A 109,702-nucleotide genomic window follows, 5' to 3' on the forward strand; every position below is an offset into this window, starting at 1 on the left:
CCTAGCCAAGGGCGGGGCGCCGGTGGACGTGGTCGCCGTCGCCGCCCTGGCCGAAAACATGCCCGACGGGAACGCCATCCGCCCCGCCGACGTGCTGACCGCCATGAACGGCAAGACCATCGAGATCATCTCGACCGACGCTGAGGGCCGCCTGGTGCTAGCCGACGCCGTGGTCTGGGCCGACACCACGCTGAACCCCGCCGCCATCGTCGATGTCGCCACCCTGACCGGCTCGGTCGGCGGCGCCCTGGGCAATGACTATGCCGGCCTGTTCAGCCGTCACGACGCCCTGGCCGACCAGTTGAAGACGGCGGGCGACGCCACGGGCGAGACGCTATGGCGCCTGCCGCTGCACCCCTCCTATGTGCGGGCCACCTCCTCGACCATCGCCGACATCAAGAACTCGGGCGACGGCGGGGCGGGCGCGGGCACGGGCGCCCACTTCATCGGCTATTTCGCCCGGCCCGAGACGCCCTGGGCGCATCTGGACATCGCCAACATGGCCTTCGGCGGCGCCAGCGACGTCAAGCCGGCCGGTTCTGCGGGCTACAGCGTGCGCCTGCTGGAGCGTTTCGTGCGCGACTTCCGGCCGGTGGCCAGAGAGAAGGGAACGGGCGGCTACTGAACCGCCGCATCCTCAATCGACGGCGACGATCTCGACCGACTGGCCCGCCACGGTCGCTTCGTCGCCGACCCGCTTGCCCATCAGGGCGCGGGCCAGGGGCGAGACGTGGCTGACGCTGCCCTTGGCCGGGTCGGCCTCGTCCTCGCCGACGATGCGCCAGGTCTGGCTGCGGCCGTCCTCGCGCTCGATGGCGACCGATCCGCCGAAGCGCACCCGCCCGTCCGACGCCGTCTCCAACAACTGGGCCGAGGCTCGGCGCGCCGACCAGTAGCGCAGGTCGCGCGTGGCGCGGGCCATGGCGGTGCGGTCCGCCTCGATCGCCCCCTGAGTCTGAGCGCGGGTATAGGCCGCCCGCGCCGCCGCCAGCTCGGCCTCGATCAGGGCCAGCCCCTCGGCCGTGACATGGTTGGGATGGGGCGAGATCGGGCGGTCCACCAGGTCGGCGGCCGTGGCTTCCAGATCTTCTTCTCGGGTGAAGGCGACGCTCATGATGATAGAGCCTATGCCCCGCGCAATCGTTCCGGTCTAGGAAGGTCGAATGACGCGCTCCCCGCACACAATCGCCGTGATCGGCGCCGGTCCCGCCGGACTGATGGCCGCTGAACGTCTGGCGCAGGCGGGCCTGCGCGTCGTCGTGCATGAGCGGATGCCCTCGGTCGCGCGCAAGCTGCTGATGGCCGGGCGCGGTGGGCTGAACCTGACCCACTCGGAGCCGCCCGAGCCGTTCCTGAACCGCTATGACGCCGCCGCGCAGGGGCGGATCAAGGGATGGCTGGACGCCTTTTCGCCCGCTGATCTGATCAAATGGGTCGAGGGGCTGGACCAGCCGACCTTCGTCGGTTCATCCGGACGGGTGTTCCCCAAGGCGATGAAAGCCTCGCCCCTGCTGCGCGCCTGGCTGGCGCGGCTGGAGGCGTTGGGCGTGGAGATCCGCACCCGCTCGTGCTGGATCGGCTGGCAAGACGAAGCCCTGACCTTCGACACGCCCGACGGCGAGCGAACAGAACGCCCCGACGCCGTGATCCTGGCTCTGGGCGGCGCCAGCTGGGCCAAGCTCGGCTCCGACGCCGCCTGGGTTCCCGCGCTGGAAGAAGCGGGCGCCGCCGTCGTCCCCTTCCGCCCCGCCAATGTCGGCTTCGACGTCGCCTGGTCGTCCATGTTCCGCGAGCGTTTCGCCGGAACGCCGCTGAAGGGGATCGCCCTGACGCATGAGGGCCGCACGGTGCGCGGCGAGGCCATGATCGCCGCCTATGGGATCGAAGGCGGCGGCGTCTATGCCCTGTCCGCCGGGCTACGCGCGGCGATCGAGCGCGATGGAACGACCACTCTGACGCTCGACCTGCGGCCCGATCTGAGCGTCGAGACGCTGACGCAACGCCTGTCGAAACCGCGCGGCAAGGACAGCCTGTCGAACTGGCTGCGCAAGGCAGCGCGGCTGGACGCCACCTCTGTCGCCCTGTTGCGCGAAGGCGGTCCGCTGCCCGCAGACCCGGCCGAATTGGTCGCCCGGATCAAGGGCGTCGCCCTGACCCTGACCGGAGTGCAGGGCCTGAGCCGCGCCATCTCCTCGGCCGGTGGCGTGGCGCTGGACGCCGTGGACGAGCGGCTGATGCTGAAGGCGCGGCCCGGCGTCTTTGCGGCGGGCGAAATGCTGGACTGGGAGGCGCCGACCGGCGGCTATCTGCTCCAGGCCTCCTTCGCCTCAGGCGTCGTCGCGGCGGACGGCGTGCGCGCCTGGCTGGACGGGCGCTGAGGCCTTTCAGGGTCGACAGCGACGCCCTCAGGGGGCAGCGTGACGCAAACCTTTCAGATGTCGAGCCTGCCCATGTCGCTGTCCCGTTCCATCGCCGTCGGCCTGATCGCTGTCCTGATGTGTTCGACCTCCGCGCTCGCCCAGACCGGCCGCGTCGATCCGGCCCGACTGAACGAGGCGACGCGCGTTCTGGCGTCAAACGCATTCGAGGGCCGCGCCCCGGTCACGCCCGGCGAGGACCGCACCATCGAATGGCTGACGCAGCAGTTCCAGGCGCTCGGTCTCGAACCTGGCGGCCCCAACGGATCATGGGTGCAGGTCGCCCAGGTCAGCCGCACCAGTCAGGACGGCCCCGCCGCCATCAGCATCACCGCCAAGGGCCGCACGACCGAGCTGCAGCGGGCCACGGACGTCATCGTCTCCTCCGACCGACCGGTGGAGCGCATCAGCCTGACCGACGCGCCTCTGGTCTTCGTCGGCTATGGCGTCGACGCGCCCGAGCGTGGATGGGACGACTACAAAGGCGTCGATCTGACCGGCAAGGTCATGCTGGTGCTGGTCAATGACCCCGACTTCGGCGCGCCCGAAGGCCACCCCGTCGCGGGCAAGTTCGACGGCCAGGCCATGACCTTCTATGGCCGCTGGACCTATAAGTTCCAGGTCGCGGCACAGCACGGCGCGGCGGGCGTTCTGGTCATCCACGACACGCCGGGCGCGGGCTATCCGTGGTCGACGCTGGAGAATTCCTCGACCGCGCCCAAGTTCGACATCGTCCGCGCCGACCCGGACAAGGAACGCGTGGCGGCGCAGGGCTGGATTCAGGGCGCGATCGCCGAACAGCTGTTCAGGGACGCAGGCCTCGATTTCGCCGCCCTGAAGGATCAGGCGCGCACGCCGGACTTCCGCCCCGTGGCGCTGGACGGCGTGACCATGTCCATCGACTTCGGCCAGAAGGCCGACCGGGTCGAGACGCGCAACGTCATCGGCCGCCTGCCCGGTACGAAATACCCGAACGAGACGGTGATGTTCGGCGCCCACTGGGACGCCTATGGCCGCGCCACGCCCAAGAACGGCGACGACATCTATAACGGCGCCGTCGACAATGCGACGGGCGTCGCGGGCGTCATGGAGATCGCCCGTCTGTTCGCCGAAGGGCCGCGTCCCGAGCGCTCGACTGTCTTCATCAGCTGGGCGGCCGAGGAAACCGGCCTGCTGGGCGCCGAATACTATGCCGCCAACCCGGTCTGGCCGCTGGAGACGACGGTCGCCAACATCAATATGGACAGTCTGCTGCCAGGGACCGAGATCGACCCCAACATCGTCGTCATCGGCGCGGGCAAGAACGATCTGGACGACCGGCTGGCGGTGCTGGCCGCGCGCGAGGGGCGCCGCCTGATCCCCGACCCGGCGCCGCATGCGGGCGCCTTCTATCGCTCGGACCACTTCCCGCTGGCGAGGAGGGGCGTGCCCGCACTGTTCGCCGCTGCGGGCTTCACCGGCCACAACGAAGCCAGCCGTGACTATGTCGCCAACCGCTATCATCAGCCTTCGGACGAATGGACGCCACAGTGGACGATGGACGCCGCCGCCGCCGATGTGCAGTTGCTGTATGAAGTCGGCCGCGATCTGGCCAATTCGCGCGACTGGCCCGCGTGGAAGCCGGGCGACGAGTTCGAGGGCGCCCGCAACGCCTCGGCGTCGGCGCGCCAGTAATCGGCCGCAAGTGACGTGAAGCCGCCAAGGCGCTAGACCGCATCCATGACCAACCTCCCCGACCTCCATGGCGTTTGCCCGCCGCGTTTCAATGCGGTGAAGGACGCCTTCGCCGCCAACTTCACCGAAGCCCCCGAAGGGCTGAACGAACTGGCCGCGCGTTTCAGCGTGACCATCGACGGCGAGGTGGCGGTCGACCTGTGGGCCGGTTCGGCCGATCTGGTGGGGAACACGCCCTTCGCCGAGAATACGCTGGTCCCGGTCTTCTCGACCGGCAAGGCGGTGATGGCCCTGATGATCGCGCGCTGCGTGGACAAGGGGCTACTGTCCTATGAGGACCGGGTCGCCGATCACTGGCCCGCCTTCGGCGCGGCGGGCAAGGACCAACTGACGGTCGGCCAGTTGATGAGCCACCAGTCCGGCCTGCCGGGCTTCGACGGCGGGGCCGAACCGGCCATCTGGTTCGACCGTCAGGCGGTGCTGGACAAACTGGCGGCGCAGACGCCGATGTGGGCGCCGGGCACGGCGTCCGGCTATCACCCGATCACCATCGGTTATCTGGCGGGCGAGTTGTTCCGCATTGTCGACGGGCGGACCATGGGGACGGCTCTGCGCGAAGATTTCGCCCAGCCGTTCGATCTGGACCTGTGGATCGGCCTGCCGGAAAACGAACACGGCCGCGTCGCCCAACTGCGCAAGCCCGCCGCCGCGCCGGACCTCGGCCCCATCGACGCGATCAAGAAGGCCGCCTTCCTGGACCGCGGCTCGGCCCCCGGCGGGCGCGGCTCGACCGAATGGCGCATGGCGGAGATTCCGTCCGCCAACCTGCATAGCACGGCCAAGGATCTGGCGCGGATGATGTCCATCGTCGCCACCGGCGGCGCGCTGGATCACCTGGCTGTGCTGTCGGAAGAGACCCTGGCCCAGGCCACGCGCGAGCGCATCCACGGGCCGGACCGGGTGCTGCCCTTCGACATGAGCTGGGCTGCGGGGTTCACCCGCAACCAAGGCCTGAACATCTTCGGCCCCAATCCCGAGGCGGTCGGCCACTGCGGCTGGGGCGGGTCGATGGCGTTTGCGGATCAGGCGGCAGGCGTCTCGGCCGCCTATGTCATGACGCGCCAGTCGCGCCACCTGCTCGGCGACCCGCGCGCCCTTCGCTTGGTCGAGGCGCTCTACACGGCCTTATAAGGCGGCGTCTTAGGCCTCTGGTCCCCAGGCCAGCTGGTCGTGGACGATCAGCCAGCCGTCGACCGTGCGGCGCAGGATGCGGGTGAACAGGCCGCGATGGGTCTTGCCGTCGCGCGTCATCACCGCACGGCCAGAGACCACCGCCGTATTGACGTCGAACTGCATGGTCTCGAACCACTCATAGGACAGCGCGCCCAGGCCGCCGGGCGCCGCCGCGCGGGCGTCCAGGGCGGCGCGCACGCTGTCGGGCCCCTTCAGCGGGGTGTCGCCCAGGAAGACCAGCAAGGGCTCGTCGTGGACATAGGTGGCCATGACCGCATCCACCTGCCCCGAGGTCCAGGCGGCGGCGGCGGCGTCCAGGGCGTCGCTGACCGCGTCAAAGGTCTCGGCCGTGGTCGGCGGGGCGGCCACGGCGACGGGCGCGCCCGGCGCGGCGGCCGGCGCGGCCTCGCGGCTGCCCCCGACGCGAGCGGTGCGGATCACTTCATCGCCGCCGGTCTGAGGCGCGCCTTGGGCGCAGGCCGTGGTCCCCCCGGCGAGCAGAACGGTTGCGGCGGCGGCGGCGAGGAAGCGGGAACAGGTCATCATCGCCTTCTTCTTTAGGACGGGACGGCGCCCGACCTCAACGCACAGGCGGCGGATTCTCGCCGAGGGCGTCCATGCGGTCCTCAGCCGGGTCGTCCAGCAGGCCCGGTTCGGGCGCCACTATGGTCTCGGCCGTGTCCGACGCGCGGCGCACCTTGAGCACGGCGCCCAGGGCGAAGACGGCGGCCCCGACCCAGATAAAGGCGAAGGAGGCGATGCGCAGGCTTCCCAGAGCCTCGCCCTGCAAGGCGCCGATGACGAAGACGATGGTCGGCGCCAGGAACTGCAGAAAGCCCATGCTGGACAAGGGCATCCGGCGCGCCGCCCAGGCGAACAGGGCCAGAGGGATGACCGTCGCCGGTCCCGCGAACAGCAGCCAGGCGGTGGCGGCGGGGGAGGCGGTGAAATGGCCCTGACCCGTCGCCTCGATGAAGACGACCCAGGCCAGGCCGGGCAGGGCCAGCAGCAGGCATTCCATGAACAGGCCGGTCTGGGCGTCGACCGAGACCCGTTTGCGGATGATGCCGTAGCCGGCGAAGCTGAAGGCCAGCAGCAACGACACCCAAGGCGCATGGCCCAAGGCGACCGCCTGAAGCACCACGCCGATCGCCGCCAGGACGATGGCGATGACGCCGAAACGATCGATCCGCTCACGGAACAACCAGGCCCCGGCGGCCATGTTCAGCAGCGGATTGAGATAATAGCCCAGTGAGGCGTCCAACGTCCGGCCGTTGTTCACCGCCATGACGTATGTGGTCCAGTTAGCGGCGATCAGCACCGCCGACAGGGCCAGCCAGCCCAGCACCTTGGGCTGGCGGAAGACGGCGACGACCTGCGTCCACTGGCGCGACAGCATGACCAGGATCAGGGCCCAGACCAGGCCCCAGAGGGCGCGGTGGCCCATGATCTCCCAGGCGTCGGCGCCCTGATGCGCCATCTGCTGGAACACCAGGGGAATGAAGCCCCACAGCAGGTAGCAGAGCACCCCCGCCGCCAGGGCGGCGCGGGCTTCGGACGCGGCAGGAGCAGGGGAGGCGCTCACACTGGAACCTTTCGATCCCCGCCGCATCGCCGACGCGGCGGGGGACAACACGACTGACGCCCCTCAAGCAGCCTCGCACCGCGTGCGAGGCGTTAGGGGCCCCTTCTTAGACAGTCAAAGTGCGGTAGCCGCTCTTGGGCGAGATGACGCCGGTCTCGTCCAGCAGTTGGGCGATCTGCACGGCGTTCAGGGCCGCGCCCTTGCGCAGGTTATCCGACACCACCCAGAACGACAGGCCGTGCTCGACCGTCGGATCCTTGCGGATGCGCGACACATAGACGGCGTGCTCGCCCGCGGCGTCGACCGGGGTGATGTAGCCGTCGTGCTCCTGCTTATCGACGACCAGGATCCCCGGCGCCTCGCGCAGGATTTCGCGCGCCTCGTCCGGTTCGATCGGACGGTCGAACTCGACCGTCACGGCTTCGGAGTGGCCGACGAAGACCGGCACGCGGACACAGGTGACGGTCAGCTTGATCGACGGGTCGAGCATCTTGTGCGTCTCGTCCCACATTTTGGCTTCCTCGTCGGTGTAGCCGTCGTCGCGGAACGAACCGATGTAGGGAATGACGTTGAAGGCGATCTGCTTGGGGAACTTCTTCGGCGTAGCGTCGCCCAGGCCGTAGATGGCCTTGGTCTGGTTCCACAGCTCGTCCATGCCTTCCTTCCCGGCGCCCGAGACGGACTGATAGGTCGAGACGACCACGCGCTTGATCTTGGCGGCGTCATGCAGCGGCTTCAGCGCCACCACCAGCTGGGCGGTCGAGCAGTTGGGGTTGGCGATGATGTTCTTCCTGGTCGCCAGCTTGGCGTCGTCCGGGTTCACCTCCGGCACGATCAGCGGCACGTCCGGATCCTGGCGGAAGGCCGAGGAGTTATCGATGACGATGGGACCGGCCTTGCCGATCTTCTCGGACCAGGCGCGCGAGACGTCGCCGCCGGCGCTCATCAGCACCAGGTCGACGCTCGAGAAGTCGAACTGTTCGATGTCCTGGCATTTGATGGTCTTGTCGCCGAAGGAGACCTCGACGCCTTTGGATTTTCGGGAGGCGATCGCGTGCATCTGTTCAACGGGGAAGTTCTCTTCCTCGAGAATGGTCAGGATTTCCCGACCGACATTGCCGGTGGCGCCTACGACGGCGACGCGATAGCCCATGATGAAATCATCCTTTGTTCGGGGGCGTTTGGGAGAAACGCTTCTGCATTTGGGTCTTTCGCAGTCGCGAAGCAACCAGAATCCTCCAATTCGGCGCCGGAATCCGCGAGCGCCTTCCCCCGGCCCCATCCGAGGGCTATCTGCTGGCCATGACCTCCCGTATCCGCAACGCTTACGACATCCGCGTGGAAGAGGGCGTGATCACGCCCGAACCGGCCCAGGCCGCCCTGATCGGCGCGCTGGAACGGCTGGAGACCGACCTGTCGAAGAAGGGGCTGTTCGGCGCCTTGCCCGAGGTCAGGGGCATCTACATCTGGGGCCCGCCGGGACGCGGCAAGTCCATGCTGATGGACCTCTTCTATTCCTCGACGCCCGAGCAGAAGAAGGTCCGCGCTCACTTCCACGCCTTCATGGCGCGCATCCACGACCTGGTGAAGCAGTGGCGCGACGGCACGCCGCGCAGCCGCAAGGACGTGTTCGGAACCAGCAAGGGCGACGACCCCATTCCGCCGATCGCGGCCCTGATCGCCTCGGAGGCGCGCCTGCTGTGCTTCGACGAACTGCAGGTGACGGACATCGCCGACGCCATGATCCTGGGGCGGCTGTTCGAGGCCCTGTTCGAGAAGAAGGTGGTGCTGGCCGTCACCTCGAACCGCGCGCCCGAAGACCTCTACAAGAACGGCATCAACCGCCAGCTCTTCCTGCCCTTCATCGACATCATCCGCCAGCGTTGCGAGGTGGTCGAGACGGCGGGCGCCCGCGACTTCCGCCTGGACCGCATGGCCGGGGCCAAGGTCTGGTTCTCGCCGCTGGACGCCGAGGCGCGGCAAGGCTTCGAGACCCTGTGGTCCGACCTCAAGGGCGGCGAGCCGGAAGAACCCATCGCCCTGCCGGTGCTGGGCCGCGAGGTGAAGCTGGAGCGCACGGTCGGCGGCATGGCGCGCGCGACCTTCAACGAGCTGTGCGGCCGCCCCTTGGGGCCGCAGGACTATCTGGCCGTCGCCCGGCGCTTCCACACCCTGTTCCTGACCGACGTCCCCCTGCTCAGCCCGGCCAACCATCATGAGGCGCGCCGCCTGGTGACGCTGGTCGACGCCCTCTACGAGGCCAAGACTCGTCTGGTCGTCCTGGCTGAGGCCGCGCCCGAGGCGCTCTATACCGAGGGCGTCGGCGCCTTCGAGTTCGAACGGACGGTCTCGCGCTTCAACGAGATGCAGAGCGAGACCTGGCTGGAGCAGCGCGAGGAAGCCGAGGCGGCCTGAGCCTTTCCACCAACAAGGTCATCCCTGCCGTAGCGCCGCCCCACCCTCCGTCATCCTCGGGCTTGCCCCGAGGATCGGGCCATCCGCCTAGCGCCCGCCGTCCAAGGGCCCGCGTCCGTTCGGCGCCCTCCCGCCCGCTAACCGCTCGATCCTCGGGTCAAGCCCGAGGATGACGGCGAAAGAGAGAGACCCCACGAAAAAGGGCCGCACTCGAAAATGCGGCCCTTTCCGATTTAGACGCCTAAGCGCTCAAGCAGCGAGCCGTCGCGCGGCTCGCGTCAGCGCCCTTAAGCCAGCGAAGGCTCAATGTCCTTACAGGCCTGGATCAGGCCCTGGACCGAGGCGACCGACTTGGCGAACATCGCCTTTTCGTCGTCGTTGGTGGTGAACTCGATGACCTTTTCAACGCCGTTCGCGCCGATCAGGGCCGGGACGCCGACGTAAAGGTCCGACAGGCCGTATTCGCCCGACAGCCACACGGCGCACGGCAGGACGCGCTTCTGGTCCAGCAGATAGGACTTGGCCATGGCGATCGCGCTTTCGGCCGGGGCGTAGAAGGCCGAGCCGGTCTTCAGCAGGGCCACGATCTCGCCGCCGCCCTTGCGGGTGCGCTCGACGATGGCGTCCAGGTCGGCTTGCGACAGGAAGCCCGCGGCGACCGCATCCGGCAGCGGCAGGCCGCCGACCGTCGAGTGGCGCACCATCGGCACCATGTCGTCGCCGTGACCGCCCAGGGTCCAGGCGTGGATGTCCTGCACCGAGACGCCGGTCTTCTCAGCCAGGAAGTAGGCGAAGCGGGCCGAGTCCAGCACGCCGGCCATGCCGATGACCTTCTCCTTGGGCAGGCCCGAGAACTTCTGCAGGGCCCAGACCATGGCGTCGAGCGGGTTGGTGATGCAGATGACGAAGGCGTTGGGGGCGTGCTGCTTGATGCCCTCGCCGACGGCCTTCATGACTTTCAGATTGATGCCGATCAGGTCGTCGCGGCTCATGCCCGGCTTGCGCGGCACGCCGGCGGTGACGATGCAGACGTCAGCGCCCGCGATGTCGGCGTAGTCGTTGGCGCCCTTCAGGGCCACGTCCTGACCGAAGACGGCCGAGGCTTCGGCGATGTCCAGGGCCTTGCCCTGGGGGGTGCCTTCGGCGATGTCGAACAGGATGACGTCGCCCAGCGCTTCGCGCGCGACCACGTGGGCCAGGGTTCCGCCGATCATTCCGGCGCCGATAAGGGCGATCTTCGCGCGAGCCATTCAGGTCTCTCCAGTCGATATTGCGTGTGCGAAACGGTAGTCGCTGGAACGGCGGTCTAGACCTGTCGGCGGGTCGCGGCAAGCGTTCCGCGTTGCGCCTTTCGTCGGGGCCTGCGAGGCTGCGGCCATGGTCAAACCCACGGACGCTCCCCCGATGACGGACGCCGCCTATGAGGCGCGCGCCCTGGCCGAGGCCCTGGTCTGGCGCGACCGCCAGCTGAAACGGCCCGGCCTGTGGGACAAGACCACCCGCGCAACCCAAGACCGCATCAACCGCGTCATTCCCGAACGCGTGCACGAGATCGTGACCGGCGCCGTCCAACAGATGACGCGCGGCCTGCTGGCCGGGTCGGAATGGACCACCGCCCGCCCCCTGGCCGAAGGCGCCCTGCAGGAGCGCGAAGCCAGGGTCCGCGCCCGCGTCGAGCTGTATCGCACCACCGCCAGCGTCGAGGGCGGGGTGGCGGGGGCCGGGGGCTTCCTGATGGCGGCGGCGGACTTTCCGGCCTTGATGGCCATCAAGGTCAAGATGTTGTTCGAGATCGCCGCCCTGTACGGCTATTCAGGCCGCGACCTGAAGGAGCGGGTGATCGTCCTGCGCATCTTCCAGCTGGCCTTCTCCAGCGCCCGGCATCGCCCCGAGGCCCTGGCCGCGCTGGAGGCCGCCATGCGCGCGCCGCATGATCCCGACGCCCTGAAGGTCTTCGACTGGCGCAAATTCCAGCTGGAGTATCGCGACTACATCGACGTGGCTAAGCTGGCCCAGCTGCTGCCCCTGGTCGGCGCGCCGATCGGGGCCGTGGTCAACTGGCGCCTGACCCAGCGTCTGGCCGAGACGGCGATGAACGCCTATCGCCTGCGCCTTCTCGCCGATCAGGACGCCGCATGAACTTCACCGCCGACCCCGCCTTCGAGGCCGCCTCCGTCTTCGCCGCCGACTGGCCCCTGTGCCAGGTGCGGTTTCAGGACGACGGCCGCTTTCCCTGGCTGATCCTGCTGCCCCGCGTCCGCGGCGCCGTCGAACTGGAAGACCTGTCGCCCGAGCAGCGCGCCCTTCTGGGCGAGGAGATCGTCCGCGCCGGCGCCCTGGTGCGTGAACTGGGCGCCCTGCGCGAGGCTCCCGTCGACAAGCTGAACGTCGCCGCCCTGGGCAATGTCACGGCCCAGCTTCACGTCCATGTCGTCGGCCGCCGCCGCGACGACCCCCTATGGCCCGATCCGGTCTGGGGGCGTCCCGGGGCGGTTCCTTGCACAACCGAAACGCGCGATGCGGCCCTAACGCACGTCGCTTCCTTCTGATCCGAGCCTTGGGGACCGACTTTCGTTCGGAATCGCCCCCCTTCGTTGACACCGGCCCGTCTGCGTCACTAAAGCCTGTTGCACTGCAATCCGGCCCTGAATTTCCTCGGGTTTTTTGAGAATCATTCGCATGTCGAACACTCCCCCGGCTGCGGGCGAAACTGGCGACCGGACGGGCCGCTACGTCCGTCACCCCAACGGGCACGTCGCACCGATGTCGCCCTTCACCGATATCTGGCGCTGGCACATGACCATGGTCGCGTCGATCCTGTTCCGCGTCACCATCGGCGCGGCCAGCGTGGGCGCCGTCCTGCTGCTGGGCTGGGTCGCGATCGTCGCCTGCGGCCCGGACGCCTTCGCCTCGCTCGCCGCCTTCTCGGGCTCGCCGTTCGGCCTGTTCATCTGGTTCGGCCTGACGTGGGTGCTGTTCTCCTTCCTGCTGAACGGCGCGCGCCACCTGATCAACGACGCGGGCAAGGGGCTTGACCTCAAGTCCGCCAACCTGATGGCCCAGATCGCCGTCTGGGGTCCGATCGTCCTGGCCGTCCTGTTCTGGGTCGTGCTGTTCGCTACCGGAAAGGTTTCGCTGTGAGCGCCGCGCCCAAGTTCAAGAACAATGTGAAAGTCTCCGAGCGTCACGGCGCCGGGGAATGGAAGCTCGAAAAGCTGGCTCTGCTGGCCCTGATGCCGCTGGGCCTGTGGGCTCTGTCGACCGGCTTCACCCTGGCCGGCGCCGACTACGGCGCGGTCGTCGCCTGGTTCGGCAGCACCCTGAACGCCGGCCTGCTGGCCGTGACGGCGGTGGTCTTCTGCCTTTTCGCCAGCCTGGCCTGGAAGGTGATCCTCGAGGACTACGTCCCCGGTCCCTCCCGCTCGGCCCTGATCCTGGTGTCGAACCTGGTCTTCCTCGTGCTGGCGGCCGCCAGCGTCTTCTTCATCGTGCGTCTGGCGCTGGGCTCGGCCCCGCTGCCGGCCGGAGTCTGATCCCGCCATGGCTGCATACGAGCTTATCGATCACGAATACGACGTCGTCGTCGTCGGCGCCGGGGGCTCCGGCCTACGCGCCGCCCTCGGCGCCGCCCAGCAGGGCCTGAAGGTCGCCTGCGTCACCAAGGTCTTCCCGACCCGCTCCCACACCGTGGCGGCCCAGGGCGGCATCTCCGCCTCCCTCGGCAACATGGGCGAGGATAGCTGGCAGTGGCACATGTACGACACCGTCAAGGGGTCGGACTGGCTGGGCGACCAGGACGCCATCGAATATCTGGTCCGCAACGCGCCGCAGGCCGTTTACGAGCTGGAACACTGGGGCGTGCCCTTCAGCCGCACCGACGAAGGCAAGATCTATCAGCGCGCCTTCGGCGGCATGACCCGCAACTTCGGCGAAGGCCCGGTGCAGCGCACCTGCGCCGCCGCCGACCGCACCGGCCACGCCATCCTGCACACCCTGTACGGCCAGTCGGTCCGTCGCGAGGTGAAGTTCTTCATCGAATACTTCGCGCTGGACCTGATCATGCAGGACGGCGCCTGCACCGGCGTCACCGCGCTTCAGCTCGACACCGGCCAACTGCACCAGTTCCGCGCCAAGATGGTGGTGCTGGCGACCGGCGGTTACGGCCGCGCCTATTTCTCGGCCACCTCGGCCCACACCTGCACCGGCGACGGCAACGCCATGGTGCTGCGCGCCGGCCTGCCGCTGCAGGACATGGAGTTCGTGCAGTTCCACCCGACCGGCATCTACGGCGCCGGCTGCCTGATCACCGAAGGCGCCCGCGGTGAAGGCGGCTATCTGACCAACTCGGAAGGCGAACGCTTCATGGAGCGCTATGCGCCGACCGTGAAGGATCTGGCCCCGCGCGACATGGTTTCACGCTCCATGACCATCGAGATTCGCGAAGGCCGCGGCGTGGGCCCGAACAAGGACCACATCTTCCTGCACCTGGATCACCTGGATCCCAAGATCCTGCACGCGCGTCTGCCGGGCATCTCGGAATCGGCCAAGATCTTCGCCGGCGTCGATGTGACCAAGGAGCCGATCCCGGTCCTGCCGACCGTCCACTACAACATGGGCGGCATCCCGACGAACTATCACGGCGAGGTGCTGACGCTGCGCGACGGCAACCCCGACAGCGTGGTTCCGGGCCTGATGGCCGTGGGCGAAGCCGCCTGCGTCTCGGTGCACGGCGCCAACCGTCTGGGCTCCAACTCCCTGACCGACCTGGTGGTGTTCGGCCGCGCCGTCGGCCTGCGCTGCGGCGAGGTCGTGGACAAGAACTCGGCCGTGCCCTCGGCCTCCAAGGCCCAGACCGACGCGCACCTGGCGCGCCTGGACCGCTTCCGCAACGCTTCGGGCTCGACCCCCACGGCGCACCTGCGTCTGGAGATGCAGCGCGCCATGCAGGCCGACGCCGCCGTCTTCCGCACCGGCAAGACCCTGGACGAAGGCGTCCAGAAGCTGCGTTCGATCGACGCCGCCGGCGCCGACATCAAGACCACGGACCGCGGCCTGATCTGGAACACGGACCTGGTGGAGACGCTGGAGTACGACAACCTGATCGCCCAGGCCGTCGTCACCATCGAAGGCGCGGCCAACCGCACGGAATCGCGCGGTGCCCACGCCCGCGAGGACTATCCGGACCGCGACGACGTCAACTGGATGAAGCACACCCTGGCGTGGAAGCGTCCGGGCGAAGGCGTCCAGATCGACTACCGTCCGGTGCACAAATACACGATGACCGACGAGGTCTCGTACATCGAGCCCAAGGCTCGGGTTTACTAAGGGGGATCGCAGATGGTTCAGCTCAACCTCCCGCGCGGCTCCAAGCCCACGACCGGCAAGGTCCACAAGGCTCCGGCCGGCGCCAAGAACGTCAAGACCTATAAGGTCTATCGCTACGACCCGGAGACGGACGCCGATCCGCGCTGGGACTCGTACGAGGTCTCGACCGACGATCACGGCCCCATGCTTCTGGACGCCCTGATCCACATCAAGAACGAGATCGACCCGACCCTGTCGTTCCGTCGCTCGTGCCGTGAAGGCATCTGCGGCTCGTGCTCGATGAACATCGACGGCCGCAACACCCTGGCCTGCACCAAGGGCTGGGACGAGTGCTCGTCGCACAACATCACCATCGCCCCCCTGCCCCACCAGCCGGTGGTCAAGGATCTGGTGACGGACCTGTCGCTGTTCTACGCCCAGTACGACTCGATCCAGCCCTACCTCCAGTCGGACACGCCCGACCCGGAGAAGGAGCGTCTGCAGTCGCCGGAAGACCGTGAAAAGCTGGACGGCCTGTACGAGTGCATCCTGTGCGCCTGCTGCTCGACCTCGTGCCCGAGCTACTGGTGGAACCAGGAGGAATACCTCGGCCCGGCGGCCCTGCTGCAGTCCTACCGCTGGATCTCGGACAGCCGCGACGACGCCACTCAGAAGCGCCTCGACGACCTGGAAGACCCGTTCAAGCTGTATCGCTGCCACACGATCATGAACTGCGCCCAGGTCTGCCCCAAGGGGCTGAACCCGGCCAAGGCGATCGCCGAGACCAAGAAGCTGATGGTTTCGTCGTCCCGCAAGAAGACGGCCGCCTGATCCAGCCGGTCCGAACGAAAAGAAAAGCCCCCGGCGCCGCCTGGTTCCGGGGGTTTTCCTTGGCCGGCGCGTAGCAAGGCTTGCCAACCCTGCATCCAGAGTTAAGACCGCTTCCATGCCCAAGATCACCTACATTGAACACGACGGAACCGAGCACACGGTCGAGGTCAAAAAGGGCCTGTCCGTGATGGAGGGCGCGATCCGCAACAATGTGCCGGGCATCGACGCCGATTGCGGCGGCGCCTGCGCCTGCGCCACCTGCCATGTCTATGTCGATGAGAATTTCGCCGCCGAGACGGGCCGCCCCTCGGCCATGGAAGAGTCCATGCTGGACTTCGCCGAGAACGTCGAGCCGAACAGCCGCCTGTCCTGCCAGATCCGTGTCAGCGACGATCTGGACGGCCTGATCGTGCGCCTGCCGGAAAGCCAGCACTGAGATGATCGACGCCCGGCTGCTGGACGCGGTCGGGTCTCTGGTCTCGGCGCACGCGCGTCCGGACCACATTCCCCTGATCGGCATCGCCGGGGCGCAGGGTTCCGGCAAGACCACCCTGGCCCGTGCGGCGGCCGAACGGCTGGGGGCCGCGCATCTGTCGCTGGACGACGTCTATCTGACCAGGGCCGAGCGCCAGGCCATGGCCCGCGAGGTCCATCCCCTGTTCACCGTGCGCGGCCCGCCGGGGACGCATGATCTGGGCCTGCTGGAGCGAACCCTGGCCGCCCTGCGCGCCGCTGGAGCCGACAGCCGCACGCCGCTTCCCGCCTTCGACAAGCTGGCCGATGATCGCGCGCCCAGAACGGACTGGCCTGTGTTTGCGGGCCGCCCGTCGGCGGTGCTGGTCGACGGCTGGTGCCTAGGCGCGACGCCGCAGGCCGAGGCTGACCTCGCCGCGCCGGTCAACGCCCTGGAGGCCGAACGAGACGGACAGGGGATCTGGCGACGCGCCTCCAACGCCGCCCTGGCCGGTCCCTACGCCGAAGTCTTCTCTCGCTTCGACGCGGTGCTGTTCCTCAAGGCGCCGTCCTTCGACGCCGTGCTGGACTGGCGCTGCGAGCAGGAGGCGGGGCTGATGGATCTGCCGCCCGCCGATCTTCCGCCCGCCCGACGCGCCGAACTGGCCGTCTTCATCCAGCATTTCGAGCGGATCACCCGCCATATGCTGGCAGGGGGGATACAAGCCGACATGACTTTTGCTCTGAACCGCAGCCGACGCCTCCTCGCAACCTGAAGGCTCAGTCCCGCATCGTCCGGAGCGCGCCCAGGCGAGCGAAGGCCAGGGTCAGGGCCTTGCGGCGCGCGGGCGCCAGGGGGGTGACGGGCGCGTCGCGCACCACCGCCCCGCCGAAGCCGTCAGCCACGATCAGGCCCGGCTCGTCCGGCAATACGCCCTGCGGAAACTCCGGGGCGACGGCGAAGTAGAAGGCGTCGCAGAAGGGGCCGTACTCGTGCCATTTGCGGTCGACGCGGTAGTCGTCGATGCCCGACTTCACCTCGCAGATGACGATGTCGCCCTTGGGCCCCAGGGCCATGACGTCGGCGCGCCGCCCATTGGGCAGGCAGACCTCCAGCAGGGGCGCATAGCCCATGTCCAGCATCAGCCGCGCCGCGCCCCGCGTGACGGACAGGGTCGTCTCCGGGCGGCTGAAGACCAGTTCGAGGTGAAGCGCGGCGGCGGCCATGCGCCTTTATGTTCCGCCTATGTTCCTACCGCAAGCGCTGCCGGTTCATGCGCCACTCGTCCCGAGTCTGGCCCCACAGATTGACCGCGTGCTCATGGAACGGCGGCGGCATGACGCCCGGCCCGCGATTGGTCGAGCCCAGCCGCTCGGCCACCTTTTCCGACGCCCGGTTATCCGGGTCGATGCAGTGGATGACATCCGGCCAGTCCAGCACGTCGCAGGCGTAGTCCATCGTCGCGACCGCGGCCTCGATCGCATAGCCCTTGCCCGTGGCGTCGGGGTGCAGGCTCCAGCCCACCTCGCGGCCCGGCCACTCATAGGGATGCAGCGGCCCGATACGGCCCATCCACAGACCGGTCGCCTTCTCGATCACCGAGAACATGCCCTCGCCATGCAGCGCCCACATCCCCGCGACCGAGGCGATGGTGCGCCACACCTGATGCTTCGACTGCGGCCCGCCGATGAAGCGCGTCGTTTCGGGGTCCGCCTGAAACTCGGCCCAGCGCGGGAAGTCATCCAGCGTCGGCGGGCGCAGGAACAGGCGCTCCGTCTCCAGCGTGGGGCCGAGCGGGGAGGTCGGAAGATCGATGATTTCGTTGAAAAAGGCGGCTGTTAAGATCGCCGCCAGTAATGGGCGCGACGGCTTGGTGCCGCTTCAGGCGACCGCCGGAGCTGCTGGCGGGATCAGTTTGGCGAGTTTGCGCAGGTTCTGGGCGGTGGCGGCGAGGAGGAACTCGTCTTTGGCGCCGTTGGGGCCTCTCAGGCGCAGTCGGTCCAGCTTCAGAATGCGCTTGAGGTGGGCGAACAGCATCTCGACCTTCTTCCGTTCGCGCCGGGAGACGACGTAGGCGTCGGTCTTGGCGATGTCGCGGGCGAAGTCCCGGGCGCCTTCGTGGATGGAGCGCGTGACCTTGCGCATCGGCGTGTTGGGGCAGCAGCGGGGCTTGAAGGCGCAGGCCCGGCAGTCGGCCGTACTGGCGCGATAGCGCAGGGTGTCGTCAGGCGGCGCCTGGGTCCGGGGCGTCGAGAAGACGCGCCGACCGTGGACCAGCGTCTTGCCCGCCGGGCAGCGGTAGAGATCCTGGGCGTGGTCATAGGCGAAGTCGCTGCGCGAGAAGGTTCCGTCGATCCGCTCCGACTTGTCGATGACGGGGATGTGGGGCTCGATGCCCTGGTCGTGGACCAGCCAGTCCAGCATCTCGGCCGAGCCGTAGGCGGTGTCCGCCGCCAGCCGGGCCGGCCACAGATCATGATGCTCGCGCGCCCGCTCGATCATGGTGCGGGCCGCCGTCACCTCGGCCTGGCGCACCGCCGTGGACGGCTCGACATCGACGATGATCGCGTGGTCCAGGTCGATCAGGTAGTTGGTCGCATAGGCGAAGAAGGCCAGGCCCTTGTTGGCGCCGGTCCAGCGCGAGGCCGGGTCGGCCGGCGAGATGAACCTGGGCGTCACCGGGGTCGCGCCGCCGAAGGCCGCATCATCCAGCACGGCCAGGTACTCGTCGATGGCGCGGCTGGCGGCCTCGGGCGGCAGACCTTCGTCGCCGGGCACGCAGCGCTGGCGATTGGCGTCGGCCTTGATCAGGCTGGCGTCGACCGCGAAACCCTCGCCGCCGACCAGGCCCTCGGCGATGCAGCGGCGCAGCACCGTCTCGAACAACTCGCGCAGCAGATCACTGTCGCGGAAACGACCGTGGCGGTTCTTCGAAAAGGTCGAGTGGTCCGGCACGTCGCCGTCCAGGCCCAGCCGACAGAACCAGCGATAAGCCAGGTTCAGGTGAACTTCCTCACACAGGCGCCGCTCCGAGCGGATGCCGAAACAATAGCCGACTAGCAGCATCCGGATCAGCAACTCCGGGTCGATCGAGGGGCGACCGATGGCGCTGTAGAACGGAGCCAGATGCGTCCGCAGGCCGTCCAGTTCCACAAAGCGATCGATCGCGCGCAGCATGTGATCCGCCGGCACATGCCGCTCCAACGAGAACGCGTAGAACAGGGCCGACTGATCGACCCGCCGCTCGCCCATCATCGCTGCACCTCCGGTCTCAACGACCAGAGTGAATCAGCGCAGCGCCCTCATGCCAATTGCCCGGGACGCCTTTTTCAACGAAATCCGATCACAACAGATACTCGCGTTCCAGGGTGTAGATGCTGCCGTCGCCGGTCAGGACGCTGGAATAAAGGCCGAAGCGATCCACGCGGATCGGCGGCGACTTCAGCAGATTGTGCCCGGTGATCCAGGCGCCGATGCGATCGGGATTCGCCTGGGGCTTCAGATAGGCCAGGGTGACGTGCGGCCGGTATTCACGTTTTTCCGGCGGAACGCCCGCCCGCTCGCCCGCCGACCGGCAGCGCCCGGCCAGGACGTTCAGCCGCTCGGACCGCTCCAGCCCGGCCCACAGGGTATGGCTGCGATGGGCGTCGCCAAAGGCGCCGACGCCGTTCAGGGTGATCTCGAACGCCCCGCCGCCCTCGGCGCGGGTCAGCTCCGAGGCCAGGTCGTCGGCCGTACGCTCGGACGCCTCGCCATAGAAGGCCAGGGTGACGTGCAGGGCGTCCAGCGGCCGCCAGCGCGCGCCGGGCAGGCCGGATTGACGCCGCGCCAGGGTCTCGGCGACATCCTCGGGAATGACGATGGCGGTGAACAGACGTAACATGCGACCCTTGGTAGCGGGCGGAACCGGCGGCCGGAAGTCCGGTTTTTCTTGCAAGGATGCGTCTGCATCCCGATATTTCAGCCAAAGGTCGGGACATTCCCGGCCGAATGGGAGACTTCTTTCGCGATGAGCGATTTCAACAACGGCTATGCGCGCCCGCTTCCGCAGTCGGCGGACATGTCCGTCGACGCCGGTCTGCGCGCCTTCATGCTGGGCGTTTACAACAAGCTGGCGATCGGTCTGGTCGTCGCGGGCGCCCTGGCCTACGTCACCGGCAACGTCCCGGCGGTGCAGCAGCTGCTGTTCGCCCGCACGGACGACGGCCGCATCGGCCTGACGATGCTGGGCATGATCGTCCAGTTCTCGCCGCTGGTCATGCTGTTCGGCTCCATGTTCTTCATGAAGAACCCGACCGCCAAGGGCGTGAACATGCTCTACTGGGCCGTGGTCGCCACCATCGGCGCGGGCCTGGGCGTGCTGTTCCTGCGCTACACCAACGGTTCGCTGGCCTCGACCTTCTTCGTCACCGCCGCCGCCTTCGCGGGTCTGAGCCTGGTCGGCTATACGACCAAGAAGGATCTGACCGGCATGGGCACCTTCCTGATCATGGGCGTGATCGGCCTGGTCATCGCCTCGATCGTGAACATCTTCATGCAGTCGGGCGTGATGTACCTGATCATCTCGGGCGCCGGCGTGCTGATCTTCTCGGGTCTGATCGCCTATGACACCCAGCGTCTGAAGATGACCTACTACGCCCTGGGCGGCGACAAGAACGCGATGGGCGTGGCGACGGGCTTCGGCGCGCTGAGCCTGTTCATCAACTTCATCAACCTGTTCCAGTTCCTGCTGGCCTTCATGGGCAGCCGCGAATAGAGGCTTTCCAAGGCGCTCTGGCCGTGACGCGGTCACGGCCGACTTGAGCGCAGGCCTCAAGCAGCCCGAAGGGCGATAGGCCAAAAAAGAATGAGGCCCCGGCAGCAACGCCGGGGCCTTTTTCTTAGCTGCGTTCACGTTGAGGGTTGGCGACTGCCTAGCTCCGGGCATCCCGGCGGACGCCGGGATCCAGTGCTTTGGCTTCAGAGCGCCCGGCTCAACGGCAAGGCCCCGGTGGCTCACTCTCTGGATCCCGGCGTCCGCCGGGATGCGCGGGAATGAAAGGGCGCCCTACTCCACCACCGTGAATTTGCGGCTATCGAAGACGCGCAGCACCTGGGCCAGGTCTCGGCCGCGCTTCAGCACATGGCCGCCCTCGCCGACCACGGCCCACTGTCCCTGTTTCAGGCGCAGGGCCGGACGCTTCTCGATCCGATAGAGCGGCGCGTCGCCGTGGCGGCGAAAGACGGCGAACTCAGCGTGATCCTTCTGGCCCGCCATGGCGTAGTCGCGCCATTCGCCCGCCGCCACCATCCGCCCATAGACCCGCAGCATCTGGTCCAGTTCGCGGCGGTCGAAGAAGACCGGCCCCGCCTCCGGTTGCGCATTCGGACTGTCGACGTCGAAGCTCATGACTTCAACTTAGGCCGCTCGTCGCGAAACGCCAGCGGCGGATCACGGGTCGGATCAGAGCCTGAACGCTTGTCACCCGCCGCGCGCCCGTCCAAAAGGCGGAACAAGTTCTAGATACGGAGACGAACCCATGGCGACGAGCGAAGGCTGGGACATGCCCACCGGAGACCTCATGAAGGGCAAGAAGGGCCTGATCATGGGGGTCGCGAACTCCAGCTCCATCGCCTGGGGCATCGCCTCGCAGCTGGCCGCCCAGGGCGCCGAGCTGGCCTTCACCTACCTGGGCGAGGGTCTTGAGCGCCGCGTGCGCCCGCTGGCCGAAAGCGTCGGCGCCAAGCTGCTGATCCAGGCCGATGTCACCGACGACGCCTCGATGGACGCCGCCTTCGCCGAGCTGGAGAAGGAATTCGGCACGATTGACTTCGTCGTCCATTCGGTGGCCTTCGCCAACAAGGACGAGCTGAAGGGCTCCTTCGTCGACAACACCACCCGCGACAGCTTCCTGCTGGCCATGAACATCTCGGCCTTCAGCTTCGTCGACGTGGCCAAGCGTTCGGCCAGGCTGATGCCGAACGGCGGCTCGATGATCACCCTGACCTATCTGGGGTCCGAACGGGTTATTCCGAACTACAACACCATGGGCGTGGCCAAGGCCGCCCTGGAAGCCGCGACCCGCTACATCGCCCGCGACCTGGGTCCGAAGAACATCCGCGTCAACGCCATCTCGGCGGGCGCCATGCGCACCCTGTCGCTGGCGGGCATCTCGGGCGGACGCGGCCTGCACTCCAAGTCGGCGCAGTTCTCGCTGATCAAGGAAGAGACCTCGATGGAAGGCGTCGCCGGCGCCGCCCTGTGGCTGTGCTCGGACCTGGGCCGCTCGACCACGGGCGAGGTCGTCCACGTCGACGCCGGCTTCCACGCCGTCGGCCTGCCGGACGACATGGAAGGCTGAACCCGACCGGGTTCGAACAGACAGAGGGCCGCCGGGCGAACCGGCGGCCCTTTTTGCATCTCCCCACTACCCACTCATCCCGGCGGACGCCGGGATCCAGTGAGAGCCAAGGATGCGCGCCTCAGATCAGCGCCTCAAATCCCGGCAACGTGGATGAGGCCAAAGAACTGGATCCCGGCGTCCGCCGGGATGAGCGGTTAGGGACAGGTTTCCTCTTTCAGGCGCCCGCCGCCCGCCCTAGCTTGGGCGCATGAGTTCCATACGCCTGCCCCCGCCCGCCAGTTTCCCCGCCGCCGCCGTGGCGACCGTCGTCGGCTTCGGCGGCACGGTCGCCCTGGTGGTGCAGGCCGGACAGGCCATGGGCGCGGCGCCCGCCCAGATCATCTCCATGGTCACCGCCTTGTGCCTGGGCATCGGCCTGCCCGGCGCGGTGCTGAGCTGGCGGTTGAAGATGCCCGTGGTGCTGGCCTGGTCGACGCCGGGCGCGGCCCTGTTGGCGGCCTCGACGCTCGGTCTCGGCTGGAGCACCGCCGTCGGCGCCTTCGTCATCGCCGGGCTGCTGATGGTGCTGACGGGGCTGGTCCCGGCGCTAGGGCGGCTGGCCGAACGCATTCCCGCCGCCGTCGCCTCGGCCATGCTGGCGGGGGTGCTGCTGCCCTTCTGCCTCAAGCTGTTCCTGGTGTTCCCGACCGATCTGATGTTGGCGGCGGGTCTGCTGCTGGTCTTTGTGGTCATGCGGCGTCTGGCGCCCGCCTGGACCCTGCCCGTCGTTCTGGTCGCCGCCTTCGCCGTGCTGGCGCTACGCGGCCAGGTCGCCCTGCCCGAGGGGACCGGCCTGTTCGGCGCCCTGTCGCCCGTCATGCCCGCCTTCGACTGGAAGGCGGCGGTCAGCCTGGCCCTGCCGCTGTATCTGGTGACGCTGGCCTCGCAGAACCTGCCCGGTCTGGTGGTGCTGAGGGCCGCCGGCTACGCCCCGCCCGCCGGCAAGCTGATCTTCTGGGGCGGGCTGACCAGCACGCTTCTGGCGCCGTTCGGGGCGCACGGCGTCAACCTGGCCGCCATCACCGCCGCCATCTGCACCGAACCCGACGCCCACCCGGACGCCGCCAAACGCTGGACCGTGGGAGTGATCTACGGCCTGTTCTACCTGGTCGTCGCCCTGTTCGCCGCGCCGCTGGCGGGCCTGTTCATCGCCATGCCGACGGGGGCGCTGGCCGCCATCACCGGCCTGGCCCTGATCGCGCCCCTGACCGGATCGCTGGGGGCCATGATGGGCGAGGCCAAGGATCGCGAGGCGGCCGTCCTGACCTTCGCCGCCACGGCGTCGGGCGTGGCCCTGTTCGGAGTCGGCTCGGCCTTCTGGGGTCTGGCGGTCGGCTTCCTGACTCTGGCGGCGCGGCACTGGATTCCGGCGCGCGGCTGAGCGCCCCACGGCCTTTTACATTTCGCGCCCTTTACGGCCCGAGCGGGACCGTGGCAGCTTCTTCGCCTCGGCCGACTGGCGGCCGTCAGAACGAGGCGATCATGGCGCACAAGTTTGAGGTTTATCAGGACAAGAAGGGCGAGTTCCGCGTCCGGTTCAAATACAACTCCGAGATCATCTTCTCGACCGAGGGCTATTCCGACAAGTCGGGCGCCAAGCGCGCCATCGAGTCGATCAAGAAATACGTCGGCGACGCCCCGACCGAAGAAGTCTGAGCGTGCGCGGGGGCGCGGCGCACCGCCCGCCCCCGCAACCTCGCCTTACGGCTGCGCCGGGACGTTCAAGCCCCGCTGCACGGCCGGACGGGCCAGCCCGCGCCCCAGCCAGGCGGCCACGCGCGGAAAATCCGCATAGCCGACCAGTTCGCCCGCCCCATAGTGTTCGACCAGGTTGCGCACCCAGCCCAGGATGGCGATGTCGGCGATGGTGTAGTCGTCGCCCATGATCCAGCTTCGGCCCTCCAGACGCCCCTCCAGCAGGCCCAGCAGACGCCGCGATTCCGCGACGTAGCGATCGCGCGGCCGCTTGTCCTCGAATTCGCGGCCCGCGTATTTGTGGAAGAAGCCAACCTGGCCGAACATCGGACCGATGGCCGCCATCTGGAAGAAGACCCACTGCAGGGTCTCATAGCGCGCCGCCGGATCGGTCGGCAGGAAACGCCCCGTCTTCTCCGCCAGATAGACCAGGATGGCGCCGGACTCGAACAGGGCCAGCGGCTTCCCACCCGGCCCGTCGGGATCGATGATGGCGGGGATCTTGCCGTTGGGATTCAGCGACAGGAACTCGGGCGTCCAGGTCTCGTCCTTGCTGATATCGACCAGATGGGCCTCATAGGGCAGGCCCAGCTCCTCCAGCAGGATGGAGACCTTCACCCCATTGGGCGTCGCCAGCGAATAGAGCTGCAGCCGGTCGGGATGCTGCGGCGGAAACGGACGGGTGACGGGAAAGGCGGACAGATCGGCCATGGGGCGCTCCAGGTCGGGTTGAGCCCCTAATGTCGGGAGCCCCAGCCAAACCGCAACCGCTTCGGCGTCAGTCTTCGTCGCGATCGCTGACTTCGGTCGGGCGGACGATGCGCAGCCAGCCCTCGCCGATGTGCAGTTCCGGCGCCGCCTCGCGGGTGAAGGGCAGATACCAGGTCGGGCCGCCCTCGGCCGGGGTGATCTCCAGCATGTCGTCGGCGCCGAAGTTCTGGACCGACTTCACCTTGCCCAGCACCACATCGGCCGGATCGCGGCCCTCCAGCCCGACCAGGTCGGTCAGGTAGAACTCGTCTTCATCAGGCTCTGGCAGGGCGTCGCGGGTGACGAACAGCTTCTGGCCGCGTCGGGCGTCGGCCTCTTCCTTCGTCGCGATCTCCTTGACCTTGGCCACCACGCCCGCCTTGTCCGGCCGCGCCGAGAGCAGGGTCAGCACCGGCTTGCCGTCGGCGCCCAGCAGCGGCGAATAGCCGACCAGGGCCATGGCGTCGGCGGTATAGGCGCTGATCCGCACCTCGCCCTTCACCCCGAAGGCGCCGCCGATCTGGCCGACCAGGATCAGTCTGTCTTCGCTGCTCATGGCCGGGCTCCGTTTGCCGATGCGATGGGTCCAGATAGCAGAAAAGCAGCGCCCCGGAAGGACGCTGCTTTCCCGTTTCAACCGGCCAGGGCCGGATGAGAAGATAAGGCTCAGGCCTGTTCTTCGGTCGCCTCGGCGGCGACTTCAGCCGCAGGGGCTTCTTCAGCAGGCGCTTCTTCCACGGCCGGAGCGGCGGCGGCGGCGGCGGCGGCTTCAGCGGCCTCGGCCTTGGCGGCGGCTTCGGCTTCCAGGCGGTCGGCTTCGCGCTGGGCGCGCTCGGCGGCGCGTTCCTGGGCCTTCTTGCCCGGCTCGCCCTTCTTCGGGTTGTTGCTCTGGGTCCACTTGACCTTGCCGACCAGAACTTCGTCCTGGCTCTGGCTGATGAAGCGGGCGACGCGGTCGGTCGGCTGAGCGCCCTTGGCCAGCCATTCCGAGATGCGGTCAGCCTTCAGGACGATGCGCGGGGTGGCGCTGTCCTTCGGCAGCATCGGGTTGTAGCTGCCGACGCGCTCGATGAACTTGCCGTCGCGCGGGCTGTGCGAGTCGGCGATGACGATGTGGTAGTAGGGGCGCTTCTTGGCGCCGCCGCGAGCCAGACGAATCTTCAGCATTTTCAGTCTCTTTCTAGAAAGGCGTTAGTTCTTTTTGGGGAAGCCCGGCAGACCCGGAAGGCCCCCCGGAAGTTGTCCGCCGCCCAGGCCCGCCAAGCGGTCCTGAATGGCTTTCATTTCATCGGCCGAGGGTTCCGGCATCTTGCCGCCGCCCAGAGCCTTCAGGCGGTTCATATCAGGACCGCCGCCGCCCATGCCGGGCAGGCCGCCCATCATGGAGGCCATCTTCTGCAGGTTCTTGCCGCCGCCCTTGGACAGCGACTTGACCATGTCGGCCATCTGCCGGTGCTGTTTCAGCAGGCGATTGATATCCTGAACCTCGACGCCGGCGCCCTTGGCCACGCGCTTCTTGCGGCTGGCGTTCAGCAGGTCGGGCTTCTTGCGCTCGGCCTTGGTCATGGAGCTGATGACGGCCAGCTGGCGGTCGATCATCTTGTCCGAGACGTTGTTCTCGGCCATCTGGTTCTTCAGCTTGGCCACGCCGGGCAGCAGGCCCATGATGCCCTGAAGACCGCCCATCTTCTTCATCTGGTTCAGCTGGCCCGCCAGGTCGTCCAGGTCGAACTGGCCCTTAGCCAGCTTGCGGGCCATCTTCTCGGCCTTGGCCTGGTCCAGCTCGCCCGCGGCCTTTTCGACCAGGGCGACGATGTCCCCCTGACCCAGAATACGACCGGCGACGCGGCGGGCGTCGAAGACGTCCAGCGCATCGACCTTTTCGCCCGCGCCCAGATATTTGATCGGCAGGCCGGTGACGGCGCGCATCGACAGCATGGCGCCGCCGCGCCCGTCGCCGTCGGCGCGGGTCAGCACCAGACCGGTCAGCGGCAGACGCTCGTGGAAGGCGGCGGCGGTGCGCACCGCGTCCTGACCGGTCAGGCTGTCGGCGACCAGCAGGGTCTCGATCGGCTTGGCGATCTCGGCGACCTCGGCCACCTCATTCATCAGCCCTTCGTCCAGGGTGATGCGGCCGGCGGTGTCGAGGATCAGGACGTCAAAGCCCTGAAGCTTGGCCGACTGCAGCGCGCGGCGGGTGATCTGGACCGCGCTCTCGCCCGCCACGATGGGCAGGGTCGCAACCTCGATCTGCTGGCCCAGAGCGGCCAGTTGCTCCATGGCCGCCGGACGACGCGTGTCCAGCGAGGCCATCATGACCTTCTTCTTGTCGAACTTCGACAGACGCAGGGCCAGCTTGGCCGAGGTCGTCGTCTTGCCCGAGCCCTGCAGACCGGCCATCAGCACGACGGCGGGCGGGGTCGCATTGGTGTTCAGCGGAACCGGCTCTTCGCCGCCCAGCATCTCGACCAGGCCGTCATAGACGATCTTGACCACCTGATCGGCGGGCTTGACCGCGCGGATGACTTCCTCGCCGGTCGCGGCCGTCTTGGCGCGGGCGATGAAGTCCTTGACCACCGGCAGGGCGACGTCGGCCTCGAGCAGGGCGACGCGGACCTCGCGCAGGGCCTCCTCGACATCCTTTTCGGACAGGGCGCCGCGGCCGGTGATCCGGTCGAAGACGCCTGTCAGCCGCTCGTTCAGAGCCTCGAACATTCAAACCCTTTCATGCGCCTGGGCCCTAAGCCTCCATGAGAAACGCCCATAGGCGGGCGACCTCTGCGAACGATCACGTCGACAGAGGCCCTCTCCCACCTCGTCCTGAAGAAAATCAGGGGTCGTGCGGGTGGAGGCGCAGGTTCAATTGCGCCGGAAGTCGCGGCTTATGGCGGAAAAACAAGCAAGAGTCGATAGGCGTGTCGCTATAGCCGAAACCCTCTACCGTCATCCCCGGGCTTATCCCGGGAATCCATAAACACGGCGTCCGATATCAAAGGCGCGGCGCGCAACCGACAAACGGCTGAGCGTCTGGATCCCCGGGACAAGCCCGGGGATGACGGAATAAAGAACAGGGCGGCGCCGCCGCACAAAGGGTTTGCGCGTTGCAGCATGGGCTGGCGCGTTCGGATCCCGCTGATACGGTTCCTGCCCGGCCTCCCCGCTGAGAGACAATCCACATGACCCAGACCTCCGAGTTTCCCCATGATCGTCTCCGCGACGAGGTCCGGCTGCTGGGCGCCTTGCTGGGCGAGGTGATCCGCGACGAGGGCGGCCAGGCGCTCTACGACCGTATCGAGGCGGTGCGTCAGGCCTCGGTGGCCTATCATCGCGATCCGGGATCGGACGGCGCCTCGGAGCTGGAGCGGCTGCTGGGCGAGCTGTCGCTGGATCAGGCCATCGGCCTGACGCACGGCTTCGCCGCCTTCTCCCTATTGGCCAATGTCGCCGAGGACCGGGCGGGCAAGCGCCGCGCCCAGGCCCAGGCCGAGGCGGGCGAACGGGCCGACACCCCCGAGGGCGCGCTCAAGCGTCTGGCCGAGGCGGGCGCCGACAGGGCGGCGGTGCGCGACCTGCTGGCCCAGGCCCTGATCTCGCCGGTCCTGACCGCCCACCCGTCCGAAGTGCGGCGCAAGAGCGTCATCGACCGCACCACGGCGGTCGGCGAGCTACTGGACGGCTGCGACCGCGACGGGATCGCCTGCGACGCCGAAACCCTGAAGGCGGCCCTGCGCCGTCAGATCGTCATCCTTTGGGCCACGCGGCTAACCCGCGCATCGGCCCTGGTGGTGCAGGACGAGATCGACACCGTGGTCGACTGGCTACAGCGCATCTTCCTGCATGTCGCCCCGGCCCAGCTGGCCGAGTGGCGCCGCCTGCTGGACGCGCCGGATCTGACGCCCTTCGTGCGCATCGGCTCCTGGGTCGGCGGCGACCGCGACGGCAATCCCAACGTCGACGCCGACACCCTGCGCGCCGCCTTCCGCAGCCAGGCCCGCGCGGCGCTGGGCTTCTATCTGGACGAGGTGCACGCCTTGGGCGCCGAACTCAGCCTGTCCATCGACCTGAGCCGCGTCACGCCTGAACTGGCCGCCCTGGCCAAGGGATCCGGCGACGCCTCCATCCAGCGTGCGGACGAGCCCTATCGCCGGGCGCTCAGCCAGATATACGCCCGCCTGTCGGCCGCCCACCCCGCCCTGACCGGCGAGCCGACGCCGCGCCCGGCCCGTTTCGAGGCCCCGGCCTACGACGGCCCCGACGCCTTCCGCGCCGATCTGAACGTGCTGCACGACAGTCTGGTGCGGACCCACGGCGCCGTCTTCGCCGATGACCGGCTGGCGCGGCTGATCACGGCGGCGGACGTGTTCGGCTTCCACATGGCGACGCTGGACCTGCGCCAGAACTCGGACGTGCATCAGCGCGTGGTCTCCGACCTGCTGAAGGTCGCGGGCGTCTGCCCCGACTACGCCGCCCTGGACGAAGTCGAACGGCTGGCCGTGCTGGCGCGCGAGTTGGCCAGTCCCCGTCCCCTCTTCTCACACTATGCCGACTATGCGGCCGAGACGCTGAAGGAGCGCGCCATCCTTCAGGCCGCCGCCGAGGCCCTGGCGACCTTTGGACCGCAGGCGATCCGCACCCATATCGTGTCCAAGACCGACGCCGCCTCGGACATGCTGGAGGTGTATCTGCTGCTCAAGGAGGTCGGTCTCTACGACCCAGCCGCCCCCGGCGCCTGTCCCATCCAGGCCGCGCCCCTGTTCGAGACCATCGACGACCTGCGCGCCGCCCGCGCCACGCTGGAGCGCGTCCTGGCCGAGCCTTCCGCTCGCGCCGTGGCCGAGGCGCGCGGGGTGCAGGAGGTGATGATCGGCTATTCCGACAGCAACAAGGACGGCTCCTACCTGACCTCGGGCTGGGAACTGCACGAGGCCTCGCGCGCCCTGCTGGAGGTCACGCGCGCGGCGGGGGTGCGGCTGCAGCTTTTCCACGGCCGGGGCGGCGCCGTGGGGCGGGGCGGCGGTTCCGCCTTCTCGGCCGTTTTGGGCCAGCCCGCCGGCACCGTCGCGGGCCGCATCCGCGTCACCGAACAGGGCGAGGTCATCGCCAATAAATACGGCGAGCCGGAGGTGGCCCAGCGCAACCTCGACGCCCTGACCTGCGGAACCCTGCTGGCCTCGTTGGGGCCGCAGTCCGACGCGGGCTACAGCGCCCAGCACGGCGCCACGGCCGCGCGCCTGTCCGCCGCCTCGATGAAGGCCTATCGCGCCCTCGTCTATGAGACGCCCGGATTCGTCGACTATTTCCGCGCCGCCACCCCCATCGCCGAGATCGCCGACCTGAAGATCGGCTCGCGCCCGGCCAGTCGCACGGCCTCCCCCGCCATCGAGGATCTGCGCGCCATTCCCTGGGTGTTCAGCTGGTCGCAGTCGCGGGTCATGCTGCCCGGCTGGTTCGGCTTCGGCTCGGCGGTTCAGGGCGAAGATCCCGCCGAACTGCGCGCCATGGCCCAGGCCTGGCCCTTCTTCCGCACCGTGGTCCAGAACATGGAGATGGTGATGGCCAAGGCCGACATGGCCATCGCGCGCCGCTACGCCGGACTGGTCCCCGACGCCGCCCTGGCCGAGCGCATCTATGACGCCATCCGCGCCGAATGGGACCGCACCGTCGCGGCCGTCCTGTCGATCACCGGCCAACAGACTCTATTGGGCGGCCAGCCCGAACTGGATCGGCTGATCCGCCAACGCATGCCCTATGTCGAGCCGCTGAACCATGTGCAGATCGAGCTGATCCGCCGACGTCGCGCAGGCGACGACGACCCACGCGTCAGCAACGGCATCCTGCTCGCCATCAACGGCGTGGCGGCGGGTCTCAGGAACAGCGGCTGATCACAGCCACCGGGTCCGCTTGAAGGTGACGTAAAGGCCGATGCAGATGGCGACGATCAAGGCCAGCACCGCCGGATAGCCATAGGTCCAGCGCAGCTCGGGCATGTAGTCGAAATTCATGCCGTAGATGCCCGCCACCGCCGTCGGCGTCGCCAGGATGGCGGCCCAGGCGGCCAGCTTGCGGGTGATCACGCCCTGGCGCTGTTGCTCCAGCAGGTTGGACACCTCGAACACCGAGGCCAGGATGTCGCGCAGACCCGCCGCCCGGCTGGCGACGCGACGCACATGGTCGGCCACGTCGCGGAAGTAAGGGCGGACCTCGCGGTCGATGCAGGGCAGGTCCAGCGACTGCAGCTTGACGCAGACCTCCTCCATCGGCCCCAGCACTCGGCTGAACTTGAGCAGTTCGCGGCGCAGCTGGAACAGGCGGGTGATGTCGGCGCGCGACAGGAAGCTGTCGAGGGCGACCTGCTCCATCTCCAGCACCTTGTCCTCGATGGCGTCGATGATGGGGATGTAGCCGTCGACGATGAAGTCCAGCACTCCGTGCAGGATGAAGTCCGGGCCGTGCTTCAACTGGTGCGGCGAGGCCTCCAGCTGGGCGCGCAGCTGGGTGTGGGCGCGCGCCGAGCCGTGACGGATGGTGATGACGTAGTTGGGGCCAACGAAGACGTGGGTTTCTCCGTACAAGATGCGATCGCCCTTGGCCTGGGCCGTGCGGGCGACGATGAAGAGCTCGGAGCCATAGACCTCAAGCTTGGGGATCTGGTGCGCCGTCAGGGCGTCCTCGACCGCCAGGGGGTGCAGGTGGAAACGGCGGACCAGGACGTCGAACTCATCGTCCGTCGGCTCATGCAGACCGATCCACAGGTATTCGCCCTTGGCCAGGGCCAGGCCCTGATCCGTCAGCGGCGCCTCGCGCACCCGCTTGCCGTCCTTGTAGACGTAGGAAGCGACGACGCTCATGGGCGCTCCTTCAACTGAATGGCCAAGGCTTACGCCACCCCGGCCGAAATAGAAAAGGCCCGGCGGATTTCTCCGCCAGGCCCCTTCAACTTTGTTAGCCAACGGCCTCAAGTAGGCCGAAGGCCGATAGGCCACTCAAAATGAGCGGTAGGCCCCCTCTTAAGAAGTCGGGAAGCCGCGCACCTTCAGCAGGGCCGCCACGTCCGGGTTGCGGCCGCGGAACTGGCGATAGGCGTCGCCGCGGTCCGTGGTGTTGCCCGGCGCCAGGATGATCGACTTGAAGCGGCCGCCGATGTCCGGATTGAAGACGTCGCCCGACTCCTCGAAGTAGGCCCAGGTGTCGGCGTCCATCACTTCCGACCACAGGTAGGAGTAGTAGCCCGCCGAATAGGCGTCCGAGGTGAACAGGTGATTGAACTGCGGCAGGCGGTGCCGCATCACGATCTCCTTAGGCATGCCCAGACGGCCCAGGGAGGCCTTTTCGAAGGCGTCGATGTCGGTCGGCGGCGTCGCCTGGGTGTGCAGATCCATGTCGACCAGGGCCGAGGACAGGTAGCTGACCGTGGCGTAGCCCTGGTTGAAGGTCGAGGAGGCCTCGATCTTGTCCACCAGCGTCTGCGGCATCGGCTGCTTGGTCTCGACGTGCTTCATGTAGCCGTCGAGGATCGGGCGGCTCAGCACCCAGTGCTCGTGCACCTGCGACGGATATTCCACGAAGTCGCGCGGCGTGTTGCCGAACGACGGATAGGTCACCACCGACGAGAAGTAGTGCAGGGCGTGGCCGAACTCATGGAACAGGGTCTCGGCGTCGTCCAGCGAGATCAGCAGCGGCTGACCGTCCGGCGCCTTGACGAAGTTGTTGTTGTTCGAGGCCAGGATCGGCTTCGAACCCGTCAGCTTCGAGAACGAGCGATAGGTCGTCATCCAGGCGCCCGAACGCTTGCCCGGTCGGGCGAAGTCGTCGGCGTAGAACAGGCCGATCAGCTTGCCGGTGGCCTTGTCGGTGACCTCATAGGTGGTCACGTCCGGCTCGAAGGTCGAGACGGTTCCCTTGGGCAGTGGCTTGAAGACGAAGCCGTACAGGCGCTCGGCCATGTAGAAGGAGGCCGCGCGCACGGCGTGCAGTTCGAAGTAGGGCTTCAGCTCGTTCTGATCGAGGTCGTACTTCGCCTTACGCACCTTCTCGGCGTAGTAGAGGTAGTCCCACGGCTCGATGTCGTGACCGGCGATCGCCTTCATGTCGGCGACTTCCTCGGCGACGCGGGCCTTGGCCGGGGCCCAGACGCGCTGCATCAGGTCCATCGCCGCGGCCGGGGTCTTGGCCATGGTGTCCTGCATGCGCCATTCGGCGTGGTTGCCGAAGCCCAGCAGGCGGGCGCGCTGCTGACGCAGGGCGACGATGCGGGCGATGGTCGACTTGGTGTCGTTGGCGTCGCCGTTGTCGCCGCGCTTGGCGAACTTGGTCCAGACCTGCTGACGCAGGGCGCGGTCATCGGCGAAGGTCAGGAAGGGATCGACGCTGGAGCGGGTGTTGACGATGGCCCAGCCCTGGACGTTGCGCGTGCGCGCAGCCGCGGCGGCGGCGGCCTTGTTCGAGTCCGGCAGGCCCTTCAGACCCGCCTCATTGGCGATGACGGTCCAGGTGTTCTCGTCGGCCACCACCTTCTGACCAAAGCCGGTGAAGGCGTTCGACAGGTCGGTGTTGATGCGGCCCAGTTCGGCCTTGCCGGCCGCGTTCAGGGCGGCGCCGTTGCGCACGAAGGCGTCGCGGCTGCGTTCGGCCAGACGCTTCTGCTGGGCGTTCAGGCCCGCCGCGTCGGCGCCGTCGGCCACGGCCTTGATGCGGGCGAACAGCTTCTCGTTGAAGGTGATCTCGTCCGAGGCGGCCGACAGGATCGGCGACAGCTCGGTCTCCAGCACGTCCCACTGCTCGCCGCCGATGTTCGAGGTCATGACGCTGAACACGTTCATGGCGCGGTCCAGCGGCTCGCCCGCCATCTCCATCGCCGCCATGGTGTTGGCGAAGGTCGGGGCTTCGGCGTTGTTCGCGATCGCGGCGATGTCGGCGCGTTGCAGTTCGATGCCTTCCAGGATGGCTTCGCGCATCTTGGGCGCCGTCACCTTGTCCCACGGCGGCACGCCCTCATAGGGGCCGGTCCAGGGCTGCAGCAGCTCGGCGCGCGGCGCGGCGGCCGGCAGGACGGCGCGGGCGATGCGGGCCTCATCGGCGGTCGTCAGGGCGCCGACGGCGCCGCTCACGGCGTTCTCCACGGCCCCAGCCGAGGCGCAGCCCGACAGGGCGAAGAGGCTCGCGCCCCCGATGAGAAGATGACGTCTGTGCATCCAGGTCTCCAACCATAGCTGTTTCGGACGTCCTTCGGCGCAGCGGCCCCCGACGTCGCATAAATCCGGTTTAGTCCTAACTATTGGACGGCGAAACCCCGCGAGGCTAAAGGCCGCTGCATGGCGATAGGCGTTTTCGACTCCGGCGTGGGGGGCCTGACGGTCCACCGCGAACTCACGACCCGCTTTCCGACGCGGGATTTCATCTATCTGGGCGATCAGGCCCACGCACCCTATGGCGGGCGCAACGGCGAGGATATCGTCGAACTGACGCGCGCCGGGTGCGAGCGCCTGTTCGAGGCGGGCGCCTCCGTGGTCGTGCTGGCCTGCAACACGGCCTCGGCCATCGCCCTGCGTCGCCTGCAGCAGACCTGGATTCCGGGGATGCGCGAAAAGCTGGGCCGCCCGGTCAACGTCCTGGGCATCATCGTCCCGACCATCGAGGCGGCCACCGGCCTGCCCTGGTCGTTCGAGGCCGAGCGCAACGGACGGCTGGAAGGCGAGAAGAAGCAGGCGATCGACATCACCGGCGTCTTCTGCACCGCCGCCACGGCCATGAGCCGGGTCTATGAGATCGAGATCGACAAGCGTCGCGACGACCTGGCCGTCTTCACCGAGGCCTGCCCCGGTCTGGCCGGTCTGATCGAGCTGGGCGCCCCGCCGGAAGAGCTGAAGGTGGTGGTCGACGACCACGTCGACGCCCTGCGCCGCCGCATCGGCCGCCACCCGGACAAGGCCATCCTGGGCTGCACCCACTATGAGATCGTCGCCGACCTGTTCGCCCAGGCCCTGCCGCCCGGCGTCCAGGTCATCAGCCAGCCCGCCGCCGTGGCCGACTCGCTGGAGCGCTATTTCGACCGCCACCCGGAATACGACCTGGGCTCGTCGTCGCGCCGCGACTTCCTGACCACGGGCGCGCCCGGCCCGCAGTCGGACCTGGTCGCCCAGTTCTGGGGCGCGCCCCTGACGTTCGATCAGGCCTGAGACAAGGCCCGCTATTCAGCGGAACGCGCCCCGTTGCGTCGCTGGCCGAAGGTCGGGGCCCGCTCCTTCTGCTGCGCCCAATAGGTCGGGCCGTCGTCCGGCTTGAACATGGTGCGCGGCACGCCGTTGCGGTCCACCACGGCGAAGGTGTTGGTCGAGGCCTGATAAAATAGAGTGTCGCCGTTCGGCCGCTTCACGGTCTCGGTGCCGGGCGGCGTGCTCTCGGTGAAGGCCTGAACCTTCTGCAGATAATCCTCGGCCGACCTGGCGCCGAAGTCCGCGCCGTTGCGCTCATACAGCCGTTGCACCTTGGCGTCGGCGGTTTCCCGCCGATTGGCCGTGACCGGCGGCTTGGCCGCTTCCAGCGGCGCAGCATCCGCCACGCCGTCTTGCGCCCCCTCTGAAACCAGGCCGACCGGTTCGGCCGCGCTGCGATCCCGCGTCTCGACCGCCGAGCCGCCGCTGTCGCATCCCGCCAGAACCAGAACCGCCGCAGCCAGGGCCGCAGACATCCGCATATGCATGGCATCCCCTCCTGAAAACCCGCCGAACACAGTTAGGCATACAATTTTTGTTCCGGCAATGTTCCATTGACAGAAACGTCAGCGACGTCGCTTTGTCTCGACGCCGTCACCCCGCCCGGCTACAGATTTCGCCATGACCGCACCCTCGCTTTCCGGCCGCAAAATCCTGCTGATCGTCGGCGGCGGCATCGCCGCCTATAAGGCGCTGGAGCTGATCCGCCTGTTCAAGAAGGCGGACGCCGAGGTGATGGCCGTGCTGACCAAGGCCGGCGCCGAGTTCGTCACCCCCATGTCGCTGGCGGCCCTGACCGGCCATCCGGTGCGGCAGGATCTGTTCATGCCGGAAGACGAGACGGCCATGGGCCATATCGAGCTGTCGCGCTGGGCCGATCTGGTGGTGGTGGCGCCCGCCACGGCCGGGCTGATCGCCAAGGCCGCCAACGGCCTGGCCGATGATCTGGCCTCGACCACGCTTCTGGCCACGGACAAGAAGGTGCTGCTGGCCCCGGCCATGAACGTGCGCATGTGGCTGCACCCGGCGGTGCGGGCCAATGTCGAGCGGCTGAAGGGCTTCGACGGCTTTCACGGCATGGCCGTGGTCGGGCCGGACGACGGGATCATGGCCTGCGGCGAGTTCGGGCCGGGCCGCATGGCCGAACCGCCGGTCATCTTCGACGCCGTCGCTCGCCTGCTGGCGGGACCGGACGGCCGCCCGCTGACGGGTCGGACCGCCGTGGTCACGGCCGGGCCGACCTTCGAGCCGATCGACCCGGTGCGCGGCCTGACCAACCGTTCCAGCGGCAAGCAGGGCTACGCCGTCGCCAGCGCCCTGGCCGAACTGGGCGCGCAGGTGACGCTGATCTCCGGCCCGGTGGCGCTGGACGCGCCCGTCGGCGTGACCCGCGTCTGGGTCGAGGCCGCCACTGAGATGAAGGCGGCCGTCGAGGCGGCTCTTCCCGCCGACATCGCCGTGATGAGCGCCGCCGTCGCCGACTGGCGCGTGGACGGCGTCGCTTCAGGCAAGATCAAGAAGAAGCCGGGCGGTCCGCCGTCGCTGGCCCTGATCGAGAACCCCGACATCCTGGCGGGCGTCTCCGCCCCCGGCCCGCGCCGCCCGAAACTGGTGGTCGGCTTCGCCGCCGAGACCAGCGACCTGGAGGCCAACGCCCGCGCCAAGCTGTCGCGCAAGGGTTGCGACTGGATCGTCGGCAACGACGTCTCGGACGAGGTCTTCGGTTCGGACGGCAACGCCGTGACCCTGTTCACGCAAAACGGCGACGAGCCGTGGCCGCGCCAGTCCAAGACCGAAGTGGCGAGGAAGCTCGCCCAACGCATCGCCGATCACTTCAAGGCCTAGAAGAGACCTCCCCGTCATGACCACCATCCGCGTCGAACGCCTGCCCCACGCCGAGGGTCTGGCCCTGCCCGCCTATGAGACCGCCGGTTCGGCGGGCATGGACCTGCGCGCCGCCATCAGCGAGGGCGAAACGCTGGTGCTGGAGCCCGGTCAGCGCAAGCTGATCCCCACCGGCCTGAAGATCGCCCTGGAACCCGGCTATGAGGCCCAGGTGCGCCCGCGTTCGGGCCTGGCGCTGAAGCACGGCATCTCGGCGCCCAATTCGCCGGGCACCATCGACAGCGACTATCGCGGCGAGATCGGGGTCATCCTGATCAACCACGGCGAGCTGCCGTTCGAGATCAAGCGCGGCGACCGCATCGCCCAGATGGTCATCGCCCGCTACGAGCAGGCCCGGATGGTCGAGGTCGAGGCGGTGGACGAGACCGCGCGCGGCGGCGGCGGCTTCGGCTCAACCGGACGTTGACGAAAGCGTCACTTTCATCCTTGCAAATATGGCTCTAGCGTGGCCGTCATGAACACGCTGGACCAGCTCGTCTATTGCAGCCGCTCGCAACTGGCGCCGGACGAGGAGGCGGCGGCGATGGCCGACATCGTTCACGTCGCCGCCTTCCTGAACGCCCGCAACGGCATCACGGGAGCGCTGACCCTGCAGGACGGCGTGTTCGTTCAATGTCTGGAGGGCTCCCCCACCGCCCTCGACATCCTGATGCTGCACCTGCATTTCGACGAGCGACACGAGGCGATCGAGATCGTGGCGCGCGGCCGGATCGAGCGGCGCGCCTTCCCCGCCTGGGGCATGACCGCCCCGACGCTCGGTCGGTGCGATGCGCTCAGCCGCCTGATCGCTCGGCGCTCCGACGACCTGATCGCCTGGCGCGAGGCCATGGGCGCCCTCCTGACCGAACCGGCCTGACACCGCGCTCAGGCAGCGAGCCGCCGCGCGGCGCACGATAGCGCAGGGGCGCGCCGGCGCCCCACCCAGCATCATGCTTGGCGGAAACCCAGCACGTCCTGCATGTCGTAAAGGCCGGGGCGGCGGTTACGCACCCAGGCGGCGGCGGCCACCGCGCCCTTGGCGAACAGACTGCGATCCATGGCCGAGTGCGACAGGGTCAGCATCTCGTCCTCCGAGGCGAACATGACGGTGTGTTCGCCGATCACTCCGCCGGCGCGAAGGCTGGCGAAGCCGATCTTGCCCGTTTCGCGCGGGCCGGTGATGCCGTCGTAAGGGGCGCTGCGCAGTTCCTTCAGATCGCGGCCCCGGCCGTTGGCGGCGGCCTCGCCCAGCATCAGGGCCGTGCCCGAGGGGGCGTCGACCTTGCGCCGGTGATGCGTCTCCAGCACCTCGATGTCCCAGTCGCGCGCGTCCAGCCGCAGGGCCGCGTGCTCGACCAGGCCGATCAGGATGTTCACGCCCAGCGAGAAATTGCCGCTCATGACGATGGCGATCTTCTCGGCGGCGGCCTCGATCTCGGCCTCCTGTTCCGGCGTCAGGCCCGTGGAGCCGACGACCAGCGCCGGTCCGCCCGCCTCGGCGCAGGCCTTGGCCAGGGCGACCGAAGCCTCGGGCGTCGAGAAGTCGATGATGACGTCGCACAGCTTCAGGTCGACCGTCTCGCCACGATCGAAACGAGCGGCCACCACCACGTCCTCGCGGGCGTCCAGAACCTGAGAAACGGCGCGGCCCATGCGGCCCCGGGCGCCGGAGATGCCGGCGTGGAAGATGTCGCTCACGCGGTCTCTTTCGGATTATCGGCGTCGCCGCCCAGGATATCGGCCCAGAAGCGCTTGGCCTTGCCGGCGAAGCTGGTGTTGCGCGGCGTCTGGGTCTCACCCAGGGAGTCCGCCAGTTCGGTCAACAGCTCCTTCTGACGCGCGGTCAGTTCAGTCGGCGTCTCGACGAACAGTTCGACCACCAGGTCGCCGCGACCGCGCCCGTTCAGGTGCGGCATGCCCTTGCCCTTGATGCGGACCGTCTTGCCCGTCTGGGCGCCCGCGGGCACATCGACCGCCGCCCTGCACTTGCCGTCGCAAGCGTCGGAGACCAGGCAGGGGGCGTCGACAATGCCGCCCAGGGCCGCCACCGTCATAGGCACCGGCACCGTGACCAGCAGGTCCAGATTGTCGCGCTCGAACAGTTCGTGCGGCAACACCGACAGGAAGACATAGAGGTCGCCGCGCGGTCCGCCGCGCTGGCCCGCCTCGCCCTCGCCCGACAGGCGGATGCGCGAGCCGTCGTCAACGCCCGCCGGCACCTTGAGGCTGAGCTTGCGGGTCTTGCGAACCTGGCCGTGGCCCCGGCAGTTGGTGCAGGGATCGGCGATCATCTCACCCGAACCGCCGCAGCGGGGGCAGGTGCGCTCGACCTGGAAGAAGCCGTTGGCCTGGCGCACGCGACCGGCGCCGCCGCAGGTGGAGCAGATGCTCGGCTTGGTGCCCGCCTTGGCGCCCGAGCCGTCGCAGACCTCGCAGGTCATCAGGGTCGGGATGGCGATCTCAACCTCGGCGCCCTTGTAGGCCTGCTCCAGCGTGATCTCGAGGTCGTAGCGCAGGTCCGAGCCGCGACGCGGGCCGCTCTGTTGCTGGCGCCCGCCGCCCCGGCCGCTGAAGGCGTCCCCAAAGGCGTCGCCGAAGACCTGGGAGAAGATGTCGTTGATGTCGTGGAAGCCCTGGCCGCCGCCCTGGCCGAAGGGGTTGCCGCCGCCCGCGCCGCCGCCGTTCACGCCCGCATGGCCGAAACGGTCATAGGCCGCGCGCTTCTGCTCGTCCGACAGGACGGTGTAGGCCTCGGAGATTTCCTTGAAGCGGGCCACGGACTCTTCGGAGCCGCCGTTGCGGTCGGGGTGGTGCTCCATCGCCAGCTTGCGATAGGCGCTCTTGAGCACGACGGCGTCCACCGTCCGCTCGACCCCCAGAATCTCGTAATAGTCACGTTGCGCCATCAGGCGTTCGTCCTCTTACTTTCCCGCCGCGCCAGGGTGCTGTTCGGCCTCTCTTGATCTGGAGGCGTTCCGTTCGCGGATGACCGACGGCCTGCCTGATGACATGGGCGCCCGGTCGAATGATGCAAGTTTCATGAAACGGCCCCGCCTGCCGTCTGGCAAGCGGGGCCGAACATTAGCGAGGCGCCGGGTTAGGCGTCCTTCTTCTCGTCCGTGTCCGAGACTTCCTCGAACTCGGCGTCGACCACGCCGTCGTCGGCCGGTTGGCCCTCGGCGTCGCCTTCAGCCCCGCCCTGCTGGGCGGCGTACATGGCCTCGCCCAGCTTCATCGAAGCCTGCGCCAGGGTGTTGGTCTTCTCGCGGATAGCCTCGGGGTCCGTGCCGTCCTTGGCCGACTTCAGGTCGTCCAGGGCCGACTGGATGGTCGCCTTGGTCGCGTCGTCGATCTTGTCGCCGTGCTCGGCCAGGGCCTTCTCGGTCGAGTGGACCAGGCTGTCGGCGCCGTTCTGGGCCTCGACCAGTTCCTTGCGGGCCTTGTCGGCCGCGGCGTTGGCCTCGGCTTCCTTGACCATGTTCTCGATGTCGGCGTCCGACAGGCCGCCGTTGGCCTGGATGCGGATCGACTGTTCCTTGTTCGTCGCCTTGTCCTTGGCCGTCACGTGGACGATGCCGTTGGCGTCGATGTCGAAGGCGACCTCGATCTGCGGCATGCCGCGCGGCGCCGGCGGAATGCCCATCAGGTCGAACTGACCCAGCACCTTGTTGTCGGCGGCCATCGGGCGCTCGCCCTGGAAGACGCGGATCGTCACGGCCGACTGATTGTCGTCAGCGGTCGAGAAGACCTGAGCCTTCTTGGTCGGGATCGTCGTGTTGCGCTCGATCAGGGGCGTGAACACGCCGCCCAAGGTCTCGATGCCCAGCGTCAACGGGGTCACGTCCAGCAGCAGCACGTCCTTGACGTCGCCTTGCAGAACGCCGGCCTGAACGGCGGCGCCCAGGGCCACGACTTCATCCGGGTTCACACCCTTGTGCGGCTCCTTGCCGAAGAATTTCTTCACGGCTTCCTGCACGGCGGGCATGCGGGTCATGCCGCCGACCAGAACGACTTCATCGATGTCCGAGGCCTTGAGGCCCGCGTCCTTCAGCGCCTTGGCGCAGGGCTCGATCGTGCGCTGGATCAGGTCGTCGACCAGAGCTTCCAGCTTGGCGCGCGACAGCTTGATGTTCAGGTGCAGCGGGCCCGAGGCGTTCATGGTGATGAACGGCAGGTTGACCTCGTACTGGGTCGTCGAGGACAGCTCCTTCTTGGCCTTTTCGGCCTCTTCCTTCAGGCGCTGCAGGGCCAGCTTGTCCTGGCGCAGGTCGACGCCCTGCTCCTTCTTGAACTCGTCGGCCAGGTAGTCGACCAGACGCATGTCGAAGTCTTCACCGCCCAGGAAGGTGTCGCCGTTGGTCGACTTCACCTCGAACACGCCGTCGCCGATCTCCAGGATCGAGACGTCGAAGGTGCCGCCGCCCAGGTCGTAGACGGCGATCTTCTGACCGTCGTTCTTCTCAAGGCCATAGGCCAGGGCCGCCGCGGTCGGCTCGTTGATGATGCGCAGGACTTCCAAACCGGCGATCTTGCCGGCGTCCTTGGTCGCCTGACGCTGGGCGTCGTTGAAATAGGCGGGAACAGTGATGACGGCCTGGGTGACCTTCTCGCCCAGATAGGCCTCGGCGGCCTCCTTCATCTTGCCCAGGGTGAAGGCCGAAACCTGCTGGGGCGAATAGTCCTTGCCGTGGGCCTGGACCCAGGCGTCGCCGGTCGGACCCTTGACGATCTCGAAGGGCACCATGCCCTTGTCCTTGGCCACCACCGGGTCATCGAAATTGCGGCCGATCAGGCGCTTGATGGCGAAGAAGGTGTTGGCGGGGTTGGTCACCGCCTGACGGCGCGCGGGCTGGCCGACGAGGATTTCGCCGCCGTCCTGAATGGCGACCACCGACGGGGTGGTGCGGGCGCCTTCGGCGTTCTCGATGACCTTGGGGTTCTTGCCGTCCATGACGGCGACGCACGAGTTGGTCGTGCCGAGGTCGATGCCGATGATCTTGGCCATGGGCTTGTCTTTTCACTCCTTGCGGCGGGCGATGCGGCGGCCTTGGATCAAGCGCCGCGCGTGACCGCCCCCAGATGGGCTTTTGTAATCATGCCGCGCCGGACGACGCCCGGTTCGGCGGTGGATGGGATCGGCGGACAAGCCCCTAACGAATAGGGGGTTATCGCCGGATTGGCTCGGATATGGGAAAGACCGCAGAGGCTGCAAGGCCTTCCGACCGGTTCCGGGCCGATTCCGCGCCTTATGGCGGACAAGGCGGCGCGGCGCCGCTAAATTCGGCCGATGATCCCGCAAAACCCCCTGCAACCGCCCAGAAAAGATATGAGGGAAGCGCCGACAGCCCTGCCCGGCTTTCGTCTGTGGCCCGGCCTGCTGGACGCTGCGGAACAGGCCGAACTGCTGGCCGAGGTGCGGCGAGGCCTGGAGGCGGCGCCCCTCTATCGGCCGGTGACGCCCGGCGGGCGGCCGTTTTCAGTGCGGATGAGCAATTTCGGCGCCCTGGGCTGGGTGTCGGACCGCCAAGGCTATCGCTATCAGCCGACCCATCCGGCGACCGGCGCGCCCTGGCCCGCCATTCCGCCCCGGCTTCTGAGCCTGTGGGACGCCCTGACCGGCTGGCCGAGCCCGCCCGACGCCTGCCTGGTCAACCTCTATCAGGGCGAGGCGAAGATGGGGCTGCATCAGGACCGGGACGAGCGCGATCTGACGGCGCCCGTGCTGTCGATCTCCCTGGGCGACACGGCGGTGTTCCGCATCGGCCCGGCCGAAGGCGGCGCCACCCACAGCGTGCGTCTGGCGTCCGGCGACGTCTGCGCCCTGACCGGACCGGCGCGGCTGGCGCGTCACGGGATCGATCGGCTGTTGGCGGGGTCGTCGCGGCTTCTGCCGGGCGGCGGGCGGGTTAACCTGACCCTGCGGGTCGCAGGCTAGACCGAAGGACTCGACGCGGCGGCGAAAGCCGGGGCACTGTCGCGGCTTCCACAGCGCCGACCGGAGACCCGAGATGACCCTGATCACCCGGCCCGAGGGCCTGAGCCCCGACCAGATCGCCCCCAGCCGCCGCAGCCTGGGCGTGGCGACGGCGGGCGGGCTGTTCTTCGCCGCCTACACCCCCGCCGCCCTCAGCCAGTCGGCCCAGCCGATCGCCACCGACACGGCGGGCCTGGTCACGGCCGACGCGACCTATCCGGCGCCCGACGGCTTCGCCCTGCCCGCCTATGTCGCCCGACCCGACGGCCCCGGCCCCTTCCCCGTCGTGATCGTCGTGTCCGAAATCTTCGGCGTGCATGAATACATCCGCGACGTCTGCCGCCGCCTGGCCAAGGCGGGCTATGCCGCCGTGGCCCCCGCCTTCTTCGTCCGCGTGCAAGACCCGGCTCCGCTCAGCGACATGCAGGCCATCATGCGCATCGTCGCCGCCGCCGGCTACGACCAGGTGATGAGCGATATCGGCGCCACGCTGGACTGGATCGGCGCCCAGTCCTGGGCCAAGGCCGACAAGGTCGGGATCACCGGCTTCTGCTGGGGCGGCAAGGTGGTGTGGCAGGCCATGGCCCGCTTCCCGACACTGGACGCCGGGGTCGCCTGGTACGGCCGTCTGTCCCCCGCCGACACGGCCACCGACGAGCAGAAGACGGCGGGCCGCCCCTGGCCCATCGACCTGACGGGCGAGTTGAATGCCCCCGTGCTGGGCCTCTACGGCGGTGCAGACAGCGGCATTCCCAACGACACGGTCAAGGCGATGAATGACGCCCTGAAGTCCGCCGGCCGGAACGACAGTCAGATCATCCTCTACGACGACGCCCCGCACGGTTTCCACGCCGACTATCGCGCCTCCTACCGCGAGGCGGACGCGAGGGACGGCTGGCGGCGGCTGCTCGAACTGTTCGATTCGAGATTGAAGGACTGACCTCTCCACCCGCTCGCCCCGGCGGACGCCGGGGCCCAGTGCTTCGGCCGCAAGCGCAGCGCGGGAAGCTAAGCAAAGAAAAACGGCCCGGCGCATCTGCACCGGGCCGTCGTCGTTTCAGCACGCGAAGACCATCAGGCCTTGGCGTCGAAATTCCCGCCGGTCGTGTTGGGATCGGCATAGGCGCCGCCCGCCGCCGCGCCCGAGCCCTTGGCCGCGACCACCACCATGGCCGCGCGCACGGTGCGGCCGAACAGGGCGTAGCCCGGCTGCAGCGTCTGGATGACGGCGCCGCCCGGCACGGTGTCCGAAGGCTGCTCCATCATCGCCTGATGCAGGTGCGGATCGAAGGCGTCGCCCGGCGCCGGATCGACGCGGGTCAGGCCGTTGGCCTCGAAGGCCGACAGCAGGGACTTCTGCGTCAGCTCCAGCCCCGTGAGCATGGCGGCCGCCGGGCCGTCGGCGTCCTTGGGCGCTGTCGCCAGACCGCGCTCCAGCGTGTCGGCCACGCCCAGCAGATCCTTGGCGAAGCGCTGGATGGCGTAGGCGCGGGCGTCGTTCTGCTGCGTCTCGGCGCGGCGCTTGACGTTCTCGGCCTCGGCCACGGCGCGCAGGGCGCGATCCTTCCACTGGTCGCGCTCGGCGATCAGGGCGTCGACCACGGCGGTATCGTCGCCCTCGGGCGCGAGGTCCGCCTCGTGGATGTCCTGCTCGAGTTGGTCCCGCGTCTCGTCGTTGATGTCGTTCACGTCTCTTGTCCGTCCAGAATCCGGCCCAGCACCCGGGCGGTATAGTCCACCAACGGTATGACACGGGCGTAGTTCAACCGCGCGGGCCCGATGACGCCGATGGCGCCCAGCACCCGCTGCCGGCCCGACATATAGGGCGCCGCGATCACGGCGGAACCCGAAAGCGAAAAGAGTCGCGTTTCCGCGCCGATATAGATGCGCACGCCCTGGGCCGCGCCGACGTCGTCCAGCAGACCGATCAGCTGTTCCTTCTGCTCCAGGTCGTCGAACAGGACGCGCACCCGCTCCAGATCCTCGGCCGCGCGGGCGTCCTGCAACAGATTGCCGCGCCCCCGCACGATCAGGTTGCGGTCATGCCCCCCGCCGCCTGCGCCGCCGCTCCAGGCCGCCAGCCCGTCTTCGACCAGGCGGGCGGCGGCGGCGTCCAGATCACGCCGCGCGGCCTCCATCTCGGCCTTCATCTCATGCCGGGCCTCGGCCAGCGGGCGCCCCTTCAGCCGCGCGCTAAGGAAGTTCGACGCCTCCTGCAGGGTCGAGGGGGTGACGCCGGGCTGGAGGCTCATCAGCCGGTTCTCGACCACCCCGTCGTCGGCGACCAGCACCGCCAGCGCCTGCCCCCCGCCCAGGGCCACGAACTCGACATGACGCACCCCGGCCTCGCGCACCGGGCTGGCGACGATGCCCGCCCCGCCCGCCAGACCCGACAGCAAGGACGAGGCCGCATCCAGCGCCTCCTCGACATTGCGTCCGCCGCCCTTGGCGCCCAGCACGGCCAGCCGGGCGTCGATCTCGCGCCGCTCCTCCTGACCGATGTCGCCGACCTCCAAGAGGCCGTCCACGAACAGCCGCAGCCCCGCATGGGTCGGCGCCCGCCCAGCCGAGGCGTGCGGCGAGGCCAGCAGCCCGGCCTGCGTCAACGCCTGCATGGTGTTGCGGATCGAGGCGGGCGACAGGTCCAGCCCCGCGCGCGACAGGGTGTGCGACCCCACCGGCTCGCCCGTCTCCAGATAGCTTTCGACCACCCGGCGGAAGATGTCGCGCGCCCGCGCATCCAGCGTCGCCAGGCCGGGCGAAGGATGCAGCAGACTCATGCCGCCATCCTCCGCGCCGCCCAGTCCGCGCGGGTCAGGCGATGGACCAGGCAGTCGTCCGCCCCGTTGAAGACGCGCCGCCCCTCCGGCCGGAAGCCCAACCGCTGATAGAAGCGATGCGCCTCGGTATTGGAGTTGAGCGGATCGATCACCACCGCCTCGATCTGCGGGCGGGCGAAACAGGCGTCCAACGCTAGGGTCATCATCTGCGTCCCATGGCCCCGGTTCAGGGCGTCGGCCTCACCGATCCAGATATCGAGGGCGCGCAGGTTCGGCTCGATCTCGCCCCAGTAGCCGTTGGGTTCGCCCGCCGGGTCGATGTCCAGCATGGCCCCGATCGGACGGCCGTCGACCTCGGCGATGAAGTAGCGAAAGACGTCGGACTGCACAGCCAGCTCCTCGTCCCAGTCGGCCGCCTCATGATGGTCGGGGTCGTCGGTCAGGCAGGCGACGACGTGCGGCGCTTCATCCCAGCGCGCCAGGATCGCGGCATCGGCGGCCACGGCCAGGCGAAGACGCACGATAGACGGGTCAGGGCGGGACAGGCTCATGGTTTCAGGATAAGCACGCGCCATCCCGCTTCCAAGGAATTCCCATGCGCCCGTCCGAACGCACCCCCGAACAACTCCGCACCGTCACGCTGGAAACCGGCGTCAACCGCTACGCCGAGGGCTCGTGCCTGGTGTCCTTCGGCCACACCAAGGTGCTGGTGACGGCCTCGATCGAGGAGAAGGTGCCGGGCTGGATGCGCAACACCGGCCAGGGCTGGGTCACGGCGGAATACGGCATGCTGCCGCGCGCCACTCACACACGCGGCCGCCGCGAAGCCGCCGCCGGCAAACAGTCGGGCCGCACCCAGGAGATCCAGCGCCTGATCGGCCGCTCCTTGCGCGCCGTGGTCGACCTGAAGGCGCTGGGCGAGCGTCAGGTGCTGATCGACTGCGACGTGATCCAGGCCGACGGCGGCACCCGCACCGCCTCCATCACCGGCGCCTGGGTGGCGATGGCCTCGGCCCTCAACTACCTCAAGGACGAGGGCGTGCTGACGACCGACCCCATCCTGGATCAGGTGGCGGCCGTGTCGTGCGGCGTGTTCAAGGATCTGCCGGTGCTGGACCTCGATTATGAGGAAGACTCCACCGCCGAGGCCGACAGCAACTTCGTCCTGACCGGCGCGGGCCAGATCGTCGAAATCCAGGCCACCGGCGAGAAGCGCGGCTTCAGCCGGGCCGAGTTCGACCGTCTGTTCGAACTGGCGGAAATCGGCTGCACCGAACTGTTCGCCCTGCAGCGCGCCGCCGTCGAAGCCGCCCGCCGATAAGGCTTTTCGCGGAGCCGGATCGGGGTCATCGTCATTGACAGGCGAACCCCGATCCGGAGCCCCCGCATGACCCGACCGTCCCTTCTGGCCTGCCTGATCCTCAGCGGCCTGCTCGCCGCCTGCCAGCCGCGCCCGGAGCCGGCGGCCTCCGCGCCGGTCCCGGCGCCTGCGCCTTCCCACGCCCGCGAGCCCGAGGCCCGCCTGCCCGAAGGCCCGGACATGGCGCCACAACGAGTTCCGATCGACGCACGCCCCTGCCTTGAGACCCTGGGCGAAGCGGCTTCCGCCCGCTTGGTCCAGCGCTGCATCGCCGTCAGCCCAGCGACCCGCCCGCCCTGCCACGCCTCCAACCCTTGCGACCTGATCCAGGGCGAGATCGACCGTTCCTGCGCGATGTGGACCCGCGACGGCGAAACCCCTCCGAAAGAATGCAAGGGCTGATCTTCTCCCTTCCCTTCATGGGGAGGGTGGTCGAAGCGAAGACCGGGTGGGGAGGGCCAGCGATTACGAGCGTTGCGCCTGATTTCTCCTGCCGCCCCCACCCGACCTCGCCCTGACGGGCTCGGCCACCCTCCCCATGAAGGGGAGGGAGAAAGCGCGCTCAAGCAGCGCGCGACCGCGTCGCGAGCGATAGCGCACAAAAAAGACCCCGGCGGATCGCTCCGCCGGGGCCTTCTTCAGTTCAGCGATGACGCCGAGGCTTAGTCGCGACGGCGACGGCCGCGGTCGCCGCCGTTGCGGTCGCCCTTGGGACGGCCGCCGGTGTCTTCCGACAGCGGGGCTTCGCCGCGTTCAGCGCGCTCGGCGTTGATCTTGTCGGTGATGTCCTCGCCGGTTTCCTGATCGACGACCTTCATCGACAGCTTGGTCTTGCCGCGATCGTCGAAGCCCAGGAACTTGACCTTGACCTCTTGGCCTTCCGACAGGACGTCGGCCGGGTTGGCGACGCGCTCCAGAGCGATCTGGGACACGTGGACTAGGCCGTCCTTGGCGCCGAAGAAGTTCACGAAGGCGCCGAAGTCGACGACCTTCACGACCTTGCCGGTGTAGATCGTGCCGACTTCCGGCTCCGAGGCGATCGATTGGATCCAGGCCTTGGCGGCTTCGATCTTCTCTTGCTCGTTGGCGGCGATCTTGATGGTGCCGTCGTCGCCGATGTCGATCTTGGCGCCGGTCTTCTCGACGATCTCGCGGATGACCTTGCCGCCCGAACCGATCACTTCACGGATCTTGTCGACCGCGATCTTGATGGATTCGATCTTCGGAGCGAACTCGCCCAGCTCGGCGCGCGGGGCCTCCATCGCCTTCGACATTTCGTCGAGGATGTGCAGACGGCCGGCCGAAGCCTGCGTCAGGGCCTGCTGCATGATCTCCTTGGTGATGCCGGCGACCTTGATGTCCATCTGAAGGCTGGTGATGCCTTCCGAGGTGCCCGCGACCTTGAAGTCCATGTCGCCCAGGTGGTCTTCGTCGCCCAGGATGTCCGACAGGATGGCGAACTCGCCCGACGGCTCCAGGATCAGACCCATGGCGATGCCCGAGACCGGACGGACCAGCGGCACGCCGGCGTCCATCAGGGCCAGCGACGAACCGCAGACCGTGGCCATCGAGGACGAGCCGTTGGACTCGGTGATCTCCGACACCAGACGGATGGTGTAGGGGAAGTCTTCCTTCGTCGGCAGCATCGGGCGGATGGCGCGCCAGGCCAGCTTGCCGTGACCGATTTCGCGACGGCCCGGCGAGCCCATGCGGCCCGCTTCACCGACCGAATAGGGCGGGAAGTTGTAGTGCAGCAGGAAGGACTCCTTGTAGGTGCCCGTCAGGCTGTCGATGTACTGCTCGTCCTCGCCGGTACCGAGCGTGGCGACGACCAGGGCCTGGGTCTCGCCGCGCGTGAACAGCGACGAACCGTGGGTGCGCGGCAGGACGCCGACTTCCGAGACAATGGCGCGGACCTTGTCCAGGGCGCGGCCGTCGACGCGGTGGCTGTTCTCGATGATGTCGCGACGCAGGACGTCGGCTTCGCATTCCTTGAACGCCGCCGAGAACTTGGACGAGTCGACGCCCTCGGGGTTTTCGTCGGTCTTCACCAGGGCGGCGGCGGCGGTCTTCTTGGCCGCGTCGACGCCCGAGCGGCGCTCGTACTTGCCCGGATGGGCGTAGGCGGCCTTGATGTCTTCGCCGACCAGCTTCTTGATCGAGGCGACGACGTCCGAATGGTCTTCAGCCTGGAAGTCGAACGGCTCCTTAGCGGCGTGCTCGGCCAGTTCGATGATGGCGTCGATCACCGGCTGCATGCCGGCGTGCGCGAACATCAGGGCCTTCAGCATGGTGTCTTCCGAAAGCTCCTTGGCTTCGGATTCGACCATCATGATGGCGTCTTGCGTACCGGCGACGACCAGATCCAGCGAGCTTTCGCCCATCTGGTCGATGGCGGGGTTCAGCACCAGCTCGCCGTCGATCATGCCGACGCGCGCGGCGCCGATCGGGCCCATGAAGGGCACGCCCGAGAGGGTCAGGGCGGCCGAGGCGGCGACCATGCCCAGGATGTCGGGATCGTTCTCAAGGTCGTGCTGCAGCACGGTGACGATGACCTGGGTCTCGTTCTTGAAGCCCTTGACGAACAGGGGGCGGATCGGGCGGTCGATCAGACGGGAGACCAGGGTCTCCTTCTCGGTCGGACGGCCTTCACGCTTGAAGTAGCCGCCCGGGATCTTGCCGGCGGCGAACGTCTTCTCTTGGTAGTTGACGGTCAGGGGGAAGAAATCCAGGCCCGGCTTGGGCTGGCGGCCATAGACGACGGTGGCCAGAACCACGGTCTCGCCGTAGGTCGCCAGCACGGCGCCGTCAGCCTGACGGGCGATGCGGCCGGTTTCCAGCGTCAGCGGGCGTCCGGCCCACTCGATCGTCTTGCGTTTGATGTCGAACATTATTCTTCTTTCGTCTCCCGCGGGCGTATTCCCGTCGGGGGTGTGCGGAGCGGCAGGCCGTTCAGTCCTGCGGTCCCCATTAGCCAGGCCGCGTCATCGCGGCCGGACGGGTGATTGAGGACCGGATTTCAGGCCCTCGCGTCGGTTGCGCCGGTAAGACCCGCGGCGCACGGGAAAGCGTAGTCTAGGAGCGGAACGAGGCGCGGACGTGTCCGCCCGCGCCTCGTGGAATTATCCGATCCGCAACCGGGGGCGCCTTAGCGACGCAGGCCCAGCTTGGCGATCAGCGCCTGATAGCGGGCGCTGTCGGTCTTGTTCAGGTGGTCCAGAAGGCGACGACGCTGCGAAACCTGCTTCAGCAGGCCACGACGCGAGTGGTTGTCCTTCTTGTGGGTCTTGAAGTGCTCGGTCAGGTTGGCGATGCGTTCCGTCAGGATCGCGACCTGCACTTCAGCCGAACCAGTGTCGCCCGTCGAGCGAGCGTTGTCGGCGATGACTTCAGCTTTACGTTGAGCCGTAATCGACATCGAGAGTCCTTTCTTGCCCTATCGCTCGCCTCGCGGAGGCTCGCTGTTTGAGGGCGTTGGGTGTCCTATCGGCAAGCGTGTGAGCCTGCGTCAGGGGAGGTTGAAAACACGATCGGGTTCAAGCCGACCGGCCCTGAGATTGCCGAGCGCGACCAGGGTTCCGCCCTCGAAGACCGAAACCAGCCGCGAACCAGCAGGCAGCCGATCCTTGAGCGTTTCAATCTGTCGGGGGAGCAGAACGATCGGCCGTCCCTGCCTCAGAGAGAGGGCGTCCTGATCCGTCACGGCCAACTCCGGGATGTCGTCCAGAGCGGTCGAAACGGGCAGCAAGCCCTCAAAGGCGGCGCCCTTATGCGCCAACTCTTCCAGAAAATCCAGCGTTACGGCGTTGTCGACCGAGAACGGCCCCACCCGCTCGCGCCGCAGGTCCGAGACATGACCCTCGGCGCCCAGCATGATCGCCAGGTCGCGCGCCAGGGATCGGACATAGACGCCCTTGCCTGTGCGCATCGTGATCTCGACGTGATCGGCGTCGGGCGCGGCCGTCACCGCCGCCTCATGAATGGTCACGCGGCGGGACTGAAGTTCGACCTCCACCCCCGCCCGCGCCAGATCATAGGCGCGCTCGCCATTGACCCGTATGGCCGAAAAGGCGGGCGGCGTCTGGTCGATCTCGCCGACGAAGGACGGCAGGGCCGCCGCCACCGCCTCGACCGAAGGCCGCACGTCCGAACGGGCGATAATCTCGCCCTCGCGGTCGATGCTGTCGGTCGAAATGCCCCAGTGGATAGTGAAGCGATAGACCTTCTGCGCCTCCATCATGAAGGGCACCGTCTTGGTCGCCTCGCCCAGCGCGATGGGCAGAATGCCCGAGGCCAGCGGGTCCAGCGTCCCCGCATGGCCCGCCTTCTGGGCGTTGAACAGGCGACGGATCTTCGTCACCGCCTCGGTCGAGCCCATCTCATAGGGCTTGTCCAGGCACACCCAGCCGTTGACGAGATCGCCCTTCTTGCGTCGCGCCATAGCTCAGTCTTTCTCTGTGCCTACCGCGCCTTGCGCTGCTTGAGGCCCGTCATCCTCATCGTCAGCGTGTTCGATGTCGGCGCGCACGCGCGGATCGTTGAACAGACGGTCCATGTGGCTGGCCGCGTCGAAGCTTTCGTCGTGGCGGAATTTCAGGTCCGGCGTGAACTTCATGTCGATGCGGCGGCCCAGCTGACCGCGCAGGAATTTGGCGTGTTCGTTCAACGCCTTGATGATGGCGCTCTCGTGCCCGGCGGTTTCGGCCGCCTCGACGCCCGCGCCCAGAGGCTCGACGAAACAGGTGGCGTGGCGCAGGTCCGGGCTCATCCGCACCTCGGTCACGGTGACGGAGACGCCGACCAGGGCCTCGTCGTGGATCTCATGCTCGCGCATGACGTCGACCAGAGCGTGGCGGATCAGTTCGCCGGCGCGCAGCTGGCGCTGCGACGGCCCCAGCGGGCCGCTGGCGTTGCGGGTGTGTTGCTTACGGGCCATCGTGGGCTCCTCCTGCTCGCGCCGCCGGGGATCGGACGCCGGCTCTGAAACGCGAAGGGGCGGGGTCTAGTCGCCTGCGTCGTTCAAGTCCAGTTCCGCCGCACTCTGTTCCGCCTGCCGGACCGCCCGCATCACCGCGCCCGAGGTCAGGCTGCGGGCCATCGGCATAGACAGACCGCCCGCGTTCAGCACCTCGGCCGTCCAGTGGTTGCACAGATGGCCGACCCAGAAGGTCTCGCCGCTGGCGTAGAAGACGGCGTCGTCGCCGTCTCTCTGCGCCGAAACCACGGCCTGCCCGCCCTCATCCAGCCGCAGCGACGTCGCCACCCGCGCGCGCAGGGTGGCGAAGCCCTGAGGCGACAGGCGCAAGGTCGCCCTCTCCGCCTCGGCGAACAGCGCCGGATCGGTCGGATCGGGGTCCAGCATGACCACGGACGGATTGCCGCCGGGCTTGAAGAAGGCCCGCGCCCCGTCGGGCAGGCGGCCGCTGATCGCTCCCTGCTCGACATAGAAGACGGAGTCGCCCCAGCCGACCCGCACCCAGTCGCCCTGCGGCAGGGCCCGCACCGCCCGCGCCAGGGCGTCGTCGCCCGCCGCCAGCGCCGCGCGCGGCACGGCCAGGTCGGTGTGAAAGCCGTTGTCGAGCAGATGGACGACGACCGTCGTCTCGGATCGCACAGGTGGGAACAACCCGGGATCGCCTGGCCGTTCGGCGGTCCAGACAGCCGCTGACGCACCGATCAGAACTGCAAGGCTCCACCGAACCAGCATGTCCGTCGTCCGACTTAGTTGGAGCCGTAGGCGGCGGGAGCGTCGCGAGCGGGCGATGCGCCCTGCAGGCGCGACCACTCGCCGCGATAGTCGTAGTTCAGCGTGACGCAGTGACGGAACTCGCCGCCAGCCCAGCGACCGACCGTCTCAATGCTCAAGGGATGACCGGCTCGCACACGGCCGACCACGATCCAGGTCTCGTCCGCACCGGGACACAAGGCCCGAGCCAGGGCACGGCCGTCGCCTTCGGCCGAGATGGCGTAAACGCTTCCGCCGCCAGAGCCTTCCGGCAACACCTGCAACGCCTGGTTCGGCCCGCCCCGCTCGAAGCGCGCCGAACCGCGTGAAGTCGAGGAGAAGAGGTTCTTCAATGAAGTCGCGCCGAACCAGCCGCGCTCAACCTCCAGCGTCACGCCGCGCGTGAGCGCCTGCGTCGTGCGGTCGCGGGCGTCAAAGGACAGGAAACGAGTGTCGGCTAGCGCGGGCGAGGCGACGCTCGTCGCCACAGCGGCCAGGAGTCCCAGAGTCAGGATGGAGCGACGCATGACGGCCTCGTCTGTGAACACGCCCCCCGGCGATTTGCGAACCCTAGTGTCCTCAACGGCCCGGGTGAACCCCCAGAGGCGTCTTGCAGATGAACCAAGGGCGCGGCTCCTTGCAAAACCGCGCCCCTCAATGTCCTTCGTTGACGGATCCGGCACACCCTAGTCCAGGGTGCGCTTGATCTCTTCGACGGTGAAGCACTCGATGTAGTCGCCTTCCTTGATGTCCTGGAAGCCGGCGAACTGCATGCCGCACTCCTGACCCGAAGGCACTTCGTTGACCTCGTCCTTGAAGCGCTTGAGCGTGTTGAGCACGCCCAGTTCCAGCACCACCACGTCGTCGCGGATGATGCGGACGCGCGCGCCCTTGCGGACCACGCCCTCGGTGACGCGGCAGCCTGCGACCCGGCCGACCTTGGTGATGTCGAAGGCCTGCAGAACCTTGGCGTTGCCGAGGAAGGTTTCGCGCTGGAGCGGCGCCAGCATGCCCGAGAGCACGCCCTTAATGTCGTCCAGCAGGTCGTAGATGATCGAGTAGTAGCGGATCTCGACGCCTTCGCGGTCAGCCAGGTCGCGCGCCTGTTTCGAGGCGCGGACGTTGAAGCCCAGGATCGGCGCCCCGGCCGACTTGGCCAGGTTGACGTCGCTCTCGGTGATGCCGCCGGCGCCCGAATAGACGGTGCGGGCGCGGACCTCGTCGTTGCCCATCTTGTCCAGCGAGCCGACGATGGCTTCCGCCGTGCCCTGAACGTCGGCCTTGATGAGGACCGGCAGTTCATTGACCTTCTTGGACTGCAGCTTGGACATCATGTCGACCAGCGACAGCGAGCCGCCCGAGACCTGAGTCTTCTCGCGCTTCACGCGCTGACGGTATTCCGTCAGTTCGCGGGCGCGGGCCTCGGATTCCACCACGGCGAAGACGTCGCCCGGCGACGGCGCCTCGTCCAGACCGAGGATCTCGACCGGAACCGACGGACCGGCTTCAGGCAGTTGCTCGTTGCGCTCGTTCAGCAGGGCGCGAACCTTGCCCCAGGCCGAACCGGCCACGACGATGTCGCCGCGCTTCAGCGTGCCGCGCTTGACCAGGACGGTCGCGACCGGGCCGCGGCCCTTGTCCAGCTTGGCCTCGATGACCACGCCTTCGGCCGAACGGTCGGCGTTGGCGCGCAGGTCCATGACTTCGGCCTGCAGCAGGATGGCGTCGGTCAGACCGTTGAGGTTGATCTTTTCCTTGGCCGACAGCTCGATGATCTGGGTGTCGCCGCCCAGGCTCTCGGAGATGACTTCATACTGAAGCAGCTCGTTGACGACCTTCTGCGAATTGGCGTCCGGCTTGTCGATCTTGTTGACCGCCACGATGATCGGCGAACCCGCCGCCTTGGCGTGCTGGATGGCCTCGACCGTCTGCGGCATGACGCCGTCGTCGGCCGCCACGACCAGGACGACGATGTCGGTGACGTTGGCGCCGCGCGCCCGCATCGCCGAGAAGGCCGCGTGGCCCGGCGTGTCCAGGAAGGTGATGCGCTGACCGTCGGCCAGGCGCACCTGATAGGCGCCGATGTGCTGGGTGATGCCGCCGGCTTCGCCGCCCGCCACGTCCGTGGTGCGCAGCGCGTCCAGAAGCGAGGTCTTGCCGTGGTCGACGTGGCCCATGATGGCCACGACCGGGGCGCGGATCTCGCCCGCATCGGCGTCGTCGGCGTCGGCGATGAAGCCTTCTTCAACGTCGGATTCGGACACGCGCTTGACGGCCATGCCGTACTCTTCGGCCACCAGTTCGGCGGTGTCGGAATCGATCACGTCGTTGATCTTCATCATCAGGCCCTGACGCATCAGGAATTTGATGATGTCGACGCCGCGCACGGCCATGCGGTTGGCCAGTTCGCCGACAGTGATGGTGTCGGGAATGACCACTTCACGCGGACGGTTGGGCGTTTCGGTCGAACCGCCGCGGCGCTTTTCCTTCTCGCGTTCGCGAGCGCGGCGCACCGAGGCCAGCGAGCGCATGCGCTCGACGGCGTCCTCGTCGCCTCCCGCCACCGAATGGATGGTCAGGCGGCCTTCGCGGCGCTTGGGCTCGCCGCGCGTGCGGCTGACGGCCTTGCCGGGCGCGTTGTCGGCGAAACGCTTCTCGCGATCGTCCTCGCGGCCGGTGGCCGGACGGGCGAAGCCGCCGCCGGCGCGGCTGGGGCGCGCCACTTCGGGCTGGGCCGGAGGCTGGTTCGGAGCCGGACGGGCGCCGGGACGCGAGGCGCCGGGCGCGCCGGTGCGGGCGCCGGGGGCCGGACGCGGGTTCAGCGCCGAATAGCGGACGGTCTGGGCCGGACGCGCAGGACGCTCGGCGCCCTCGCGGCCGCCTTCGCGCGGCGCCTGTTCACGGGCCTGCGGACGCTCGCCGTCGCCCATGGCCTGTTCGCGGGCCGAACGGCCGCCGAAGGCGGGACGCTCCAGCGGCGCGCGGCCGGTCGGAATCTTGGGTGCGCGCTGGCCGAAGTTGACCGCCGGGCGCTTGGGCGCGGCCGGGGCGACCGGGGCCGCCGGTTTGACCGGCTCAGGCTTGGCTTCGACCTTCGGAGCCTCGACCTTGGGCGCTTCAACCTTCGGCGCGACCGGCTTGGCCGGAGCGGGCGCCGGCGCCGCGGCGCTCAGCTTGGCGGCTTCGACGCGGGCGGCTTCGGCGGCGGCCTTGGCGGCGGCGGCTTCAGCGGCGGCCTTGGTCGCAGCGGCTTCGGCGGCGGCGGCCTGTTGGCGCTCGGCGGCCTCAGCGGCGGCCTTGGCGGCGACCGCGTTGCGCTCGCGCTCGGCGGCCTGTTGCGTGGCCAGGGCGATGGCGCGGCGACGCGCCTCCTGTTCCTCGGGCGACAGGGCGCCGCCGGCCGGTTGACGCGGCGCGGCCGAACGCGGCGCGCCGCCTTCGGGACGCGGACGCGCGACGTCGAAGCCCTGCGGACGCTGATGCCCGCCCTGCGGGCCGGCGCGGCGCTTGGTCTCGACGACGACGGTCTTAGAACGGCCGTGGCTGAAGCTCTGTTTCACCGTGCCGGTCGAGACCGAACCCGCCGCACGCGGCTTCAGGCTCAACGGCGCGCGCGGCCCCGTTTGCGAAGGCGTGTTGGCAGGAGTCTTGCCGTCGTTGGAATTGTTGTTTTCGTCGCTCATCCGGTCGCTTTACTCAGGGCGGAGAATTCCGCCTTCGTCTCTCAATCACCCATAGCAGAATGCGGCCCCGCCTCCGTTGTTTCGGAAACAGGCCCGCCGCCGCTCAAACCCTAAGGCTCTCCTTCCGGAGCCGCGCTCCGGTCGTCCTCTGCGCCGTGTTCGGGCCCCGCCCGGTTCCAGCTCTGGGGACAGAGAGGTCGAAATCCCGCCAACCGCTGAACCTCCTGGGTCCAACGATCAGCCCGCCCGCCTCGCAGCAGGACGGCGTGTATCGCATTTTCCAGCCCAAGGGCCAAACTCAAATCGTCCGCGCTGAAAGCCCCGCAGATTTCGGGGGCGGGCGAGGCGTGTCTGGAGAGGGCCAGAAGCTTGCCGCGCCCATCGGCCGAGCCGTCGGCGGCTTCGATCAGCCATGCGGCGCGGCCGCTGCGGATCGCCGCAGCGCATTTCTCGAACCCAGAGATAAGCACGCCTTCGCGCCGGGCAAGACCCAGCTGGTCCAGACAACGCCGAACCAGCAGGGTCTCGACCAGATCGGGCAGGTCGGCGGCGGGCTTCAACGGCGCCTTGGCCGCCCGCGCGAACAGGTTCTTCTTGATCGCGGCCTCAAGCGAGGCGCGGTCGGCCGCGACCCACAGGCCGCGCCCCGGAAGCTTACGCCCCAGATCGGGCGCCACCGCGCCGTCCGGGCCGCCGACAAAACGGATCAGGCGAGATTCATCGAGAACCTGGCGTGACGCCAAGTCCTGACGATCCCTATCGATCAACGTCTCGGACGACCTCATGGACAGCTGCGGCTCCCATCACATGTCGCGGGACTGATCGTCGAGGTCGTCAGCGACGACCTCTGCATCAGCGTCAGCGTCGGCTTCATCAGCCTGGGCGTCTTCCTGGCCTTCGCCGTCGAACTCGACGTCGCCTTCCAGCGTCTCTTCCTCGACGTATTCCGGCTGAGGCAGTTCCGAAGCGTCGATCCAGCCGGCGGCCACGCGCGCCTGCAGGATCAGCATTTCGGCGTCTTCCTGGCTCAGATTGAAGGTTTCCAGCACGCCCGGAACCTTGACCCGTTCGCCGCCGCGCACTTCATAGCCGCCGCGGATTTCGTCGGTGGCCAGGTCGGCCAGATCCTCGACCGTCTTCACCCCGCCTTCGCCCAGGGCGACGGCGATAGCGGCGGTCACGCCCGGCACTTCCAGCACGCCGTCTTCGACGCCCAAGGCCACGCGCTTGGCGTCCAACTCGGCCGCCTGGCGGTCCAGATGCTCGCGGGCGCGGGTCTGCAGCTCTTCGGCCGTGTCCTCGTCGAAGCCTTCGATCTCGGAGATTTCATAAGCCTCGACGAAGGCCAAATCCTCGACCGTGGCGAAGCCTTCGGTGACCAGCAGCTGGGCGATCGTCTCGTCCACGTCCAGGGCTTCCTGGAACAGGGCGGTGCGCTCGGCGAACTCGCGCTGGCGACGCTCGGAGTCCTGAGACTCGGTGATAATGTCGATCTGCCAGCCGGTCAGCTGCGAGGCCAGGCGGACGTTCTGGCCGCGACGGCCGATGGCCAGCGACAGCTGCTCGTCCGGCACCACGACTTCAACGCGGTCGGCTTCTTCGTCCAGCACCACCTTGGCCACTTCGGCCGGGGCCAGGGCGTTGACGATGAAGGTCGGCTCGTCGTCGTTCCACTGGATGATGTCGATCTTCTCGCCCTGCAGTTCGGCGACGACCGCCTGAACGCGCGAGCCGCGCATGCCGACGCAGGCGCCGACGGGGTCGATCGAAGAGTCGTTCGACAGGACGGCCATCTTGGCGCGCGAACCGGCGTCGCGGGCGGCGGCGCGGATCTCGATCACGCCGTCATAGACTTCCGGCACTTCCTGGGCGAACAGCTTGGCCATGAAGCCGGGGTGGGCGCGCGACAGCATGACCTGCGGGCCCTTGGCCTCCGGGCGCACGTCGTAGATATAGGTGCGGACGCGGTCGCCGACGTTGAACACCTCGCGCGGGATCGACTGGTCGCGGCGCATAATGCCTTCGCCGCGGCCCAGGTCGACGATGGTGTTGCCGTATTCGACGCGCTTGACCGTGCCGTTGACGATCTCGCCGACGCGATCCTTGAACTCTTCGTACTGGTTGGCGCGCTCGGCCTCGCGGACCTTTCCGGTCACGACCTGACGGGCCATCTGGGTCTGGACGCGGCCGAACTCGAACGGCGGCAGAATCTCGACGTATTCCTTGCCGACCTCGGCCTCGGCGTCGCGCTTCAGCGCGTCGCGCAGACGCACCATGGCGCTGTCGTTGAACTCTTCCAGCTCGTCTTCCGGCTGCCAGTCGTCGCCGACGATGGTGACGTGACGGGTCAGGCTCAGCTCGCCGGTCTTGTGGTCGATCTTGGCGCGAATGTCGTGGTGCGCGCCATAGCGCGACTTGGCGCCCTTCTGGATCGCTTCCTCGATCGCCTCGATGACGATCTCCCGGTCGATGTTCTTCTCGCGCGCGACGGCGTCAGCGATGGAGAGCAGTTCCAGGCGGTTGGCGGAGATTCCGGTCACGGCCATCAGGCGTCGTCCTTAGTGGAGTCGGAGTTGGATTGTTCAGCGTCGGGCTCGCCCTCGGGCAGGCCGTCGTCTTCGGGTTCGCCGCGCGCCGCGCGCAGGGCCGCGCCGCGTTTCAGCAATTCGTCGGTCAGCACCAGCTTGGCGTCGGCCAGCCAGGCGAAGGGGATCAGGGCGGTCTCGTCCTCGCCGTCCAGATCGATGGCGACGTTCTCGCCCTCGACCCCGGCGACAATGCCCTTGAAGCGTTTGCGGCCCTCGACCATGCGGTCGGTTTCAAGACGGGCTTCCAGACCTTCGAACAGGTCGAAGTCGATCAGGCGCGTCAGCGGCCGGTCGATGCCGGGCGAGGAGACTTCCAGCAGATATTCGCCAGAGATTGGATCGGCGGCGTCCAGCACCTCGGACACGGCGCGCGACAGGCGGGCGCATTCCTCGACCGAGATGTCGTGATCGAGATTGCGCTCAGCCATGATCTGCAGGCGACGACGCAGGGTGCCGCCCATCAGACGCACGCGCACGACCGCTAGCCCCAGGCTCTCGGCCACGGGGTCGATCAGCTCAAGCAGAGCGCGGTCTTCGGCGGTCTTGGCCCGCAAGCGGCTACTCCAAAAACAAAAGCGACGGTCCGTCCGGGCCGCCGCTTGATACGACGCCGTTGGACGTCGGTCTAACGATGTGAGCGGTCATATAGGCGAAAGCGGGGGCCGTGTCAGCCCCCGCCGTCCCATTCCCGCAAGCGCCCCGCCATTCAGCCCTGCTTTTCGAATTCCAGGAAGATCGGATCGGTGTCGCCCAGCTTCTTTTCCTCATAGCGGGTGACGACATGGTCTTCGGGCGGGGCAAACCAGTCGGCGCCGGTCTCACGGCGCGTCAGACCCGACGTGCGCGCCAGTCGCTCCAGCGCCCAGTCGGCGTAGTCCAGCCAGTCGGTGACGAAGCGCACCTTGCCGCCCGGCTTCAGCAGGCGGGCGATCTCCACCGCCGTCTCGTCCTGCAGGAAGCGGCGCTTGTTGTGGCGCGCCTTGTGCCAGGGGTCGGGGAACAGGATCATCACCCGGTCCAGCGAGGCGTCCGGCAAGGCCGCCATCACCGCGCGGGCGTCGTCGGCGTGCAGGCGCACGTTCTCAAGCCCGCCTTCCTCGACGTGGCGCAGGGCCGAGGCGACGCCGTTCAGGAAGGGCTCGCATCCGATCATCACCGCCTCGGGATGACGCGCCGCCTGGGCCGCCAGATGCTCGCCGCCGCCGAAGCCGATCTCCAGCCAGGCGGCTTTCGCGCCCGGCATCAGAGCTTGAGGATCGATCGGCCCCTTGGCCGGGTCCGGCACGGCGATGCGCGGCATCAGGGTGTCGAACAGGGCCGCCTGCTTCGCCTTGATCGGCCGCGACTTGATGCGTCCGAAGGAGCGCAGCGGGCCATGCGCCTTCGCCCATTCGGGGCGCTCGGCGTCGGACGGTTTGGGATCGGTCTCGTCGGTCATGGCGCGCGCTCTAGACCATTTTCGGTTCAGTCGAAATCGACTGAACCCAGAACAATGGTCCAGAATTATGCTTGGAGCGAATATCTGTGTTCAGTTGGACACTCGTCCAACTGAACCGATTTCGCTCTAGCGGCTTAAGCCCGCGCACGCAAAGGCCCATCCTTGCGGAAGCCTCAGCCCCACGGCCCGCGCGGCGGCGCGGCGGGGGCGTCGTCGGTCGTCGGCACGCTGGTTCCCCGGATCGGCGCGGCAGAGGGTGCCGGCGAAGGCGCAGGCGCGACGAAGGCCGCCGCCGGACGCACGCGCCCGCCCATGCCCATCTTCGCGCCCAGCTCCATCAGGGCGCGGACGCGATTGCCGGTGGCCGGGTGGGTCGAGAACAGATTGTCCGCTCCCTTCCCGTTCAACGGATTGATGATGAACATATGGGCCGTCGCCGGATTGCGCTCGGCCGGGGCGTTGACCGCGCCCCGCGCATAGGTCTCGATCTTCTGCAGGGCCGAGGCCAGGGCCTGAGGGTCGTTGGCGATCTCGGCGCCGACGCGATCGGCTTCGTATTCACGAGTGCGGCTGATGGCCATCTGCACCAGGCCCGCCGCCATCGGCGCCAGCAGCATCAGGGCGATGGTTCCGATCATGCCGCCCGGACGCTCGCGGTCGTCGCCGCCGCCGAAGAACAGGGCGAAGTTGGCCAGCATGGCGATGGCGCCCGCCACCGTCGCCGTGACCGTCATGGTCAGGGTGTCGCGGTTCTTCACATGGGCCAGTTCATGCGCCATCACGCCGCGGATTTCTTCGCGCGTCAGCATGTCCAGCAGGCCCGTCGTCGCCGCCACCGCCGCATTCTGGGGGTTGCGTCCCGTGGCGAAGGCGTTCGGCTGATCGTTCGGGATGATGGTGATGTTGGGCAGGGGCATGCCGGCGTCCTGCGCCATCTGCTTCACATCGGCGACATAGGCGCGCACCACGGCGTTGGGGTGGGTCTCGTCCACCGGCTGGGCGCGGTACATCTTCAGGACGATCTTGTCCGCGTTCCAATAGCTGAAGACATTCATGCCCGCCGCCACGACCAGGGCGATCGCCATGCCGGGCCCTTTGCCGATCAGATAGCCGATCCCCATGAACAGGGCGGTCATCGCGGCCAGCAGGGCGAATGTCTTCAGATGGTTCATGCGGGGCTTCAGGCGAAAGGTTTCAGGCGACAGGGGTGGCGTGTTCAGCCGGAACGTCTATTTGAGCCGCAGTATCCCCGCTCTCAAGGCAGGCGACCTGTGACCGAACAGCCCACCCCCCCGACTGAACCTTCCCCCGAGGAAGCCTTCAACGCCGACGTGCCCCACGCCACGCCCGAGCGCCCCCTGAACGAGGTCGCCCGCCGCGCCCTGCTGGAGGCCGCCGAACGCCGCGCCGCCGAGGAAGCCGCTGCGCTTCCGAACGAGGTCGGCGGCCGCAAGGGACCGGAACCGACCCGTTTCGGCGACTGGGAGAAGAAGGGCCTGGCGGTGGACTTTTAAGGCGCTACCGCTCGCCGCGCGGCGGCTCGCTGCTTGAGCTGATTAGGGCGCTATGGCTCGCCGCCCGACGGCTCTCTGCCTGGGCGAAGGCGACCTGGACGCCTCATGCCTCCTACCGATGCGGCTTCCCGGTTCCCTTGACGGGAGAATAGTGAACGCTCTGGCGAGATCCGCATTAACCTTTACGGCTGAAACAAGGAGCGCAGCCATGAAGGCCCTATTTTACGCCGCCGCAGGCGCGGCGGTCCTCATCGCCGGAGCGGCCGAGGCCCATCAGGCCGGCGCCCGATATAACGCCGCCGCCGGCTACGCCCGCGGTCCCGTGGTCCAGAGCCGCGCCCAGACCTGGTACAGCGACACCGGCTGGCAGGGCGGCTACGGCCCGATCGAAAGCTACGGCTATGGTTACGGCTACGGCGGCGCCGGGGTTCGTCCGCCGGTCGTGATCGCCCCGTCGCAGCCGCCGATCCAGCACGGCGGCTACGCCTATTCCGGCGTCACCCGCTCCATGCCCTTCGGCTATCCGGTCGACGGCTACGGCCGCTATCCCTGGGCGCGCGCCGGCTATGGCGGGTACGGCGGCCAATATCAGGGCCAATATCAGGGCGGCTACCAGCAGGGCTATTATCAGGGCGGATACGGTCACGACTGCGGCCGCTGCGGCCCGCCGCCCCAGCCTATGCAGCCGGTGCATTACCGCGCCGAGCCGATCTATGTCAGCCAGCCGCCGGTCTATGTCTCGCAGCCGCCCGTCTATGTGGAATCGCCGCCGGTCTTCGTGCAGCCGGCCCCGGTCTACGTCGAGCCGGCCCGCGTCCACGTGGCGCCGCCGCCGGTCCATGTGGCCGCCGCCGACGTGCGCGTCGCCCCGGCCCAGGTCGAAGTGGCCCGCCCCAACGTCTACGTCGAGCCGCCGCGCGTCGAAACCGCGCCGCCGGTCGTGAACTTCGACCAGGGCTATTACGCCGTGCCGCCCGCCCCGCCGGCGCCGCCGTCTCCGACCGAGCGGCCCTACCGCCAGGAACGCGGCGAACGCGGCTGATACGAAAAAGGGCGGCGTCCACAGACGCCGCCTTTCTTCTTGGCTGAGTTCGCGTCAGAGGCTGGTCTTTCTGCCCCGCTCATCCCGGCGGACGCCGGGATCCAGTGCTTTGGCTTCAAAACGCCAGGTTCAATGAGCAGCCGCCTGTTTGGCGCTCTTGCTGGATCCCGGCGTCCGCCGGGACGAGCGGAAATGAGGGGCTTCGCCAACACTCAAGATGAGTTCAGTCTTTCTGTTTCACGTGAAGCAGACCCCTTACGGATCAAGCCCATAGGCCTCAGACCAGGGCGATCTCCTGGGTGATCGCCTGGGCCGCCGCACGCGGATCGGCGACGGCGGTGATCGGACGGCCGATGACCAGATGGGTCGCGCCAGATTGCAGGGCGCTGGCCGGGGTCGCGGCGCGCGCCTGATCGTCCATGGCCGCGCCTGCGGGCCGTACGCCCGGCGTCACGATCAGGAAGTCCTCGCGCCCCGCCGCCACGGCGATCTCGCGCGCCCGGCTCGCCTCATGCGGGCTGGAGACGACGCCGTGGATACCGGCCTCCAGCGCCTGACGCACCCGCTGCTCCACCAGTTCGGCCGCCGACAGGCTGTGGTCGTCCGCCTTCAGATCGTCGTCCATCAGGCTGGTCAGGACGGTGACGCCCAGAATCTTCAGGTCGGATCCCGCCGCCCCGCGCGCCGCCGCCGCCATCACCTGCGGCCGGGCGTGGACGGTCAGCAGGTCGCAGCCCGCGTTCGCCAGCACCGCCGTCGCCTTCTCCACCGTCGCGCCGATGTCGTGCAGCTTCCAGTCCAGAAACACCTGAGCGCCCGACGCCTTCAGCTCGCGCGCCAGCCCCATGCCGTCCGAGGCGAACAGCTGCAGCCCGACCTTGTAGAAGCCGACCGCATCGCCGATCCGCTCGACCAGCGCGCGCGCCTCATCGGTCGTCGGCACGTCCAGGGCGCAGATGACGCGCGGGTCGAAGGGGCGATTGGGGCGATCTTGCGACATTTCCGGCTCTCGGCGGCTTGCAGGCGCGCGCGGATGCCCCGATAGGTGAGACAAGGGGTCGCGGTCGCGCGGCGGGTTTTCTAAGGCGGGGGCAAGCAATGAACGCGGTCGATCTGGGGGTCAACCTGTTCGTGGCGCTGTTCGCCCTGCTGGACCCGATCGGCAATGTGCCGATCTTCGCGGCGGCCACGGCGGGCGCCTCCCTGCGTCAGCGCATCACCGTCTCGGCCATGATCTGCGCCTTCGCGGCGGTCTTCCTCGGCTTCTTCTTCTTCACGGGCCTGGGCCTGCTGCAGTTCTTCGGCATCTCGCTGGCCGCCTTCCGCATCGCGGGCGGCATCCTCTTGCTGCTGCTGGGCCTGGACATGGCGCGCGAGGACTTCCTGAAGATCTTCGCCGACGCCGACGCCGCGACCGACGCCCAGGACGTGCGCGGCTACGCCAAGCGCCGGTTCAAGCGCCTGATCGTGCCCTTCGCCATTCCCCTGATGATCGGGCCCGGCGCCATCTCGGCCATCATCATCCAGGCGGGCGAGGCCCAGAAGCTGGGCGCGGCGGGCACGGCCGCATCGCTGACCGCCATGGTCGCCGCCTGTGTCGTCACCTTCATGTGCTTCGCCGCCACCGGCCCGATCAGCCGCATCCTGGGCGACGTCGGCATGGCCATCGTGGTGCGGGTGCTGGGCCTGATCCTGTGCGCCCTGGCGATCCAGTTCATCCTGATGGGTCTGGGCGAGGCCCTGCCGGGCATGTTCAGCGCGGGCGTCACCACCCCCTACCCCTCCGGCGGCCACTAAGCGTCAGAGGCGGTCCAGCCGTCTGGCGTGGCCGCCGACCATCTTCAGCGCCAGGGCGTCGGGCAGCAGCCCGCCCAGCGCCGCCAGCACATTGTTGGCGACACCCGGCGTCACGCGCGGCCGATTGGCTTCGACCGCGTCCCAGCCGATGCGGGCCACGCGGTCGGCGTCCATCCACATCCACTTCGGATAGGCGGCCGAGACCTGATCGCGCGAGCCGTTGACGTCGTGGAACTCGGTATAGGTGTAGCCGGGGCACAGGGCGGTGACGTGCACGCCGGTCCCTTGCGTTTCCAACCACAACCCCTGCGACGCCTTGATCAGGAAGCTCTTGATCGGGCCGTACAGGGTGTCGCCGCCGGTCGCCAGCATCTGTCCGGCCAGGGAGGCCACGTTCAGCACCCGGCCCCAGCCGCGCGCGACCATGCCGGGCAGCACCAGGCGCGACAGTTCGACCGGCGCGCTCAGCATGACGCGGATCATGGCGGCGTGGTCGTCCGGATCGGTCGTCAGAAAGCCCGTGGTGCGGCTGAAGCCCGCGTTGTTGATCAAGCCGTCGACGCTCAATCCCCGCGCCGCGATCGCCTCGACCAGACGCGCGGGCGCCTCCGGCTCGGCCAGATCAGCGACGACCACGGTTGCGGCGATGCCATGGGCGCCGGCCAGCTCCTCGGCCAGGGCCTGAAGCGGCCCTTCGCGCCGGGCGGTCAGGATCAGGTCATGCCCCCGCGCCGCGCAGACGCGCGCCAGGGCGGCGCCGATGCCCGCCGAAGCTCCCGTGATCAGAACGGTGCGACGCCCCTCCCCCAAGGACGCCTCGTCAGGCCGCGTCGGCGTTGGGGCAGCACGGATGCGGCGCGAACGGACGCAGCACTTCCGGGTCTTCGGCCAGCAGGTCGGCGATCGTGATCTTCGACAGGGCCGCGCCCGCCGCCTGATCCGCCGCCGTCAGGGCCTTGGCCACCTGGCGCGGAATATGCTCGCCGACCGGGCAGCCCTTGGCGCCGGCGGGCGGCGAGCCCAGCTGGGCGCAGCCGTTCACCGCCTTCAGCACCTCATCCAGGCGAATATCCTCGGGCCGCCGCAGCAGCCACGAGCCGCCCGACGCGCCGGGGCGCGTGGCGATCAGGCCCGCCTTGGCCAGCAGGGCCGTGACCCGGCGGATCACCACCGGGTTGGTCGGCACCGAAGCCGCCAGGACGGCGCTCGGCTCGGCCTCGGTCGCCGCATAGGCGCCCTTGTGGGCCAGATAGGCCAGGGCGTGGGCGGCGACGGGAAAACGTTGGCTGTCAGACATCAGGGTTCATGCTCCTGATGGGAAGGTAGGCCTTCCGAGGGCGTTTCACAAATCGATCCGTAACAAAAACTGTTTCTGTATGGCTCCGCTAGGCTCCGGCCTTGCGCGCAAAGCCCCAGGCCGCGTCCGAAAGCGGGCCGACCTGGGCCGCCATCGCCCGCGCATGGGCGCTGGCGGCGGTGCCGTCGCGCACCCGTCCGGCGATGCCCTGACAGATGGCCGCCAGCCGGAACAGGTTGTAGGCGAACAGCCAGTCCAGGTTCGTCGGCGCCGCCGTCCCGGTCTTCTGCGCATAGCGTTCGACCGTCTCCTCGACCGACGGAACGCCCAGCGTCTTGAGGTCCGCCCCCGCCAGGCCGTTGCGCAGGGACGCCGGGATCACCCAGGCGATCAGCAGATAGGAGAAGTCCGCCATCGGGTCGCCCAGGGTCGACAGCTCCCAGTCCAGCACCGCCCGCACCTTCGCCTCGGCCGGATCGAGGATCAGATTGTCGAGGCGGAAGTCCCCATGCACGATCCGCGTCGGCCCCTCGGGCGGCAGGCTGTCGGGCAGGAAGGAGATCAGCCGGTCCATGGCCGCGATCGGCTCGATCTCGGAGGCGCGATACTGCTTGGTCCAGCGCCCCACCTGGCGCGCGAAATAGTTCCCCGCCCTGCCGTAGTCCGCCAGGCCGACGGCGTCGGGCTCCAGCCGGTGCAGGGCCGCCAGCGTATCGACCTGGGCGTCATAGACGGCGCGGCGCTCCGGCGAGGTCAGGCCCGGCAGCTTCAAGTCCCAGAAGATGCGGCCCTCGACCTTCTCCATGACGTAGAAGATGGAGCCGATGACGTCATCATCCGTACACAGAGCATAGGGCCGCGCGACCGGAAAACCCTGGGCGTGCAGGGCCGAAATGACGGCGAACTCCCGGTCCACGGCGTGGGCGCTGGCCAGCAGCGCGCCCGGCGGCTTGCGACGCAGCACATAGGTCCGGCCCGGCGTGGTCAGCTCATAGGTCGGGTTGGACTGGCCGCCCTTGAATTGTCGGATGGTCAGCGGCCCGGCGTAGCCCTCGACGTTCGCCGCCAGCCAGGCGTCCAGCGCCGCCTCGTCCAGCCGATGGCGGTCGTCGACCTCGCGCGTGCCCGAAAACGCGGTTTGAGCGTCCAATGCCTGTGAATCCGCGGCCTCGGTCATTCCCCCTCCTCCGGCTGGGCGGCGATGATGGCCGCCCGCACTGCGCCGCGCCAGCCCTTGAGCAGCCGCGCCCGCGCCTCGGCCTCCATGCGCGGGGTCCAGACGGCGGGCGCTTCGGCCGGAGCTGTCCACAGCGCCTCGGTCAGGCCCACGCCATAGGCCGCCAGTCGCGCCGCCCCCATGGCGGTCATCTCCTGGAAGGCGGGACGTTCGACCTCGACCTCGCAGATGTCGGCGATGAACTGCATGGCGAAGGCGTTGGCGGTGACGCCTCCATCGACCTTGAGCCGTTTCAGCGGCGGCGCCCCGTCCTTCGTCAGGGCGTCCAGCAGGTCGCGGGTCTGATAGGCCAGGCTCTCCAGCGCCGCGCGGACCATGTGCGCCGGTCCGCTGTCACGGGTCAGGCCGACGACCGCGCCCCGCGCCTCCGGTTCCCACCACGGCGCGCCCAGCCCGGTGAAGCCGGGGACCAGATAGACCCCGCCGTTGTCCTTCAGCGTCTGGGCCATAGCCTCCGACTGACGCGAGTCCGACAGCACCTTCAGCCCGTCGCGCAGCCACTGGATCGCCGACCCGGCCGAGAAGATGGACCCCTCCAGCGCATAGGCCGCCTGCCCTCCCGCCGCATAGCCGAGCGTTCCCAGCAGGCGCGAGGTCGAGGCCACCGGCGCCGCCCCCACATTGGCCACCAGAAAGGCGCCGGTGCCGTAGGTGATCTTGGCGTCCCCCGCCGTCAGCGCGCCGTGGCCGACCAGGGCCGCGTGCTGATCGCCCGCCGAGCCGTGAATGGGCAGGGCGCGACCCAGCAGGGACGCATCGGCCTCGCCTAGCAGCGCGTCGCAGTCGCGGATTTCCGGCAGGGCCTCGATCGGCACGCCGAACAGGTCACACAGGTCCGGCCGCCACGTGCGCGTCGTCAGGTCCATCAGACTGGTGCGGCTGGCGTTGGTGGCGTCAGTGACGTGGCTGTTTCCGCCGGTCAGCTTCCAGATCAGCCAGGCGTCGATGGTGCCCAGCTTCACCTCGCCCCGCGCCGCCCGTTCGCGCGCGCCGGGCACGGCGTCCAGCAGCCAGGCGTATTTCGACGCCGAGAAATAGGGGTCGAGGATCAGGCCCGTCGCCGCCTGAATCATGGCCTCATGCCCCTGCGCCGCCAGCCGCGTGGTCGCCTCAGCCGTGCGTCGGTCCTGCCAGACGATGGCGCGGTACAGGGGCTCGCCGGTCGCCGCGTCCCAGATGACCGAGGTCTCGCGCTGGTTGGTGATGCCGATGGCGGCGAAGCGGCCGACGCCGCCCGCCTTCCTGACCACCTCGCGACAGGTCTGCAGCGTCGCGCGCCAGATCTCGGCCGCGTCATGCTCGACCCAGCCCGACTGCGGGAAATGCTGCGCCAGCTCGATCTGGCTGACGGCGACCGCATGAAAGGCCCCCTCGGGCGAGACCTCAAACGCGATCGCCCGCGTCGAGGTCGTGCCCTGGTCGATGGCGAGGATCATATTTGCTTGCATGATGTGAGTTATGCAGAGCCTGCGCCGCGACGTAAGAGGGAACCCATGCATACGCCCAGCTTTGAAGGCGTCGTCGACGCCGCCCGCCAGATCGCCTCCGCCGCCGTCCGCACGCCGTTGATCGAGCACCCGGCCCTGAACGAGGCCGTCGGCGGTCGCGTCCTGATGAAGGCCGAGACCTTTCAGGTGGCGGGCGCCTTCAAATTCCGCGGCGCCTATAACCGCGTCAGCCGACTGAACGAGGAAGAGAAGACGCGCGGCGTCGTGGCCTATTCCTCGGGCAACCACGCGCAGGGGGTGGCGGCGGCGGCCAAGGGCGTCGGCGCGCCCGCCGCCATCGTCATGCCGTCCGACAGTCCGGCGGTGAAGGTCGAAGGCGTGCGCGCCTTCGGCGGCGAGGTGCGCTTCTACGACCGCTGGACCGAAAGTCGCGAGGCCATCGGCGCCGAGATAGCGGCCGAGCGCGGCTCGGTGCTGGTCCCGCCGTTCGACGATCCCTTCATCATCGAGGGCCAGGGCACGGTCGGACTGGAGATGCTGGAGCAGGCGGGCGTGCCGATGGACCAGCTGCTGTGCGGCGCCTCGGGCGGCGGGCTGATCGCCGGGATCAATCTGGTCATGGCCGAACAGAGCCCGGACACCCGCGTCATCGTGGTCGAGCCGGACGCCTTCGACGACACCCGCCGCTCGCTGGAGGCGGGCGCCCGCACCGCCCATCCGCAAGGGTCGCCGTCCATCTGCGACGCCCTGATGGCGCCCATTCCGGGCGAACTGACCTGGCCGATCAACCGGCGTCTGGCGGGCGCCGCGACCGTCACCGACGCCGAGGTGGCCGAGGCCATGCGCTTCGCCTTCCGCTGGCTGAAGCTGATCATCGAGCCGGGCGGCGCCGTGTCCCTGGCGGCGCTGCTCTCGGGCAAGGTCGAGGCGAAGGGCCTGACCACCGGCATCGTCCTGTCGGGCGGCAACGTCGACCCCGGCCTGTTCAGCGAAATCATCGAGGGACGCTTCGAGGGGTAGGCCTTGCCTCCGCCCCCCTCCCCGCGCAAGGCTGGCGCAAACGGGAGGGGCGTCACATGACCAAGGCCAGCGAACTTCAATCCCTGATCGGACAGGAGGTCGGCGTCAGCCGCTGGTTCGCGCTGGATCAGGCGCGCATCGACGCCTTCGCCGGACTGACCGAGGACGAGCAGTTCATCCACGTCGACCCCGAGCGCGCCAAGGCGACGCCCTTCGGCGGGACCATTGCGCATGGCTTCCTGACTCTCAGCCTCGCCTCGGCCATGAGCATGGATGCGGTCGCCCCGCTGGATGATCTGGTCATGGGGGTGAACTACGGCTTCGACCGCCTGCGCTTCCTCGCCCCGGCGCCGTCGGGATCGCGCGTGCGCGGCCGTTTCAAACTGCTGTCAGCCGAGGACAAGGGGGGCGGCCGATGGCTGCTGAAGCACGAACTGATCGTCGAGATCGAAGGCGGCGACAAGCCCGCCCTGATCGCCGAATGGCTGACGATGCAGGTGGTGAAGGCCTAACCATCCGCTCATCCCGGCGGACGCCGGGATCCAGTGCTTTGGCCCCAGACGCCGCGCTTGCAGTTCTCACTGGGCCCCGGCGTCCGCCGGGGTGAGCGGAGTATCAGGCGATCACTCCCCCAGGCACCTCAGCGCCACTTCCAGATTGCGCAGGCCGTCTTCGCCGCTGACGGCCGCCGTCTCGCCGGTGCGGATGGCGTGGATGAAGGCCTCGTGCTCCTTCTTGAGCGGCTCCGCGGGCCAGGCGTTCAGCATCCGCGTGGAGTATGAGCCGTCCGGCTGCTGGCCGAAGAATTCCGTCACCTGGCGGGTGATCAGGTCGGCGACGATGAAGCGGTTCTTGGTCGCCACCTGCAGGACGCGGGTCTTGTAGGGCGTGACCCAGTTGGTGGTGATGTGGGCGATCACCCCATTGTCCATGCGGAACTGCAGCAGGGCCGAATCCTCGCGCGACGCATGGGTGTGGCCCAGCAGCGACTGGACCTCGGTCATCTCCGACCCCGTCAGGTGGCGGATGATGTCGATGTCGTGCACCGCCAGGTCGATGACCACCCCGACCTCGCCCATGCGCGGCGGGAAGGGGCCGACGCGGGTGATCTGGATGGAGATGATCTCGTCGCCGTCGATGGCGCGCTTGACCGTCTCGACCGCCGGGTTGAAGCGCTCGACATGGCCGACCATCAGCACGCGGTCATTGGCCTTGGCCGCGTCGATCATGGCCTGGGCGTCGGCCACCGTGGCCGCGATCGGCTTCTCGACCAGCACATGGACGCCCGCCTTCAGCAGGGCCACGCCCAGTTCGGCGTGATAGCGGTTCGGCGTGGCGATGACGGCGGCGTCCAGTCCGGCGGCCACGAAGGCCTCGGCGGTCGTCACGGCGGTCGCCCCATAGGCGGCGGCCACGCCCTCGGCCGTCACGGCGTCCGGATCGAAGACGGTCGTCAGCTCGACATCGCGCAGCTCGGCCAGGACGCGGGCGTGGTTGCGGCCCATGACGCCGGCGCCGGCGACGCCGATCTTGAGGGGGGTCTGATGGAGGGTCATGCGGATCAGGCCTTGAAGCTGGCGACGGCGGCGATGATGCGGTCCTGGGTGTCTGCGTCCAGATCAGCGTGCATCGGCAGGCTGATCACCACATCCTTCAGCCGCTCGGTGACAGGCAGGCCGCCCACGCCGCGCGGATAATGTTCATAGGCGGGCTGAAGGTGCAGCGGGATCGGATAATAGACCGCCGTCGGCACGCCCTGATCCTTCAGGTGCAAGGCCAGGGCGTCGCGGTCCGAATGCTCGACCGTGTACTGCGCCCAGTTGGAGACGTTGCCCGCCGGGACGTCCGGAACCTTGGCCACATGGGGACGTAAGGCTTCATTGTAGCGGGCGGCGGCGGCGTTGCGCCACTCGATCTCCTGGGCGAAGACCTTCAGCTTCTCGATCAGGACGGCGGCCTGAATGGTGTCCAGACGGCTGTTCAGACCGATGCGCATGTTCAGATATTTGGGGTCGTGGTCGAAGGTCCGGTCCTTCAGGTCGACGCCCACCGCCTTGCCGTGAACCCGGATGGAATCCATCAGCTGAGCCAGGTCGTCGTCATTGGTCAGCACCGCCCCGCCGTCGCCGTAGCAGCCCAGCGGCTTGGCCGGGAAGAAGCTGGTGGTGGTCACATCGGCCCATTTCAGCGGGTGCGCGCCGTCGATGGTGCAGCCGAACCCCTGCGCCGAATCCGAGATCAGCTTCAGCCCATGCTTGTCGCAGATCACCTTGATCGCCGGATAGTCGGCGGGCTGGCCGAACAGGTCGACGGCGATGACCACGCGCGGTGTCAGGCGGCCCTCGGCCTTGATCCCTTCGATGGCGCGCTCCAGCGCGGCCGGGTCCATGTTGTAGGTGTTTTCGTCCACGTCGACGAAGACCGGCTCGGCGTCGAACCAGGGCACCACCTCGGCCGTGGCGGCGAAGGTGAAGCTGGGCACGAAGACGGCGTCGCCGCGCCCGATCCCCCAGGCCATCAGCGGCAGGGCCAGGGCGTCGGTGCCGTTGGCGCAGCCCAGGGCGTGCTTGGCCTTGCCGAAGGCGGCCAGGTCGGCCTCGAACTGGCGCACCTGCGGGCCCATGACCCAGGCGCCGCCGACGACGGCCTCCTGAACGGCGGCCTCGATCTTGCCGCCGAGGCGCAGCCGCTGGGCCTGAAGGTCGATGAAGGGAATGGTCATTGCGATGTCGCTCTCTCGATGGGGCCGGCGCGGGCGGAAGTCCAAGGCTCCGAGGCGCGGACGCGAAGGCGGGTCGTCTGTGTCAGCCTGCGTCCTAGCAAAGCGGCGGGGTGCTGAACAAACCCCCCGGAGTCACTTCGCGTTGCGCGATGCAACGAAAACCATGGCTTGGCAAAATCGGCGACCCTGCCTAAGCCCGAACCATCATGATCTTGTCAAACGCACAAATCCGGGTCCGCGACTGGCTGTTTCGCCAAGCCCTGCCGCTGTGGGCGACCGCTGGCGCCGACTCCGAAGGGCGTTTCTATGAGAAACTGGATTTCGACGGTCGGCCCATCACCGGCTTGCCGCGGCGCACACGCGTCCAGGCGCGACAGGTCTATGTCTTCGCCGAAGCGGCTTCGCTCGGCTGGATAGAAGGCGAGGCTTTGGCGCGGCGCGGGCTCGAGGTTCTGATCCGCGACAATCAGCGCGACGACGGCCTGTGGGTCCGCACGACCAACGATGCAGGAGCCGTTCTGGACCCGGCGCCGGACCTCTATGACCTGGCCTTCGTCCTGTTCGGACTAGCGGCCGCCCACCGGGTGCTAAAGGACGAACGCGCCCTGCCCTTGGCCCTGGCGACCCTGGCGGCGATGGAAGCCGGCATGGCCGATTCCCTCCATGGCGGCTGGCACGAGGCCTTGCCGCCGAGCCTGCCCCGACGCCAGAATCCGCATATGCACCTGCTGGAGGCCCTGTTGTTCTGGCAGGCTGCGGCGCCGCATCCCGCCTGGGACAGCGCTGCGCGACGCATCCTGGACCTGTTCGCCACGCGTTTCTTCGACGCCCACTTCGGCGTCCTCGGCGAGTATTTCGCCGCCGACTGGTCCATCGCCCCCGGCGCCTTGGGCGAGGTGGCCGAGCCAGGCCACCACATGGAATGGGTCTGGCTGCTGGATCAGGCTCGTCGCCTGGGCCTGCCCGGACACTCCGACAAGGCCGATGTCCTGTTCCGCGTCGCCCTGGAGCGGGGCTTCGACGCCGAGGGGCACGCCCTGCGCGAGATAGGACGGGAGAAGGGTCTTCTGGACGCCGGCCGCCGCCTGTGGTGCCAGACCGAGACCCTGCGCGCCTTGCGGCTGCGCGGCGAGATGGAACGCGCTGACGCCCTGCTGGACGGCATCTTCGCCACCTATCTGGCCACGACCACGCCCGGTCTGTGGGTCGACACCTACGACGCTGACGGACGTTCTCAGGACGCGGCCGTTCCAGCCTCGACCTTCTATCACCTGATGACGGCCTTTTCGGCCTTGCTGACGGAAACTGCATGACCCAGCGCCCGGCCGCTTTTCTCGACCGCGACGGCGTGTTGATCGTCGACAGCGGCTTTCCTCACCGGCCCGACCAGCTGGTGCTGATCCCCGGCGTCGCCGAGGCGGTGAAGCGGCTGAACGACGCGGGCTACATGACCGTCATCGTCACCAATCAGTCGGGCGTGGCGCGCGGCATGTTCAGCGAAGAGACCATGCACGACTTCAACCGCCTGCTGGTCGCGCGGCTGGCCGAAGGCGGCGGACGCATCGACGCCGTCTACGCCTGCCCCTTCCATTCTGAAGCGGCGGACGAACGCTATCGCCATCCCGACCACCCCGACCGCAAGCCCAATCCCGGCATGTTGTTGAGGGCCGCCGCCGAGCACGACCTCGACCTCTCCCGCTCGCTGATGATCGGCGACCAGCCCTCGGACATGGAGGCGGCGCGGCGCGCAGGCGTGGCGGGCCACCGCTTCACCGAAGGCGATCTCGATCAATTCATCCGCGATCTGCCGCCCGCCTGATCGCTATTCCGCATCCGATGAATTAACGTCGCTCGAACGGAACTGCTGTTCGGAGACGATCCATGCCGATGACCACCCCGCTGGCCGACCGCTATGTCGAGCGGCGCTGGACCTCGCCGGACGGCCTCAGCCTCTACGCCCGCGACTATGCTCCGGCCGAGGGTCCGGCGCGCCTGCCGGTCATCGCCATCCACGGCCTGACGCGCAACAGCGCCGATTTCGGCGTCATCGCCGGCCTGATCGCCCACAGCGGTCGCCGCGTCCTGGCCGTCGACGTGCGCGGGCGCGGCCGGTCGGACCGGGCGCCCGATCCCATGACCTATACGCCGGACGTCTATGCGAAGGATGTCGTGGCCCTGATGGAGCAGGCAGGGATCGAGAAGGCGGTCTTCCTCGGCACCTCCATGGGCGGGTTGATCACCCTGGCGCTGACGGCCATCAAGCCCAAGGCCATCGCCGCCGCCATCCTCAACGACGTCGGCCCCGAGGTCGCGGCCGAGGGCCTGGCCCGCATCGCCGCCTATACCGGCCAGCCCGTCGTAATCGAAAGCTGGGACGACGCGACCGCCTACGCCCGGCGCATCAATGAGGCGGCCTTCCCTCACTATACGGACGCCGACTGGGCCGCCTTCGCCCGCCGCGTCTTCCGCGAGGGGACCGAAGGGGCGCCCGTGCTGGACTATGACCCCGACATCGCGGCGCCGATCAAGGCGGCGGGGTCCAAGGCGCTGGTTCCCAACCTGTGGCCCTCGTTCCGGGCGCTGGCGCGCAAGAAGCCGACCCTGCTGGTGCGCGGCGGAACCTCGGACCTGCTCAGTACCGCCATCGCCGACAAGATGAAGAAGGCCGCCCCCGCCCTGGCCTATGCCGAGGTTCCCGGCGTCGGCCACGCCCCCATGCTGGACGAACCCGAAGCGCGCGCGGCCATCTTCGAGTTTCTGGCGGAGGTGGGCTGAGGCAGCCTGCCGGGCCTCCAGCAGCACGAGGCCCGGTCGACCAGCTACATTGGCCTCAAGTAGCGCGAAGCGCGGTAGGCCCTCTAATCAAGCCTTCTTCACGAACTCCGTGCGCAGGACCAGGCCGCGCACCTTCTCGACGTTGGCCTCGATTTCGTCGGGGTCGCCGGTCAGTCGGATGTTCTTGACCAGGGTGCCGCGCTTCAGCGTCACCCCGCCCGAGCCCTTGACCTTCAGATCCTTGATCAGGGTCACGCTGTCGCCGTCCGACAGGAGGTTGCCGTTGGAGTCCTTGGTGACGTCGTCGCTCATGATCAGTCCTGTCTGAATGGAAGAAGGGCCGCCGCATCAGCGACGGCCCTCGTTACAACTGGCCTATTCCCCCTGACGCGTCTGGGCAAGGGCGATGCGCGCTTGCAGATGCTCATCCTGGGCCGTGGCGGCGGAAATGGCGTTGAACCGCTCGATCTCAAGGCCCGAGTTCTGGATGGCGGCGGCCATCTGGGCCTGCTGTTCGGCGTTCGGCTGGGCGCCGTTCAGGGCGCGGGCGATGCCCGAGATCTCGCCCATGGCGGCGGCGAACTGACCGGCTTCAGCGTCGGTGACGCCGGCCCCGACCGAGCCGGGCGCGGACGGCGTCGCGCCCGCCACCGCCGCGCGGGCCTGCAGCACCGGGTCAGCCGAAACGGCGGCCGAAATGGCGTTGAAGCGCTCGACGGCCAGGCCCGAGTTCTGCACGGCGCCGGCCATCTGGGCCTGCTGCTCCTCGGTGGGCGTTCCGTTCTGGACGGAGGCGGCCACGCTCTGGACCGTCTTCATGGCGGCGGCGAACTGGGTCAGTTCGGCGTCAGTCGGTTCACCGGCTGCGGCTGGCGCGGCGGCGGGCGCCGGTTCAGCGGCGTCCTGCGCCAGGGCGGGCGCAGCGGTCAGGAACAGGGCGGCCAGAATGGCGGTCGGGGCGGCGGCCGTTGCAAAACGCATGGCGTATCCTTCTTCAGCCCCGAACGCTCAGCCCAAGGCTGACCCGGACAGATCCGGGCTCTCCCGCACGACCGGGTGTGTCAGGCTCACAGAGGGCGGGGAGAAGAAAACGCTAACCCGCGCCGTGCGGGCGGGTAAACCCCAGGCAGGTCGTTTCAACCCCTGCGCGCATCAGTCCGGTGTATTGGCATCCAGTTCGTCCAGCCACACCCGCGCCGAGGAATCCGACGGCGCCCGCCAGTCGCCGCGCGGCGACAGCGACCCGCCCGTCACCACCTTCGGCCCGTTCGGCACGGCCGAGCGCTTGAACTGGCTGGTCTGGAAGAAGCGGATCAGGAACTTCCGCAGCCACCCCTTGATGGTCGCCAGGTCGTAGGCGACGCGATCCGCCTCCGGCAGACCGACCGGCCAAGCGCCCGTCGCTGCATCGCCCCAGGCCTGATGCGCCAGATAGGCGACCTTGGACGGCTTCAGGCCGAAGCGGCTGATGTAGAACAGGAAGAAGTCGTTCAGCGCATAGGGGCCGACGATGGACTGCGTCGACTGGATCGCCCCATCGGCCCCCGCCGGCACCAGTTCGGGCGAGATCTCCGTGGCCAAGATGGCTGCCAACGTCGGAACCGCCGCCTCGCCCACCAGACCGCGCTCGGCCACCCAGCGGATCAGGTGCTGGATCAGGGTCTTCGCCACCCCGCCGTTGACGTTGTAGTGGCTCATGTGGTCGCCGACGCCATAGGTGCACCAGCCCAGCGCCAGTTCCGACAGGTCGCCGGTGCCCAGCACGAAGCCGTGGTTCTGATTGGCCAAGCGGAACAGATAGTCGGTGCGCAGGCCCGCCTGGACGTTCTCGAAGGTGATGTCGTGCACCGGCTCGCCGTCCGCGAAGGCGTGGCCGATGTCGCGCAGCATCTGTTCGGCGGCGGGGCGAATGTCGATCTCGGCCCCCGTCACCCCCAGCGCCTTCATCAGCGCCCAGGCGTTCGACTTCGTCCCGTCCGATGTGGCGAACCCCGGCATGGTGAAGGCCAGAATCCCTGTGCGCGGAAGCTCCAGCCGGTCGAAGGCGCGACAGGCGACCAGCAGGGCCTGCGTCGAATCCAGCCCGCCCGAAACGCCGATCACCAGCGTCTTCGCCCCCGTCGCCGTCATCCGCCGCATCAGGCCCTGGACCTGAATGTTGAAGGCCTCGAAGCAGTCCTGATCCAGGCGCGCGGCGTCGTCCGGCACGAAGGGGAAGCGGTCCAGCGGACGGATCAGGGCGTCAGTCGCGGCTGCGCTTCGCGTCTTGAAGGTGATCGGAGTCGGGTGCTCCAGGCCTTCGCGACGGGCGCAGTCGGCGAAGGTGCCGTTGCGCAACCGGTCCAGACCGATGCGGTCCACGTCCACGTCGGCGACCGTCAGATGGCTGTGCAGGGCGAAGCGCTCGCCCTCGGCCAGCCGCGCGCCCAGTTCGTGGATGGTCGCCTGACCGTCCCAGGCGAGGTCCGTGGTGCTCTCGCCCCAGCCCGAGGCGGCGAAGACATAGGCCGACAGGGTGCGCGCCGACTGGCTGGCGCAGAGCAAGGCGCGCTCGTCCGCCTTGCCGATGACGATGTTGGAGGCCGAGAGGTTGCATAGGATGCGCGCGCCGGACAGAGCCAGCCGTGTTGACGGCGGCAGAGGCGCCCAAAAATCCTCGCAGATTTCAACGCCGAACACGAAGCCCGGCGTATTCTCTGCGCCGAACAACAGGTCCGGCGCCATGGGAACCCATTGTCCCGCCAGCGGCGCATAGGTCGGGCCTTCGCCGATATCCTGAGCCGAGGCGAACCAGCGTTTCTCATAATATTCACGATAGTTGGGCAGGTAGGTTTTCGGCACAATCCCGAGAACCTTGGCGTTCGCCACCACCACGGCGCAATTATAGAGGCTGTCGCCGCAGCGGATCGGGGCGCCGATGACCGCCGCGACGCCCGCTTCACCCGCAGCCAGTGCAAGGCGGCGAATACGCGCCTCGACCTCTTCCAGCAGGGCCGCCTGCATGTGCAGGTCGTCGATGGCGTAGGCGCTCAAGGACAGTTCGGGGAAGACCAGCAGGTCTGCGCCCTGTTCGCCCGCCTGACGGATCAGCCGTTCGTGTTCTTCAGCGTTGGCGGCCGGGTCGGCGACATGGACCACCGGGGTCGCGGCGGCGACGCGCACGAAGCCGTGGCTGCGCGGGGCGTGGAAGGAATGCGTCTCAGACTTCGCCATCTATTTTCCGCTCATCCCGGCGGACGCCGGGAGCCAGTGAGAGCCATAGGCACAGACCTTGCGGCCTTCCCGATCAATATAGGGTTGCGCCGCGAAGCCAAAGCACTGGCTCCCGGCGTCCGCCGGGATGAGCGGTTTGTAGTGACCTGCGAACCTCTGTCGGCTAAGGCTCACGCCATGAGCGATACGCCCAAAAAAGGCTGGTTCCAGCGGCTGAGCGAAGGCCTGTCCCGGTCTTCGAAACAGATGACCGATCAGGTCGTCTCGACCTTCGTCAAAGAGCCCCTCTCGGAGGAGGCGCTGGAGCGGCTGGAAGAGCATCTGATCGAGAGCGATCTCGGCCCCGCCGCCTCGGCCCGCATCGTCGAGCGGTTCCGCGAGCTGCGCTTCGGCAAGACCTCCGACGAGCGCGAGGTCAAGGAGGCCCTGGCCGAGGCCGTGGCCGCCGAACTGACGCCGCGTCAGGCGACCTTCGATCCGCTGTCGGGGCCCAAGCCCTATGTCGTCCTGTTCGTCGGGGTGAACGGCTCGGGCAAGACGACGACGCTGGGCAAGATCGCCTCGGACCTGACGGCCAAGGGCGCCAAGGTGATGATCGTCGCCGGCGACACCTTCCGCGCCGCCGCCCGCGAACAGCTCAAGGTCTGGGCCGACCGCGCCGGCGCCCATTTCGAGAGCCGCCGCGACGGCGCCGACGCCGCCGGCCTGGCCTTCGACGCCTTCGCCAAGGCGAAGGAAGAAGGCTTCGACGTCGTGCTGATCGACACGGCCGGGCGGCTGCAGAACAAGTCGACCCTGATGGACGAACTGCTCAAGATCGTGCGCGTGCTGAAGAAGGTCGACGCCGACGCCCCGCACGAGACCCTGCTGGTGCTGGACGCCACCGTCGGCCGCAATGCGCTGGAGCAGGAAAAGATCTTCGGCCGCACGGCCTATGTCTCGGGCGTGGTGATGACCAAGCTGGACGGCACCGCGCGCGGCGGCGTCCTGGTGCCGGTGGCCCAAGCCTCGGACGCGCCGATCAAGCTGATCGGCGTCGGCGAAGGGGTCGAGGATCTGCAACCGTTCGACGCCCGCGCGTTTTCCCGATCCCTGGTCGGGCTTGAGGACTGAAGCGTATGAGTGAAGCGACCGAAACCAAGCGCCCGCAGTGGATTCGCCAGGCCGTCGACTTCGGCGCTCTGGTCGCCTTCATGGCCGCCTATTTCATCACCCGCGACATGATCAAGGCCACCTGGGTGCTGGTCATCGCCTCGATGATCGCCCTGGCGGTCGGCTTCATCCTGGAGCGGCGCCTGGCGCCCATGCCCCTGATCACCGGCGGCTTCGCCCTGGTGTTCGGCGTCCTGACCATCGTCACCGACGACGACCTGTTCGTGAAGCTGAAGCTGACGGTGCAGAACGGTTTACTGGCCGCCGTCCTGCTGGGCTCGCTGCCGCTGAAGACGTATCCGTTCAAGGCCCTGCTGGGCTCGGCCATCAAGGTGACGGACGAGGCCTGGCGCAAGCTGACCTTCCGCTACGGCCTCTACTTCCTGGCCGTCGCCATCGCCAATGAGGTGTTCCGCAGCCCGACCGCCGTCACCGCCATCTGGTCGACGCTGAACCTGGGAACGCCCGATCCCAACGGCGTCTGGACGGCCTTCCGCGGCGTGCTGTGGATCGCGGCCTCCATCTTCGGCCTGTCCCAGGTGCCGCTGATCCTGAAGAACATGACCAAGGACGAGGAACGCGGCCCCGTCTCCCCCGACACGGGCCTTTAGTTTTAGAGCGTCTCGCTTCTCGCCGTCATCCTCGGGTCAAGCCCGAGGATGAAGGAGTGAGTGGCCGTTTCACGCACCCATTCCGGGCCTCAAGTAGGGCGAAGCCCGATAGGCCCGCTAAACAAAGGCCTCAAGCAGCGCGAACGCGCGGTAGGCCCACTTAAATGTCTTCAAACCGTCAGCCTTAACGTCGTCAAAGCGTTAAGCCGGGCTGTTAGCTGTTGCAGCATCATCCGGCCACGGCCGGTATCGGGCTGTTCGGGAACGAAGACGATGATCAAGTCGGGCAAGCAGGCGAAGATCAAGGGCGGGCTGGCGGAATCGCCCAGCCATCTGATGCACCGCGCGTTGCAGCTGGCGCTGGACATCTACGCCGAGGAAGCCGGGCCGGACGGCCTGACCCAGCGCCAGTTCGCCGTGCTGGAAGCCGTGGCCGCCCGCTCGGGCCTGACGCAAACCGATCTGGTCAAGGCCACCGGCATCGACCGCTCGACCCTGGCCGACCTGGTGGCGCGGATGACGACCAAGGGCCTGCTGGAGCGCGAACGCTCGACGCTGGACGCCCGCGCCAAGGCCGTTCGCCTGTCGCCCGAGGGCGAGGCCGCCCTGCTGGCCGCCCGCCCGCGCGTCGAGGCCGCCGACAAGCGGATCATGGGCCTGCTGCCCAAGTCCAAGCGCGACAGCTTCCTGGACCTTTTGTGCAGCCTGTCCGACGCCGCCGACGCCGCCCCCGAACAGGCCCGCGCCGACATCAAGGCGGCGAAGAAGGCGGCCAAGGACGCCAAGAAGGCGGAAAAGGCCGCGCGCAAGGGCGACGGCAAGACCGACGGCCGCGGCAAGAAGAAGAAAAAGGGCGAGCCGGTCGTGGAGCAAGCACAGACCGACGTCGCCGACGCCGTCGTGGTTCCGCTCAAGGGCGCGGCTGAAGGCTAAGTCCTTCTCTTCCGGCGTCCGCCGGGATGAGCGGGGTATTGAAGCCGTCGCCTAAACCCGAATGTCGAGCAGGGAGCCGGGGCGTTGCAGGCGCGACGTCGGCGCGGTCTGCTCGACCGGCGCAGCAACCGCCGCAGCGGGACGCGCCGTCTCCTCGGCCGCAATCGGCGCCGCCAACCCCATGGCCTGGCGGAAGAAGGCCGACTGGGCCGTTCTCAGGGTATGGGCCGCACTGCCCGCCTGGGGCGGAAAGGCCGGCCGCTCGGACGAAATCGCGGACATGGGCTGAGGATGCCCGCGCTTCGTCTAGATATGGTTAATGCGCGATTCACCCTGTTTCGGGCGATCGCCTCAACGCGCGGGGGCGGTCAGGGCGTCGGTCAGCTTCTTCAAGTCCGCGTCGGTCAGGATCGGCCCCGAGGACTTGGCGACGATGGTCCCATAGGCGTCGACGGCGAAGCTCTCGGGCACGCCCGACACGCCCAGGTCCAGCCCGGCGCGTCCCTCGCGGTCGACCAGCACCAGGCGATAGGGGTCGCCCAGCTCTTCCAGGAAGGCGTCGGTGGCGACGGGATCGTCCTTATAGGCCACGCCGACCACGGCGATCCCCCGTTCCTTCAACTTCATCAGATGCGGATGCTCCAGACGGCACGGCGCGCACCAGCTGGCGAACAGGTTGACGATCATCGGCTTGCCCACGCCCGCCGTCTTCAGGTCCAGCAGGTCGTCACTGGCCTTGCCGTCCGCCAGGATGGGCAGGACCGTCGTCTCCGGAATCGGCTGGCCGACCAGGGCGTCCGGCCTATAGGTCGGACCCGCGGCGGGATCGCCCGCCATCCGGTCCATCTGCGTCATCAGGAAGATCCCCAGCGCCGCCAGGACGGCGATGGGCAAAAGGGCCAGCCAGCGTTTCATTTGCGCGCAGCCTCCAACCGGGCCAGCTCGCGCTTCCAGCGGCGGGCGGCGATGAGGGCGCGGGCCGACAGGGCGGCCAGCACAACGGCGCTGATCCCCCAGGCGGGCCAGACGAAGGCGCCGTAGGGGTTCATGTCCAGATCAAGCACGAAGCGCCTCCATTAGGCTTCCAGCGCCGCGCGGGCGCGAAGGGTCAGAACGCGGCGGCGACGGACCTCGGTGCGGATCGACGTCAGCCAGATCGCCCCGAACAACACGGCGTAGGCCGCCATCATGGTCAGCAGGGCGGGCAGAAAGACCGGGTCCACGCTGGTCCCGCCAGACCTCAGCAGCGAAGCTGGCTGGTGCAGGGTGTTCCACCAGTCGACCGAGAACTTGACGATCGGCAGATTGATCAGGCCGACCAGGCCCAGCACCGCCGCCGCCCGCGCCGCCTTGGCCTCATCATCGATCGAGGCGCGCAGGGCCATGTAGCCGAGGTAGAAGAGGAACAGCACCAGCACGCTGGTCAGGCGCGCATCCCACACCCACCACGTCCCCCACATGGGCTGGCCCCACAGGGAGCCGGTGACGAGGGCCAGGGCCGTGAAGGCCGCGCCCGGCACGGCCGCCGCCCGCGCCGCCGCATCGGCCAGCGGATGACGGAACACCAGGGCGAAGAAGCTGGACACGCCCAGCGCGCCATAGGCCATCAGGCCCAGGCTGGCGGCCGGAACGTGGATGAACATGATGCGGACGGTGTCGCCTTGCTGATAGTCGCCCGGCGCGGTGAAGCTGAACCACGTCCCGAGCAACAGCAGGCCGAGCGCGCAGATCCACAATACCGGAACCAGGGGGCCGGTGAAGCGCATGAAGCGGTTGGGATTGGCGAGGCCGAACATGGGCCGCCGATTACGCGGCCCAGCGCCCCACGGCAAGCGGGCGCCGCCTCCGACCCTTTGTCGCGGCTCTTCTCTTTCTTTCCGTCATCCTCGGGCTTGTCCCGAGGATCCAGCGCGGGGCGTCCCCGTCGGTGAACCGCTTTCACGCCTAGGCTGGATCAGCCTGTCGCCCCGCATCGCCGGACCATGGGCCCTCGGGACAAGCCCGAGGGTGACGATGTTGGAGCGCCGCGGCTCTTAGAGGCTCAGACCTTGCTGCGCCGCCAGGTCTTTCAGCCTCACCATCGGACGCGGGCCCCAGTGAGCGATGACTTCCGACGCGGCCAGCGAACCCAGAGCCCCGGCCTGCGCCAGGGACAGGCCGCGCGACAGGCCCAGCAGAACGCCCGCCGCGTACTGATCGCCGGCGCCCGTGGTGTCGACGACCTTCTCGACCGGATAGGCGGCGACCTCGACCCGCTCGCCGCCGCGGAACAGCACCGAACCGGCGGCACCGCGCGTCACGGCCGCCACCTCGACGATGCGGCCCAGGTGGGCGGCGGCGTGGTCGAAGTCCTCGGTCTCGAACAGGGCGTGCAGCTCGGCCTCATTGGCCAGGACGATGTCGGCCGAGGCCTCGATGAAGGCCAGCAGTTCGGCGCGCCAGCGGTGCACGACGAAGCTGTCCGACAGGGTGATGGCGACCTTGCGGCCCGCCGCATGGGCGGCGGCGGCGGCGGCCTCGAAGGCCGCGCGGGCCGGGGCCGGATCGAACAGATAGCCTTCCAGATAGACGATGGCGCTGTCGCCGATCACGGTCGCGTCGACGTCGGCCGTGGTCAGCTGGTTGGCGGCCCCCAGGAAGGTGCACATGGTGCGCTGGCCGTCCGGCGTGACGTTGATCAGGCAGCGGCCGGTGCCGAAGCCCTTGCCCGCGCCGTCTTCCAGCACGGGGGTGTCGAAGTGGACGCCGACGGCGCGGATGTCGTGGCTGAAGACCTCGCCCAGGGTGTCCTTGGCCACCTTGCCGATATAGGCGGCGCGTCCGCCGAACGAGCCGACGCCCGCCACAGTGTTGCCCGCCGAACCGCCCGAGGCCTCAACCCCCGCCGCCATGGCGTCATACAGGGTCGCGCTCTGCGCCTCGTCGACCAGTTGCATCGAGCCGGGGATCAGGCCCTTGGCCTCCAGGAAGGCCGCATCGCACGGCGCCAGGACGTCGACGATGGCGTTGCCCAGGGCGCAGACGTCGAAACGGGCGTTTTGGGCGAAGGCGGGCAGGGATTGGGTCATGTCCGCCCCATAGCGGGCGAGACGGCCGCGCGCCAGTGCGCCGGCCCTGCCTCCCGACGAAAAGCGACCCTTCACGCCGATGCGGCGGCGGCCTAAAGCCGATGGACCTGTTGCACACGGCCCCGCTGGGCCTTGCGGAGCCGCGCCCATGACCGACGTCGCCGTCCTGACCCCTGATCCGGCCGATCCCACCTATTCGACCCTGTGGCCCGGCGTGCTGGACCGGCTGGGCGAGGCGCTGGCGACGGCGGGAATCACGGCGCGGCCGACGCCCTGGACCGACCATGTCGAGAACGCCCGCGCCCTGATGGACTTCCCCCTGGTCCTGCCGCTGCTGGTCTGGGGCTATCATCAGGACCACGACCGCTGGGTCCAGGCCTGCGCGACCTGGACCGAGGCGGGCGCGCCCCTGGCCAATCCGGCCGCGACCCTGCGCTGGAACGCCGACAAGCGCTACCTGGCCCGTCTGGCGGAAAAGGGCGTCGCCGTGCCCGAGACGATCTTCGCCGACCACGTCGACGCTGCGGTTCTGGAAGCCGCCTTCGCCGCCACGGGGGCCGAGACCCTGATCGTCAAGCCGACCGTCTCGGGCGGAGCCTGGCGCACCCTGCGGGTGGCGGCGGGCGACCTGCTGGACGCGGCCCTGGCCGACGCCCCCGTCGGCGGCACGATGATCCAGCCCTATCTCAAGGCCATCGAGACCGAGGGCGAGACCTCCCTGCTCTATTTCGGCGGCGAGCTGAGCCACGTCGTGAACAAGCGCCCCGGCGCGGCGGGCGAGTTCCGCATCCAGACCCAGTACGGCGGACGCTACCAGGCGCTGAAGGCCGCGCCGCAGGGCGCGCTCGATCTGGCCGAACGCACCCTGGCCGCCATCGACGAAGACCTGCTCTACGCCCGCATCGACATGACCCGGAACGACGACGGCGACTGGGTGCTGATGGAGGCCGAACTGATCGAGCCGGACTTCTACCTGGCCGCCGCGCCTGAAGCCGGCGCCCGCTTCGGTCAGGCGGTGCGGACGCGGCTGGAGCGTTAAGCCTACACGCCCATGAAGCTGGTCCGCGACGGGCACAGGTCCGAGATCACGCACCCCGGACATTTCGGGCGCTGCGCCAGGCAGGTGTAGCGGCCGTGCAGGATCAGCCAGTGGTGCGCCTTGGGCAGCCAGGCCTCGGGCACCACCTGGTGCAGTTGGGCCTCCACCTTGTCCGGCGTCGCCGCATTGGCCAGACCCAGCCGGTGCGAGACGCGGAAAACGTGGGTGTCCACCGCGATGGCCGGCTCGATCCCCAGTTCGTTCAGCACCACGCTGGCGGTCTTGCGCCCGACGCCGGGCAGGGCCTGCAGGTCGGTACGGTTCAGCGGAACCTCGCCGCCGTGCTTCTCGACCAGCATCCGGGCGGCGGCGATGACGTTCTTCGCCTTGGTGCGGTAAAGGCCGATGGAGGCGATCAGGGGGATCAGCCCCTCCTCGCCCAGGGCCAGCATCTTCTGCGGCGTATCGGCGACGGCGAACAGGGCCTTGGTCGCCTTGTTGACCCCCACGTCGGTCGCCTGGGCCGACAGGGCGACGGCCACCACCAGGGTGTAGGGATTGACGAAATCCAGCTCGGTCTTCGGATCGGGCATGACGCCTGACAGGCGGACGAAAATCTCCTCCACCCGATCCTCATCCGGCGGCCAGCTGATGATGGCGCCGACGGGGGCCTTCTTCGGCTGGCGCGAACGCTTGCCCGGCGGCGGGGTCAGCCCGGCCTTCTGAACGGCCTTCTTCTGGCGGGAGGCGGATTTCAACGGAGCCATGTCCCCGCTTCGCCTCCCCCGCGCCCGGCGTCAATGTCGCGCGCTCGCGACGCTGCGACAAAAAAACGCAGTCGCGCCTTGTATTCTGGACTGCGCCGTCCATTTTACGCGCGAAATCGAAGCGAGCTGTCTCCCCCATGGCCCTCCCCGCCCCGCTCAAGAAGCGCCTGCCCCTGATCGTCGCCGGCGTCGTCGGCCTGGGCCTCGTCGTCGGCGGCGTGGTCTGGTGGCAGGGCAAGCAGCGCTGGGAAGGCACCGACAACGCCTTCGTCCAGGCCGACACCGTGGCCGTCAGCCCGCGCATCGGCGGCGAGGTGGTCGAGGTTCTGGTCAAGGACAACCAGCGCGTCGAGGCCGGTCAGGTGCTGGTCCGGCTGGACGACGCGGACGCCCGCGCCGCCCTGGCCCAGGCCCAGGCCAATCTGGCGGCCCTGACCGCTGCCGTCGCCAATGTCGACGCCCGAACCGAGCAGGAACAGGCGACCATCGCCGCCCGCGCCGCCGCCGTGACCCAGGCCCAGGCCCAGGCGAACCTGGCCCGCGCCGAGGTCGACCGTTACGGCAAGCTGGCCGATCAGGGCTGGGTGTCGCAGCAGCGCATCGAGACCCAGCGCGCCACCGCCGAGACCGCCCGCGCCTCGGTCGCACAGGCCCAGGCCGCCCTGACCGCCGAACAGCGCACCGCCGCCGTCCTCGGCTCATCCCGCCAGCAGAGCGTGGCCGCCGTCGAACAGGCGCGCGCCCTGGTCGATCAGGCGCAGCTGACGCTGGACCGCACCGTGATCCGCGCCCCCGTCGCGGGCGTCGTCGGCGCGCGCGGCGTGCGCCTCGGCCAGGTGGTGCAGGCGGGCGGCCAGCTGATGTCCGTGGTGCCGCTGCAGGACACCTATGTCGTGGCCAACTTCAAGGAGACCCAGGTCGGGCGGATGCGTCTGGGCCAAGAGGTCGAGATCAAGGCCGACGCCTTCCCCGGCCGGTCGCTGCAGGGCCGTATCGACAGCTTCGCCCCCGCAACCGGCTCGGAATTCGCCCTGATCCCGGTCGAGAACGCCACCGGCAACTTCACCAAGATCACCCAGCGCGTGCCCGTCCGCATCGTCGTCCAGCGCGACGCCTCGGGCCAGCCGATCGTCCTGCGGCCCGGCCTGTCGGTGGAGGTCAAGGTCGACCTGAAGAGCCAGGGCGGGCCTGCCTTCGCCGAAGCCCACATGGGCGAGACGGCCCTGGCCCAGGCCGCCGACCCGAGCTCCGCCCGGTGACGGACGCCGCCGCGTCTTCGGCTCCGGCGGCCCCCGCCGACCAGCCCGAGATCAACTGGACCGTCCTGCTGCTCGGCTTCGCCGGCATGGTCATCGGCCAGTTCATGGCCATCCTCGACATCCAGATCGTCGCCGCCTCCCTGCCGCAGATCCAGGCCGGGGTCGGCGCCTCCGCCGATGAGATCAGCTGGATCCAGACCGCCTATCTGATCCCCGAGGTCGTGATGATCCCCCTGTCGGGATACCTGTCGCGGCTGTGGGGCACGCAGAAGGTGTTTCTGGCCTCCTGTCTCGGCTTCCTGGTGATGAGCGTGGCCGTGGGCCTGTCGTCGTCGATCGAGATGATGATCGTCTTCCGCGCGCTCCAGGGCTTCGTCGGCGGGGCCATGATCCCGACCGTCTTCGCCGTGGCCTTCACCGCCTTCCCGCCCGAGCGGCGCGTGACGGCCAGCGTCATCATGGGGCTGATCGTAACGCTGGCCCCCACCGTCGGTCCGACCCTGGGCGGGCATCTGACCGAGTGGCTCAGCTGGCGCTGGCTGTTCTTCATCAACGTCTTTCCCGGCGCGATCGTCCTGTTCCTGGTTGGGCGCTACGCCCATTTCGACAAGGGCGACCCCAGCCTGTCCAAGGGCTTCGACTGGCTGGGCCTGATGCTGATGGCCGCCTTCCTGATGAGCCTGCAATTCGTGCTGGAGGAGGGCGCCAAGGAGGACTGGTTCGCCGACGACATGATCCTGCTGCTCAGCGTCGTCGCCGCCGTCTGCGGTCCGGCCTTCGTCTGGCGCTCGCTCAGCTACCGCAATCCGATCGTCGAGCTGCGCGCCTTCGGCAACCGCAACTTCGTGGTCGGGGTGCTGATGACCTTCATCGTCGGCGCGGCCCTGTTCGGCGGCACCTTCCTGCTGCCGCTGTTCCTGGGGCGGGTGCGCGACTATTCGGCGGCCGAGGTCGGCACCACCATGGTCGTCTCAGGCCTGGCCATGTTCGCCACAGGCCCCATCGCCGGGCGGCTGGTGCGGGCGGTGGATGCGCGCATCCTGATGTTCGTGGGCTTCATGATGGCCGCCTGGGGCATGTGGGACGCCCGCAGCGTGACGGATCAGTGGGGCTTCTGGGAGTTCGCCGGGGTCCAGGCCATGCGCGGGGCCGGCGTCATGCTGGCCATGATCGCCTCGCAGCAGGTGACGATGGCCACCTTGCCGCCGCACACGGTCAAGAACGCCTCGGGCCTCGTGAACCTGTCGCGCAACGTCGGCGGCGCCTTCGGCCTGGCCATCCTCAACACCTCCCTGACCCAGAACACCGCCCTGCACATGGTCGAGCTGACCAGCGCCATCGACCAGACCCATCAGGGGGTGCGCGACATGATGGCGGGCATGGCCGTGCGCTTCGCCGGCTCCATCGACCCCCAGGCCTCGGCGATGAAGGCGATCTACGGCCTGTTGCAGAAACAGGCGACCACCCTGGCCTTCGGCGACGCCTTCGCCCTATTAGCCATCGGCTGCGCCTGCGCCGGTTTCCTGACCCTGCTGTCCAAACCGGCCAAGCCCAATCCCTCCGCCGCTCCTTCGGACGCCCACTGATGCCTCGCGCCCTCGGCCAGATCGACGAACACAAGAGCCGCGCCATTCTGGAAGCCGCTTCGGCCTTGTTCGTCGAAAAAGGCGCAAAGACCTCGATGACCGAGATCGCCCGTCGCGCCGGCGTCTCGAAACAAACGCTCTACAACCGCTTCCCGACCAAAACCGACATCGGCCGCGCCCTGGCGGCCCAGCGTTCGGACGCCGTAACCGCCCCCCTGACCTCGGGCGCCGGCCCCGAGGAGGTGCTGGCCGCCATCGCCGAGACCCTGATCGGTAAGGTCTGCCAGGGCGGCAAGGGCGCCTCCCTACGCGGCGTGGCCCTGGTCTCGCCCGAGGCGCCGGAACTGGCGCGCGCCATCTACGACGCAGGGCCCGGCGAAAGCGTGCGCCGCATCGCGGCCTGGCTGGAAGCACAAGACGAGGCCGGACGCCTGACCGTTCCAGACGCCCGCGCCGCGGCGGAAATGTTCACCGGCATGGCACTGGGGCACGGCCACTTGCGGTCCGTGCTGGGCCTGCCGCACCCGGACATTGCCGATCTGCCGGCCCGCGCCCGCGAGGTCGCCCATCGCTTCGTGCGCGCCTTCGCGCCGCAATAAGCGTTCGCGCCCAAGTTGGCCCTGAAGGCGGATCAGCGTAAAGCCGCCCTCAGTCCCCTCACCTCCCGCCCGTCGGAGTCCTTCCCATGCTGATCCACCTGTCGTCCTGGCCCGAGATCGACGAGCGCCTGAAGTCCGGCGCCCTTCTGTCCAAGACGGTGATCGTGCCGATCGGCTCGAACGAACAGCACGGGCCGACCGGTCTTTTGGGCACCGACTGGCTGTGCCCCGAGATCATCGCCCAGGCCGCCGAAAAGGGCGACGACAGCCTGGTGATCACGCCGACCTTCAACATCGGCATGGCCCAGCACCACCTGGCGTTCCCCGGCACCATCACCCTGCGCCCGTCGACCTTCATGGCGGCGATCGCCGACTGGGTGTCGTCGCTGACGCGCCACGGCTTCGAGCGCATCTATTTCCTGAACGGGCACGGCGGCAACGTCGCCACCATCGAGGCCGCCTTCGCCGAGATCTACGCCGACTGGTCCTTCACGCCCGAGCCCTGGGCCGAGCGCCCGCCCTTCGTGCTGAAGCTGCGCAACTGGTGGGATCTGCCCGGCGTGCAGAAGCTGTGCGAGGACATCTTCCCGACCGGCCACGGCAGCCACGCCACCCCGTCCGAGATCGCCGTGACCCAGGCCGGCTATCCCGACCGGATCAAGACCGCCGCCTATGAGCCGAAGATCGCCCCCTTCGGCCCGATCCGCGACGCCAACGACTATCGCGCCCGCTTCCCCGACGGCCGCATCGGTTCGGACCCGGCCCAGGCGACCCCGGAAAAGGGCCAGCGCATCATCGACGCCGCCGTTCCGGCCCTGATCCGCGACCTGACCGACTTCGCGCAAGAAGTCTTGCCGGTCGCCTGAAACCAGCCCAGGGTCGTTGCCCATGACCGGCAAAGCTAGCCCCATGCAGAAGACGGCCCGCAACGCCCTGCGCAACGCCCAGGCCGGTCAGGAACTGGCCCAGGCCTCGGCCGCCGTCATCACGCGGCGGTTCGAGATCATGGGCGAGGCCCTGGCCGACCCCCTGCGCGCCGACCACGCCGAACTCAGCCGCATGGGCGTGGAGAAGGTCGAGGCCATGACGGCCTCGGCCGGGGCCGCCTATACCGGCGCGCTGGACCTAGCCGAACGCGCCGGACGCCTGGCTGCGCGCGAGGGGGCCGAGGCCGCCGACTGCCTGGCCAAACTGGCCCGCGCCGGCACCCCCTTCGCCTTCGCCGCCGCGCAGACCGACTGGGCCCTGGGCGCCTGGAGCCGGGCGCTGAACGACGGCTGGTCCTTCTACGGCGCGGCGCTGAAGGCGCAAGGCCGCACCCTGGCCCCCGTCCACGCCAAGGCCACGGCCAATGCCCGGCGCCTGAAGCGCTGACCTCGCGCGGGCGTGATGGAACGCCCGACGCCCGCTCCGGATTGCCTTTGCATCACTGTGAAGGAGACGGCGATGGCCGAGAAAGACCCCAAAACCCCTTATCCCGGCATGATGGGCGACGGCACCGAGGAGCAGAACCTCAACCAGCCCGGCGACCCCTCCAAGCGGATCACCGAGGAAGAGGTCGATGAAGCCTTCACCAAGGATCCCAAGCTGGTGCCGAAGGAATAGGCGGGACGCGGCTTCCGGCCGCCCCTTTCCCCCGCCGTCATCCTCGGGCTTGACCCGAGGATTCAGAGGCAGCGCGCGACGGGCATCCGTTTGACGCGCCTTCGCCGCCGCTCCAAATACAGCAGAGCCGAAAGCTGGATTCTCGGGTCACGCCCGAGGATGATGGTAAGTTGGGGCTATTAAAGCCTCACGCCGTGCGGATGACTCCACCGCTCGCCTCGACCGGCCACGGGGTCAGCTTGCCGCCCGCGCAGGGCCCCGCGACGCAGGCGCCCGACAGCGGCTCGAAAGCCGCCCCGTGCCAGCCGCACAGGATCAGCGACCCGTCCGGCGTCAGATAGCGGTCCAGTTCCACCGCGATGGGAAAGCCCGCGTGCGGGCAGCGATCCACCCAACCCGCGACCCGACCGTCCTTCTTCACCACGAAGCCGTGGAAGAAGGCCTCGCCGATCTGCAGCACGAAGCCGCGCGAGCCGGGATCATTGATGTCCGCCTCAAAACACAGGGCCACGTTCGGCGGCGTCTTCCAGACCCGCTTGCGCTCCTGCGACTCAGGCGCCGGACCCTCTTCGACCACTATTCGCGCTCGGGCTTCAGCGGGCGGCTCATCAGGCTCTCGATCGCCTGATCCACCGTCAGTTCGCCCGCCAGCACCGCCGCCGTCGCCTCGCAGATCGGGGTATCCACGCCCAGCTTGCGGGTCAGTTCGCGCACGGCCGGCGCGCTCTCATAACCCTCGGCCACCGAGCGCTTGCCCTCCAGCGCCTGTTCGACGCTGAGGCCCTGGCCCAGAGCCAGACCCAGACTCATGTTGCGCGACTGCGGGCTGGAACAGGTCAGCACCAGATCGCCCACGCCGCACAACCCCGCCACCGTCTCGGCCTTGCCGCCCAGGGCCGTGGCCACGCGGACGATCTCGGCATAGCCGCGGGTGATGACGGCCGCATGGGCGCTGCGGCCCAGTTCGCGGCCCTCGACGATGCCGCAGGCGATGGCCAGCACATTCTTCAGCGCCCCGCCCGTCTCGGCCCCGATCAGGTCGTCGGCGTAATAGGGCCGAAAGACCGGCCCCGACAGGGCGCCCGCCAGCGCCTCGGCCATGGCCGCATCGGCGCAGGCCAGGGTCACGGCGCTGGGCAGACCCCGCGCCACCTCGGCGGCGAAGCTCGGCCCCGACAGCACGGCGGCCGTGGCCGAGGGAATCGTCTCGGCCAGCACGTCGGTCATCAGCTTCAGCGAGCCGCGCTCAATGCCCTTGGAGCACAGGATGATGGGCAGGCCCGGCCGGGCGTAGGGCGCAAAGGCCGTCAGCGTCGCCCGCATGTGCTGGGCGGGCGGCACGGCCAAAATCAGATCGCAGTCCGCCAGATCCGCCAGATCCGACGTCACGTTGATGGCCGAATCCAGCTCGACCCCCGGCAGGAAGGCTTCGTTGACCCGCCGCGCGCGGATGCTCTCGATCACCTCGGGCTCGCGCGCCTGCAGGATGACGGCCAGACCCGCCGCCGCCGCGCTCTGCGCCAGGGCCGTGCCCCAGGCGCCGCCGCCAATTACGCCTGCCGTATGAAATTCCATGTCTTCTCCGGTCCCCCGACCCCCGCCGAGAGCCATGCCGCTTTAAGCCTTGGCGCCCTTGCGGCCCGTTTTCTTGTGCACAGGATCAACGCTCGCGCGCGTCTCGTCCAGAGGCCATCGCGGCCGGGCCGCGACATCGATGTCCGACGTCAGCCCTTTTTCCAGCCGCTCCGCCCCCGCCAGGGCGATCATCGCCGCATTGTCGGTGCAATAAGCCATCGGCGGCGCCAGGAAGGCGAAGCCGTGCTTGGTCGCCAGATCCTCCAGCGTCCGCCGGATCGTCTTGTTCGCCGCCACGCCGCCCGCCACGACAAAGAGGCGATGTTCATGCGCCTCGGCGTAAGCCTTCATCGCCCGCTCGGAGCGTTCGGCCAGTTGGCGCGCGATCGCCTTCTGCACCGCATCGGCCAGATCAGCCCGATCCTGTTCCGTCTCGCAGATCTGGGCCAGCCGCGACGCCGCCGTCTTCAGCCCCGAGAAGGAGAAGTCGCAATCCTTGCGCCCCAGCAGCGCCCGCGGCAGCTCGAACCGCGACCCGTCGCCTGACGCCGCCAGCTTCTCCAACGCCGGTCCGCCCGGATAGCCCAGCCCCATGGCCTTGGCGATCTTGTCGAAGGCCTCGCCCGCCGCGTCGTCGATCGTCGTGCCCAGACGGCTCATGTCGCCGATGCCGCGCACCTCCAGCAGCTGGCAGTGCCCGCCCGAGACCAGCAGCAGCAAGAAGGGATAGGTCGTCTCCGCCCCCAGCCGCGCCGACACCGCATGGCCTTCCAGGTGGTTGACCGCGATCAGCGGCAGTCCCCGCGCCAGCGCCGCCGCCTTGCCGTAGGACAGGCCGACCATGACCCCGCCGACCAGGCCCGGCCCCGCCGTCGCCGCCACGCCGTCCAGCGCGCTCCAGTCCAGCCCAGCCTCGCTCATGGCCCGGCGCGTCACGCCGTCGATCATCTCCACATGGCTGCGGGCGGCGATTTCCGGCACCACCCCGCCATAGGCCGCGTGGTCGTCGATCTGGCTGTGGATGACGCTGGACAACACCTGCGCGCCCGCCGCCGACAGCCGCACCACCGAGGCGGCGGTCTCGTCGCAGCTGGTCTCGAGGCCCAGCACGGTCAAACCGTCCGACCCGCGTTCGGTTGCCCCGTCCGTCGCCCTGCTATAGTCCGCGTCCATCTTCATTGGGCGGAGTTAGCGACCCGCCCCCCCTTTCGCAACGGCGTCTCGACGTGACTCAACCTCTCCTGCGCATCGGCACCCGACGTTCGCGCCTGGCCCTGGCCCAGTCCGGCATGATGCAGCGCGCCATCGGCCGCGCCCTGGGCGTGCCCGAGGCCGAGGTCGAAACCCTGGTTCCCCTCGTCGAGATCGTCACCACCGGCGACCGCATCCAGGACCGCCGCCTGCTGGAAGTCGGCGGCAAGGCCCTCTTCACCAAGGAGATCGAAGAGGCCCTGCTGGACGGCCGTGTCGACGTCGCCGTCCACTCGATGAAGGATGTCCCCGCCGAACAGCCCCCCGGCCTGGCCATCGCCGCCGTGCCCGAGCGCGAAGACCCCCGCGACGCCTTCATCAGCGACCGCTACGCGACCTTCGCCGACCTGCCGCAGGGCGCCCGTTTCGGCACCGCCTCCCTGCGCCGACAGGCGCAAGCGCTGGCCCTACGCCCCGACCTGAACATCGAAATGCTGCGCGGCAACGTTGACACCCGGCTGAAGCGGCTGCGCGACGGCGACTTCGACGCCATCCTGCTGGCCTGTTCCGGCCTCAACCGCCTCGGCCTCGGCGAGGTCATCCGTCAGCGCCTGCCGCTGGACGCCTTCCTGCCCGCGCCGGGTCAGGGCGCCCTGGCCCTGCAAACACGCGAGGGCGATGTCGACGCCGTCTGGACCCTCGCCCTGAACCACGCCCCCACCGCGCTCGCCGTCGCCGCCGAGCGCGGGGCCATGGCCGCCCTGGAAGGCTCCTGCCGCACCGCCATCGGCGCCTACGCCCACATCGCAGACGGCCGCCTGCGCCTCAGCACAGAAATGCTCAGCCCCGACGGGTCGGGCCGCTGGACCCGCTCCGGCGACATCGCCGCAGACGTCGATCACGCCGCCGCCCGCGCCCTGGGCCTCGACCTCGGCGGTCAGATTCAGGCCGTCGCCGGCGACCAGAAGATCGCGCTCTAGGGCCATGACGCCGATCCGCCGCGTCTGGGTCACGCGCGCCGAACCGGGCGCCGCCCGCACGGCGGACCGGCTGACGGCGCTGGACTTCACCCCGCTCGTCGCGCCCCTGCTGACGCTGGCGCCCCTGCCCGAAAGCCTCGACGCCGCGCCTGACCCGGCCGCCGTCGCCGCCCTCGCCCTGACCAGCCCCAACGGCGTCGAGGCTTTCGCCCCCCTGATCCCGCGCTTTCGCGACCACCCTGTCTTCGCTGTCGGCGACGCCACGGCCGAGGCCGCCCGCGCCGCCGGTTTCGCCGACGTCCGCTCAGCCGCCGGCGACATCCACGCCCTGGCCCGCCTGATCGCCGCCGAAGCCCCGCCCGGCTCCCTGCTGGCCCCCGGCGCGCGCGAACCGGCGGGCGACCTGCCCGCCCTGCTGCCCGACCGCCCGGTCCAGCGCCTGCCCATCTACGCCGCCTTCGAGACCCACGCGCCCGCGCCCGAGCTTTTCGACGCGGTCATGCTCCACTCCCCCCGCGCCGCACGCGCGATGGTCGCCGATCTGCCGCGCGCCACCTCATCCGGCCGCATCGCCATCTGCATCTCCGAAGCCGCCGCCGAGCCCTTGCGCCCCTTCGATTTCGCCGAAATCCGCATCGCCGCCGCACCAGACGAACCGGCGATGCTATCGGCTCTTGGCAAGCCCGCCGCTCCCGTATAAAGAGCCCTCCTCGCTCGCTCGCGCCTCCATCCGCGGACGACGCCGGGGCCGCTTTAGCTCAGCTGGTAGAGCACCTCATTCGTAATGAGGGGGTCAGGTGTTCGAGTCACCTAAGCGGCACCACTCCTCCTTTCGCCCTTCAAAACACACCCACGCCTCGGGCGGCGGCATCCGCACGCTCACCGGGCGTCAAGCCGCCAGGGCGCGGAGCGGTCGGCTCAGGGCAAAGTCGGACGGAGCGAAGCTGCGGACCTCGTGGTTGCCGCGATAGAGGTCGATGCGCTCCAGACGCGGCCAGTCGCGCGCGACCTCCGTCAGGCCGCGCACGGCCTCGACCTCGGTGGCGCCGGGCAGGACGCACAGCTCGGGCGTGATCGCCTCGGGCGTGTGGATCAGACAATAGAAGACGTCCATGGGCGCGCTCCCGACCTTCAGTCGCCGTCCCCTTGCCGAAGATTGATGACAGGCAGGCGCTTGAAAATGCGACGCTTTGGATAAGTCGCATCAAGGATGCTCGACCTGAGAGGTCGCGCCCGCGACAGAAGCCGCCTTGCACGTATAAGCATATCTTTATATGTCTGACGGCCTCATCGTCACGCAGGAGCCTGCCTTGGCCCGTTCGTCGTTCCTCTTCACCTCCGAGAGCGTCTCGGAAGGCCATCCCGACAAGGTTGCGGATCAGATTTCCGACGCCGTCGTCGACCTGTTCCTGTCCAAGGATCCCGAAGCGCGGGTGGCCTGTGAAACCCTGACGACGACCAATCTGGTGGTGCTGGCCGGCGAAATCCGCGGCAAGGGCATCATGAACGTCGAGGGCGAGTGGGCGCCCGGCGTTCAGCAGGAAATCGAAGCTACGGTGCGCGGCGTGGTGCGCGACATCGGCTATGAGCAGGACGGCTTCCACTGGAAGACCTTCCGCTTCGAGAACAACCTGCACCCGCAGTCGGCCCACATCGCCCAGGGCGTCGACGCCGGCGAAGACAAGGACGAGGGCGCGGGCGACCAGGGCATCATGTTCGGCTACGCCTCGAACGAGACGCCGGAGCTGATGCCGGCGACGCTGCAGTACAGCCACAACATCCTGAAGGCCCTGGCCGAGGCCCGCCATTCGGGCAGGGAGCCGGGCCTTGAGCCCGACGCCAAGAGCCAGGTGACGCTGCACTATGAAAACGGCCGCCCGGTGCGCGCGACCTCCATCGTCGTCTCGACCCAGCACAAGGCCAATCTGAGCCAGGGCCAGGTCGCCGCCATCGTGAAGCCCTATGTCGAGAAGGTGCTGCCGCAGGGCTTCATCACCGCCGACACCGAGTGGCACATCAACCCGACCGGCACCTTCGTCATCGGCGGGCCCGACGGCGACGCCGGCCTGACGGGGCGCAAGATCATCGTCGACACCTACGGCGGCGCGGCCCCGCACGGCGGCGGCGCCTTCTCGGGCAAGGATCCGACCAAGGTCGACCGCTCGGCCGCCTACGCCTGCCGCTACCTGGCCAAGAATGTGGTCGCGGCGGGCCTGGCCGACCGCTGCACCATCCAGATCAGCTACGCCATCGGCGTGTCCAAGCCGCTGTCGGTCCACGTCGACCTGCACGGCACGGGCAAGATCGACGAGGCGGTGCTGGAAGCCGAACTGCCCAAGCTGATCGGCGGCGCCTCGCCGCGCGCCATCCGCGAGCACCTGGGCCTGAACAAGCCCATCTATCGCCGCACCGCCGCCTATGGCCATTTCGGCCGCACGCCGGACGCCGACGGCGGCTTCTCCTGGGAAAAGACCGACCTGGTCGACGCCCTCAAGGCTCTGGCCGCCTGACGCCTCTAAGCGGTTGAAAATCCAGCCTGAAACGGGGGCGTCGCGGATCAGTTCGCGGCGCCCTCGAGGCATTGGCGGACCGGCGTCCCAATCCCGCGCTTGCATCGCGGCGCGTCTGGTCCTTTAAGCGCGCCGAACGCCTCCCCCAAGCGTCCCCTGACCCTTGCGTCTCCTGAAAGGATTAACCGACCGATGAGCAAGCCCGCCCCCAAGAAAGTCGTCCTCGCCTATTCGGGCGGGCTGGACACGTCGATTATCCTGAAGTGGCTGCAGGAGGAATACGGCGCCGAGGTCGTGACCTTCACCGCCGACCTGGGTCAGGGCGAAGAGCTCGCCCCCGCCAAGGAGAAGGCGCTGAAGCTGGGCATCAAGCCCGAGAACATCTTCATCGACGACCTGCGCGAAGAGTTCGTGCGCGACTTCGTCTTCCCGATGTTCCGCGCCAACACCGTCTATGAGGGCCAGTATCTGCTGGGCACCTCGATCGCCCGTCCGCTGATCTCCAAGCGACAGATCGAGATCGCGCGCATGGTCGGCGCCGACGCCGTCTGTCACGGCGCCACCGGCAAGGGCAACGACCAGGTCCGCTTCGAGCTGGGCTATTATGCGCTGGAGCCCGACATCCGCGTCATCGCCCCCTGGCGCGAGTGGGACTTCAAGTCCCGCGAGGCCCTGCTGGACTTCGCCGAGAAGCACCAGATCCCGATCTCCAAGGACAAGCGCGGCGAGGCCCCCTTCTCGGTCGACGCCAACCTTCTGCACTCCTCGTCCGAGGGCAAGGTGCTGGAAGACCCGGCCGTCGAGGCGCCCGAGTTCGTGCACCAGCGCACCATCTCGCCCGAAGCCGCGCCCGACACGCCGACCGTCATCACCATCGCCTATGAAAAGGGCGATCCGGTCGCCATCGACGGCGAGGCCCTGTCGCCCGCCGCCCTGCTGACCAAGCTGAACCAGCTGGGCCACGACAACGGGATCGGCCGTCTGGACATGGTCGAGAACCGCTTCATCGGCATGAAGTCGCGCGGCGTCTATGAGACCCCCGGCGGGACCATCCTGCTGGCCGCCCACCGCGGCATGGAGTCGATCACCCTGGATCGTGGCGCCATGCACCTGAAGGACGAGCTGATGCCGAAATACGCCTCGCTCATCTACAACGGCTTCTGGTTCAGCCCCGAGCGCGAGATGCTGCAGGCCGCCATCGACCAAAGCCAGCAGAAGGTGTCGGGCGTGGTCCGCGTCAAGCTCTACAAGGGCAACGTCACCATCATCGGCCGCGAAAGCCCCAACAGCCTGTACGACCAGGATCTGGTGACCTTCGAGGAAGGCGTCCAGGCCTATGACCACAAGGACGCCGAGGGCTTCATCAAGCTGAACGCCCTGCGCCTGCGCGTCCTGGCCAAGCGGGACGGCCGCGAGGGCTAAGTCGCCCCTGACAACCCAAGCCTACCGGGGCCGGGCGATTCTCAGGATCGCCCGGCTTCTGTCATCCGTGACCCAGATGGAGCCGTCCGGCGCCGTCGCCATCGTCACGGGAGAGCCGCGCGGGTGGCGGCCGGCGATCCTATCCCAGCCCGGCGTCAGCACCTTTCCGTTCACGCTGGGCGCGCCGGCGGGGTAGGGCAGGGCGCCGCGCGGATAGATGGCGTAGCGCCCGCCGATATCGGTCAGAGGCCGTCCCGCCTCGTCCGTCTCGACCGCCACGATGCGCCCGGCCGTGCGGCGGAAACCGTGCCAGGTCATCAGCAACCGCCCCTGAAGTTCGGGGAACATCGCCCCTTCGTAATAGATCAGGTCCAGCGGCGCCGCGTGCGGCGGCAACAGGGCGATCGGCCGTTCGCGCTCATTGCAGCGCGCCTGACGCGCCGGCCAGCCCGGCAGGGGCGTCACCAGATCGACGCAATAGGGCCAGCCGTAATGGCGCCCCTGGGTCAGCACGTTCACCTCGTCATAGGGGTGGTTCGGCGTGTCCAGATCGACCGAGTTCTCGGCCTGAAGCACCGTCCCCGACGCATGGCGCACCAGGGCGATGGAGTTCCTCAGCCCGCTGGCGAAGACGGTGCTTTCTTCCGCCCAGCGGCCGTTCCCCAGATAGGCGTGGCGCCGCACCTGCGCCGTCGCGGCGTCCTCGACGCAGGCCCCGCGCGCATCCGTCTTCGGCTTGCCCGCCGCGTCCAGACAGCGGTCGCTGGGCGCCCCGACATTGACCAGCAGGTCGCCGTTCCCGTCGAAGACGAAGCTGGACAGCGGGTGGCGGTTGTCGTGCAGCCGGTTGTCCGGCAGGTCGCCGATGACGGTGCGGACGCTGGCCTGGGCATCAGCCGCGTCGGGATCCAGCGTCAGGATGCGGTTCATCTCGGACACATAAATCCGCCCGTCCGGCCCGCGCTTGACCGTGTGCGGCATCGAAAGGCCGCCCGCTAGCCGCCGCCAGCGCGCCGCGCCGTCGGCCGCAAACGACAGCCGCCACACCGCCCCCTTGCCCGCCTCCCAGGCGCCCAGGTCCGTGACCAGCCAGTCGCCGCCCTCCAGCGGCATCAGACCGCGCGGCATCCGCGGCCCGTCCTGGCCCGCCCCCTGCCACACCAGACCGAGGCAATAGCCCTCGGCCATGCGTACGGCTGTAACGGCACGGCCGTCGCAATCCCCCTGCACGGCGTAGGCCCGGACCGCCGCCTGCGCCAGGGCATGCGGCGCGAACGCCGTTGTCGAAAGAAGAACAGCGGCGGCGATCAAACGGAGCATCATGATGGTCAGGCCAGATCCTGAATCTCTTCTTCCGTCAGTTCGCCGGGCACGATTGTGACGGGCAGCTTTCGACCGGTGAAGCCGGCGCCGTGTTTCAAAACGGCGGAAATCAGGGGGCCAGGGCCGCGCCCGTTGGCGCCGGCGGCCAGGATCAGGATCTTGATGTCGGGATCGTCGCTGACCGCCTTGCGGATGGCGGCCTGGGGATCGCCTTCCTCGATCAGATAGACGGGCGGGGCGCCGGACGTCTCGGCGACCTTTTCCCCCAGCCGGGCCAGCAGAGCCTCGGCCTCCTCGCGCTGTTGGCGACGGATTTCGTCGCGGACGCCGGACCAGTGCTCGTCCGATCCGCCGACCAGGGCGCGCAACAGCACCACATGGCCCCCGGTCGAACGCGCGCGGCGTGCGGCGTAGGCCAGGGCGGCGTCCAATTCGGGAGTGTCGTCGACGACGACGAGGAACTTCCTGGGCATGGGCCCTCCGGTTCGCTGAACAGCAGGGGGCCACCTAAACCGACCCCGCCCCAAACGCCAAGGCCCGCCCGCCTCGCCAAACAACGAAACGGACGGGCCTTAAAAGCGACTTCACGACCATCGCTCACTTTTCAAACGCCTCATGCGCTCAAGCAGCGAGCCGCCGCGCGGCGAGCGTAGCGCGTGACGCCGGGCCGCTGCCCGGCGTCACCACCACTTAGGAAGCCGAAGCCAGCACCTCGCGGATCTCGCCGTTGGCGATAGTCAGCTTGGCGAAGGTCCAACCGGAGCCCGAGGTCTCGATCTCATCGACCGAGGCGCGCAGGGCCTCCACCTGATCCATGCGGGCGCCGATCCAAGCGTCGACCGCCTGTTCCGCGCTGTCCTCGCCGGCGCCCGCCGCCTGGGCCGAGGCCTTGGCCACGGCGCGGGTCAGCTGCTGCTGCTCGGTCATCAGATCCTGGATCAGGCGACGCACGGCCAGGCGATCGAAGCGATCGCCGGACGGCACCGACCCGGCCGCCACGCGCAGGCGGTCGAAGTCGAAGGCGGCGCCGACCTGGTGATAGACGCGGGCCATGGCCGGGGCGTCCCAACCCAGTTCGCCGGCCAGGTCGCCGATGTCGGCCGTGGCCACCATCGGACGCAGCATGGCGATGTCGCGGGCCAGGTCTTCCGGCGCGCCCAGACCAATGAAGGTCTGGACCCGACCTTCGTAGCGGGCGTGCTCATAACGCGACAACACTTCCGGACCGGCGGCGCGCAGGGCGTCGGCGGCGGGCTGATAGGCGGCGATCATGCCGCCGACCGTCGTCTCGGTGCGGGCCGCGCGACGCGCCAGCCAGAAGGTCTGGCGACGCAGGACCAGGGCGATCTCCTGATAGAGGGCCGTCTGGGCCTCGGCCGGGATCTTCAGGTCCAGGGCCGACACCGCCTTCCAGGCCTCGTCGAGGCGGAAGACGTGGCGGGCGGTCTCAAAAGCCGTGACCATGGCGGCGGTGTCGCATTCCGCCGCCGCGCGCAGGCGGTCGGGGAAGGTCGGCCCGGCCATGTTGACGATCTCGTTCGACAGCACGGTGGCGATGATGTCGCGGCGCAGGCGGTGCCCCTTCATGTCCTCTTCGAACTGGGCCAGCGGCGCCGGGAAGTACTCCAGCAGCAGGCGTTCGAAGAAGGCGTCGTCCGGCGCCGTCGAGCCGACGATCTCGTCGAACAGCTCGAGCTTGGAATAGGCGGTCAGGACCGCCAGCTCCGGCCGGGTCAGGGCCTGGCCTTGCAGCTTCATCTCGGCGATGCGGGCGTCGTCGGGCAGGTATTCGACCGCCCGGTTCAGCTTACCGATCGACGACAGGTGCTGCATGAAGGCCTGCTGAGAGTCCAGCGCGGCCGCGCCTTCGGCCTGTTGCAGGGCCAGGGCCAGGGTCTGGTCGTAGTTGTGGGCCAGCACCTTGTCCGCGACCTCGTCGGTCATCGACTTGAGCAGGGCGTTGCGATCCTCGGCCTTCAGATGGCCCGAGGCGATGGCGCCGCCGGTCAGGATCTTGATGTTCACCTCGTGGTCCGATGAGTCCACGCCGGCCGAGTTGTCGATGGCGTCGGTGTTCAGACGCACGCCCGCGCGGGCGGCTTCGATCCGGCCGAGCTGGGTCGCGCCCAGGTTGGCGCCTTCGCCGACGACCTGCGCACGGATCTCGCCGCCGTTGATGCGGATGGCGTCGTTGGCCTTGTCGCCGACCTGCAGGTTGGTCTCGCCGGCGCCCTTGATGTAGGTGCCGATGCCGCCGAAGTAGAGCAGCTCGGCGCGGGCCTTGAGGATGGCCTGCATCAGGGTGACCGGATCGACGCTATCGGCCTCGATGTCCAGCAGCGCCTTGATCTGCGGCGTCAGGGCGATCGACTTGGCCGAGCGCGAGAAGACGCCGCCGCCTTCGGAGATCAGGCTCTTGTCATAGTCCTGCCAGCTGGTGCGCGGCGTCTCGAACAGGCGCTTGCGCTCGGCCCACGACTTCGCCACGTCCGGGTTCGGATCGATGAAGATGTCGCGGTGATCGAAGGCGGCCACCACCTTGATCGCCTTGGACAGCAGCATGCCGTTGCCGAAGACATCGCCGGACATGTCGCCGACGCCGACCACGGTGAAGGGCTCGCTCTGGATGTCCTTGCCCATCTCGCGGAAGTGGCGCTTGACCGCTTCCCAGGCGCCGCGCGCGGTGATGCCCATTTCCTTGTGGTCATAGCCGGCCGAGCCGCCGCTCGCGAAAGCGTCGTCCAGCCAGAAGCCGTAGGACTGGCTCACGCCGTTGGCGATGTCCGAGAAGGTCGCCGTGCCCTTGTCGGCGGCCACGACCAGATAGGGGTCGTCGCCTTCCCAGGCCACGACATTGGCCGGGCGCACCGGGGCGGCGTCGCCGACGATGTTGTCGGTGATGTCCAGCATGCCGGACAGGAAGGTCTTGTAGGCGCGGATGGCCTCGGCCTGGGTCTCCTCGCGCGTGCCGCCGACCGGCAGCTGCTTGGGATAGAAGCCGCCCTTGGAGCCGACCGGCACGATGACCGAGTTCTTGACCTGCTGGGCCTTCACCAGACCCAGAACCTCGGTGCGGAAGTCGTCACGACGGTCCGACCAGCGCAGACCGCCGCGCGCCACCGGGCCGAAGCGCAGGTGCGAACCCTCGATATGCGGCGCCCAGACGAAGATTTCGCGGAAGGGCTTGGGCAGGGGCAGGTCGGCCAGTTCCTGACCGGCGATCTTGATCGAGATGTGGGCCTTCGGCGTGCCCTCGGCGTCCAGCTGATAGAAGTTGGTGCGCTTGATCCCGTCGATCAGGGCCGCGATGCGGCGCAGGGCCCGGTCGTGATCCAGGCTCTTCACGTCCTGCAGCAGGGTTTCGATCTTGGCGTCCAGTTCGGCCACGGCCGCCTCACGCTCGGCGACCGAACCACCGTGCGCCGGGTCGAACTTGGCCTTGAACAGCGACAGGATGGCGCGCGCCACGTCGGGGTACTCGCGCAGTGCGGCTTCCTGCACCGACTGCGACGGGTCCAGGCCCGTCTGCTGGCGATAGCGGGCCAGGGTGCGGATCAGGGCCGCCTCGCGCCAGTCGACGCCCAGCTCGAGCACCAGGCGGTTGAAGCCGTCGCTCTCGGTGCGGCCGTTCCACACGGCCTTGAAGGCCTCTTCGAACGGGGTCTTGAGGTCGGCGAACACCAGGTCGGCGCCGCGCGGGTCTTCCAGCAGGAAGTCGTGGATGTAGATCGGCTCCTGGCCGATCGTGCGCACGACGTGGTCGGATTCCTCGAGCGTCTTCAGGCCCATGTCGGCCAGGATCGGCAGGACGTCCGACAGCGGCACGGCCGAACCGCGGCGATACAGTTTGAAGCGGAACTGCAGATTGGTCTCGTCGGCCGTGCGGAAGGCGCGCACCGCCACCGGCTCGGCGTTGACGCCGTCGGCGGCCGAGCCGTCGTTCAGACGGTCGAACTGCTCCAGGTCGGCCACGGCCTCGGCCGCGTCATAGCGGGCGCGGAAGGCCACGCCGAAGCCGTCGGCCCAGCGAGCGCTGGTCGGGCCGACGGCGGCTTCATCGACCCCGGCCAGGCGCAAGGCGCGCTCGAAGCGATCGATCCAGCTGCGGCCGGCCTCGGCCACCTCGGCCTCCAGAGCCTGCAGGTCCGGGGTCGGGTGATCGCCGGGCGTCACGCCGATGATGTAGTGGACGCGGGTCAGCGGCTGATCGGTCAGCTGCGGATACCAGGCCGAGACGCGACCGCCCCAGGCCTGGGCCAGGATGCCGCCGATGCGCTGGCGCAGGCCCGCGTCGAAGCGCTCGCGCGGGATGAAGCACAGCACCGAGACGAAGCGGTCGAACGGATCACGGCGCGTGAACAAGCGGATGCGCGGACGGTCGTACAGGTGCAGAATGCCCAGCGCCGTATCCAGCAGCTCGTCTTCGCCGATCTGGAACAGCTCGTCGCGGGGATAGTTCTCGAGGATGTTCTTCAGGCGCTTGTGGTTGTGGCTGCCCGGCGTCTTGCCGGCGCGTTCCAGCGCATTGGCGACCTTGCGCCGGATCAGCGGCACTTCCTTGGCCATCTTGTCGTAGGCTTCGGCGGTGAACAGGCCGACGAAGCGGGTCTCGCCGGTCGCCTTGCCGTCGGCGTCGTAGCGCTTGATCCCGACGTAATCCATGTAGGCGCGGCGATGCACGCGCGAGCGCATGTTGGCCTTCGCCACGGTGACCGGATCGCTCTCGTCCAGCTGGCGCTGCATGGCGGCGGTCAGCACGGCGGGCTCGGAGGCACGGCGCAGGACGCGGCGCTCGGGATCGCTGAGGACGCCCAGACCGTCGCTGGACTGGTTCAGGGGCGCCTCGGCCTCATAAGAACCCGAAGCGTCGCGCGGATAGTCGTAGTCGCGCGCGCCCAGGAAGACGAAGTGATCGCTCTTGGCCCAGCGCAGGAACTCGAGGTTCTCCTTCAGCACCTCGGGATCGACGCCCTTCGGCGGGGCGGCTTCAAGACGCTGGACGGCGTCGCGCATGGTCTGGACCATGGCGCCGTGGTCGCGCACGGCGACGCGCACGTCGGCCATGGCCTGGGCCAGGCCCTCGCCCAGGGCGTCGCGGCGTTCCTGCGGCAGGGGGTCGATGACGACGATGATCAGGGAGTCGCGACGGCCGGCCTCGACCTCGACGATCGGGTGGAACAGGGCGCGGACAGTGACGCCGGCGTCGGCCAGTTCGCCCAGAACGCTGTCGACCAGGAAGGGGCCGTCGTCCTGCAGGATCAGGATCTGATCATAGCCGGTGTTGACGCCGGCGGCGTCGGCCAGCGGGCCGACGGTGATGCGGGCGGGCTCGCCCGCCTTGCGGGCCTCGGCGCCGCGCCAGGCGCCGGCCAGCAGGACCGCCAAGTCGTCGCCGCCCAGTTCGGGCGTCTCATCGGCCGAATAGTCGTCGAAAGCCTGAGCCAGCAGGGTCTTCTCCGCCGCGCCCGGCGGCGCCGCAATCCGCGCGTAGGCCGCCTCCAGCGCTCCCAGGTCGGCGGGAACGGCGGGAACGATGCGCGAAGCAGCGGACATGACTCAGGTCTCGAACGGCGCGGTGGAAAACCGCTGGGGAAAACAGCCGCACCTTAGCGTCCCCGGCGAGAACGGCTAGGCCGCCCAGGCCCTGAAAGACAGGGAATTTCAGTGTGCACCGCAGCATGTGGCGCAACGGGCCCAGTTGTGGACCGTTTGCATCGCCAGCACCGTCAAGTCGAGCAGGAAAAGCCCCAATTCCGCCGTCATCGGACGGAAGCAGCCTCAGCAATGTGCTGTGAGACAGACCCCTGAAACGAACAAGGCCGTCGAACGATGTCCGACGGCCTGCTCGGTCCGGCGCTTAGGAGGGGGAGGGGAAGCGCCGGCCTCAGACGCCGCGGCCCGGGAGGGGGAGGGGAGGGCCGCGTCGTGTGAGGATGAGATAGGCGACGATTACGGCCATTCAAGGACAATTGAAGGATTATTTCCGGCTTTCGTCCTGCGGCGGGACGTCGCGGCCAAGAATCCGTCCGAGCCAGGAAGATCCGCCCTCCTTTTCCGATTCCCCGCCGCGCTTCTGCGCATAGGGCTCGCCGTCGCCGGACAACAGCACGGCGATCCAGCGCGAGCCCTTGAACTCGGCCAGGATGGCCATGGCCATCACCGCCAGCGGGGTCGACAGGAACATCCCCGCCACGCCCCACAGCTTGCCCCAGAAGGCCAGGGCCAGAAGGACGACGATGGGGTCGATGTTCTGATTGTCGCCCTGCATCCGCGGCTGGACCAGGTTACCCACCAGAAACAGCAGGGTCTGAAGACCGACGAACAGGATCAGGGCGGGCCAGTAGCTTTCGAACTGGACCAGGGCGAACAGGGGCGGGGCGCAGCCCGCCACGGCGCCGCCCAGCACCGGAATGAAGCCGACGATGAAGATGACGAAGGTCCAGAATTCGGCGTTCTGAAGCCCCACCGCCCGCATCAGCACCCAGGCCACGGCGCAGATCATGACCCCGGTCACGGCCTGGACCCACAGATAACCCTCAACCCCGCCGCGCACGCGCTCGAACACCTCCAGCGCCTCCTGGCGCGGGCCGCGTTCCGGGAACATGCCGACCATCTTCTTGCGGAAGCCCGCCTGCGACGCCAGCAGGAAGCCCAGGTAGATCATGACGAAGAAGGCGCCGGTGGCCGCGCCCTGCACCTGGAAGGCTGCGCTGGTCAGCCAGCCGCGCACGTCGATGCCGGCGATCATGTCGTGCAGGGTCGGCGGATCGCTGACCCCGACCAGGGCCGAGACGTCACGGCTGATCTGATCGATGCGCGGGCCGATGCTGCCCGCCACGCCCGAGGCGTCGGTGAAGAAGCCGGCCGCCCCGTCGACGATGATCCAGATCGAGGCCAGGAAGCCCAGCACCACCAGGATCAGGGCCGCCGCCCCGGCGAAACGCGGCGGAATCGGCGTGCGCCGCTCAAGGGCGCGCTTCACTCCGTCGATCATGATCATCAGGAACAGGGCCATGGCCAGGGGCGTCAGAATGTCCCTGAGCCAGTAGAGCGCCGCCCCCGCCGCCACGACGGCGATCAGCACCACCGCATTCGTGGCCGGGGAGGAGTGACTGACGGTGATCGGAAGCTTCATGGCGGAACTGTCGTCGTGACCGGGAACGGCGTCAATCGCTGTAAACCGCCGAGGTTCCGCCTTGCGGCGACGGCCCGGTCGATTAAGCATGGAACAGCACGCAGGAGACCCTCTTCATGACCGACGCCCCCGCCCTGTTTCTCGGCCAGTCCTTCGAGGGCGCGCCCGAGCGGCTGCTGCTGAATCGGGCCAACCGCCACGGCGTCGTCGCCGGCGCCACCGGCACGGGCAAGACCGTGACCCTGCAGATCATGGCCCAGGGCTTTTCCGAAGCGGGCGTCCCCGTCTTCTGCGCCGATGTGAAGGGCGACCTGTCCGGCGTCAGCCAGGACGGCGGAGTCGAAAAGTTCGCCGAGCGCGCGGGCAAGATGGGCCTGACGCTGAACGGCAAGTCGGCCCCGGTCGTCTTCTGGGATCTGTACGGTCAGAAGGGCCACCCGATCCGCGCCACCGTGTCCGACGTCGGTCCCGTGCTTCTGGCGCGGATGTTGGAGCTGAACGACGTGCAGGAGGGGGTGCTGACCGTCGCCTTCCACGTCGCCGACAAGGAAGGCCTGCTGCTGCTGGACCTTGAGGATCTGCGCGCCCTGCTGGCCTATGTCGGCGAGAACGCCCAGACCATCGGCCGCGAGGTCGGCAACGTCTCGCCAACCTCCATCGCCGCCATCCAGCGCGCCCTGCTCCAGCTCGAACAGCAGGGCGGCAAGGCCTTCTTCGGCGAACCGGCCCTGCGTCTGGAGGACATGATGCGGACGGCGCTCGACGGCCGGGGCCAGGTGAACGTGCTGGACGCCACGCGGCTGATGAACAGCCCGCGCCTGTACGCCGCCTTCCTGCTGTGGCTGCTGTCCGAGCTGTTCGAGCAACTGCCCGAGATCGGCGACCCGGAGAAGCCGCGCTTGGTCTTCTTCTTCGACGAGGCGCACCTGCTGTTCAACGACGCGCCCAAGGGCCTGCTGGAAAAGGTCGAGCAGGTGGTGCGCCTGATCCGCTCCAAGGGCGTCGGCGTCTATTTCGTCACCCAGAACCCGGCCGACATCCCCGACAGCGTCCTGGCCCAGCTGGGCAACCGGGTGCAGCATGCGCTGCGCGCCTATACCCCCGCCGAGCAGAAGGGCCTGCGCGCGGCCGCCCAGAGCTTCCGCACCAATCCCGCCTTCGACACCGCCGAGGCCATTCAGGCCCTGGGGGTCGGCGAGGCCCTGGTCTCCACCCTCGATGAAAAGGGCGCGCCGACCGTGGTGGCGCAGACCAAGATCCGTCCGCCGGATTCGCGCCTCGGTCCGGCCACCGAGGCCGAACGCGCCGCGACGCTGGCCGCCAGCCCGGTGCGCGGCGTCTATGACACGGCGGTCAACCGCGAGTCGGCCGAAGAGGTGCTGAAGGCCCGCCGCGCCCAGGCCGACCGCATCGAAGCCGAGACCGCCACAGCGGCCGCCGAAGCCAAGGCGGCGGAAAAGGCGGCGCGTTCGGCCCCGGCGCCCGCCCGCGAACGCGCGGCGCCGCGCGCTCGAACCTCCAGCCGCCAAACGCCGATGGAGGCCCTGACCAAGTCGGTGCTGCGCACCGCCGGCTCGACCATCACCCGCGAACTGCTGCGCGGCGTGCTGGGCAGTCTGAAGAAGCGCTAGGGCTTCAGCCCAACTCGACCGGGCGGCCGTCCTTATAGACGTCCGTGACCTTGATCCCGGCCAGGCGGTCGGGATCGACGGTCATGGGGTCCGCATCCAGCAGGATCATGTCCGCCAGCTTGCCGGCCGTGAGCGAGCCCTTGCGGTCGTCCTCATAATGCTGCCAGGCGGCCCACAGGGTCATGGCCTTCAGCGCGACCTCGACCGGCACGCGCTCGTCCGGCCCCAGGATGTCGCCCGAGCGGGTGCGGCGCGTGACCGTGGCCGACAGAACCCTCATGGCGTCGGGATTGGCCACCGGGGCGTCGTGGTGGCTGGTGAAACGCATCCCGCGCCGCCAGGCCGAGCCGCAGGGCGAGATCAACTCCGCCCGGCGCGGCCCCAGCACGGAATCCCGATGCCAATCGCCCCAGTAGAAGGTGTGCATGGGAAAGAAGGAGGGGACGATCCCCAGAGCCTTCAGCTCGTCCAGTTGGTCCATCCGCGTCGTCTGGCCGTGGATCAGCACCGGGCGGCGGTCGCGGGCGCCGTGCTTGCGGCTCGCCTCGCGCACGGCGGCGATCATCAGGTCGATGGCGGCGTCGCCGTTGGCGTGAACTTCGATCTGCCAGTCATTGGCGAAGGCCAGGTCCACGGCGTCCAGGGCCTGCTGCTCCGTCACCGCCGGATAGCCCCGCCAGGAGGCGGACTGCCCCTCGGGCGGGACTAAATAGGGCTGGGACAGCCAGGCGGTCTTGGCCTGGGGCGAGCCGTCCAGCGTCAGCTTGACCCCGCCGATACGATAACGCCCCTCATAGTTCCGCCGGTGCAGGGGCGTGGCCATGACATCGGTCGAGGTCAGGATGTCGGGGAAGGACAAGATGTCGA

General features: G+C 68.6%; 109 protein-coding genes and 1 tRNA gene (2 of these 110 running past the window's edge). 50 read left to right on the forward strand and 60 right to left on the reverse strand.

The window, feature by feature from the left end; translation table 11 throughout:
• Positions 1–625, forward strand: the final stretch of a protein-coding gene (locus ABC419_RS00785) for a leucyl aminopeptidase (RefSeq protein WP_412876639.1). The gene continues 1,016 nt to the left of window position 1, outside the view; only the last 625 of its 1,641 coding nucleotides appear in the window; the start codon falls outside the window, past its left edge; its stop codon occupies positions 623–625.
• A gap of 12 nt (positions 626–637) precedes the next feature.
• On the opposite strand, the gene greA is transcribed toward ABC419_RS00785, so the two are convergent.
• Positions 638–1,114, reverse strand: coding sequence for a transcription elongation factor GreA (gene greA, locus ABC419_RS00790; protein WP_412876638.1), 477 nt, complete (start codon positions 1,112–1,114; stop codon positions 638–640).
• A 49-nt stretch (positions 1,115–1,163) separates the two neighbouring features.
• On the opposite strand from greA, the gene ABC419_RS00795 reads away from it, so the two are divergent.
• The 3 genes from ABC419_RS00795 to ABC419_RS00805 all read left to right on the forward strand — a co-directional run bounded on the left by ABC419_RS00795 (position 1,164) and on the right by ABC419_RS00805 (position 5,282).
• A complete protein-coding gene (locus ABC419_RS00795; RefSeq protein ID WP_412876637.1) occupies positions 1,164–2,378 on the forward strand; it encodes a BaiN/RdsA family NAD(P)/FAD-dependent oxidoreductase in 1,215 nt (404 codons plus the stop codon).
• A 72-nt stretch (positions 2,379–2,450) separates the two neighbouring features.
• Positions 2,451–4,091 carry a M28 family metallopeptidase gene (locus tag ABC419_RS00800; protein ID WP_412876636.1) on the forward strand — a complete coding sequence of 547 codons (1,641 nt, stop codon included), beginning with the start codon at positions 2,451–2,453 and terminating at the stop codon, positions 4,089–4,091.
• A 45-nt stretch (positions 4,092–4,136) separates the two neighbouring features.
• The gene (locus ABC419_RS00805) at positions 4,137–5,282 is read left to right on the forward strand and encodes a serine hydrolase domain-containing protein (RefSeq protein WP_412876635.1); all 1,146 of its coding nucleotides are present in this window, start codon (positions 4,137–4,139) and stop codon (positions 5,280–5,282) included.
• A 9-nt stretch (positions 5,283–5,291) separates the two neighbouring features.
• On the opposite strand, the gene ABC419_RS00810 is transcribed toward ABC419_RS00805, so the two are convergent.
• The 3 genes from ABC419_RS00810 to ABC419_RS00820 form a co-directional block, all read right to left on the reverse strand.
• A complete protein-coding gene (locus ABC419_RS00810) occupies positions 5,292–5,870 on the reverse strand; it encodes a Cif family virulence factor (protein WP_412876634.1) in 579 nt (192 codons plus the stop codon).
• Positions 5,871–5,904: 34 nt separating this feature from the next.
• On the reverse strand, positions 5,905–6,909 hold the full coding sequence (gene rarD / locus ABC419_RS00815) for an EamA family transporter RarD (RefSeq protein ID WP_412876633.1): 1,005 nt from the start codon (positions 6,907–6,909) through the stop codon (positions 5,905–5,907).
• Positions 6,910–7,015: 106 nt separating this feature from the next.
• Positions 7,016–8,062, reverse strand: a complete 1,047-nt coding sequence (locus tag ABC419_RS00820) for an aspartate-semialdehyde dehydrogenase (protein WP_412876632.1) — start codon at positions 8,060–8,062, stop codon at positions 7,016–7,018.
• 149 nt (positions 8,063–8,211) lie between these two features.
• Between ABC419_RS00820 and zapE the strand changes: the two genes are divergently transcribed.
• Positions 8,212–9,324: a cell division protein ZapE gene (zapE, locus tag ABC419_RS00825; protein WP_412876631.1), complete on the forward strand. Its 1,113-nt coding sequence runs from the start codon at positions 8,212–8,214 to the stop codon at positions 9,322–9,324.
• A 287-nt stretch (positions 9,325–9,611) separates the two neighbouring features.
• Here zapE and mdh read toward each other — a convergent pair whose 3' ends face one another.
• Complete coding sequence (gene mdh, locus ABC419_RS00830; RefSeq protein ID WP_412876630.1) at positions 9,612–10,574, reverse strand: malate dehydrogenase; 963 nt, start codon at positions 10,572–10,574, stop codon at positions 9,612–9,614.
• Between the two features lie 127 nt (positions 10,575–10,701).
• On the opposite strand from mdh, the gene ABC419_RS00835 reads away from it, so the two are divergent.
• The 8 genes from ABC419_RS00835 (at position 10,702) to ABC419_RS00870 (ending at position 16,688) form a co-directional block, all read left to right on the forward strand.
• A complete protein-coding gene (locus tag ABC419_RS00835; protein WP_412876629.1) occupies positions 10,702–11,463 on the forward strand; it encodes an EcsC family protein in 762 nt (253 codons plus the stop codon).
• Positions 11,460–11,873, forward strand: a complete 414-nt coding sequence (locus ABC419_RS00840) for an HIT domain-containing protein (protein WP_412876628.1) — start codon at positions 11,460–11,462, stop codon at positions 11,871–11,873. Before ABC419_RS00835 ends, ABC419_RS00840 begins: the two co-directional genes overlap by 4 nt.
• A 130-nt stretch (positions 11,874–12,003) precedes the next feature.
• Positions 12,004–12,465: a succinate dehydrogenase, cytochrome b556 subunit gene (sdhC, locus tag ABC419_RS00845; RefSeq protein WP_223850633.1), complete on the forward strand. Its 462-nt coding sequence runs from the start codon at positions 12,004–12,006 to the stop codon at positions 12,463–12,465.
• Complete coding sequence (locus tag ABC419_RS00850; RefSeq protein WP_412876627.1) at positions 12,462–12,857, forward strand: succinate dehydrogenase, hydrophobic membrane anchor protein; 396 nt, start codon at positions 12,462–12,464, stop codon at positions 12,855–12,857. Before sdhC ends, ABC419_RS00850 begins: the two co-directional genes overlap by 4 nt.
• A 7-nt stretch (positions 12,858–12,864) precedes the next feature.
• The gene (sdhA, locus tag ABC419_RS00855; protein WP_412876626.1) at positions 12,865–14,649 is read left to right on the forward strand and encodes a succinate dehydrogenase flavoprotein subunit; all 1,785 of its coding nucleotides are present in this window, start codon (positions 12,865–12,867) and stop codon (positions 14,647–14,649) included.
• A gap of 12 nt (positions 14,650–14,661) precedes the next feature.
• The gene (locus ABC419_RS00860) at positions 14,662–15,459 is read left to right on the forward strand and encodes a succinate dehydrogenase iron-sulfur subunit (RefSeq protein ID WP_412876625.1); all 798 of its coding nucleotides are present in this window, start codon (positions 14,662–14,664) and stop codon (positions 15,457–15,459) included.
• 115 nt (positions 15,460–15,574) lie between these two features.
• Positions 15,575–15,895, forward strand: coding sequence for a 2Fe-2S iron-sulfur cluster-binding protein (locus ABC419_RS00865; protein ID WP_412876624.1), 321 nt, complete (start codon positions 15,575–15,577; stop codon positions 15,893–15,895).
• A 1-nt stretch (position 15,896) separates the two neighbouring features.
• Positions 15,897–16,688 (forward strand): kinase, encoded by a 792-nt coding sequence (locus ABC419_RS00870; protein ID WP_412876623.1) that lies wholly within the window; start codon positions 15,897–15,899, stop codon positions 16,686–16,688.
• A gap of 4 nt (positions 16,689–16,692) precedes the next feature.
• Here ABC419_RS00870 and mmcB read toward each other — a convergent pair whose 3' ends face one another.
• The 4 genes from mmcB to thpR all read right to left on the reverse strand — a co-directional run bounded on the left by mmcB (position 16,693) and on the right by thpR (position 19,796).
• Positions 16,693–17,139, reverse strand: a complete 447-nt coding sequence (gene mmcB, locus ABC419_RS00875; protein WP_412876622.1) for a DNA repair putative endonuclease MmcB — start codon at positions 17,137–17,139, stop codon at positions 16,693–16,695.
• 25 nt (positions 17,140–17,164) lie between these two features.
• Positions 17,165–17,731: a GNAT family N-acetyltransferase gene (locus ABC419_RS00880; RefSeq protein WP_412877985.1), complete on the reverse strand. Its 567-nt coding sequence runs from the start codon at positions 17,729–17,731 to the stop codon at positions 17,165–17,167.
• Positions 17,732–17,794: 63 nt separating this feature from the next.
• Positions 17,795–19,168, reverse strand: a complete 1,374-nt coding sequence (locus tag ABC419_RS00885; protein ID WP_412876289.1) for a transposase — start codon at positions 19,166–19,168, stop codon at positions 17,795–17,797.
• Between the two features lie 88 nt (positions 19,169–19,256).
• Positions 19,257–19,796 (reverse strand): RNA 2',3'-cyclic phosphodiesterase, encoded by a 540-nt coding sequence (gene thpR, locus ABC419_RS00890; protein WP_412876621.1) that lies wholly within the window; start codon positions 19,794–19,796, stop codon positions 19,257–19,259.
• 126 nt (positions 19,797–19,922) lie between these two features.
• Here thpR and ABC419_RS00895 point away from each other — a divergent pair, with 126 nt between their 5' ends.
• Positions 19,923–20,669 (forward strand): Bax inhibitor-1/YccA family protein, encoded by a 747-nt coding sequence (locus ABC419_RS00895; RefSeq protein WP_412876620.1) that lies wholly within the window; start codon positions 19,923–19,925, stop codon positions 20,667–20,669.
• 291 nt (positions 20,670–20,960) lie between these two features.
• Here ABC419_RS00895 and ABC419_RS00900 read toward each other — a convergent pair whose 3' ends face one another.
• Entirely contained in the window at positions 20,961–21,302 is a 342-nt protein-coding gene (locus tag ABC419_RS00900; protein ID WP_412876619.1) for a DUF2794 domain-containing protein, read from the reverse strand.
• Between the two features lie 154 nt (positions 21,303–21,456).
• Here ABC419_RS00900 and ABC419_RS00905 point away from each other — a divergent pair, with 154 nt between their 5' ends.
• The 3 genes from ABC419_RS00905 (at position 21,457) to ABC419_RS00915 (ending at position 23,952) form a co-directional block, all read left to right on the forward strand.
• Positions 21,457–22,254, forward strand: a complete 798-nt coding sequence (locus tag ABC419_RS00905; protein WP_162200520.1) for an enoyl-ACP reductase FabI — start codon at positions 21,457–21,459, stop codon at positions 22,252–22,254.
• Positions 22,255–22,504: 250 nt separating this feature from the next.
• Positions 22,505–23,677 carry a benzoate/H(+) symporter BenE family transporter gene (locus ABC419_RS00910; RefSeq protein WP_412876618.1) on the forward strand — a complete coding sequence of 391 codons (1,173 nt, stop codon included), beginning with the start codon at positions 22,505–22,507 and terminating at the stop codon, positions 23,675–23,677.
• 101 nt (positions 23,678–23,778) lie between these two features.
• Positions 23,779–23,952 (forward strand): YegP family protein, encoded by a 174-nt coding sequence (locus tag ABC419_RS00915; protein ID WP_412876617.1) that lies wholly within the window; start codon positions 23,779–23,781, stop codon positions 23,950–23,952.
• A 45-nt stretch (positions 23,953–23,997) separates the two neighbouring features.
• Here ABC419_RS00915 and ABC419_RS00920 read toward each other — a convergent pair whose 3' ends face one another.
• The 4 genes from ABC419_RS00920 to ffh all read right to left on the reverse strand — a co-directional run bounded on the left by ABC419_RS00920 (position 23,998) and on the right by ffh (position 27,456).
• Positions 23,998–24,702, reverse strand: a complete 705-nt coding sequence (locus ABC419_RS00920) for a glutathione S-transferase N-terminal domain-containing protein (RefSeq protein ID WP_412876616.1) — start codon at positions 24,700–24,702, stop codon at positions 23,998–24,000.
• Between the two features lie 67 nt (positions 24,703–24,769).
• Positions 24,770–25,297: a ribosome maturation factor RimM gene (rimM, locus tag ABC419_RS00925; RefSeq protein WP_368922952.1), complete on the reverse strand. Its 528-nt coding sequence runs from the start codon at positions 25,295–25,297 to the stop codon at positions 24,770–24,772.
• A gap of 110 nt (positions 25,298–25,407) precedes the next feature.
• A complete protein-coding gene (gene rpsP / locus ABC419_RS00930; RefSeq protein ID WP_003166663.1) occupies positions 25,408–25,908 on the reverse strand; it encodes a 30S ribosomal protein S16 in 501 nt (166 codons plus the stop codon).
• A gap of 24 nt (positions 25,909–25,932) precedes the next feature.
• A complete protein-coding gene (gene ffh / locus ABC419_RS00935; protein ID WP_412876615.1) occupies positions 25,933–27,456 on the reverse strand; it encodes a signal recognition particle protein in 1,524 nt (507 codons plus the stop codon).
• Positions 27,457–27,917: 461 nt separating this feature from the next.
• Here ffh and ppc point away from each other — a divergent pair, with 461 nt between their 5' ends.
• Entirely contained in the window at positions 27,918–30,623 is a 2,706-nt protein-coding gene (ppc, locus tag ABC419_RS00940) for a phosphoenolpyruvate carboxylase (protein ID WP_412876614.1), read from the forward strand.
• On the opposite strand, the gene ABC419_RS00945 is transcribed toward ppc, so the two are convergent.
• Together ABC419_RS00945 and ABC419_RS00950 are read right to left on the reverse strand one after the other, a co-directional pair.
• A complete protein-coding gene (locus ABC419_RS00945) occupies positions 30,624–31,589 on the reverse strand; it encodes a magnesium and cobalt transport protein CorA (protein WP_200168208.1) in 966 nt (321 codons plus the stop codon).
• Between the two features lie 159 nt (positions 31,590–31,748).
• Positions 31,749–33,932: a M3 family metallopeptidase gene (locus tag ABC419_RS00950; protein ID WP_412876613.1), complete on the reverse strand. Its 2,184-nt coding sequence runs from the start codon at positions 33,930–33,932 to the stop codon at positions 31,749–31,751.
• Positions 33,933–34,052: 120 nt separating this feature from the next.
• On the opposite strand from ABC419_RS00950, the gene ABC419_RS00955 reads away from it, so the two are divergent.
• The gene (locus tag ABC419_RS00955) at positions 34,053–34,916 is read left to right on the forward strand and encodes a glutamate racemase (RefSeq protein ID WP_412876612.1); all 864 of its coding nucleotides are present in this window, start codon (positions 34,053–34,055) and stop codon (positions 34,914–34,916) included.
• Positions 34,917–34,927: 11 nt separating this feature from the next.
• Here the strand turns inward: ABC419_RS00955 and ABC419_RS00960 are convergent, their stop codons facing one another.
• The gene (locus ABC419_RS00960; RefSeq protein WP_412876611.1) at positions 34,928–35,440 is read right to left on the reverse strand and encodes an S-type pyocin family protein; all 513 of its coding nucleotides are present in this window, start codon (positions 35,438–35,440) and stop codon (positions 34,928–34,930) included.
• A 133-nt stretch (positions 35,441–35,573) separates the two neighbouring features.
• Between ABC419_RS00960 and coaBC the strand changes: the two genes are divergently transcribed.
• The 3 genes from coaBC to ABC419_RS00975 are packed head-to-tail and all read left to right on the forward strand — an operon-like array spanning position 35,574 to position 37,713.
• Positions 35,574–36,797 (forward strand): bifunctional phosphopantothenoylcysteine decarboxylase/phosphopantothenate--cysteine ligase CoaBC, encoded by a 1,224-nt coding sequence (coaBC, locus tag ABC419_RS00965; RefSeq protein ID WP_200216304.1) that lies wholly within the window; start codon positions 35,574–35,576, stop codon positions 36,795–36,797.
• Between the two features lie 16 nt (positions 36,798–36,813).
• Positions 36,814–37,263, forward strand: coding sequence for a dUTP diphosphatase (gene dut, locus ABC419_RS00970; RefSeq protein ID WP_200168203.1), 450 nt, complete (start codon positions 36,814–36,816; stop codon positions 37,261–37,263).
• Between the two features lie 48 nt (positions 37,264–37,311).
• On the forward strand, positions 37,312–37,713 hold the full coding sequence (locus ABC419_RS00975) for a BLUF domain-containing protein (protein ID WP_200168240.1): 402 nt from the start codon (positions 37,312–37,314) through the stop codon (positions 37,711–37,713).
• A 71-nt stretch (positions 37,714–37,784) separates the two neighbouring features.
• Here ABC419_RS00975 and dapB read toward each other — a convergent pair whose 3' ends face one another.
• The 3 genes from dapB to dnaK all read right to left on the reverse strand — a co-directional run bounded on the left by dapB (position 37,785) and on the right by dnaK (position 41,841).
• Entirely contained in the window at positions 37,785–38,534 is a 750-nt protein-coding gene (dapB, locus tag ABC419_RS00980) for a 4-hydroxy-tetrahydrodipicolinate reductase (protein WP_412876610.1), read from the reverse strand.
• On the reverse strand, positions 38,531–39,742 hold the full coding sequence (dnaJ, locus tag ABC419_RS00985) for a molecular chaperone DnaJ (protein WP_412876609.1): 1,212 nt from the start codon (positions 39,740–39,742) through the stop codon (positions 38,531–38,533). Before dnaJ ends, dapB begins: the two co-directional genes overlap by 4 nt.
• Before the next feature lie 191 nt (positions 39,743–39,933).
• Entirely contained in the window at positions 39,934–41,841 is a 1,908-nt protein-coding gene (dnaK, locus tag ABC419_RS00990; RefSeq protein WP_200168200.1) for a molecular chaperone DnaK, read from the reverse strand.
• A gap of 321 nt (positions 41,842–42,162) precedes the next feature.
• On the opposite strand from dnaK, the gene ABC419_RS00995 reads away from it, so the two are divergent.
• Both ABC419_RS00995 and ABC419_RS01000 read left to right on the forward strand, forming a co-directional pair.
• On the forward strand, positions 42,163–42,771 hold the full coding sequence (locus ABC419_RS00995; RefSeq protein ID WP_412876608.1) for an alpha-ketoglutarate-dependent dioxygenase AlkB: 609 nt from the start codon (positions 42,163–42,165) through the stop codon (positions 42,769–42,771).
• 73 nt (positions 42,772–42,844) lie between these two features.
• Positions 42,845–43,750 carry a dienelactone hydrolase family protein gene (locus ABC419_RS01000; RefSeq protein WP_412876607.1) on the forward strand — a complete coding sequence of 302 codons (906 nt, stop codon included), beginning with the start codon at positions 42,845–42,847 and terminating at the stop codon, positions 43,748–43,750.
• 134 nt (positions 43,751–43,884) lie between these two features.
• Here the strand turns inward: ABC419_RS01000 and grpE are convergent, their stop codons facing one another.
• Genes grpE through ABC419_RS01015 form a run of 3 tightly spaced genes read right to left on the reverse strand, consistent with a single transcriptional unit; the run spans position 43,885 to position 46,141 of the window.
• A complete protein-coding gene (gene grpE, locus ABC419_RS01005; RefSeq protein ID WP_374759223.1) occupies positions 43,885–44,454 on the reverse strand; it encodes a nucleotide exchange factor GrpE in 570 nt (189 codons plus the stop codon).
• A 41-nt stretch (positions 44,455–44,495) separates the two neighbouring features.
• Complete coding sequence (gene hrcA, locus ABC419_RS01010; protein WP_200168196.1) at positions 44,496–45,590, reverse strand: heat-inducible transcriptional repressor HrcA; 1,095 nt, start codon at positions 45,588–45,590, stop codon at positions 44,496–44,498.
• Positions 45,587–46,141, reverse strand: coding sequence for a GNAT family N-acetyltransferase (locus ABC419_RS01015; protein WP_412876606.1), 555 nt, complete (start codon positions 46,139–46,141; stop codon positions 45,587–45,589). Before ABC419_RS01015 ends, hrcA begins: the two co-directional genes overlap by 4 nt.
• Before the next feature lie 44 nt (positions 46,142–46,185).
• Between ABC419_RS01015 and rph the strand changes: the two genes are divergently transcribed.
• Complete coding sequence (rph, locus tag ABC419_RS01020; RefSeq protein ID WP_087139716.1) at positions 46,186–46,911, forward strand: ribonuclease PH; 726 nt, start codon at positions 46,186–46,188, stop codon at positions 46,909–46,911.
• Positions 46,912–46,977: 66 nt separating this feature from the next.
• Positions 46,978–47,352, forward strand: a complete 375-nt coding sequence (locus ABC419_RS01025; RefSeq protein WP_412876605.1) for a hypothetical protein — start codon at positions 46,978–46,980, stop codon at positions 47,350–47,352.
• A gap of 260 nt (positions 47,353–47,612) precedes the next feature.
• Here ABC419_RS01025 and pnp read toward each other — a convergent pair whose 3' ends face one another.
• The 12 genes from pnp to htpX form a co-directional block, all read right to left on the reverse strand.
• The gene (gene pnp / locus ABC419_RS01030; RefSeq protein ID WP_412876604.1) at positions 47,613–49,841 is read right to left on the reverse strand and encodes a polyribonucleotide nucleotidyltransferase; all 2,229 of its coding nucleotides are present in this window, start codon (positions 49,839–49,841) and stop codon (positions 47,613–47,615) included.
• 257 nt (positions 49,842–50,098) lie between these two features.
• Positions 50,099–50,368: a 30S ribosomal protein S15 gene (gene rpsO / locus ABC419_RS01035; protein ID WP_003166644.1), complete on the reverse strand. Its 270-nt coding sequence runs from the start codon at positions 50,366–50,368 to the stop codon at positions 50,099–50,101.
• Positions 50,369–50,458: 90 nt separating this feature from the next.
• Positions 50,459–51,391: a tRNA pseudouridine(55) synthase TruB gene (truB, locus tag ABC419_RS01040; protein ID WP_412876603.1), complete on the reverse strand. Its 933-nt coding sequence runs from the start codon at positions 51,389–51,391 to the stop codon at positions 50,459–50,461.
• Positions 51,392–51,394: 3 nt separating this feature from the next.
• Positions 51,395–51,886, reverse strand: a complete 492-nt coding sequence (gene rbfA, locus ABC419_RS01045; RefSeq protein WP_412876602.1) for a 30S ribosome-binding factor RbfA — start codon at positions 51,884–51,886, stop codon at positions 51,395–51,397.
• Between the two features lie 66 nt (positions 51,887–51,952).
• On the reverse strand, positions 51,953–52,576 hold the full coding sequence (locus ABC419_RS01050; RefSeq protein ID WP_412876601.1) for a DUF2459 domain-containing protein: 624 nt from the start codon (positions 52,574–52,576) through the stop codon (positions 51,953–51,955).
• Between the two features lie 95 nt (positions 52,577–52,671).
• Positions 52,672–53,202, reverse strand: a complete 531-nt coding sequence (locus ABC419_RS01055; protein WP_125899570.1) for a hypothetical protein — start codon at positions 53,200–53,202, stop codon at positions 52,672–52,674.
• Positions 53,203–53,361: 159 nt separating this feature from the next.
• Positions 53,362–56,358, reverse strand: a complete 2,997-nt coding sequence (infB, locus tag ABC419_RS01060; protein WP_412876600.1) for a translation initiation factor IF-2 — start codon at positions 56,356–56,358, stop codon at positions 53,362–53,364.
• A 110-nt stretch (positions 56,359–56,468) separates the two neighbouring features.
• Positions 56,469–57,143, reverse strand: coding sequence for an RNA-binding protein (locus tag ABC419_RS01065; protein WP_412876599.1), 675 nt, complete (start codon positions 57,141–57,143; stop codon positions 56,469–56,471).
• A gap of 18 nt (positions 57,144–57,161) precedes the next feature.
• Entirely contained in the window at positions 57,162–58,904 is a 1,743-nt protein-coding gene (nusA, locus tag ABC419_RS01070; protein ID WP_125899573.1) for a transcription termination factor NusA, read from the reverse strand.
• Positions 58,904–59,500 carry a ribosome maturation factor RimP gene (gene rimP / locus ABC419_RS01075; RefSeq protein WP_125899574.1) on the reverse strand — a complete coding sequence of 199 codons (597 nt, stop codon included), beginning with the start codon at positions 59,498–59,500 and terminating at the stop codon, positions 58,904–58,906. Before rimP ends, nusA begins: the two co-directional genes overlap by 1 nt.
• Before the next feature lie 152 nt (positions 59,501–59,652).
• Positions 59,653–60,384 (reverse strand): tRNA (guanosine(46)-N7)-methyltransferase TrmB, encoded by a 732-nt coding sequence (gene trmB / locus ABC419_RS01080; RefSeq protein WP_368922987.1) that lies wholly within the window; start codon positions 60,382–60,384, stop codon positions 59,653–59,655.
• A gap of 173 nt (positions 60,385–60,557) precedes the next feature.
• Complete coding sequence (gene htpX, locus ABC419_RS01085) at positions 60,558–61,556, reverse strand: zinc metalloprotease HtpX (protein ID WP_412876598.1); 999 nt, start codon at positions 61,554–61,556, stop codon at positions 60,558–60,560.
• A gap of 99 nt (positions 61,557–61,655) precedes the next feature.
• On the opposite strand from htpX, the gene ABC419_RS01090 reads away from it, so the two are divergent.
• Entirely contained in the window at positions 61,656–61,898 is a 243-nt protein-coding gene (locus ABC419_RS01090) for a DUF1674 domain-containing protein (RefSeq protein ID WP_125899577.1), read from the forward strand.
• A 208-nt stretch (positions 61,899–62,106) separates the two neighbouring features.
• Positions 62,107–62,940: a hypothetical protein gene (locus ABC419_RS01095; protein ID WP_200168698.1), complete on the forward strand. Its 834-nt coding sequence runs from the start codon at positions 62,107–62,109 to the stop codon at positions 62,938–62,940.
• A 277-nt stretch (positions 62,941–63,217) separates the two neighbouring features.
• On the opposite strand, the gene pyrF is transcribed toward ABC419_RS01095, so the two are convergent.
• On the reverse strand, positions 63,218–63,940 hold the full coding sequence (gene pyrF, locus ABC419_RS01100; RefSeq protein ID WP_412876597.1) for an orotidine-5'-phosphate decarboxylase: 723 nt from the start codon (positions 63,938–63,940) through the stop codon (positions 63,218–63,220).
• Positions 63,941–64,038: 98 nt separating this feature from the next.
• Between pyrF and ABC419_RS01105 the strand changes: the two genes are divergently transcribed.
• Positions 64,039–64,737, forward strand: a complete 699-nt coding sequence (locus ABC419_RS01105; protein ID WP_087139683.1) for a MarC family protein — start codon at positions 64,039–64,041, stop codon at positions 64,735–64,737.
• A gap of 3 nt (positions 64,738–64,740) precedes the next feature.
• Here ABC419_RS01105 and ABC419_RS01110 read toward each other — a convergent pair whose 3' ends face one another.
• From ABC419_RS01110 to glpK, 4 genes are all read right to left on the reverse strand, one after another.
• A complete protein-coding gene (locus ABC419_RS01110; protein WP_412876596.1) occupies positions 64,741–65,547 on the reverse strand; it encodes an SDR family NAD(P)-dependent oxidoreductase in 807 nt (268 codons plus the stop codon).
• Between the two features lie 10 nt (positions 65,548–65,557).
• Entirely contained in the window at positions 65,558–66,034 is a 477-nt protein-coding gene (locus tag ABC419_RS01115) for an Rrf2 family transcriptional regulator (protein ID WP_087139679.1), read from the reverse strand.
• Between the two features lie 88 nt (positions 66,035–66,122).
• Positions 66,123–67,211 carry a phosphotransferase family protein gene (locus ABC419_RS01120; protein WP_412876595.1) on the reverse strand — a complete coding sequence of 363 codons (1,089 nt, stop codon included), beginning with the start codon at positions 67,209–67,211 and terminating at the stop codon, positions 66,123–66,125.
• Positions 67,208–68,707 (reverse strand): glycerol kinase GlpK, encoded by a 1,500-nt coding sequence (gene glpK / locus ABC419_RS01125; protein ID WP_412876594.1) that lies wholly within the window; start codon positions 68,705–68,707, stop codon positions 67,208–67,210. Before glpK ends, ABC419_RS01120 begins: the two co-directional genes overlap by 4 nt.
• A gap of 57 nt (positions 68,708–68,764) precedes the next feature.
• Here glpK and ABC419_RS01130 point away from each other — a divergent pair, with 57 nt between their 5' ends.
• Both ABC419_RS01130 and ABC419_RS01135 read left to right on the forward strand, forming a co-directional pair.
• Positions 68,765–69,739 (forward strand): threonine ammonia-lyase, encoded by a 975-nt coding sequence (locus tag ABC419_RS01130; protein WP_412876593.1) that lies wholly within the window; start codon positions 68,765–68,767, stop codon positions 69,737–69,739.
• A 56-nt stretch (positions 69,740–69,795) separates the two neighbouring features.
• A complete protein-coding gene (locus tag ABC419_RS01135; protein ID WP_412876592.1) occupies positions 69,796–70,251 on the forward strand; it encodes a MaoC family dehydratase in 456 nt (151 codons plus the stop codon).
• Positions 70,252–70,362: 111 nt separating this feature from the next.
• Here ABC419_RS01135 and ABC419_RS01140 read toward each other — a convergent pair whose 3' ends face one another.
• Together ABC419_RS01140 and ABC419_RS01145 are read right to left on the reverse strand one after the other, a co-directional pair.
• Positions 70,363–71,295, reverse strand: coding sequence for a Gfo/Idh/MocA family oxidoreductase (locus ABC419_RS01140; RefSeq protein WP_412876591.1), 933 nt, complete (start codon positions 71,293–71,295; stop codon positions 70,363–70,365).
• Positions 71,296–71,300: 5 nt separating this feature from the next.
• On the reverse strand, positions 71,301–72,461 hold the full coding sequence (locus ABC419_RS01145; RefSeq protein WP_412876590.1) for a DegT/DnrJ/EryC1/StrS family aminotransferase: 1,161 nt from the start codon (positions 72,459–72,461) through the stop codon (positions 71,301–71,303).
• A 206-nt stretch (positions 72,462–72,667) separates the two neighbouring features.
• Here ABC419_RS01145 and ABC419_RS01150 point away from each other — a divergent pair, with 206 nt between their 5' ends.
• The 3 genes from ABC419_RS01150 to ABC419_RS01160 all read left to right on the forward strand — a co-directional run bounded on the left by ABC419_RS01150 (position 72,668) and on the right by ABC419_RS01160 (position 75,236).
• Positions 72,668–73,774, forward strand: coding sequence for an AGE family epimerase/isomerase (locus ABC419_RS01150; protein ID WP_412876589.1), 1,107 nt, complete (start codon positions 72,668–72,670; stop codon positions 73,772–73,774).
• Entirely contained in the window at positions 73,771–74,280 is a 510-nt protein-coding gene (locus ABC419_RS01155) for a D-glycero-alpha-D-manno-heptose-1,7-bisphosphate 7-phosphatase (protein WP_412876588.1), read from the forward strand. The genes ABC419_RS01150 and ABC419_RS01155 overlap by 4 nt, the downstream gene beginning before the upstream one ends.
• 62 nt (positions 74,281–74,342) lie before the next feature.
• A complete protein-coding gene (locus ABC419_RS01160) occupies positions 74,343–75,236 on the forward strand; it encodes an alpha/beta fold hydrolase (RefSeq protein WP_412876587.1) in 894 nt (297 codons plus the stop codon).
• Between the two features lie 87 nt (positions 75,237–75,323).
• Here ABC419_RS01160 and ABC419_RS01165 read toward each other — a convergent pair whose 3' ends face one another.
• The 3 genes from ABC419_RS01165 to ABC419_RS01175 form a co-directional block, all read right to left on the reverse strand.
• The gene (locus ABC419_RS01165; protein ID WP_003166615.1) at positions 75,324–75,548 is read right to left on the reverse strand and encodes an alkylphosphonate utilization protein; all 225 of its coding nucleotides are present in this window, start codon (positions 75,546–75,548) and stop codon (positions 75,324–75,326) included.
• 63 nt (positions 75,549–75,611) lie between these two features.
• Entirely contained in the window at positions 75,612–76,217 is a 606-nt protein-coding gene (locus ABC419_RS01170; RefSeq protein ID WP_412876586.1) for a DUF4168 domain-containing protein, read from the reverse strand.
• Between the two features lie 171 nt (positions 76,218–76,388).
• Entirely contained in the window at positions 76,389–78,449 is a 2,061-nt protein-coding gene (locus tag ABC419_RS01175) for an NAD(+) synthase (protein WP_412876585.1), read from the reverse strand.
• A 177-nt stretch (positions 78,450–78,626) separates the two neighbouring features.
• On the opposite strand from ABC419_RS01175, the gene ftsY reads away from it, so the two are divergent.
• From ftsY to ABC419_RS01190, 3 genes are all read left to right on the forward strand, one after another.
• The gene (gene ftsY, locus ABC419_RS01180) at positions 78,627–79,562 is read left to right on the forward strand and encodes a signal recognition particle-docking protein FtsY (protein WP_412876584.1); all 936 of its coding nucleotides are present in this window, start codon (positions 78,627–78,629) and stop codon (positions 79,560–79,562) included.
• Positions 79,563–79,567: 5 nt separating this feature from the next.
• Positions 79,568–80,212, forward strand: a complete 645-nt coding sequence (locus ABC419_RS01185) for an inner membrane-spanning protein YciB (protein WP_412876583.1) — start codon at positions 79,568–79,570, stop codon at positions 80,210–80,212.
• A 273-nt stretch (positions 80,213–80,485) separates the two neighbouring features.
• Complete coding sequence (locus tag ABC419_RS01190) at positions 80,486–81,145, forward strand: MarR family winged helix-turn-helix transcriptional regulator (protein ID WP_412876582.1); 660 nt, start codon at positions 80,486–80,488, stop codon at positions 81,143–81,145.
• A gap of 51 nt (positions 81,146–81,196) precedes the next feature.
• Here the strand turns inward: ABC419_RS01190 and ABC419_RS01195 are convergent, their stop codons facing one another.
• The 5 genes from ABC419_RS01195 to ABC419_RS01215 all read right to left on the reverse strand — a co-directional run bounded on the left by ABC419_RS01195 (position 81,197) and on the right by ABC419_RS01215 (position 84,213).
• Positions 81,197–81,427, reverse strand: a complete 231-nt coding sequence (locus tag ABC419_RS01195) for a hypothetical protein (RefSeq protein WP_412876581.1) — start codon at positions 81,425–81,427, stop codon at positions 81,197–81,199.
• A gap of 69 nt (positions 81,428–81,496) precedes the next feature.
• The gene (locus tag ABC419_RS01200) at positions 81,497–82,060 is read right to left on the reverse strand and encodes a DsbE family thiol:disulfide interchange protein (RefSeq protein ID WP_412876580.1); all 564 of its coding nucleotides are present in this window, start codon (positions 82,058–82,060) and stop codon (positions 81,497–81,499) included.
• Positions 82,057–82,209 (reverse strand): heme exporter protein CcmD, encoded by a 153-nt coding sequence (ccmD, locus tag ABC419_RS01205; protein ID WP_412876579.1) that lies wholly within the window; start codon positions 82,207–82,209, stop codon positions 82,057–82,059. Before ccmD ends, ABC419_RS01200 begins: the two co-directional genes overlap by 4 nt.
• Before the next feature lie 12 nt (positions 82,210–82,221).
• Positions 82,222–82,941: a heme ABC transporter permease CcmC gene (gene ccmC, locus ABC419_RS01210; RefSeq protein WP_412876578.1), complete on the reverse strand. Its 720-nt coding sequence runs from the start codon at positions 82,939–82,941 to the stop codon at positions 82,222–82,224.
• Positions 82,942–83,178: 237 nt separating this feature from the next.
• Entirely contained in the window at positions 83,179–84,213 is a 1,035-nt protein-coding gene (locus ABC419_RS01215) for an adenosine kinase (protein ID WP_412876577.1), read from the reverse strand.
• A gap of 148 nt (positions 84,214–84,361) precedes the next feature.
• On the opposite strand from ABC419_RS01215, the gene ABC419_RS01220 reads away from it, so the two are divergent.
• Positions 84,362–85,252: an ATP-grasp domain-containing protein gene (locus ABC419_RS01220; RefSeq protein ID WP_412876576.1), complete on the forward strand. Its 891-nt coding sequence runs from the start codon at positions 84,362–84,364 to the stop codon at positions 85,250–85,252.
• Positions 85,253–85,254: 2 nt separating this feature from the next.
• On the opposite strand, the gene nth is transcribed toward ABC419_RS01220, so the two are convergent.
• Positions 85,255–86,019, reverse strand: a complete 765-nt coding sequence (gene nth, locus ABC419_RS01225; RefSeq protein WP_412876575.1) for an endonuclease III — start codon at positions 86,017–86,019, stop codon at positions 85,255–85,257.
• Positions 86,020–86,156: 137 nt separating this feature from the next.
• Between nth and ABC419_RS01230 the strand changes: the two genes are divergently transcribed.
• The 6 genes from ABC419_RS01230 to ABC419_RS01255 all read left to right on the forward strand — a co-directional run bounded on the left by ABC419_RS01230 (position 86,157) and on the right by ABC419_RS01255 (position 91,068).
• A complete protein-coding gene (locus ABC419_RS01230; RefSeq protein WP_412876574.1) occupies positions 86,157–87,278 on the forward strand; it encodes an HlyD family secretion protein in 1,122 nt (373 codons plus the stop codon).
• Positions 87,275–88,864 carry a DHA2 family efflux MFS transporter permease subunit gene (locus ABC419_RS01235; protein ID WP_412876573.1) on the forward strand — a complete coding sequence of 530 codons (1,590 nt, stop codon included), beginning with the start codon at positions 87,275–87,277 and terminating at the stop codon, positions 88,862–88,864. Before ABC419_RS01230 ends, ABC419_RS01235 begins: the two co-directional genes overlap by 4 nt.
• Positions 88,864–89,463, forward strand: coding sequence for a TetR/AcrR family transcriptional regulator (locus ABC419_RS01240; protein WP_125899600.1), 600 nt, complete (start codon positions 88,864–88,866; stop codon positions 89,461–89,463). Before ABC419_RS01235 ends, ABC419_RS01240 begins: the two co-directional genes overlap by 1 nt.
• Before the next feature lie 86 nt (positions 89,464–89,549).
• Positions 89,550–90,329 carry a creatininase family protein gene (locus ABC419_RS01245; protein WP_412876572.1) on the forward strand — a complete coding sequence of 260 codons (780 nt, stop codon included), beginning with the start codon at positions 89,550–89,552 and terminating at the stop codon, positions 90,327–90,329.
• A gap of 22 nt (positions 90,330–90,351) precedes the next feature.
• Positions 90,352–90,837: a phasin family protein gene (locus ABC419_RS01250; protein ID WP_412876571.1), complete on the forward strand. Its 486-nt coding sequence runs from the start codon at positions 90,352–90,354 to the stop codon at positions 90,835–90,837.
• Between the two features lie 72 nt (positions 90,838–90,909).
• Positions 90,910–91,068 carry a hypothetical protein gene (locus ABC419_RS01255; RefSeq protein ID WP_200168678.1) on the forward strand — a complete coding sequence of 53 codons (159 nt, stop codon included), beginning with the start codon at positions 90,910–90,912 and terminating at the stop codon, positions 91,066–91,068.
• Between the two features lie 187 nt (positions 91,069–91,255).
• Here ABC419_RS01255 and ABC419_RS01260 read toward each other — a convergent pair whose 3' ends face one another.
• The 3 genes from ABC419_RS01260 to tsaD are packed head-to-tail and all read right to left on the reverse strand — an operon-like array spanning position 91,256 to position 93,816.
• Positions 91,256–91,645 (reverse strand): Rieske (2Fe-2S) protein, encoded by a 390-nt coding sequence (locus ABC419_RS01260; protein ID WP_412876570.1) that lies wholly within the window; start codon positions 91,643–91,645, stop codon positions 91,256–91,258.
• Positions 91,645–92,643 carry an NAD(P)H-dependent glycerol-3-phosphate dehydrogenase gene (locus ABC419_RS01265; protein WP_200168676.1) on the reverse strand — a complete coding sequence of 333 codons (999 nt, stop codon included), beginning with the start codon at positions 92,641–92,643 and terminating at the stop codon, positions 91,645–91,647. The genes ABC419_RS01260 and ABC419_RS01265 overlap by 1 nt, the downstream gene beginning before the upstream one ends.
• A gap of 42 nt (positions 92,644–92,685) precedes the next feature.
• A complete protein-coding gene (gene tsaD / locus ABC419_RS01270) occupies positions 92,686–93,816 on the reverse strand; it encodes a tRNA (adenosine(37)-N6)-threonylcarbamoyltransferase complex transferase subunit TsaD (RefSeq protein ID WP_412876569.1) in 1,131 nt (376 codons plus the stop codon).
• A gap of 53 nt (positions 93,817–93,869) precedes the next feature.
• Here tsaD and hemC point away from each other — a divergent pair, with 53 nt between their 5' ends.
• The 3 genes from hemC to ABC419_RS01285 all read left to right on the forward strand — a co-directional run bounded on the left by hemC (position 93,870) and on the right by ABC419_RS01285 (position 95,637).
• Positions 93,870–94,814, forward strand: a complete 945-nt coding sequence (hemC, locus tag ABC419_RS01275) for a hydroxymethylbilane synthase (RefSeq protein WP_412876568.1) — start codon at positions 93,870–93,872, stop codon at positions 94,812–94,814.
• A 4-nt stretch (positions 94,815–94,818) separates the two neighbouring features.
• Positions 94,819–95,514: a uroporphyrinogen-III synthase gene (locus tag ABC419_RS01280; RefSeq protein ID WP_412876567.1), complete on the forward strand. Its 696-nt coding sequence runs from the start codon at positions 94,819–94,821 to the stop codon at positions 95,512–95,514.
• A 47-nt stretch (positions 95,515–95,561) separates the two neighbouring features.
• Positions 95,562–95,637 (forward strand) — tRNA-Thr (locus ABC419_RS01285).
• A gap of 66 nt (positions 95,638–95,703) precedes the next feature.
• Here ABC419_RS01285 and ABC419_RS01290 read toward each other — a convergent pair.
• On the reverse strand, positions 95,704–95,928 hold the full coding sequence (locus ABC419_RS01290) for an oxidoreductase (RefSeq protein ID WP_125900801.1): 225 nt from the start codon (positions 95,926–95,928) through the stop codon (positions 95,704–95,706).
• Between the two features lie 196 nt (positions 95,929–96,124).
• Between ABC419_RS01290 and metK the strand changes: the two genes are divergently transcribed.
• Both metK and ABC419_RS01300 read left to right on the forward strand, forming a co-directional pair.
• Positions 96,125–97,324: a methionine adenosyltransferase gene (gene metK / locus ABC419_RS01295; protein ID WP_412876566.1), complete on the forward strand. Its 1,200-nt coding sequence runs from the start codon at positions 96,125–96,127 to the stop codon at positions 97,322–97,324.
• 192 nt (positions 97,325–97,516) lie between these two features.
• Positions 97,517–98,746, forward strand: a complete 1,230-nt coding sequence (locus ABC419_RS01300; RefSeq protein WP_412876565.1) for an argininosuccinate synthase — start codon at positions 97,517–97,519, stop codon at positions 98,744–98,746.
• Positions 98,747–98,767: 21 nt separating this feature from the next.
• On the opposite strand, the gene ABC419_RS01305 is transcribed toward ABC419_RS01300, so the two are convergent.
• The 4 genes from ABC419_RS01305 to ABC419_RS01320 all read right to left on the reverse strand — a co-directional run bounded on the left by ABC419_RS01305 (position 98,768) and on the right by ABC419_RS01320 (position 107,204).
• The gene (locus ABC419_RS01305) at positions 98,768–100,069 is read right to left on the reverse strand and encodes a PQQ-dependent sugar dehydrogenase (RefSeq protein WP_412876564.1); all 1,302 of its coding nucleotides are present in this window, start codon (positions 100,067–100,069) and stop codon (positions 98,768–98,770) included.
• 5 nt (positions 100,070–100,074) lie between these two features.
• Positions 100,075–100,542, reverse strand: coding sequence for a universal stress protein (locus tag ABC419_RS01310; RefSeq protein WP_125900797.1), 468 nt, complete (start codon positions 100,540–100,542; stop codon positions 100,075–100,077).
• A gap of 217 nt (positions 100,543–100,759) precedes the next feature.
• Entirely contained in the window at positions 100,760–105,622 is a 4,863-nt protein-coding gene (locus ABC419_RS01315) for an NAD-glutamate dehydrogenase (protein WP_412876563.1), read from the reverse strand.
• Positions 105,623–106,046: 424 nt separating this feature from the next.
• Positions 106,047–107,204, reverse strand: a complete 1,158-nt coding sequence (locus tag ABC419_RS01320; RefSeq protein WP_412876562.1) for an AI-2E family transporter — start codon at positions 107,202–107,204, stop codon at positions 106,047–106,049.
• 116 nt (positions 107,205–107,320) lie between these two features.
• On the opposite strand from ABC419_RS01320, the gene ABC419_RS01325 reads away from it, so the two are divergent.
• Positions 107,321–108,835, forward strand: coding sequence for a helicase HerA-like domain-containing protein (locus ABC419_RS01325; RefSeq protein ID WP_125900794.1), 1,515 nt, complete (start codon positions 107,321–107,323; stop codon positions 108,833–108,835).
• Between the two features lie 4 nt (positions 108,836–108,839).
• On the opposite strand, the gene ABC419_RS01330 is transcribed toward ABC419_RS01325, so the two are convergent.
• Positions 108,840–109,702: the end of an amidohydrolase gene (locus tag ABC419_RS01330; protein ID WP_412876561.1), read on the reverse strand. The gene runs 868 nt beyond the window's last position; only the last 863 of its 1,731 coding nucleotides appear in the window; its start codon lies off the right edge, out of view — the gene reads right to left on this strand; its stop codon occupies positions 108,840–108,842.

The sequence above is a fragment of the Brevundimonas phoenicis genome, assembly GCF_047237745.1.
Lineage (GTDB): Bacteria > Pseudomonadota > Alphaproteobacteria > Caulobacterales > Caulobacteraceae > Brevundimonas.

What these genes read in the sequence shown, in the direction of transcription:
- mmcB (WP_412876622.1), bottom strand. Translation starts at nt 17,139, where the DNA reads ATGGCCGCCGCCGCGCTTCACCTCGAACTGGTCTTCAGCCGCCCGGAG.
- ccmC (WP_412876578.1), bottom strand. Translation starts at nt 82,941, where the DNA reads ATGTTCGGCCTCGCCAATCCCAACCGCTTCATGCGCTTCACCGGCCCC.
- ABC419_RS01145 (WP_412876590.1), bottom strand. Translation starts at nt 72,461, where the DNA reads ATGACCATTCCCTTCATCGACCTTCAGGCCCAGCGGCTGCGCCTCGGC.
- ABC419_RS00995 (WP_412876608.1), top strand. Translation starts at nt 42,163, where the DNA reads ATGAGGGAAGCGCCGACAGCCCTGCCCGGCTTTCGTCTGTGGCCCGGC.
- ABC419_RS01255 (WP_200168678.1), top strand. Translation starts at nt 90,910, where the DNA reads ATGGCCGAGAAAGACCCCAAAACCCCTTATCCCGGCATGATGGGCGAC.
- rbfA (WP_412876602.1), bottom strand. Translation starts at nt 51,886, where the DNA reads ATGGCCCGTAAGCAACACACCCGCAACGCCAGCGGCCCGCTGGGGCCG.
- ABC419_RS01290 (WP_125900801.1), bottom strand. Translation starts at nt 95,928, where the DNA reads ATGGACGTCTTCTATTGTCTGATCCACACGCCCGAGGCGATCACGCCC.
- ABC419_RS01175 (WP_412876585.1), bottom strand. Translation starts at nt 78,449, where the DNA reads ATGGCGAAGTCTGAGACGCATTCCTTCCACGCCCCGCGCAGCCACGGC.
- ABC419_RS01000 (WP_412876607.1), top strand. Translation starts at nt 42,845, where the DNA reads ATGACCCTGATCACCCGGCCCGAGGGCCTGAGCCCCGACCAGATCGCC.
- ABC419_RS01130 (WP_412876593.1), top strand. Translation starts at nt 68,765, where the DNA reads ATGCATACGCCCAGCTTTGAAGGCGTCGTCGACGCCGCCCGCCAGATC.
- ABC419_RS00960 (WP_412876611.1), bottom strand. Translation starts at nt 35,440, where the DNA reads ATGCATATGCGGATGTCTGCGGCCCTGGCTGCGGCGGTTCTGGTTCTG.
- rph (WP_087139716.1), top strand. Translation starts at nt 46,186, where the DNA reads ATGCGCCCGTCCGAACGCACCCCCGAACAACTCCGCACCGTCACGCTG.
- truB (WP_412876603.1), bottom strand. Translation starts at nt 51,391, where the DNA reads ATGGCGCGACGCAAGAAGGGCGATCTCGTCAACGGCTGGGTGTGCCTG.
- pnp (WP_412876604.1), bottom strand. Translation starts at nt 49,841, where the DNA reads ATGTTCGACATCAAACGCAAGACGATCGAGTGGGCCGGACGCCCGCTG.
- ABC419_RS00950 (WP_412876613.1), bottom strand. Translation starts at nt 33,932, where the DNA reads ATGCACAGACGTCATCTTCTCATCGGGGGCGCGAGCCTCTTCGCCCTG.
- ABC419_RS01115 (WP_087139679.1), bottom strand. Translation starts at nt 66,034, where the DNA reads ATGTCTGACAGCCAACGTTTTCCCGTCGCCGCCCACGCCCTGGCCTAT.
- ABC419_RS01190 (WP_412876582.1), top strand. Translation starts at nt 80,486, where the DNA reads ATGATCAAGTCGGGCAAGCAGGCGAAGATCAAGGGCGGGCTGGCGGAA.
- ABC419_RS01230 (WP_412876574.1), top strand. Translation starts at nt 86,157, where the DNA reads ATGGCCCTCCCCGCCCCGCTCAAGAAGCGCCTGCCCCTGATCGTCGCC.
- ABC419_RS01140 (WP_412876591.1), bottom strand. Translation starts at nt 71,295, where the DNA reads ATGACCCTCCATCAGACCCCCCTCAAGATCGGCGTCGCCGGCGCCGGC.
- ABC419_RS01135 (WP_412876592.1), top strand. Translation starts at nt 69,796, where the DNA reads ATGACCAAGGCCAGCGAACTTCAATCCCTGATCGGACAGGAGGTCGGC.
- ABC419_RS01265 (WP_200168676.1), bottom strand. Translation starts at nt 92,643, where the DNA reads ATGGAATTTCATACGGCAGGCGTAATTGGCGGCGGCGCCTGGGGCACG.
- rpsO (WP_003166644.1), bottom strand. Translation starts at nt 50,368, where the DNA reads ATGTCGATTACGGCTCAACGTAAAGCTGAAGTCATCGCCGACAACGCT.
- infB (WP_412876600.1), bottom strand. Translation starts at nt 56,358, where the DNA reads ATGAGCGACGAAAACAACAATTCCAACGACGGCAAGACTCCTGCCAAC.
- ABC419_RS01305 (WP_412876564.1), bottom strand. Translation starts at nt 100,069, where the DNA reads ATGATGCTCCGTTTGATCGCCGCCGCTGTTCTTCTTTCGACAACGGCG.
- ABC419_RS00860 (WP_412876625.1), top strand. Translation starts at nt 14,662, where the DNA reads ATGGTTCAGCTCAACCTCCCGCGCGGCTCCAAGCCCACGACCGGCAAG.
- coaBC (WP_200216304.1), top strand. Translation starts at nt 35,574, where the DNA reads ATGACCGCACCCTCGCTTTCCGGCCGCAAAATCCTGCTGATCGTCGGC.
- ABC419_RS01120 (WP_412876595.1), bottom strand. Translation starts at nt 67,211, where the DNA reads ATGACCGAGGCCGCGGATTCACAGGCATTGGACGCTCAAACCGCGTTT.
- ABC419_RS00805 (WP_412876635.1), top strand. Translation starts at nt 4,137, where the DNA reads ATGACCAACCTCCCCGACCTCCATGGCGTTTGCCCGCCGCGTTTCAAT.
- htpX (WP_412876598.1), bottom strand. Translation starts at nt 61,556, where the DNA reads ATGAACCATCTGAAGACATTCGCCCTGCTGGCCGCGATGACCGCCCTG.
- ABC419_RS01095 (WP_200168698.1), top strand. Translation starts at nt 62,107, where the DNA reads ATGAAGGCCCTATTTTACGCCGCCGCAGGCGCGGCGGTCCTCATCGCC.
- ABC419_RS01215 (WP_412876577.1), bottom strand. Translation starts at nt 84,213, where the DNA reads ATGACCCAATCCCTGCCCGCCTTCGCCCAAAACGCCCGTTTCGACGTC.
- ABC419_RS00900 (WP_412876619.1), bottom strand. Translation starts at nt 21,302, where the DNA reads ATGAGCTTCGACGTCGACAGTCCGAATGCGCAACCGGAGGCGGGGCCG.
- ABC419_RS01170 (WP_412876586.1), bottom strand. Translation starts at nt 76,217, where the DNA reads ATGCGTTTTGCAACGGCCGCCGCCCCGACCGCCATTCTGGCCGCCCTG.
- ABC419_RS00885 (WP_412876289.1), bottom strand. Translation starts at nt 19,168, where the DNA reads ATGATGGGCGAGCGGCGGGTCGATCAGTCGGCCCTGTTCTACGCGTTC.
- ABC419_RS01240 (WP_125899600.1), top strand. Translation starts at nt 88,864, where the DNA reads ATGCCTCGCGCCCTCGGCCAGATCGACGAACACAAGAGCCGCGCCATT.
- ABC419_RS01245 (WP_412876572.1), top strand. Translation starts at nt 89,550, where the DNA reads ATGCTGATCCACCTGTCGTCCTGGCCCGAGATCGACGAGCGCCTGAAG.
- nth (WP_412876575.1), bottom strand. Translation starts at nt 86,019, where the DNA reads ATGGCTCCGTTGAAATCCGCCTCCCGCCAGAAGAAGGCCGTTCAGAAG.
- ABC419_RS01300 (WP_412876565.1), top strand. Translation starts at nt 97,517, where the DNA reads ATGAGCAAGCCCGCCCCCAAGAAAGTCGTCCTCGCCTATTCGGGCGGG.
- ffh (WP_412876615.1), bottom strand. Translation starts at nt 27,456, where the DNA reads ATGTTCGAGGCTCTGAACGAGCGGCTGACAGGCGTCTTCGACCGGATC.
- ABC419_RS01325 (WP_125900794.1), top strand. Translation starts at nt 107,321, where the DNA reads ATGACCGACGCCCCCGCCCTGTTTCTCGGCCAGTCCTTCGAGGGCGCG.
- ABC419_RS00915 (WP_412876617.1), top strand. Translation starts at nt 23,779, where the DNA reads ATGGCGCACAAGTTTGAGGTTTATCAGGACAAGAAGGGCGAGTTCCGC.
- sdhC (WP_223850633.1), top strand. Translation starts at nt 12,004, where the DNA reads ATGTCGAACACTCCCCCGGCTGCGGGCGAAACTGGCGACCGGACGGGC.
- ABC419_RS01250 (WP_412876571.1), top strand. Translation starts at nt 90,352, where the DNA reads ATGACCGGCAAAGCTAGCCCCATGCAGAAGACGGCCCGCAACGCCCTG.
- ABC419_RS01195 (WP_412876581.1), bottom strand. Translation starts at nt 81,427, where the DNA reads ATGTCCGCGATTTCGTCCGAGCGGCCGGCCTTTCCGCCCCAGGCGGGC.
- ABC419_RS01015 (WP_412876606.1), bottom strand. Translation starts at nt 46,141, where the DNA reads ATGAGCCTGTCCCGCCCTGACCCGTCTATCGTGCGTCTTCGCCTGGCC.
- ABC419_RS01320 (WP_412876562.1), bottom strand. Translation starts at nt 107,204, where the DNA reads ATGAAGCTTCCGATCACCGTCAGTCACTCCTCCCCGGCCACGAATGCG.
- pyrF (WP_412876597.1), bottom strand. Translation starts at nt 63,940, where the DNA reads ATGTCGCAAGATCGCCCCAATCGCCCCTTCGACCCGCGCGTCATCTGC.
- ABC419_RS01220 (WP_412876576.1), top strand. Translation starts at nt 84,362, where the DNA reads ATGACCGACGTCGCCGTCCTGACCCCTGATCCGGCCGATCCCACCTAT.
- sdhA (WP_412876626.1), top strand. Translation starts at nt 12,865, where the DNA reads ATGGCTGCATACGAGCTTATCGATCACGAATACGACGTCGTCGTCGTC.
- ABC419_RS01165 (WP_003166615.1), bottom strand. Translation starts at nt 75,548, where the DNA reads ATGAGCGACGACGTCACCAAGGACTCCAACGGCAACCTCCTGTCGGAC.
- mdh (WP_412876630.1), bottom strand. Translation starts at nt 10,574, where the DNA reads ATGGCTCGCGCGAAGATCGCCCTTATCGGCGCCGGAATGATCGGCGGA.
- ABC419_RS00895 (WP_412876620.1), top strand. Translation starts at nt 19,923, where the DNA reads ATGAGCGATTTCAACAACGGCTATGCGCGCCCGCTTCCGCAGTCGGCG.
- rimM (WP_368922952.1), bottom strand. Translation starts at nt 25,297, where the DNA reads ATGAGCAGCGAAGACAGACTGATCCTGGTCGGCCAGATCGGCGGCGCC.
- ABC419_RS00945 (WP_200168208.1), bottom strand. Translation starts at nt 31,589, where the DNA reads ATGAGCGTCGTCGCTTCCTACGTCTACAAGGACGGCAAGCGGGTGCGC.
- glpK (WP_412876594.1), bottom strand. Translation starts at nt 68,707, where the DNA reads ATGATCCTCGCCATCGACCAGGGCACGACCTCGACGCGGGCGATCGCG.
- greA (WP_412876638.1), bottom strand. Translation starts at nt 1,114, where the DNA reads ATGAGCGTCGCCTTCACCCGAGAAGAAGATCTGGAAGCCACGGCCGCC.
- ABC419_RS00905 (WP_162200520.1), top strand. Translation starts at nt 21,457, where the DNA reads ATGCCCACCGGAGACCTCATGAAGGGCAAGAAGGGCCTGATCATGGGG.
- ABC419_RS00955 (WP_412876612.1), top strand. Translation starts at nt 34,053, where the DNA reads ATGGCGATAGGCGTTTTCGACTCCGGCGTGGGGGGCCTGACGGTCCAC.
- dnaK (WP_200168200.1), bottom strand. Translation starts at nt 41,841, where the DNA reads ATGGCCAAGATCATCGGCATCGACCTCGGCACGACCAACTCGTGCGTC.
- thpR (WP_412876621.1), bottom strand. Translation starts at nt 19,796, where the DNA reads ATGTTACGTCTGTTCACCGCCATCGTCATTCCCGAGGATGTCGCCGAG.
- ABC419_RS00840 (WP_412876628.1), top strand. Translation starts at nt 11,460, where the DNA reads ATGAACTTCACCGCCGACCCCGCCTTCGAGGCCGCCTCCGTCTTCGCC.
- hrcA (WP_200168196.1), bottom strand. Translation starts at nt 45,590, where the DNA reads ATGAGTCTGCTGCATCCTTCGCCCGGCCTGGCGACGCTGGATGCGCGG.
- ftsY (WP_412876584.1), top strand. Translation starts at nt 78,627, where the DNA reads ATGAGCGATACGCCCAAAAAAGGCTGGTTCCAGCGGCTGAGCGAAGGC.
- ABC419_RS01310 (WP_125900797.1), bottom strand. Translation starts at nt 100,542, where the DNA reads ATGCCCAGGAAGTTCCTCGTCGTCGTCGACGACACTCCCGAATTGGAC.
- ABC419_RS01155 (WP_412876588.1), top strand. Translation starts at nt 73,771, where the DNA reads ATGACCCAGCGCCCGGCCGCTTTTCTCGACCGCGACGGCGTGTTGATC.
- ABC419_RS00865 (WP_412876624.1), top strand. Translation starts at nt 15,575, where the DNA reads ATGCCCAAGATCACCTACATTGAACACGACGGAACCGAGCACACGGTC.
- ABC419_RS01315 (WP_412876563.1), bottom strand. Translation starts at nt 105,622, where the DNA reads ATGTCCGCTGCTTCGCGCATCGTTCCCGCCGTTCCCGCCGACCTGGGA.
- ABC419_RS01200 (WP_412876580.1), bottom strand. Translation starts at nt 82,060, where the DNA reads ATGAAACGCTGGCTGGCCCTTTTGCCCATCGCCGTCCTGGCGGCGCTG.
- ABC419_RS01025 (WP_412876605.1), top strand. Translation starts at nt 46,978, where the DNA reads ATGACCCGACCGTCCCTTCTGGCCTGCCTGATCCTCAGCGGCCTGCTC.
- ABC419_RS00810 (WP_412876634.1), bottom strand. Translation starts at nt 5,870, where the DNA reads ATGATGACCTGTTCCCGCTTCCTCGCCGCCGCCGCCGCAACCGTTCTG.
- ABC419_RS00800 (WP_412876636.1), top strand. Translation starts at nt 2,451, where the DNA reads ATGTCGCTGTCCCGTTCCATCGCCGTCGGCCTGATCGCTGTCCTGATG.
- ABC419_RS00795 (WP_412876637.1), top strand. Translation starts at nt 1,164, where the DNA reads ATGACGCGCTCCCCGCACACAATCGCCGTGATCGGCGCCGGTCCCGCC.
- ABC419_RS01065 (WP_412876599.1), bottom strand. Translation starts at nt 57,143, where the DNA reads ATGAGGTCGTCCGAGACGTTGATCGATAGGGATCGTCAGGACTTGGCG.
- nusA (WP_125899573.1), bottom strand. Translation starts at nt 58,904, where the DNA reads ATGGCCGTGACCGGAATCTCCGCCAACCGCCTGGAACTGCTCTCCATC.
- ABC419_RS00975 (WP_200168240.1), top strand. Translation starts at nt 37,312, where the DNA reads ATGAACACGCTGGACCAGCTCGTCTATTGCAGCCGCTCGCAACTGGCG.
- ABC419_RS01055 (WP_125899570.1), bottom strand. Translation starts at nt 53,202, where the DNA reads ATGCGTCGCTCCATCCTGACTCTGGGACTCCTGGCCGCTGTGGCGACG.
- ABC419_RS00920 (WP_412876616.1), bottom strand. Translation starts at nt 24,702, where the DNA reads ATGGCCGATCTGTCCGCCTTTCCCGTCACCCGTCCGTTTCCGCCGCAG.
- dut (WP_200168203.1), top strand. Translation starts at nt 36,814, where the DNA reads ATGACCACCATCCGCGTCGAACGCCTGCCCCACGCCGAGGGTCTGGCC.
- ABC419_RS01105 (WP_087139683.1), top strand. Translation starts at nt 64,039, where the DNA reads ATGAACGCGGTCGATCTGGGGGTCAACCTGTTCGTGGCGCTGTTCGCC.
- ABC419_RS00835 (WP_412876629.1), top strand. Translation starts at nt 10,702, where the DNA reads ATGGTCAAACCCACGGACGCTCCCCCGATGACGGACGCCGCCTATGAG.
- ABC419_RS00910 (WP_412876618.1), top strand. Translation starts at nt 22,505, where the DNA reads ATGAGTTCCATACGCCTGCCCCCGCCCGCCAGTTTCCCCGCCGCCGCC.
- dnaJ (WP_412876609.1), bottom strand. Translation starts at nt 39,742, where the DNA reads ATGGCGCAACGTGACTATTACGAGATTCTGGGGGTCGAGCGGACGGTG.
- rpsP (WP_003166663.1), bottom strand. Translation starts at nt 25,908, where the DNA reads ATGCTGAAGATTCGTCTGGCTCGCGGCGGCGCCAAGAAGCGCCCCTAC.
- ABC419_RS01150 (WP_412876589.1), top strand. Translation starts at nt 72,668, where the DNA reads ATGATCTTGTCAAACGCACAAATCCGGGTCCGCGACTGGCTGTTTCGC.
- ABC419_RS00820 (WP_412876632.1), bottom strand. Translation starts at nt 8,062, where the DNA reads ATGGGCTATCGCGTCGCCGTCGTAGGCGCCACCGGCAATGTCGGTCGG.
- zapE (WP_412876631.1), top strand. Translation starts at nt 8,212, where the DNA reads ATGACCTCCCGTATCCGCAACGCTTACGACATCCGCGTGGAAGAGGGC.
- trmB (WP_368922987.1), bottom strand. Translation starts at nt 60,384, where the DNA reads ATGACCGACGAGACCGATCCCAAACCGTCCGACGCCGAGCGCCCCGAA.
- ABC419_RS00870 (WP_412876623.1), top strand. Translation starts at nt 15,897, where the DNA reads ATGATCGACGCCCGGCTGCTGGACGCGGTCGGGTCTCTGGTCTCGGCG.
- tsaD (WP_412876569.1), bottom strand. Translation starts at nt 93,816, where the DNA reads ATGGACGCGGACTATAGCAGGGCGACGGACGGGGCAACCGAACGCGGG.
- ABC419_RS01280 (WP_412876567.1), top strand. Translation starts at nt 94,819, where the DNA reads ATGACGCCGATCCGCCGCGTCTGGGTCACGCGCGCCGAACCGGGCGCC.
- ABC419_RS01160 (WP_412876587.1), top strand. Translation starts at nt 74,343, where the DNA reads ATGCCGATGACCACCCCGCTGGCCGACCGCTATGTCGAGCGGCGCTGG.
- ppc (WP_412876614.1), top strand. Translation starts at nt 27,918, where the DNA reads ATGACCCAGACCTCCGAGTTTCCCCATGATCGTCTCCGCGACGAGGTC.
- ABC419_RS01185 (WP_412876583.1), top strand. Translation starts at nt 79,568, where the DNA reads ATGAGTGAAGCGACCGAAACCAAGCGCCCGCAGTGGATTCGCCAGGCC.